This is a genomic window from Aeromonas sp. 602396 (assembly GCF_049173735.1).
Taxonomy (GTDB): domain Bacteria; phylum Pseudomonadota; class Gammaproteobacteria; order Enterobacterales; family Aeromonadaceae; genus Aeromonas; species Aeromonas veronii_A.
In genome coordinates, this window is sequence record NZ_JAAKSD010000017.1 from 1 (window position 1) to 115,343 (window position 115,343).

Consider the following 115,343-nt stretch of genomic DNA (forward strand, 5'->3'; position numbering starts at 1 on the left):
TGGTGGAGCTACGCGGGATCGAACCGCGGACCTCTTGCATGCCATGCAAGCGCTCTCCCAGCTGAGCTATAACCCCACAAAGGTCGGCTTGGGTGATACACACCACACTGCCCTGGGTATTCAATACAACAATCAAGAATCTGGTGGAGCTACGCGGGATCGAACCGCGGACCTCTTGCATGCCATGCAAGCGCTCTCCCAGCTGAGCTATAACCCCTTTGATTCCAGATTGTTCGAGGAGAATTTGGTGGAGCTACGCGGGATCGAACCGCGGACCTCTTGCATGCCATGCAAGCGCTCTCCCAGCTGAGCTATAACCCCAACTCACCTCGGTGCTGACGAAGTTATCTCCGGCAACGGAGGCGCATGATAGGCATCACCCGCTTTGCTGTCAACCCTAAAATAACCGCGACTGATTCGTTTAGTCAAAATTGCAGCAGTTCGCTGTTTTTACCAGCAAGGCGCGTGCTATCTCTCTGTTTTATGTCACAAATTGGCTCAAGCACCTATAAAGGAGAGGCCGTGCAGCGAGCCTCTTTCCCCTTGCAACGCCCCCGCTCTCAGACCTCTCTATGGTGGCTGGTAATCAGCTTCTCCCCCGTCACCTCGGGAAAGCCTTTCCATAAAGGGCATTGCATTTGAAAACCCTTTCCATGATTTTTGTAAATTTACAACATAGAAAGTTGATCTGGCTCACAAATGACCATAGGATCAAACCGTGACCTAGGTCACATACCATAACCATAAATGACAGAGCGATGAGGTAAACCATGTTTGAGAATCTGGCAGTCCTGTTCCACCTGCGCGGTGCAACCACCAAGAACGGCGTTGTAGAGAAAGATGCCTATGCCCCCTCCACCCGTGAATACTACTTCCGCTACGGCAAATAATTGCTGAAAGCCTTTCACGGAAAATGTAATAAAACAACAACGCACATCATCACACAGCCCTTTCGAGGCGCTGTCCTGTCCGGGCCAGATGTTCCACGGCCAAACCTGAACTCCACCAAACAAGAATGGGGCCCGCAGGCCCCATCTTTTATTGCATCGGCTCATTGCAGGATCTCGGCCTGATCCAGGTATGACACCATGAAATCCCCTTGCCGGGAGCGCTGGCTTGGATAACACCAGCATCCGGGAAGCTGGCTATGATGCTTGCCATCCTTGTTCAACAGCCAAATGCCGTCGATTAGGTACTGCATGAAGGGACAGCATGACGACGGACAGAGATTTAAAAAGAGCAAGCGAAGTTGAGCAAGCCCTCATCCTGGCGATACCGACCCGCTGGCCTGTCTCGCCAACAGCGGGATGCTAGCCTCTTGGGCAACCTGAAAATATTCGGCCGCAGACTTTCCAGCAGTGTAATTACAACAGCGGAAAGGTTACCACGAATCAGGTTCACACCTTATCAGAGAGCAGTGCAGCCATCACTTGGGGAGAGCCTTCATGCCGGCACCACAAGTCGGCCTGACCGGATACAAGACAGAGCAGAAAAAGAGGGATTGGCAGAGCAACCAATGTTCAGCGCCACGGGTTGCAAAAGCGGGGCATGACCAGCATGCCCCGCCACAACTCAAGCCTTATTTACAGCTGGCGGCCCCCACATCCTGCCAGACGTCGTGTTTGCCGGGCTCGTTGCCCTTTGTCCAGTATTGCGCTTTCCATTGACGGCCATTATGGGTGGTGATCTCGCCACCGTTGTAAGCTACATTGGCATCCCAACCCAGTTGCACCTTGCTCACCAGCAACCACTGATCCGCGGTACGGCTCGGTTCGTTGCCCTGAGTCCAGTACTTGGCCTGCCACACCAGCTGGTTGTGGCTCACCTTGTCACCGCCGTTGTAGACCTTGCTCGCCTGCCAGGCAGGCCAGTTGGCGGCATCCGGATCAGTGGCCGAGCAACCGCCACCACCGCTGACCGGCTTGACCGTCAGACGGGTGGCGGCACTGGCATCCAGCGCGCCGTCGGAGACGGTGAGGCTCAGGTCATAGGCGGTATCGCTGGTAACGTTCGGACCGGTGACCACCAGGGTGGCACTGTTCTGACCGCTGGCGGTGAGGCCGGCCGGTACCGTCCACTGATAGGTGAGCGGATCACCGTTCGGGTCAGATGCGGTCGCCTTGAGGGTCACCTGCTTGCCGGATTCCACGGAAGCGGTAGCCGGCAGGCTAACCAGTGGCGGCAGGTTGGGCTGCGGCGCCTTGTTGGTGACCACCACCTGATCGCGGGCGGTGAGGTTGTGGTCGTCGGTCACTGCCAGCTCGAACACCAGATTGATGTCGGCGGTCACCGCATCGAGTACAACCCGGGCCTTGGCCTGAGTGGCATCCAGCAAGGTGGCCTGCGGGCCGGAGACCTGCTTCCAGCTATAGGTGAGGGCGCCATTTTCCGGGTCGTGGGACGCGGAGCCGTTCAGCGTCACCTCGGTCGGGCCGGTGACACTCAGATCGCTGCCCGCGTTGGCCACCGGCGGCTTGTTGGCTGGCGGAGTGGTTCCCTCGCCGTGACCCAGACCCTCGTGCATGGCATTGAGGATGTCGCCGTTGTCGGCATCAATCTCCCAGGAGAAGAGGCCACCCAGCTTGTTGGCCAGCACATACTGCCCCTTGGCCTTGACCGAGCGGTCGTTGTCATAGGTGATGAGATCGCCGGTCGAAGCCTTGAACAGATAGGGAGCCTCGGCCACCTCGTCGTAGCTCTTCTCCCAGCCACTGCCCATACGGTTGTTGACGATGTCGCGGTAATCGACCACGCCATCCTCCCAGGTGCCTTTCACCTTGCCGGTCGCCTTGCCGGTGAAGGGGTTGTTGCCCTGATAGCCGCTCACGCCAGTCCAGCCACGGCCATACATGGCGGCACCAACCACCAGCTTGCCGGGGTCAACCCCCTGCGCCAGCATCAGGTTGACCGCCTTGTCGGTGGTGTACTTGGTGTTGGGATCCCAGCTCGCCGCGTAGAGGTTGGTCTGGTGACCCAGCTCGGTATTGCTCCATGCGCCGTTGTAGTCGTAGGTCATCATAAAGATGTGGCTCATGTACTGCTGGGCCGCGCGGTAATCGACATCTTCAATCTTGTCGTAACCGGCGCCGACAGCGGAGGTGAGCTCATACTTGCGACCAGTCTGCGACTCCAGCTCATCGAGCATGGCGCGCAGCTCCTTCATCAGGGTCACATAGGTTGCGCCATCGCTCGGGCTGCCCAGTTTCGGGTTGGCGCCCTGTCCACCCGGATATTCCCAGTCGATATCAACGCCATCGAAGAATTTCCAGGTCTGCAGGAACTCTTTGACTGAGGCGACGAAGGTATCGCGCTTGCTCTTGTCGCCGAGGAAGTAGAAGGGGTCGGAGAGGGTCCAGCCGCCGACGGAGGGGAGGATCTTGAGGTCAGGGTAAGCCTGTTTGAGCGCCATCAGGGCACCGAAGTTACCCTTGTAAGGCTCGTCATAGGCAGTCAGGCCACTTTGCGGCATCTGAACGGCGGCCCAAGGATCGTGGATCGCAACCTTGAAGTCGGCACGACCGGCACACGCACGTTGCAACGCCTGGAAGCTCCCTTCGATCTCCTTGAGGCTATCGTTGAGGCCATCCCCGCCACAGATGGGGGTGAAACCATAGAGGATATGGGTCAGGTTCTGGGCCGGGATCTTGTCCACTGTGAACTTGCGACCATAGACGCCCCACTCCACGTAGTAGGTACCGACCACCTTGCCGGACTTGTTGGCGTAGGGCTTGTTGTTCTCCTGCAACGCGGCCTTTAGCGGCGCCAGGTGGCTGCCATCGGTATCGGCGACCACGATCTCCTTGGCATCAGAGAGAGTACAGCCATCGGCATTGCAGAGGGCCACCTGCATCTGGTAGCGCCCACCTTTGTTCACCTTGAATTTGGCCGTGCCTGCAGCAGCAGAGGGGCCAGACCACACCTCCTTGCCATCAAGCAGCACCCCAGCAGTCTGGCCGACGTCACCGCTCCAGAGGTTCCAGCTCACCTCCACATCGGCGGCATCCTTGACCTTGACCAGATTGTTGTAGGAGGTTGCCGCCTGATCCACTTCAACAATGGCGAACTTGGTGGGACCCCAGCCGATGGTGGGCTTGCCCGGCGCGGCCGCATAAACGGCAGATGAGGCAAGCAGGGAGCCGACCATCATGGCCAGCGATGCGGGTTTTGGACTTAGCATATTGTTTTCCTTTACGTTATGGACAAACGAAAGGGCAACACAACACGACAGGCAACACAAACACGACTACCCCTTGGCAAAGGCAGCCAGCATAACACTGTGGTGGCCCCGCTATCCCAGCTCAACAACGCCTTTAGACCGGAGGCTTTGCGTCCCGACTTTTCAATCGGTTTGCCCTTGTCACAACTTTATTTTCGGCGATAACTAATCGCGAATTAACTCTATGGCAATTTATATAACTAAGCAAACAAGACCATTCCAAACCCGCTACTGACCGTACCTGACGCTGAGCCATGGCCTCATGATTCATCTTTAAAATACAAGGGAGCATTGGCCATTATTAATAGCTACCCAACTGATTAAGCTAAAAATTTCACTAAAACAAAATAAAGCGACAAAAGCTCAACACCTGTGGCACAACACAACAAGAGGTAGCCATACCTCACGGCAACAAGTGAATTCAAAGTCAATTTATTGCATACCAGTATCTTCCTCCCCCCACCCCTTCTTATTCAGACACCACAAACTTGTTTATCTGACCCCCAGAGCACAAACGCACAATCCGGCCAGAATGTAAGCAACTGGATAGACAGACATACGCAGTTGTTTATTTTTATTGGCATTTTTATATAATGCCCGCACGTCCCAGTGGCACAGCTGGATAGCGCGCGCCCCTCCTAAGGGCGAGGTCGCAGGTTCGAATCCTGCCTGGGACGCCACCCATCATCCCCTTTTCGCATTCACTCATCTCTTTGGCGATTGGTTCGACGTCCAGCAGCACTCAGCTTGCACCATCAAAATCCTCACCAAGTCACAAGCAATTGTATTCACGCAGCATTCGGCATCTATCCTCTCTCTGATAGACTGCTTCTTTTTGGCTGAGCCCTGCGGCAAAGCCAGCAGCTTCATCTTGCAAAGGAGTGTTGGATGTCCGGATGTTCCTGGTGGGATAGATCCACCGGTTTTGCCTTGCTGACCATTGTGCTGTGGGCCTCGCTGGCGGCGCTGACGTCACGGGTTACCAGCGTGTCACCGCTGGTACTGGTCGGGCTGGTGCTGTTTTTCTGCGGGGTCGGGGCCTTGCCGTTCTGGCGCCAGTGGCATGCTCGTCCGATTACCTGGCTGGTGACGGTTACGGCATTGCTGCTCTACCATCTGCTGCTCTTTATGAGCTTTCGCCATGCCCCGGTGCTGGAAGCAAACCTCATCAACTACCTCTGGCCGCTCTGCATCATTCTGTTCACCCCACTGTTGTTGCCCGGCCATCCACTCCATGCCCGTCACCTGCTGGCTGGCGCCTTTGGTCTGGCGGGTTCCATGCTGGTGATGGTCAACGGCGAGCTGCAACTGCAGCAGGCCTATCTGCCGGGATACCTGCTGGCACTGGGCGCGGCAGTCGTCTGGGGAGCCTACTCGGTATTATCACGCCGTCTGCCGCCAGCCCCCGCCGTGGTCACTGCGGCAGCCTGTCTGCCCGCAGGTTTGTTGGCGCTGCTGCTTGCCCGTCTGCTCGAAGGGCCTCTGCCGCTCGCGCAGCTCCCCACCAGTGACTGGTGGCTGATCATCGGGCTGGCACTGGGCCCGATGGGGGCGGCCTTCGTTACCTGGTATCTGGCACTGCGAGACGGCGATCCACGCCGGATCGGAGCCCTTGCCTACCTGACCCCTCTGCTGAGTACTTTGCTGTTAGTAACATTGAACGGAGAGGAGCTAACCTCGCGCCATCTGCTGGCCGGTGCACTTATCATGGGGGGCGCCCTGCTCGGTATGTTGGGCCAACGCAACAGCGCGCAGGTATCCCCAGCCAGTTAAATCGGCAAAATGGGGCCACCTGACCCGCGCTGTCATAAAAACGCCACCATCCCTGTTTAGGCTCGGCCATGCTCCCCCATGGTCTGTGCTGACAGGAATCACCCAGTGAAAATCGCCCATTACGCCACCCTCTCCTCCCTGGTTCTGTTACTGGTCGCGGGAGGACAGGCGCTGGCCCTCTACCACGGCTGGCAACAGCTTGCCCGCACCAATCAGGCCCAGCATCAGCACGAGACGCTGCAACAACTGGTGACGGTGACCCTGCAAAACAGCCTGCGTGACTACCTCAACAGCGGCGATCCACAGCAATTGACCGCGGCAGAGAAGATCCGCCAGCAAGCGCTCTCCTCGCTGGCCGCTCAGGATGATGCCGTGGCGGCACCGCTCAGACAGCAACTCGAACAGATGGCGCAGCGCATCGCGCACGACTATCAGGCCGCAGGCAAGCTCTCGGGCAACAGCCAGCTGCTGCTGCAAAATGCGGAGAGTGAGCTGGGCAGCCAGGCTATGGCGCTGATCCGCTATGGGGAGCAAGGTGCCAGCACGGAACAATCTGCCGCAGCACAGCAATATCGCCGCGGTGCAACCGAGATCCTGGCGGGCCTGCCGCGCCTCGCCCATTTGCGCCAAAGCTATATGGAACAGGGCAATGAGAAGCTGCTCGAAGGGATCCGCTTCGAGCTGGAGGCACTGCAAAAACAGGCGCAAGCGCTGCAAGCCTTGCCGCTGCTCGGCCTGTATGAAGATGCGCCCGCCGATGAGTTCACCCTGGGGGAGCCGGTACGCAAGGAGCTGGGAGATCAACCGCGCAGCGAATTACGCTCGCTGCTGGGCCGCTATCCGCAGGAGCTGGCCAACAGCCGCACGGCACTACAACAGCAACAGGCTGGCCGCCAGACCGTGCAGCAAGACATCATGGCCATGTTGCAAGCGACCAGACAGATGGGGGAACAACTTGCCCACGAGCGGCAAGCCGTCAATCAGGAGCTGGCCACCATCCTCGGCACGCTGGCGCTCTGTCTGGTGGTAGTCGCCCTGCTGTTTGCACTGGTGCAACGACGCTGGCTGCTCGCTCCCTTGTTGCGACTGCGCGGAGCCTTTCTGCAGCTCGATCAGACTGGGCAGGCCGAGCCGTTATCTGCCGGGCGTGATCGCAACGAGCTGGCCGATATCGTTGCCAGCTACAATCGGCTGATCGGTCGCCTGCAGCAGGATCAACAACAGAAAGAGGGGCAGCTGTCTGCGGTATCCCTCAGTCTGAAAGGAATGGTCAGCCAGGTTGACGAGATCCACCACAGCACCCGCACCACCGAGCTGGTAGTCGACGAGAGCGGTCAGATGATGGATGAGCTGAACCAGCTGGCCGGAGAGGTCCATCAGGTCGCCGCCGACATCGCCCGGCATGCCCACCATAATGAACAGGCGATGAGCCAGAGCGAAGATCTGGTGGGCAGCATGCTGCACGCTACTCGTCAGACCGGGCTGGCAATTGACGAGAGCGATGAGGCGCTGGAAGCCCTCACCCGCTCGGTTGCCGATGTGACGGACATTGTCGATGTCATCAGTCATATCGCCCAGCAGACCAACTTGCTGGCCCTCAACGCCGCCATCGAAGCGGCCCGTGCAGGGGAACAGGGGCGCGGCTTTGCCGTGGTCGCCGATGAGGTGCGCCACCTCTCGGCCAATACCCAGCAATCCCTCAACCAGATCACCGAGATTCTGCGGCGTCTGACCCAATCTGGTGAACAGCTTGGCACCGTGCTGAACCGGATCACCAGCGAGTCAAGCCGCCAACGGGCACAAGCCGAGCAGTTGCGCCAGACCACCCAGGCGGTGCGGGAGATCGCCCGCAACACCGCAGTGATCGCCCTGCAGGGCGCCGACAATGCCAAAAGTCAGGAGCACAAGCTGGCCAGTTTTGCCGATTTGATCGCCCGTATTCGTCAGCAGGCCTGTCAGGTAAGCCAACTCTCGGTGCAGGTCTCGTCCCATATCCACCATCAGGCGCAACAGATCCCCCGCATCCTCGGCCAGCAAGGCTGACCCTATTCGCCCCACATCCCCACCAATTCACTTTCCCTCGACCAGAGGGAAAGTTTTTTTGTAGCACAAAATTATATGTTGCCTGCAGGTTAACAGCTTCCCTTCCCCCGTATCTGATGAAAACCCGCACCGGCGCTGGCCACACCTCCAAGAAAACGCTCTCATTACCGTGATACCGGCCATGAGGCTGTTTACGACCTTGCCCATGATTATTTGCACTCGGTCATACTTTTGAAACGTTGAGGGAACTTTTCATTGATATTTCGCACCGCGAACGTACTCTTGGAGTTGTCCGATAGCCAAGAATCGGAACAAAAAAAACAACATGTGATGATCAGGACTGCCAACTACAGATGTGCCAAGACATCCGGGTTTGCAGATAACCAAGAGAAGATTTTTTGCCCTTCGGGGTTTTGATTGCAATGCCAATACCGAGCGGTAGGCCCGATGCCAGCTGCCGGAAAAAAGCTAAGTCCATAAAATCAGGAGCAATAAAAATGGAAAAAGTGATCTTCAAGCGCGCCGCTTTGAGTGCCGCTGTGGTAGCCGCTCTGGTCGCCCCCGGCATGGCGTTGGCAGCCCAGGATATGATGAGCCCGGAATATGGCCAGTCCTATGAAACCTTCGTAAAAGACTCCAAACTGACCGGTGGCCTGTTCTACTTCCAGCGTGATCGTCAGCGCATCGATGGTGACCCGACTGCCGCCAAGAAAGAAGGCAAGTACCAGTCCAACCTGAGCCATTCCACCGTCCAGGCAGCTCTCAACTTCAACTCCGGTTATGCCTGGGACACTGTTGGTCTGGATCTGGGCGGCTTCGGTGCCTATGACCTGGCCGTTACCGAAAACCATCCGGTCAACCAGGAGAACGAATTCTCCTTTGCAGGCAACTCCTGGGGCAACAACTACAAAGATGGCTCTCCCGAGGGTGGCTTCAGCCTCTCCAACGCAGCTCTGAAGCTGAAATTCCTGGACGGCGGTGTGACTGCCAAGGGTGGTTACACCCAGCTGTATGTCCCTGGCCAAATCGGTGTTAACTGGTCCTATCAGCCGGGTACCTATCGTGGTGGTCAAGTCGAAGGCAACTTTGGCGGTCTCTACCTGACCTACGCCATCGCTGACGAGTACAAGGCCCCCTGGTACAAAGAGACTCAGGTCTTCTCTCGCGCCAAAGCGTGGATGGATCCGTTCGCTGATGAAAACGTCATCGACTATATCCACGGTATCGCGGCTCGTTACACCTTTGAAAATGGCACTGCCGTGACCGGTTCTTTCGGTCAGTCCGAAGGCTACATGGACAGCTACCACTTCAAACTGGCTCACAAGTTTGACGTACTGGGCGGCCTCGCCACCAGCTACCAGTTCTACGGTTCCGAGACCGAGACCTACACCAAGGGCGGCTCCCAGATTGAAACTTACGACGGCCTGGCATGGCAACAAGCACTGACCGCTGCCTGGAACTACGCCCAATACGGCTTCCGTCTGGAAGGTCTGTGGACCAAGGCTGAAGGTGCGGAAGGCAACTACCTGCCTCGCCTGACCCGTGGCTACGCCAACTCCCAGGGCGCCAACGAAATTTGGTGGGATTCCCGCTCCGACTGGAACGCCAACAACGAAAAAGCGCTGTTCTTCGGCGTGACCCGTTCTCTGGATGACCTGGTTGGTGCGCCTGGCTGGTCCGTCGGTGTATCCGGTGCTTACGGTTGGGATATCGAAAATGGCCAAGGCAAGAAAGCAGCCAACGGCGAGGATACCGAGTGGGCCGTCAACTTCGATGTCAGCTATACCGTGCAGGATGGCAAGCTGAAAGGCACCCTGTTCAAACTGCACTACACCGACTATAACAACGACATCAGCCAGGGCGGCGGTTGGACCGATTACCCCAACATCTTCGCCTCCGAGCACGACGTCAAGTTCCACATCATCATGCCGCTTACCTTCATGTAATCAGGCAATACGATGTCAGCAAACCGGGCCACTTGGCCCGGTTTTCTTTTTTCCGGTTGGCAGGCTAACATGCGAGCCGGATAAGGGTTTTATCCACTCACCAGCACGCTTTTGTCAGCAGTCACAAGGACGCCATCATGCCCCGTTTTGTTTTGATCACCGGTTGTTCCAGCGGTATTGGCCTCGCCGCCGCACAGGCGCTCGGGCAGCACGGTTTTACCGTGATTGCCTCGGCGCGCAAGGCGGAAGATGTGGCCCGTCTGCAGCAACAGGGATTGCTGGCAGTACAGCTGGATCTGGCGGATTCTGCCTCCATCGAGCTGGGTGCCAGTGCGGCGCTCCATCTGGCGGGCGGACGCCTCTATGGCCTGTTCAACAATGGCGCTTATGGCCAACCCGGGGCGCTGGAAGATCTGCCCACCGAAGCGCTCAGGGAACAATTCAATACCAACCTGTTTGGCTGGCACCATCTGATCCGTCAGGTGCTGCCGCCGATGCTGGAGGCCAAAGAGGGGCGGATAGTGCAGAACAGCTCGGTTCTGGGACTGGTTGCCATGAAGTATCGCGGCGCCTACAACGCCAGCAAATTTGCGCTGGAAGGCTATAGCGATACCCTGCGCCTCGAACTGGCGGGTAGCGGGGTATATATCAGCCTGATTGAACCGGGCCCCATCGATACCCGTTTTCGTGCCAATGCCCGCAGCGCCTTCTTGCGCCACATCGACCCGGCCCAGAGCCGTCATCAATCGGCCTACCGCCAGACCCTGACGCGGCTGGAAAAAGAGGGGGCCACCAGCGGCTTTACCCTCCCAAGCGAAGCCTGCATCCCGCCGCTGCTCCATGCGCTGACCCACGCCCATCCCAAGGCACGCTATCCGGTGACCACGCCGACCCGGCTATTTGCCTTCCTGCGACGGGTATTGCCCACTCGCTGGCTCGATAAACTGCTGGCCAAATCAGCCTGATCCCGTGATTGGCGACAAGCATCCTGCCGCCCAAGTGGCGTTAAGCCGGGTAGCGGCGTCACCTGTCCCGCCAACCTGGTTTGTCCCTCTCTTCAATAGTGCTCGCCATTAATAGTGCTCGCCATTGCTGTAGTAGGCACTCTTGACCAGAGGGATCACCTGCACCACCACATAGATCTGCTCCCCCAGCACCCGTTTCAAATGGCGCGTGATAAGGCGCGCGGCGGCGTCCTGCATCTCTTGTGGCCGCTCGAACCAGTGCAGCTCGACAAACGGAAAACCCGTCTCTGGCTCACCGTTGCGTATCCAGCAACTCTCCACCCGCTCCATGGTGACAAACTCCGGCTTGCCGCCGGTCAGCTCGCAAAGCTCGGCCAGCAGCGGGCCGCTCACCTGTTGCAGGGTATCGAGCGTCACGGCGCGAAAACGAAGATGGGGCATGGCAAACCTCTTGGTTATCTGAAATGAGGACTTATCATAGGGGTTATTGTCAGCAAGAGAAGTCACCCGGCGCATATTAAGGATCCCCATGAGATTTCATCGCACCCTCTTTGCCTTCCTGCTCTGCCTGCTGCTACCGCTGCACGCCTTTGCCGATCCCGCCTTCTATCGGGTGAGCAAGGGCAACCAGCAACACTGGCTGCTGGGCTCCATCCATGCAGGTAAACCAGCCCTCTATCCTCTGCCCGAGCCGGTCGATCGCGCCTGGCTGCAGAGTCGTGCCCTGGTAATGGAGGTGGACATGAACAGCATCACGCCGGATCAGTGGCAACAGACCAGCTCCCTCACCCGACTGGTGGATGGCAAACCGCTCAAGGATCATCTGCCTGCCGAGCTCTATCAACGCACCCTGATGGCGGGCGCCCGCTATGGCATCGACGAGGCGACCCTCGCCACCCTGCGCCCATGGTTTGCCGCCATTACCCTGACCCAGGCCGCCATGGCCCGCTCCGACTTCAACAGTGAACTCGGGATAGACCAGCACTTTGCCGTCCGGGCCGCCAAAGAGGGCAAACCGGTAGTGGGTTTTGAAACCCTGCTGGAGCAGCTCGGTTATCTGGCCAGCGTGGGTGACAACCAGACCCTGATGCTCGCCAGCACCCTGGATGAGCTGCCGATGCTGGAGACAGGTTTCGCCGCCGTAATGAAAGCGTGGCAGCAGGGAGATGAGGCGACGCTGATCAATCTGCTCAAGGAGGAGATGGCTCCCCCCGCGCTACAAAGCTGGATGGAGCAGACCCTGCTGGCCGAGCGCAACCATAACTGGCTGAAAAAATGGTCCACCCTGCCCAACGAGAGCTTTATCGTGGTAGGCGCCCTGCACCTTTACGGCGAACAGGGGTTGCTGGCGCTTCTGGAGCAGCAAGGGTGGCGCATTACCCCGCTCACCACACCGGGCCCTGTGCAGGCTCGGTAGCAAGGAGTCCAGTGAGAACGATCACAGAACGCACTGGTTATTAAATAACCTGAAAGGGAGTTGATCGGGATCATCCCAGACGGGGCAAAGAGGTATTTATCATGCCTGTCATCAACCGTGTGACAGGAGCAATAAAATGGACTTTTGGCTGGACCTGATGTTTGGCAACAGCGTGGGATTGATGTCGATGTTGGTGATTATCGGCACCTTCTTGCTCATCAGCTCTTACGCGGCCTACTTCATCTACAAGGTGATGCACTCGCAACCGCCTCATTCACAGCAACCCCATTCTCAACAGCCCAAAGAGGGAAAATAATCCTCTGACCACAGGCGGCAGTTCACACTGACCGCCTGTGATGTTTTATGGTTCGCGACTGTGATTCCCAGGACAGGATGCACCAGTGTCCATGCTGGCCCTCCCTTATCCCCCCTGCCCCTTTCCCCGTTTTCTGTGCCGGTTGCGGCCGTTATAATGGCCCCCACTTTTTCTTATGGGGAGCCTGCCGTGTCTCATAACGACGAACTCTCGCTATTCATGAATGAAGTGGCCGACGTGCGGCCCATTCGCAGCGACAATATCCATCCCCATGCGGCCAAATCCGCCCCGACCGAGGCGCAGCTCGCTCGCCGTCAGGCTGCCACCGCCGAGCAACTCGCCCTCGACCACCTCACCATGGAGGCCATCGAGATGCGCGATCCGCACGAAATCGTCGGCTTCAAGCGTGATGGGGTGCAGGAGGGGGTCTACAAGAAGCTGCGGCTCGGCAAATACGAGCTGCAGGCGAGCCTGGACTTGCACCAGAAAACCCTCAACGAAGCGCGCCAGACGCTGGTGCAGTTCATTGCGGATTGTGAAGTCCGGGATATCCGCTGCCTGCTTATCCTGCATGGCAAGGGGGAGCGCAGCACCCCGCGCGCCCTGCTGAAAAGCTATGTCAGCGCCTGGTTGCCGCAACTGCCCGCCGTCATGGCGATCCACAGCGCCGAGCGTCGCCACGGCGGCAGCGGTGCTCTATACGTGCTGCTGCGTAAAAGCGAACGCAAAAAAGCAGAAAACCGCGAACGGCACCAGAAGCGGCTCGGCTAATCCGCCGCTCGCCACCACGCCTTTGGCCCACCTGCGCTAAGGTGGTCAACGATGCAGCGGCGGTGTTAGCATCGAACGGCCCCGATCATGCCAGGTACGGGGCGGCATACCATCAGGGACGATAACAAGGACAATCCCATGTCATATCAAAAGCTTGAACAACATCAGCAGCAGATCCACCGCTTTAGCCACCTCGCCGCCATCTGCGGCTGGGATCAGGCGGCCATGATGCCGGAAGGGGGCAACGATGCCCGCGCCGAAGCGATGGCCGAACTCGGTCTGCTGATCCACCAGAAGCGCACCGCTCCCGAGCTGGGCGACTGGATTGCCAAGGCCGAGAGTGAGCCGCTCGATGAAGTGCAACGTGCCAACCTCGGTGAGATCAAGCGCCAGTGGCAAGATGCCAGCCTGCTGCCCGGTGAGCTGGTCGAAGCGCTGTCGCTCGCCGGCAGCAAGTGCGAACACGCCTGGCGCAGCCAGCGCAAGAACAACGACTGGGCCGGTTTTGCCCCCAATCTCGAGGAGGTGGTGAAACTCTCCCGTGAAGTAGCGCAACTGCGGGCCGATGCGCTTGGCGTGCGCCCCTACGACGCCATGCTGGCGCTCTATGAGCCGGGCATGACCAGCGCACGGCTCGATCAGATCTTCGGCGATCTCGCCAGCTGGCTGCCGGCTCTTATCCAGACCGTGAGTGAACAACAAAAGGGCGATGCCCTGCTGCTGCCACAAGGCCCCTTCCCCATCCCCACCCAGCAAGCGCTCGGTCAGGAGGTAATGGGGCTGCTCGGCTTTGATTTCGCCCACGGCCGGCTCGATGTGAGCAGTCACCCCTTCTGTGGCGGCGTGCCGACCGACGTGCGGATCACTACCCGCTATAACGAGCAGGAGTTTGTCTCCAGCCTGATGGGCATAGTGCACGAGACCGGTCACGCCCGTTACGAGCAGGGGCTGCCGCGCCATCTGCTGGGTCAGCCGGTGGCCGAAGCGCGCTCCATGGCAATCCACGAGAGCCAGAGCCTGTTTTGCGAGATGCAACTGGGCCATCATCCGGCCTTCCTCGCGCTGCTGGCACCACGCATTCGTCACCACTTCGGCGAACAGGCGGCGTTTGCGCCGGACAATCTGGCCAAGCTCTACAGCCGGGTCGAGCCGGGCTTTATCCGGGTCGATGCGGACGAGGTGACCTATCCGGCCCACGTTATCCTGCGCTACGAGCTGGAGCGCGATCTGGTGGAAGGGAAGATCGAGGTGGCCGACATCCCCGAGCTGTGGGACGCCAAGATGCAGCAGTGGCTGGGGCTCTCCACCAAGGGCAACTACCGCAATGGCTGCATGCAGGATATTCACTGGACCGACGGCTCGTTTGGCTACTTCCCGAGCTACACCCTGGGTGCCATGTATGCCGCCCAGCTGCGTTTTGCCCTCGAAAAAGAGCTGGGCAGCATGGGTGAGGTGATCGCTTCGGGCCACCTGCCGGAGATCTTCGGCTGGCTCGGGCGCAACATCTGGTCACAGGGGAGCCTGCACAGCACCGACGAGCTGGTGCGCCGTACCACCGGTGAAGTGCTCAACCCACACTGGCTGCGCCAGCATCTGGAACAGCGCTACCTGAAGTAATGAGCGCAGTAAGCTAACAGCAGAACGGGGCCCTTTTTAGTTAACCACTACAGGGCCCCGTTTTTATGGCGGTGCATGGCACAGCACGCCACCACCATGCTGTAAAAAGAGAGAATTCAGAGAGGATCAGGGGAACCCAGCAACTCGCGCAGTTGCAGGATATTGCCCTCAGGGTCGAAGGCGTTGCGCACCACAAAGCCGGGCCCTGTCCACTGCTGTGGCAGCAGGCCGCCACCGAGATCCGCCGCCTTCGCTTCTGCCCAGGCGAGGCTGGAGACGGTGAAGAACAGTTTGATGGCCCCCTCTTCCCGCAATTCCGGCGGCCGCTTGATAACAACTTGCCCGGTATAAGGCTCGGGAATGGCGTGGATCAGCAGCTGGATATCGCTGTTTTCCAGCACCACCAACTGCTCATCCTGACTGCAGACCACCATCTGCAGCAGCGTACGGTAAAAGTGGGTCAGCAGGCCCGGATCCTTGGCATAGATCAGGGCACCGGCACGAGCTGGGCCTGGCATGGAGCACTCCTCAACAGTGAACGACTGGGTGGACAGATTTCCACCTTCTCACAGTTGCGCGCCCCATTCGATCCTTTTTAGCGGCTCGCCAGCCTCACTGCACAAAGTGCCACTGCCGCAGTGCCAGTATCGGAGGCGGCCCCTGATCGTCCCCCAAATCTGCCATGCCCAGCGCCTCGTCATAGTGCACACCGCCCGCGCCACTCTCGGTCAAGTGTTTTGCCCGCACCGCCCCGTACAGACCGCCACTTCCGCTGATCTTCATCTCGGTGAGCGGGGCATAGAGAGCGGCATAGAGCGGCGTATTGCCCGACAGCTTGACCCCATCCTTGCCGCTATACGCAGAATAGATGGAGATAGCGGGCGTACTGCCAGCGGTCAGCCCCTGTTTGGCTGCCGTCACCTCGGCACCGGCCCCGAGATCGACCTTGCCGCTGACGATCAGGGTCAGGCTGCTCCCCTCGCTCACCGTCAACTTGTTGCTGCCTGTCATGGTGAAATCCTTGTCGATCAGCAGCACCACATCCCCCTTGATGGTGAGCTTGGCATCGGCCCCCATATTGAGGCTGTCGAGCTTGTAAATAGTCTGTTCCTTGCCAAACAGCTCCCCCTTGCCGGGGAACGGCAGCCCAGGCTTTTGCTGGTTGCTGCTGGTGACCGAGCCGGTGGCAGGATCCGTGGTCAGCACCATCTGCTGGGTGGCCCCGAGCGTCAGGGGACCATTGATGGGCAATGTTGCAGGGGGGAACGATTTGGGCAGCGCGGCCACATTGAGCGGGTCACACACCTGCCCGGCAACAGGCGGTAGCTTGGGATGAGTTCGGTATTGGGGCTCCAGATACTTCTGATGCTTGGCATCAAGGAATGCCCCGTTCCCACCATAGTTCAACTTGTCGCCAGCAATGCTTGTGCCATGACCCATAGAAACATCCCCATTGATCGCAACAGCTCCGGCAATATGCCCCCCTTGCAAGGCAAAATTTCCACTCCCGTTCACGCTGCCCTCAACCCTGACGACCCCATCAGAGGGAGAAATGGTGATATCGCCGCCAGCAAGTACATTACCCGCAACAGGTGAAGAGCCGTTTAAGGTCACCGAGCCGGTCGCCCGCACATCACCCCAGATGGGGGAGTGCCCGGCGAGCACCACATTGGCCTTGTCGCTGACGGTCGCCACCTTGGCGTTCTGCCCCTGATTAAGAGTCCCGGAAACAGACTCCTTGTACGCCCCCTTGCGCGAATCGTAGCTGTCGATAAAACCGCTCCCAGAGAGGCTCAACCCTTCACACGCCACCACCGAATCCTGAAAGATGAGATTGCCCGGCTTGCGCTTAAGGGCAAACAGGGCGTTGAGGCTGGCATTGCCCTCCAGATAACGGCCATGGCTCTGCAACGCCAACTTGCTGCCTGTAGAGGCATCCAGCTGATCGATGCGAAAGCGGCTGCCCGCCATGGCTCCTTCGCCATTGCTTGGCACCTTCTGCACCAGTTGATCCCACTCTATCCGTGGTTCAGCGCCGAGCGCCTGATGCAGGGCGCGATAACTGTCGTTCATCCCCTGCTCGGCACTGAGCTGCGCATTGATCTTCTTGTGAAAATTGCCGCTCAGGCGGGTTTGCAGCTGATTCTCCTGAATGCTGGTAAACACCAGCAGGCTCGACAGCAGGCTCACCACCAGCACCACCAGCAATACGGCTCCCCGCTGCCCCTGCAATCCCTTGTTCATCCCGCTCCCCCTGCTGTGGCGTTGGCACCGGATGTGGCCAACGCTGCCGCCCAGACCGCCTTGCGACGGGCCACCTGCACCTCTACCCCAGGCGCCAGATAGCTCGGCAGCCCTTCGGGCAAGATGCGGATATTGACCAGTGCACCCTGCTGGCCGAATTCAAGATCCTGAAGATGGGCCAGCAACAGACGCGGGCCATCCCCGTCATCGCAACTGAGTACCGGCGGCGTGAAGCGGTACTGCTCGGTAAAATCGGCGGTTTTCTGGTTGCCAAGGCAGGAGAGCACCTGACTGCCCCCCTCTACCTTGAAAGCCAGCGTCAGGCGATCAGGGGTGACCGCTATCAGCTGATCCGCCTGCTTGATGCTGTTGGTAAAGGTGAGAGTGGCAAAGCGCAGCACCTCGTTCGCCTGCTCCAGCGCCTTGCTCTGCTCGACCGTGCTCTTGATGGGCACGTAACCGGCAAAAATCGCCAGCATCAGCATCAGACCGAGCACCATGGAGATCATCAGCTCGACGAGACTGACACCTCGCTGTCGGAAGGGAACGTTCAGCATAGTGGCGGAAACCCTGCGTTCAGCTCAACCCGCCTGGCACCGGAGATCCGCGCATCACGCCACTCGATGGCGACCACAAAGTGGTCGCTGTAGCGACTAGGCAGCACCAGCTGGTGGCCCTCGTGCAGGGTGAAGCGGGCAAGAAAATCGCCCTGGGTGAACCGCTCCGGCTTGCGCTGCACTTCGCACAGCGAACCCCAGATCTGCTCCACACTGTTGCTCGCCTCAATCGTGGCCAACGTACTCTGCAGGCTATAGTGCGCCTGCTGCAACGAGACCACCTGCCCCTTGGCGAGACCGAGAAACACCATCACCGCCAACACCATGGAGACCATGATCTCCACCAGATTGAAACCCTGCTGGCGAGCAGGCGCGGTGTGTCTCATGAGCAGCTCCCTTGCAGCAGCTGGCCGCTCGGGGCCACGCAGAGCACCCGCTGCTCACCGAGGCGATTGGCCAGAATGATCTCGGCGTGGCTGCTACTGCCGGTTGGCGCGATCTTGATGGGGTCAAACGGCTTGATCACCACGCCGCCAGCAGGTGCTGCCGCCTGACGCAGCAACTTGCTGTCAGCCATCACCTCCCAGCCACCGTTCTCGGTGCCCTGCAGCACCACCGGCAGGGTCAGCTTGACCGCTTCGCTGCGGGCAAAGCGGTAGGCTGACGCGAGCTCGGTCGCACTGCGATCGAGTCGTTCGGCCGCGAGGCGCTGACTCATGGAGGGCAACCCGACTAGCAGCAAAATAGCGGCGATGCCGACCGTGATCATCAACTCAATCAGAGTAAATCCGCGCACGTTCATCTTATGATCCCCAGCAGTCATGGCGATTGGCCGCGCGATAACCGGTCTGATCTAGGGTCAGAGTGCCGCATTCATCCTGTTGTCGCGTCGTTGGAATGGCTTTGAGCAGATAGTCGCCAGCATCTTGCTGGCTGTAGCTGAACTGGTAGAAATCCGTGTTGGAAGGGGTGGCAAACGTGGCGGGATAACGCCCCTGTTGGGTATAGATACGTTCGAGGGCGAGCACCTGCTCCAGCAATTGCTGCTGTGCTTCGTAACGACGTCCCTGTTGCAGATAACCCTGATACGCTGGCAACGCGATGGCTGCGAGAATGCTGACAACCGTCATGGCGATCAACAACTCGATCAGACTAAACCCCCGGCAATGGGGCCATGCCTTACAGTCGTTCACTTATCATCCTTGGCAAGTGTTGTTATTGGTCGGCCTTGGGCCGCAGATGTGATGACTTAATAATCACCAGAAATTAACTGACTCAATTGAACAACACAAAATCACCGCATTCAATGTAAAAAAGATAATTATGTGATCTTTTATTAATTTATAAGCAGTTTTCGCCGCCACTAATCTCGCTAAGCAAATAAAGCTAGGCCAATCGAGCCTCCGACCCCATCCGTTATGAGCTCTTCTGCCGAGCCTTGCCAAATGGACAACAACGGAGCGAAGAGTGAAACCCAACCGTGCAACGAAAGAGTAAAAAAACTTCGGCCAATTTTTGCTATCCCTGTCCGTTTCTGGCTAGTCATGGCCCCCGAGCCCCCTTACTCTCTTGCCATCTATTCCAGCAACGCCGCCAACACCATGAATGCAAAGCCAAGCCCTGAGTCGTCACCGGATGAGGTGATCAACACCCTCAGCCGCGAACAGTGTCACGCCGCACGGCTCGCCCGCGATGCTCGCTTCGATGGCCGCTTCTTTACCGGCGTGCTCTCGACCGGCATCTACTGCCGGCCTGTCTGCCCAGCACGGCCACCGCACGAGCACAATGTGCGCTACTTCCAAAGCGCCGCGGCCGCCGAGCAGTATGGGCTGCGACCCTGCCTGCGCTGCCGCCCTGAGCTGGCCCCCGCAGCCCGTGGCGATCTGCCGGTTGAACTGGCACGTCTGCTGGCACGCATCGATCGCGGAGAGCTGGCGGAGGGCACGCTCGCCAAACTGGCCACTGAGGCAGGGATCAGCGAACGCACCCTGCGCCGCCAGTTCGAGCAACATCTCGGCGCCTCACCAAAACAGGTGGAGCAGACGCGCCGCCTGCTGCTCGCGAAACGGCTGCTGACTGAAACTGGGCTGCCCATTACCGACATCGCGTTTGCCGCCGGCTTTGCCAGCATCCGCCGCTTCAATGATGCTTGGCTCAACGCCTACGGACTGGCCCCGCGCTCCCTGCGCCAGCAGGAGCAGCACGCTGACGCGCCAGAGCACATGAACGATCAGCCGCGCGGCGCAACGCTGACGCTGCAGTTGCCCTACCGTCCCCCGTATGATGTGGCGGCCATGCTGGCGTTCTACCGGCTGCGTGCGATCCCCGGGCTGGAGCGGGTAGATGGCGAGGTGTATGAGCGGCGCTACCAGGTCGGTGATCAGGTCGCGCTGGTGCGCATCGCGCAGGGCAAGGGGCACAGCCTGCAACTCACCGTTCATGATCTGCCGCTCGCGGCGCTGCCCGATCTGCTCTATCGGGTGCGCAGGATGTGGGATCTCGATGCCGATATGCATCGGATCGGCGATCTGCTCGGTCAGGATCCGCTGCTCTCCCGCTTGCTGGCGCGCTGGCCCGGCGTACGGCTGCCGGGTGGCTGGGACGAGTATGAGGTGATGCTGCGCGCCATCGTAGGCCAGCAGGTCTCGGTCAAGGGGGCCATCACCATACTCGGGCGGCTGGTGGCGCGCACCGAGGCGCAATACGGGGTGGCGCAACTACCGACCCCCGCCCAGTTGTGCGAACTCGATCTCGACGGTATCGGCATGCCCGGCAGCCGCATTCGTACCCTGCGCGGCGTGGCACAGGCGCTGGCCAGCGGCGAGCTGACCCTCACGACAGCCAGTGACGAGCAGTTGCTGGCGCTGCCGGGCATAGGCCCGTGGACGGTCTCTTACTGGCGGCTGCGCTGCGGGCTGGATACCGATGCCTTCCCCGCTTCCGATCTGGTGCTGCAAAAGGCACTCGGCGGCGGCACCAAGCTGCCGGTAAAAGAGGGGTTGGCGCAAAGCGCAGCATGGCAGCCGTGGCGCAGCTATGCGGCCAGCTGGCTGTGGCATGCCATGAGTGAAGCGCCCGATTTGCTACTCCGTGCCACTGGCAACGAAAACCAGCCAGATAACCCACAACAGGAGATAACCCCATGATCCGCTACGATATCCTGCCGACCCGCTGCGGCGATCTGCTGGTTGCCATCAATGAATCTGGTCTGGTGCACGTAGACTTTGTGGCGGGCCTGCGGGCACTGCCCGATATGAGTGGCTGGCAGCAAGATCACAGAGCACTGGCTCCCTTCCTCGCCGAATTTGACGCCTATTTTGCCGGTCGCTTGCAGCGCTTCTCCCTGCCCCTTGCCGCCCGCGGCACCGCATTTCAGCAAGCGGTATGGCAAGCATTGTGCGACATCCCCTATGGCGAGACCCGCAGCTACAGCGATATCGCTCGCACCATCGGCAAACCCGATGCGGTGCGGGCAGTGGGCGCGGCGAATGGCCGCAATCCGCTCTCGATCATCGTCCCCTGCCATCGGGTGATCGGCCAAAAAGGCAGCCTGACCGGCTATGCGGGGGGATTGGAGATTAAAAAAACGCTGCTGGCGCTGGAGAGGGACAATTAAAGGAGGGTAGGCAGAGAACCTGCGATAAAAATTGCCCCTTTCCGGATGGAGAAAGGGGCTCATTGATCAGCGTTTCAGGCTGCCCATCACATGCATTTCGCAGCGGTTGCAGTCAAAGCGCAGGCGGAAGGTATCTTTACCCATCTTGAGCTCCAGCGGCTCGGCCTTGAGACCGGGCACCTCGTTCGGACAGAGGTTCTGGCTATAGCGGATGCAATGCTTGGTGATCATCAGCACCACTTCCCGCTCCTCCTTGTTCGCCTCATAGGCGGGAGCGATGCGCTCCACCCCGTGCTCGCGGAAGAACTGTTCGGCCGCGCTGTTCAGCACGTTGCCAAGGTAGGAGAGGCGGTGCTGGGGATAGTTGATATCCCGCAGGGCGATGCGTCGCTCGGGGCGCTGGTAGCTGGCCACCCGTGCCGCCTCCAGCGCGGCGATGCCGTCCCGGCGCAAACCGTTGAGCTGTGATGCGGCGATAAAGAGCGGGTGAGTGAATGCCAACTCAATCTTGCGCGCCACAAACAGGGTATTGCCGAGCTTGCCAAGTTGATCCCGCGCCTGCTGCAGCGCCCGCTCCGGGTTGTCGGCAGGCTGTTTGTCGCAAGGCAGGGTCACCGTGGCACTAATGCCCTGCTCGTCGGTGAGCGTGAGGATCACGCCCTCATCGCACTCAGCCAGCACCATATCGACCCGGATGCGGCGATCCGCGCTCGCCTTCTCCAGCATCTTGCTGAACGCCTGATCGTGGTTGCGGTAGATTTCGGTCCCCACCTTCAGCCCCGGCATGCGTTCTGACAGGAGTAACTGCTTACCTTCGACTTTGTTGAGGCGCATCCCCACCAGCTCGTTGTTCGGCTTGAAGAAGCCCAGACCGTCACCGTTGTTGAGGGTGACCTGTTTGCCGTCAATCTCGATACCGTCACGGGTCACCTTGGTGACACGCCCGAGCGGTTCACCCACATATTTCGGGCTCTTGGTGGAGTCGATCCCCTGCTGGCGGCCATGGAGGAAGTAGTCTGTGCTGCCGCGGTTGAAACTTTTCTTGGGGTCAGGCGTGAAGCTGTAGCTGCAACGACCCGCCGAGGCGGCGACCAGATCGGAGCGGCTATCCAGAATGGCGTCCAGCTTCTGGCGATACCAGGCGGTAACGTTCTTGACGTAGTCGAGCCCCTTGAGGCGCCCTTCAATCTTGAAGGAGCGGATCCCCGCCTCGATCAAGGCCTCCAGGTTATCGGTCTGATCCATATCCTTGAGGGACAACAGGTGGCTGTCTGCCACCAGCACTTCGCCATCCGGCTTTTGCAGCGAGCAGGGCAGACGGCAGAGCTGGGCACACTCACCACGGTTGGCACTGCGGCCGGTACGGGCATGGCTGATGTTGCACTGGCCACTGTAGGAAACGCAGAGAGCGCCGTGGATAAAAAACTCCAGCTGCACATTGGTCGCCGCACTGATCTCGCGGATCTGCGCAAGAGACAGTTCGCGCGCCAGCACCACCTGAGAGAAACCCACATCCTGCAGAAACTTCACCTTCTCCGGCGTGCGGTTGTCGGTCTGGGTACTGGCATGGAGCGCGATGGGAGGCAAATCCAGCGCCAGCAGCCCCATGTCCTGGACGATGAGCGCATCTGCTCCAGCTTCATAGATTTGGTGGGTCAGCCGCCGCGCCAGCTCCAGCTCGTGATCGTGCAGCAGGGTGTTGAAGGCGACAAAGACTTGGGCGCCGAAGCGATGGGCGTGGCGCGCCAGCGCTTCGATATCTTCGATGGTGTTGCCCGCCGCGCTGCGGGCGCCAAAGGCAGGGCCGCCCATGTAGACGGCATCGGCACCATGGTTGATGGCTTCGATGCCGTAGGCGAGGTTCTTGGCCGGAGCCAGAAGCTCCAACCGGTTGTTGTGGCTTAACGGGTGCTTGTTCTGGTGCATGGTCTCGGGATCAGGGCGGACAGCAAATGGGCGCTACTCTAGCCCATTCACCGCCTGCGTGCCTTGATCCCGCTTAAGGTATCCGCAAAATGCAGGATTAGATAACCACCTTGAGTGCCAGCCCGAGCAGCACCAGGCCGCTCACCTTATCGATCACAAAGGATTTGGCTTTAAGCCACGCCAGCACCGGCCCGCGGGAGAGCACCAGCGCCACCAGCACGTACCAGACGGCATCGATCCCGCCCGCGGTGAGCATCATGATGCCCCCTTCGCTCCAGCCGGTATCGGCCCGCACAAACTGGCTGAACAGGGCGATGAAGAAAACCGCCAGCTGGGGGTTAAGGAAGGCAACCATAAAACCTTCAAAGGCCCCTTGCCGACCGCGCAACTGATGTACCTCTTCATTCCCTTCGTCACTGGCTGGTTTTGCCAGCAGGGCTTTCACCCCGAGCCAGGCAAGAAACGCGGCGCCGCCGTAGCGGATCAGATCAAACAGGATCGGTGTCTGGGTGATCAAAATGGAAAGGCCGAGCGCCGTGACCAGCGCATAGATACCAACCCCGAGGCCGTGGCCAAGCGCAGTAGCGACGCCGTGCCCCTGCCCGCCCTGCACCGTGTTGCGGATGATCAGCGCCAGACTCGGCCCCGGGCTGATGGCCCCCATCACGCAGATTGCGGCCAGTGCCAGCCAACTCGTCAGTTCCATGCTTTTCCTCTTTTGTGCTCGATATGATGACCTGCACTCAGGGTACGGGCTGAGCCATTATGCCAGTAGTGAAAGTTATGAATAGATTCCATAACCCATGGCTATAACGCCACACAACCGACTGCGGCTAACCGCCGAGATCGAGCAGCTTGCGACTCTCGCCAACGGTGCGTTGCAGATGATCCCGCAGGAAGGGGTAGGCCAGCTCGCGAAACCAGCGGTGGGCTGGATCCTGATGGTGGCGCTGATGCCACAGCAGATGATACTGCTGGTCGCGGGTAGCAAAGGGCAGATCGACAAAGGTGAGCTCATGGCCGCAGGAGAGCTGCCAGGCGATATGGGCCGGGGTGGTCATCAGGCAATCGGTGCGCAGCAACACCTCCACTGCCGCCTGAAAGAAGGGAACTCTGGCAAACCAGCGCCGACTCAGTCCCTGCGGCGCCAACACCTGCTCCACCGGGCTGTCCTTGTCGCCTCCCCCGCTCACCTGCAGGTGAGGCCAGGCGAGATAGTCATCGAGACTCAGCGCCTTGCCCGCCAGCGGGTGGTGACGTCCCATCAACACCGCCAGCCGATCTTCCCCCTGATGCAGACCACGGATCTGATCCGGTACCTGCTCGGTGATGGTGGAGACCAGATCCAGCTCGGACTGCCACAACTGCGGCAGCTGACGCTTGTCCCACAGGCTGTACTCCAGCGCCGCCAACGGCGCCTCTTTGGCGAGCGCGGCGCAGATATCTGGCAGAATATGCTGGGCAACATAATCAGAAGAGGCGAGCCGAAATACCCGCTCGCAGCGGCTCGGGTCAAATCCGGGCGCCTCGTAGAGCCGCTCCAGCGCACCGAGAGAATCCGCCAGCTGGGCGGCCAACAGTTCGGCCCGTGGCGTCAGCAGCCAGCGTTGCCCCTCCCGCACCAGCAACTCGTCATCAAACTCGCTGCGCAACTGGGCAAGCTGCTTGCTGATGGAGGGCTGACTCAGGTGCAACAGCTCGGCGGCGCGGCTGATATTGCGGGTCTCCAGCAGCACCTTGAGGGTCGGCAACAAGTTGAGATTGGCTCTGAGCAAGGAGATACCCTCATCGGTGGTGAAACGCCTATCTTAGGGCAGAGGAGTCCCGCGTTTTAAGCAAAATTTCCAGCCATGTTCCGCGCGTTGCAGCCCTTTGCGACCAGATGGCACAGCTGAGCCCCCTGCACATAACCATGACCACAAGATGACAGTGGTTGTCTCGTACGGCATAATTGCACGATTTTCCGCCCGCGGGCGATCCACTTGAGAAGCGGTAACAAGATGAAATACGCCAATATCACCGGCTGGGGCAAATGCCTGCCTCCCTCCGTGCTGACCAACGACGACCTCAGCACCATCATGGATACATCAGACGAGTGGATCTATCCGCGCACCGGCATCAAGGCCCGCCGGATCTCCCATGTCAGCACCTCGGATCTCGCCACCCTGGCCGGTCGCCGCGCACTGGCCTGCGCCGGTCTGGAAGCCAGCGATCTCGATGGCATCATCCTGGCCACCGCCACCCCGGACAACCTGCTGCCAAGTGCCGCCTCTGCGGTGCAAAAGAAGCTGGGCGCCGTCAACGCCGCCGTGTTTGACCTCAACGCGGCCTGCACCGGTTTCGTCTACTCCCTCTCCGTCGCTACCTCGCTGGTGCAGGCTGGCATGATGAAGAAGGTGCTGGTGATTGGCGCCGAGCGCCTCACCTACCTGCTGGACTGGGCACGCCGCGATACCGCCGTACTGTTTGGCGATGGTGCCGGTGCCGTGGTGATAGAGGCAAGCGAGCAGGAGTGTGGCCTGATCGCCAACAAGCTGGGTTGCGACAGCGAAGCGCGGGAGATCCTGCATGTACCGAACTTCGGTACCGACCGGGTGCGTTTTGCCGATATCGATGGCCTGTTCACCTTCAACTTCGAAGGGCCGGAGATCTTCAAACGTGCTGTGCGCGGCATGGGTGAGGCCACCAGCACTGTGCTGGCGCAGGCCGGTATTGCGCCGGAGCAGGTCGACCTGATCGTGCCGCACCAGGCCAATATCCGCATCATCGAGACCCTCGCCAAACGGATGAATGCGCCGATGGAGAAGGTGATGGTCAACATCGAAAACTACGGCAACACCTCCGCCGCTACCGTACCTATCGCCCTGTGCGAAGCGCTGGAGCAGGGGCGCGTCAAGCCGAATTCCTATCTGCTGACTGCCGCCTTCGGTGCCGGCCTGACCTGGGGCGCAGCCATCATCAAGTGGGGCGATCGTGTTACCCCTATCAACAAGTGCGAGGCCGAGTTGCCACCGTGCGACCAGAGCGCACTGGAACTGATTGCTCACGCCGTCGAAGGGTGTCAGAAGGCCCACGCCAACGAGGCCTGATCCTTATCAGGAGCCTGAATCCTCAGGCTCCTTTCTCCCACACCGTTCTCCCTCCCCCTTCGCAACACTTTTCTAACCTGACCTCTTGAGGCTCCGGCAATGCCCACCACATCCTGAGCAGAGAGCCAACTTCGGCGTGATGAGCCTGAGCGCATAAAAAAGTCCGGCGCCCCAAAGGGCGCCGGACTTTTTACTGCAACCGGAGAATCCGGTTCAGGAGGACAGATTACTCTGCGGCAGGCGCTTCGGCAGCAACCGGAGCATCAGCAGCCGGGGCTGCATCAGTCGGAGCGTTCGCTTCCTTGATGGAGAGACGTACGCGGCCCTGACGGTCCACTTCCAGTACCTTCACCTTGACCACGTCACCGATAGTCAGGTGGTCAGCCACGTTCTGAACGCGAGCATCGGTGATCTGGGAGATGTGTACCAGACCATCTTTGCCCGGCAGGATGTTGACGAATGCACCGAAATCGGCCAGACGGACAACTTTACCTTCATAGATGCGGTTCACTTCGATCTCGGCGGTGATGGCCTCAATGCGACGGATCGCTTCCATGGCAGCTTCGTTGGCCACAGCGGAGATACGTACAGTACCGTCATCATCCAACTCGATGTTGGTGCCGGTCTCTTCGGTCAGCGCACGGATCACGGAACCACCCTTACCGATCACGTCCTTGATCTTCTCAGGATTGATCTTGATGGTGTGGATACGCGGTGCGAAATCGGAGATCTGGGCACGGGGAGCCTGGATTGCTTCATCCATCACTTTCAGGATGTGCAGACGAGCACCACGAGCTTGCTTCAGCGCAATCTCCATGATCTCTTTGGTGATGCCTTCGATCTTGATGTCCATTTGCAGCGCGGTCACACCTTCGGTGGTACCGGCTACTTTGAAGTCCATGTCGCCCAGGTGATCTTCGTCACCCAGAATGTCGGACAGCACGACGAAACCTTCTTCTTCCTTCACCAGACCCATGGCGATACCGGCGACGGAAGCCTTGATCGGCACACCGGCATCCATCAGCGCCAGAGAGGAACCACAGACAGACGCCATGGAGGAGGAGCCGTTGGATTCAGTGATTTCAGACACCACGCGCACCACGTACGGGAACTCAGCAGCACTCGGCATCACGGCAGCAACACCGCGCTTGGCCAGACGGCCGTGACCGATTTCACGACGCTTCGGGCTACCCATCATGCCGGTCTCACCGACGCAGTATGGCGGGAAGTTGTAGTGTAGCATGAAGCGATCGGCACGGTTGCCGGTCAGCTCGTCGATGTTCTGGGCGTCACGCTCGGTACCCAGGGTCGCAACGACCATAGCCTGGGTTTCACCACGAGTGAACAGGGCAGAACCGTGAGCACGGGGCAATACGCCGGTAGCGACAGACAGGGCACGGATCATTTCCGGATCGCGACCATCGATACGCGGCTCACCACGCACTACGCGGCCACGAACGATGCGGCTTTCCAGGCTGTGGAACTCTTCGCCGATCTTCTTGGCATCTTCTTCCACGCCGGAAGCGATAACTTGCTCAACCACACGACCCTTGATGGCCGCGATGGTTTCGTAACGAACAGCCTTCTCGGTGATGCGGTAGGCTTCACCCAGCTCGGCGCTCGCCAGCTCGGCAACCTTGGCTTTCAGCGCTTCGTTGACGACAGGCGGAGTCCAGTCCCACGGCTTGGTGCCGACGGCAGCGGCAAATTCGTTGATGGCGTTGATAACGGTCTGCATCTGCTCGTGACCGTATACCACGGCGCCCAGCATCACCTCTTCGGAGAGGATGGCCGCTTCGGACTCAACCATCAGTACGGCGTTGGCAGTACCGGCAACAACCAGATCCAGATCGCTCTGTGGCAGTTCGGTGGTGGTCGGGTTCAGCACATACTGACCGTTCATGTAACCCACGCGAGCAGCACCGATCGGGCCGCCAAACGGAATGCCGGAGATGGCCAGCGCAGCAGAGGCGCCGATCATGGCAACGATATCGGGGGAGACTGCCGGATTCACGGACATGACGGTGGCAACCACCTGAACCTCATTGAAGAAGCCTTCCGGGAACAACGGACGAATTGGACGGTCGATCAGACGGGAGATGAGGGTCTCGCCTTCGCTCGGACGGCCTTCACGACGGAAGAAACCACCCGGGATACGACCAGCAGCATAGGTACGCTCCTGGTAGTTGACGGTCAGCGGGAAGAAATCACGGCCGTGATCGGCCTCTTTCTTGCCTACGACGGTCACAAATACACAGGTATCGTCCATGCTGACCATAACGGCCGCAGTGGCTTGACGGGCCATCACACCGGTTTCCAGTGTGACGGTGTGTTGACCGTACTGGAATGACTTAACAATAGGATTCACGTGAATTTCCTTTTTACAATTTGGCTCTTTAAATTCGCGCACAAGTATACTTGATTCGATGCAAAAGGTAAGCGGCGACACAAATTCTGTGAGGATGGCAACAAGCCGCTAAAGAGCAATAAAAAAGGGGAACCCGGAGGTTCCCCTTTTCGCGAAATCTGATGGTCGATTAACGACGCAGACCCAGCTTGGCGATCAGAGCAGCATAACGCTCGGAATCTTTACGCTTCAGGTAGTCCAGCAGCTTACGACGCTGGGAAACCATGCGCAGCAGACCGCGACGACCGTGGTGGTCCTTGGAGTGCTCTTTGAAGTGACCTTGCAGATGGTTGATCTGGGCAGTCAGCAGGGCAACTTGCACTTCGGGGGAACCGGTGTCGTTGGCACCACGAGCGTGCTCGGCAACGATTTGAGCTTTGATCTCAGCATTTAGAGACATGGTATTACTCCAGTAGAGTGTTTAAAGGTTCACAGCCAATCTCTAATTCAGCCGTGAAATGAGGGCGGTATGATAATCGTCCCTGCCCATTTTCGCAACGAGAAAGAAGCGAGAGAGGGAAAGAGCACGCCGATACCGCCTGAGGATCACTCCTCGTCGTGATAACGTACCAGTCGCTTGGGGGCGACGCGGCCATCATCATCAATCTCGCCAACCCCGATGAACTCGCGCTCCGGGCCGACCGTCATACGAACCTGACCGCTGTGCGGCGCACCCGCCACCTGCACGGCCTGGCCCTGATTCACATAGGCAGCCACAACAGCCAGCATGTTCACCTCGGGCAAGCTTGCCACGGCAGTATCCATCGGCAGCAACAGGGGATCCAGCTGCTCGCGCGGCGGGATGCTCTCGGCCTTGGCCTGCTCGAAAATACACTCGAGCTGCTCCAGAGTCAGCATCCGCTCGTACGGATAGCTGGCCACCTGGGTACGGCGCAACTGGGTCACGTGGGCGCCACAACCCAGCACTTCACCCAGATCATCCACCAGAGAGCGGATATAGGTGCCCTTGCTGCAGTGCACTTCAAGGCGCACTTCATCACCTTCGAAACTCAGCAGTTTGAGCTCGAATACGGTGATGGGACGGGCTTCACGCTCAATCTCGATACCTTCGCGGGCATATTCGTAGAGCGGACGGCCGTTGTGCTTGAGCGCGGAGTACATGGACGGCACCTGCATGATGGGGCCGCGGAACTGGTCCAGCGCCTCAATCAGGGTACCGACAGCCACGTTCACCGGACGGGTGGAGACCACCTCACCATCGGAGTCGCTGGTGTTGGTGCGCTCGCCCAGTTTGGCGGTCACCTCATAGCGCTTGTCCGCTTCCAGCAGATACTGGGAGAACTTGGTGGCCTCACCGAGGCAAATCGGCAGCATGCCGGTCGCCAGCGGATCCAGCGCCCCGGTATGACCGGCCTTGGCAGCGTTGTAAATCCGCTTGACCTTCTGCAACACATCGTTGGAGGTCAGGCCGGTCGGCTTGTCCAGCAGCAGAATGCCGTGCACATCACGGCCCTTGAAACGACGTCTTCGGGTCATCTCAGGCTTTATCCTCAGTCGTGTCATCCGGTGCGGATTCAGCTTCTTCGTCACGGCCGGATTCGGCCATGCGGCGCTTGTCTTCACGCACAGTCTTGGTCACCAGGTTGGAGAGACGCATCCCCTCGACCAGGGTCTGGTCGTAGTAGAAACGCAGCTCGGGCACCACGCGCAGACGCATGGCACTGCCCAGCAGACTACGGATATATCCGGCTGCTTCGGTCAGACCCTGCAAGCCTTCCTTGATGCGCTCGGCATCATTTTCCAGCTGCAAGAAGGTGACGTAAATTTTGGCATAGTTGAGGTCACGGGACACTTCCACATCGGAAACGGTCACCATGCCGATGCGCGGGTCTTTCACCTCGCGCTGCAGGATCAGCGCGATTTCACGCTGGATCTGCTGTCCGACCCGACGGGTCCGGCTGAATTCTCTGGCCATATTCTATCCTGCGATAAAAGGGGGCCGCGGCCCCCTATTTTGTCTAACTCTCGGCTTACAGAGTCCGTTGGATTTCAACAGTCTCGTAAACTTCGATCTGGTCGCCTTCGCGCACGTCGTTGTAGTTCTTGACCGCGATACCACACTCGTAGCCGTTGCGAACTTCGTTGACGTCATCCTTGAAGCGGCGCAGGGATTCCAGCTCGCCTTCATAGATAACCACGTTGTCACGCAGAACGCGGATACGGTTGGAACGCTTGACCACACCTTCGGTAACCATACAGCCGGCAACGGCGCCGAACTTCGGAGACTTGAAGACGCTACGCACTTCAGCCAGACCGATGATTTCCTGACGATACTCTGGGGCCAGCTTGCCGCTCATGGCCTGCTTCACTTCGTCGATCAGGTCATAGATGACGGAGTAGTAACGCAGATCCAGGCTCTCGGATTCGATAACCTTGCGCGCAGACGCGTCGGCACGGACGTTGAAACCAACCAGGATGGCGCTGGAAGCGGCAGCCAGGGTCGCGTCGGTTTCGGTGATACCACCTACGCCGGAACCCACGATCTTCACCTTCACTTCGTCGGTGGAGAGTTTGACCAGCGCATCGCAGATCGCTTCCACAGAACCTTGTACGTCGGCCTTGATCACCACGTTCACTTCGGACACTTCGCCCTCGGTCATGTTAGCGAACATGTTTTCCAGCTTGGCCTTCTGCTGGCGAGCCAGCTTGACTTCGCGGAACTTGCCTTGACGGTAGAGCGCCACTTCACGGGCTTTCTTCTCGTCACGGACAACGGTGGCTTCGTCACCGGCAGAGGGAACGCCGGACAGACCCAGGATTTCCACCGGCAGGGACGGACCCGCTTCCTTGATCTCGCGACCCAGTTCGTCACGCATGGCGCGAACACGGCCGTACTCGAGACCACACAGAACGATGTCGCCCTGACGCAGAGTACCCTCTTGTACCAGTACGGTAGCAACCGGACCACGACCTTTATCCAGGAAGGATTCGATCACGACGCCGTTGGCCATACCGTCAACCACCGCTTTCAGCTCCAGTACTTCAGCCTGGATCAGGATGGCTTCCAGCAGATCGTCGATACCCTGACCGGACTTGGCAGATACGTGCACGAACTGGCAGTCTCCACCCCAATCCTCGGACATGACGTTGTAACGAGCCAACTCGGTCTTGACGCGATCCGGATCCGCTTCCGGCTTGTCGATCTTGTTGACTGCCACAACCAGCGGCACACCGGCAGCCTTGGCGTGCTGGATAGCTTCGATGGTTTGCGGCATCACGCCGTCGTCAGCAGCAACGACCAGAACAACGATGTCGGTCGCCTTGGCACCACGAGCACGCATGGAGGTAAACGCCGCGTGACCCGGAGTATCCAGGAAGGTGATCATGCCGCTATCAGTCTGAACGTGGTAAGCACCGATATGCTGGGTAATACCACCGGCCTCGCCAGCAGCAACCTTGGCTTTACGAATGTAGTCCAGCAGCGAGGTCTTGCCGTGGTCAACGTGACCCATGATGGTCACGACCGGTGCACGGGGCTTGGCTTCGGAGGTCTCGTCACGATCGGACAGTACCGCCTCTTCCAGCTCGTTCTCGCGACGCAGCACAACCTTGTGACCCATCTCCTCGGCGACCAGCTGAGCGGTCTCCTGGTCAATCACCTGGTTGATGGTGGCCATGGCACCCATCTTCATCATCGCCTTGATGACTTCAACTCCCTTGACGGCCATCTTGTTGGCCAGCTCGGCCACTGTGATGGTCTCGCCGATGACAACGTCGCGGTTCACCACGGCAGCCGGCTTGTTGAAGCCATGCTTCATGGCGTTCGGGGTAGCGACCTTGCCACGTTTGCCTTTACGGGCACGCGGATCACGGGAGTTGCGATCATTGCGATCATCATCGCGACGACCCGCCTTTTTCGGGGCCTTGACAGCGGCGGCGGCAGTACGGCGGCTGGTCTCTTCTTTGCGATCCAGCTCGTCTTCTGCAGCTTGCGCATGCTTGTTGGTAGTCAGGTGATAATCGCTGCTCTCTTTTGCACGAGCGGCTTCTTCTTCAGCCCAGCGGGCTGCGTTCTGTTCCGCCATGATGCGAGCCTCTTCGGCTTTCTTCGCGGCGAGTTCTTCAGCTTTTTTCAAAGCTGTCTGTTCCTGTTGGCGCTTCAGTTCTTCTGCTTCGCGCTTGGCCATCTTTTCTGCCTCTTGCTGAGCTGTGCTACTGGCTGCTTTGGCGGGCTGTGAAGCCTGTCGAGCCTTTTGTTGTGCCTCGATCCGCGCCTTTTCCTCAGCTTCACGACGAGCCTGCTCAGCCTCACGGCGAGCCTTCTCTTCAGCGTCGAGGCGAGCCTTCTCTTCGGCTTCGCGACGAGCTTTTTCTTCTGCTTCCAAACGCGCTTTTTCCTCGGCTTCCGCCTGACGCTGTTCTTCTTCCAGCGCCGAGCGTCTTACATAGGTGCGAGATTTGCGAACTTCCACCTGCACTTCTTTGTTCTTGCCGCCGGTTCCCTGAACACTGATGGTGCTCTTGGTCTTGCGCTGCAAAGTCATGCGGGCAGGAGCGGCGACCTCGTCACCTCCATGCTGTTTCTTCAGGTGTGCCAGCAGAGTCTGCTTTTCAGACTCGCTGACCATGTCGTCGGCCTTGCTCTTGCTGATACCGGCATCGACAAACTGCTGGAGAAGACGATCAACCGGTGTGTCGATGTCAGTGGCAAGTTGTTTGACTGATACTTCTGCCATTCATTTTCCTCCGTTTGATCTTACTTAAGACTGCTCTTCTCCGAACCAACAGATATTGCGAGCAGCCATAATGAGCTCACCCGCCTTCTCGGCAGTCAGCCCTTCAATACCAGCAAGGTCATCAATACCTTGCTCAGCCAAATCTTCCAGGGTGCCCACGCCGCGACCCGCCAGAGCGTATGCCAGTTCACGACTCAGACCGTTCAGATTGAGCAGCTCTTCGGACGGCTCGACGCCATCGAAAGACTCTTCTTTGGCCAGTGCCTTGGTAGTCAGGGCATCTTTGGCGCGCTTGCGCAGCTCTTCGACCATGTCTTCATCCAGACCGTCGATAGCCAGCAACTCGTTGACCGGTACGAAGGCGATCTCTTCCAGGGTCGAGAAGCCCTCTTCCATCAGCAGACCGGCGAAATCGTCATCGATATCCAGGGTGCTGGTGAACAGGTTCATGATGCGGTCGTTCTCGGCCTGGTGCTTGGCACGCATGTCCTCAACGGTCATCACGTTCAGCTCCCAACCGGTCAGCTGGGAGGCCAGACGCACGTTCTGACCATTGCGACCGATGGCCTGGGCCAGGTTGGCAGCTTCCACGGCGATATCCATGGTGTGGTTGTCTTCATCAACGATGATGGAGGCCACATCGGCAGGTGCCATGGCATTGATCACGTACTGGGCCGGGTTGTCATCGTACAGCACGATGTCTGCACGCTCACCGCTCAGCTCGGCGGAGACAGCTTGCACACGGGCACCACGCATACCTATACAGGCACCGATCGGGTCGATACGACGATCGTTGGTCTTCACCGCGATCTTGGCGCGGGAACCCGGATCACGGGCAGCGCCCATGATTTCGATCATCTCTTCACCGATCTCCGGTACTTCGATACGGAACAGCTCTTTCAGGAAGTCCGGGCTGGAACGGCTGACAAACAGCTGGGAACCACGGGCTTCCGGACGCACTGCATAGAGCAGGCCACGGACACGGTCACCCGGGCGGAAGGTTTCACGCGGCAGCATGTCATCACGGAAGATCACGGCTTCAGCATTGCTGCCCAGATCCAGGATGACGTTGTCGCGGTTGCTCTTCTTGACCACACCACTGATGATGGTGCCTTCTTTATCTTTAAACTGATCAACTACTTGTGAACGCTCGGCTTCGCGCACTTTCTGCACGATAACCTGCTTGGCGGTCTGGGTAGTGATACGGTCGAAGGTCACAGAATCGATCTGGTCTTCAACATACTCACCGATCTGGATATCCGGCTGATCAATTTGTGCCGCTTCCAGGGTGATTTCAGCATAGGGGTTCTCCATCGCGGCTTGATCCGCAATGACTACCCAGCGGCGATAAGTGTCGTAGTCACCGGTCTTGCGATCGATTTCAACCCGAACTTCAATCTCGCCTTCATATTTCTTCTTGGTCGCAGTCGCCAGCGCGGTTTCCAGAGCCTGGAAGATCTTCTCGCGGGGTACCGCTTTCTCGTTGGATACTGCGTCAACGACCAGCAAAATCTCTTTATTCATATCCGATAGCCTCGTTAACCAAAGTTCGGCACTATGTTCGCTTTTTGGATATTAGTGAAAGCCAACACGTCGTCCTTACCATCTACTGTCAGGGTGATCATGTCGCCTTGCACAGCTTTGATTACGCCTTTGAACTTGCGGCGGTTGTTTGTTGCCATCCGAAGCGTTACCGCCGCCTCTTGGCCAACGTATTTTTCGAAATGGGCAACCTTGAACAGGGGACGATCCAGGCCTGGGGAGGATACCTCGAGGTAGTACTCCTCGGTGATGGGATCTTCGACGTCCATGATGGCGCCAACCTGATGGCTGACCTCAGCACAGTTCTCGACAGTCACACCCTGCTCGCCGTCAATATAGACACGCAAGGTGGAGTGTTTACCCGCGCGGATAAACTCAATACCCCAAAGTTCAAAACCCAAGGCAACGACCGGAGCCTCGAGCAGATCGGTCAAACGTTGTTCCAACGTAGCCAAAGTCACCCTCCGAAAAACAAAAAAAGGGCATAAAGCCCAGATAGATATCGATTCAGAGTAAATTGCACATAACAAAAAGCCCCGATGTCAAATCGGGGCTTGGCGCTTTACCCTGATTGTCGCCTCGCAGCGACCGCCTTCCTGAGCGTAGGAAATGCGTGAAATTTGGTTGCGGGGGCCGGATTTGAACCGACGACCTTCGGGTTATGAGCCCGACGAGCTACCATGCTGCTCCACCCCGCGTCCGAAATCGTGCGAGATTATAGCCACTTCACTCTCTCGATACAAGACTGACTGGCTATAATACACCCGGTTTCCCGAGCTCACTGCTTAATTGGTGCCGTGGGCGGGACTCGAACCCGCACACCCTAGAGCACTACCCCCTCAAGATAGCGTGTCTACCAATTCCACCACCACGGCAAAACTCTTACTCGGGAACGTCAGTATCTTTCTTCACTGGCGCTTTGGTCTGCTCAACCTGTTGTGTTTGTTGCAGATTTTCCCACTCACTACCCTGCTTGACCTTGTTGCTGGACATAGATCCAAGCACTAGGCTGATAACGAAAAACAGAGTAGCCAAAATTGCTGTTGTTCGGGTCAGGAAACTGCCTGAACCACCGGAGCCGAATACTGTGTTCGATGCCCCTGCGCCGAAGGAGGCGCCCATATCAGCCCCTTTACCTTGCTGAATCATCACCAGACCAATCAGAGCCAGTGAAACCAGCAGATAAACGACTAAAAGAATCTCGTACATTTAACTTGCACCCTTTGCCGCTTCAACAATTCCTAAAAACGCATCGCTATCGAGGCTTGCTCCGCCAATCAGTCCGCCATCAATGTCGGGCTGTGCAAACAAATCTCTCGCGTTGCTCGGCGTTACGCTCCCACCATAGATGATTCTAACTTTCTCACCTATTACCGGAGTATCCTCCGCCAAGCGACCACGTATAAAGGAATGAACCTCTTGTGCCTGCTCGGGTGTGGCGCATTTACCTGTACCTACAGCCCAAATCGGCTCGTAGGCGATGATAGCATTATCGAAAGCCATCGCGCCATTTTTCTCTATGACGATATCCAGCTCTTCAGCGATCACCTCGAAGGCTCTTCTCGCCTGCCTCGCCGCACCTGATTCACCTAAACAGAGGATGGGAATCAAGCCTGCCGCTCTGGCTGCCGCAAACTTTTCTGCGACTATAAAACTGGTCTCACCAAAGAGACGCCTGCGCTCGGAGTGCCCTACCAATACGTAACGACACCCTGCCTCAACCAGCATCTGACACGAGATTTCTCCGGTGTAAGCGCCAGTAGCGTGCTGACTCACATTCTGAGCCCCCAACTTTATTACCTTCTGCTCATTGAGCAGTGAAGCGCAAAAGTCGAGATGCACATGGGAAGGACAGAGAACCACATCTACTTTTCCGTCAACGCCGCTCAGGCACTGACTCGTAAACTGCTCTAACTGCGACCTACTACCGTGCAACTTCCAGTTGGCTGCTACAAACGGCTTGCGATGTCCCATCGGCAACTCCCTTGCGAAAGCGGGGCTGATAATATCCAGTGGATGCTCAGCTGACAAGTGCTATTTTTAAATTTTTGAATCGTTTGAACAAGATACAACCAGGACGGCTAAAAAGCCGCCCTGGTTGTTCATTAAAACGCCGACTCAACCTGCTTGGCGATGCGCTGAGCCATGTCACGCACCTGCTGTTCATGCTCCCCTTCGACCATGACCCGGATCAGCGGTTCGGTACCTGATTTACGCAACAGTACGCGACCACGACCAGCCAGCTCCTGTTCCACCTTGGCAACCTCAGCCATGACAGCATCAGCGGCCAGCGGATCCTTGCCTTCGGCAAAACGAACATTCACCAGCACCTGCGGGAACTTGCTCATGCCGGAGCGCAGCTTGGCCAGCGGCATCTCGGCACTGCGCATGGCGGTAAGCACCTGCAAGGCGGCTACGATGCCATCACCCGTAGTGGTCTGATCCAGACAGATTATGTGGCCGGAGTTCTCGCCACCGATGCGCCAGCCCTTCTCTTCCATCATCTCCAGCACATAGCGGTCACCCACCTTGGCACGGGCAAAAGGAATACCCAGGGTTTGCAGCGCCAGCTCCAGACCCATGTTGGCCATCAGGGTGCCGACGACACCGCCTTTGAGGCGACCATTGCGCAGGGCATCGCGCGCGATGATATAGAGCACTTCATCACCGTCGATTAGATAGCCGGTATGGTCAACCATGATCAGACGGTCGCCGTCACCATCAAAGGCAACCCCCAGATCGGCCTTGTACTCCAGTACCTTGGCAACCAGAGCGTCAGGCGCAGTCGAACCGACACCATCGTTGATGTTGAGACCATCCGGGGAACAGCCCATGGTTATCACTTCAGCGCCCAGCTCGCGGAAAACCGAAGGCGCAATGTGATAAGTCGCCCCGTGGCCACAGTCGACCACCATTTTCACCCCATCCAGATTCATGTGGGAGGGGAAGGTGCTCTTGCAGAATTCGATATAGCGACCGGCTGCATCATCAATGCGGACCGCTTTGCCAAGTTCGGCCGACTCGACACACTTGAGCTCGTGATCCAGCTCGGCTTCGATAGCCAGCTCGACATCATCGGGCAGTTTGGTGCCATCGGCGGAGAAGAACTTGATGCCGTTGTCATAGAAGGGATTGTGGGAAGCGCTGATGACGATACCAGCTTCGGCACGGAAAGTGCGAGTCAGGTAGGCAACCGCCGGCGTGGGCATGGGCCCCATCAGAATGGCTTTAAGGCCTGCCGCGGAGAGCCCCGCTTCCAGCGCGGATTCCAGCATGTAACCGGAGATGCGGGTATCTTTGCCAATCAGCACCTTTTTGGTGCCCTTCTTGGAGAGCACCTTGCCGGCAGCCCAACCCAATTTCATTACAAAATCAGGGGTGATCGGGTATTCGCCAACCTTGCCGCGCACACCATCGGTACCGAAATACTTTCTTGCCATTGTCTGTTCTCTTTATTATCTGGAAATAAAATCTTGTCCCGTCATTGCCAGCCAACCGACGCGCAATGCGTCCATGGTCTCCCGTACATCGTGTACCCTGATGATGCGAGCCCCATGCTGCATACCGATAAGGGCGCATGCCAGACTGCCCGCCAGACGCTCATCCACCGGACGGCCCAGCAAGTTGCCTATCATAGACTTTCGCGACATCCCCACCAATAGCGGCAGGTCATAATCAAGTAGTTCCTTTTGAGCCGCCAACAACCGATAGTTGTGTGCAAGGGTCTTGCCAAAGCCATATCCCGGATCCAGCAACAGCTCTTCACGACGGATCCCGACCGCCAGACAAGCCGCAATACGCTCATCAAAGAAGGCGCGTACCTCCCCGATCAGGTCGTCATAGTGCGGCTCGACCTGCATCGTTCGCGGCTGCCCCTGCATATGCATCAGACAGACCGGAACCCGCGCTTCGGCCGCGGCTTGCAGTGCTCCAGGTTCTTGCAGTGCCCGCACATCGTTGATCAGATGGGCTCCCGCCTTGCAACCCTCCCGCATCACAGCCGCTTTGGAGGTATCGAGAGAGATCATCACATCCAGCTCACGGGCCATCTGCTCCACGACAGGAATGACCCTGTCCAGCTCCTCCTGCTCGCTCACATCGGGCGCACCAGGGCGGGTTGACTCGCCACCGATGTCAATGAGGGTCGCACCGTCAGAGACCATCTGGCGCGCATGAGCCATTGCCCGTTCAAACTGGTTGAAATTACCGCCATCGGAGAAGGAGTCGGGCGTCACATTGAGGATCCCCATCACATGGGGACGATCGAGAGAGAGGCTAAGCCCCTTGCTGGTTAACTGCATTTTCACGTCCATCTGATAAAGAAAAACCCCGGGCAAGCCCGGGGTTTGGAGAGTCACGATTATTTGGCCGGAGCGTCGTTGGCTTTGTCGATAGTGACATCCGCCACCGGTGCAGCCTCATCGGCAGGCTTGGCCTCGGCAGCCACGGTGGAACCGCCTTGCGGGGTATCACCGTGCTCGTCATGCCAGTTGCTCGGAGCACGAACCTCGCGACGCGCCATCAGATCATCGATCTGTTTGGCGTCGATGGTTTCATACTTCATCAACGCATCTTTCATGCTGTGCAGTACATCCATGTTATCCAGCAGGATCTGCTTGGCGCGGTCGTAGTTGCGATCAATGACCTGCTTCACCTCAGCATCGATGATGCGCGCAGTGTCGTCGGACATGTGCTTGGCCTTGGCCATGCTGCGACCGAGGAACACCTCGCCATCTTCTTCCGCATAAAGCATCGGGCCGAGACGCTCGGACATACCCCACTGGGTCACCATCTTGCGTGCAATCTCGGTGGCTCGCTCGATGTCGTTGGACGCGCCGGTCGAGACCTTCTCGGCACCGTAGATCAACTCTTCCGCCAGACGACCGCCATACAGGCTGGAGATCATCGACTCCAGATGCTGCTTGGAGTGGCTCCAGCGATCCTGCTCAGGCAGGTACATGGTCACACCCAGCGCACGGCCACGCGGAATAATGGAGACCTTGTAAACGGGATCATGATCCGGAACCACGCGACCGATAATGGCGTGACCGGCTTCATGATACGCAGTCATCTCCTTCTCGGACTCTTTCATCACCATGGAGCGACGTTCCGCACCCATCATGATCTTGTCCTTGGCCTTTTCGAACTCAGCCATGGAGACTACTCGGCGACTTTCGCGAGCAGAGAAGAGGGCAGCTTCGTTGACCAGGTTGGCCAAATCCGCACCGGAGAAACCGGGTGTACCACGGGCAATCAGCGCCGGATTGACGTCATCCGCCAACGGAACTTTGCGCATGTGCACTTTCAGGATCTGCTCGCGACCACGGACATCCGGCAGACCGACCACAACCTGACGGTCGAAACGGCCCGGACGCAGTAGTGCCGGATCCAGTACGTCAGGACGGTTGGTGGCAGCGATGACGATGATGCCTTCATTGCCTTCAAAGCCATCCATCTCGACCAGCATCTGGTTAAGGGTCTGCTCACGCTCATCGTGACCACCGCCCAGACCGGCGCCACGCTGGCGACCGACCGCATCAATTTCATCGATGAAGATGATGCAGGGGGAGGATTTCTTGGCCTGCTCGAACATGTCACGTACCCGGGAGGCACCGACACCCACGAACATCTCCACGAAATCAGAACCCGAGATGGTGAAGAAGGGCACCTTGGCCTCACCCGCAATGGCCTTGGCCAGCAGGGTTTTACCGGTACCGGGAGGACCTACCAGCAGTACGCCAGTCGGGATCTTGCCACCCAGTTTCTGGAATTTGCTCGGGTCGCGCAGATAGTCGACCAGCTCCTTCACCTCTTCCTTGGCTTCATCGCAACCAGCTACATCGGCAAAGGTAGTCTTGATCTGATCTTCACTCATCAGGCGAGCCTTGCTCTTGCCAAACGACATGGCGCCTTTGCCACCGCCGCCCTGCATCTGACGCATGAAGAAGACCCAGACACCGATCAGCAGCAACATCGGGAACCAGGAGATGAAGATAGAGGTCAGCAAAGACGGCTCTTCCGGCTTCTCGCCCATCACCTTGACGTTGTGATTGAGCATATCGTTGAGCAGCTGGGGATCCGGCGCCGGGATGATGGTGGTGAATCGTTCACCAGTACGCTTGACGCCATTAATGACCTTACCGTCCATCCGCACTTCACGGATCTGATCTTGGGTCACCTCTTTAACGAAGCTGGAATAGTCCAGCTGGCGACTGGTGGTATCGCTGGGGCTGAAGCTATTGAACACCGACATCAATACGACGGCGATGACCAGCCACAGGATTAAGTTTTTCGCCATGTCACTCAAATCAGTAACCTCGCAGACTGACAGTTAACGATGAAGGTTAGGGTACTACAGTTTAAAACCGGTAGCCACAATGTAGACTTCCCGTGATCTGGCGCGGGATGAGTCTGGTTTACGAATTTTAACGGCGGAGAAAAGTTTCCGAATTTCATTCAGATAGGCATCAAAGCCCTCCCCCTGAAACACCTTCACCACAAAACTGCCGTCACTGCGCAATACCTGATGACACATGTCCAGAGCCAACTCGACCAGATACATGGCACGAGCCTGATCCACCTGCTGGGTGCCGCTCATGTTGGGGGCCATGTCGGACATCACGACATCGACCTTGTCGGGTCCGACTCGCTCCAGCAAGGCACCGAGTACAGTTTCCTCCCGAAAGTCCCCCTGCAGGAAATCGACACCGGCAATGGGATCCATAGGCAGAATATCGCAGGCGATGACCCGACCCGATTCGCCAACCTGCTCGACCGCGAATTGGGACCAGCCGCCGGGGGCAGCCCCCAAATCCACTACCGTCATGCCATTTTTCAACAGGCGGTCTTTGCCCTGGATCTCGTCGATCTTGAAAACAGCACGGGAACGCAGCCCCAATTTCTGGGCTTTTTTGACGTATTGATCGTCGAAATGTTCTTTTAACCAGCGGGTGGAGCTGGCGGAACGTTTTTTCTGGGTCATGATAATCGGCTTTAAAAAACCACAAGGGTTATTAGTATTAAGGGCTAAGTGGGGGTAGAATACGCCCCTTTCAACCCTGACTTATGAAGAAATTGCGATGATTCTCAACAATAAACAGAAACAGTACCTCAAGGGCCTTGCCCACAGCCTCAAGCCTGTCGTCCTGCTGGGTCAGCACGGTCTGACCGAAGGTGTACTGGCGGAGATCGATCTGGCGCTGAACCATCACGAGCTGATCAAGGTTAAGGTTGCCTCTGAAGATCGCGAGATGAAACAACTGGTTATGGATGCCATCGTCCGTGAAACAGGCTCTGTAAAAGTACAGAGCATGGGTCATGTGCTGACCATCTATCGTCAGGCCAACGAACCCAAAATCCAGCTGCCTCGCAAGTAAAAGGAAAGAGCATTGCTCTTTCCTTATTTCACTTCTTCCCGAGTCGCTTGCCACAGTAGTCGCCAAGCCCTTAACCTGCGATGAATAGTTTCGGACACGTGCCATGGCTCACCATCCTATTCTGACCGACGATGAACTGACCATGTTGCGGGAGCTGGGATGCACGGAGGCGACCCACCTTCTGAGCGGACATCTCGACAACCCCATGCTTGGCTTGCTGCAAAAAGCCGAACAGCTGGTATTGGAAGCCCGCTATGCAGGCCATCAGTTGCGATTCCCCCTCACCTTTATCCAGAGAGAAGATGGCTTTGTCGAGCCTCGGCTCGCTGCGCCAGTGATCCGGGAGCTGGGGTTTGCCCAGCCAAGAGCTTGGAGACTTGCCCAGAAAGCGACACTGCAAACAGCTCATGGAGTACTCCAAGTGCTGAGCCTTTCGCTCAATGGCCTCATCGTGGAAGATCTGCCCACAGATATGATGGCGGATACTACCTTGCAGGGAACTCTGCAGATCGCCACAGAGGCGCCATTTCCCTTGCAGGCCAGGCTGGTGAGACGGGTCAAATCTAATGCAGACCGTGCAACCTGGGCACTCAGTTTCCAGATGAGCGAGGCAAACATAGAGCGACTTCGTCACTGGCTGTTTCAGCGCCATCAGGACACCTTCAACGACGCTTACCAACCAGCCTGAAGCGCAACAAACAGGGGAGCAAGTGCTCCCCCGTCTCATCCCGCATTAACTACATCAGATGTAGGCAACGTCCAGGATTTCGTACTCCACATCACCTGCGGGCGTCTTAACGAGCGCCACATCGTCCACTTCCTTGCCAATCAGAGCGCGGGCAATCGGAGAGTTGACAGAGATAAGGTTCTGCTTGATGTCAGCCTCATCGTCACCCACGATGCGGTAGATAACCTCTTCCTCTGTTTCGCTCTTGAGCAGGGTCACGGTGGCACCAAAGATGATGCGACCATTGTTGGTCATCTTGGTGACATCGATCACCTGGGCATTGGAGAGCTTGGCTTCAATTTCCTGAATGCGGCCTTCACAGAACCCCTGCTGCTCACGGGCGGCATGGTATTCGGCATTCTCTTTCAGATCACCGTGCTCACGGGCTTCAGCAATCGCTTCGATAATCTGGGGACGAAGCTCGGTCTTGAGATATTCGAGCTCTTCGCGCAGCTTCTCAGCGCCGCGAACAGTCATCGGAGTATGATTCATAGTCGAAACCTGGGTTGCTTGAAAATAGAAGCTGCGGCTATCTGTCAGGACGCCGCAGCACTCGGTTCGGATGGCGCATCTTAATATGAAGCCAACACAAAATCCATGTCGGCCCCCTGATGCAGATCCCGCTTTATCTGTTGCTCCAAGAAATATTACTTTCCTTCCGGTACCGAAATAGGAGAGGAAATGGTCGGTTTGCCCTGCATGATAGCGATCTCTACCCGTCGGTTCATCCGGCGATTCTCGGGAGTATTGTTGGGCACCAATGGTTGGGAATCGGCCATCCCCTGCACAATCAAGCGTCCCTGATCAAATCCTGGGACCTTGATCATCTGGTGTGCCACAGCCACTGCTCGCTGGGACGAAAGCTCCCAGTTGGACTGAAACAGCTCGTCCTCGGTCGCCACGTTGTCGGTGTGGCCGGATATGGTGATTTCACCCGGTACATCCTTGAGCAGGGTCGCGACCTTGCGAATAACCGGCCAGAACTGGGGTTGCAGAAACGCCGAGCCAGCCGGGAAGGAGGCTTTTTCCCTGATCCGGATAATAATCTGCTGTCCCAACGCCTCGATTTCGATGGCACCATCCTGGATCTGATCTTTCATCTGCTCGGCCAGCGCCTTTGCCAGGGTATTGGACTGCTGCTGCGCCTTCTGAGCATCCTGAGCTGTGTCCCCCCCCGTCTGCTTGCCATCACTCTTGTCCTGACCACCTGCCTGCTCGGCATCACCGGGCAAAAAATCCAGCTCGGTCTGGGTCATGTCCATGGTCTGCTGCATCACGGTATCAATCGGGGTTGGCTCTGGGCGGCCAGGACGGAACTCCTGGGCAATGACAGAAGTTCCCTTCGGAATATCTTTCACCTCAAGGATATTCTGGACCCCGAATGCCTTCTCCATGGACCCCGCAATCTGCTTGAACTTCTGCACATCCATCTCGGCAAAGGAGAGCAACAACACGAAAAAGCACATCAGCAGCGACATGAGGTCGGCGAAGGTCCCCATATAACCGGGCAGGCCGGGAGGCGGGCATTTGCAATCAGACATAGGGCTCCCTACTCACTGCCGTTGTTGCGTTTGGACTGGTTCAGATAGTTCTGCAGCATGGACTGGATCACCCGCGGGTTTTGGCCATCCTGGATCCCCATGATGGCATCGAGGATCAGCGAACGGCTAAGGCGCTCTTCGCCGCTTCGCAGTTCCAGCTTGTCGGCTATCGGGATGGCCAGCATGTTGGCTTCGATCGCACCATACAGAGTGGTCAAGAGGGCTACAGCCATGGCAGGACCGATAGATTTGGGATCACTCATATTGGCCAACATGGCCACCAGACCCACCAGCGTACCGATCATCCCCATCGCCGGGCCAAGATCCCCAAGGGTACGGAACACCTTGATCGCAATGACGTGACGTTCGGCAGTCAACTCGATATCCTTTTCCATCACTGCGCGCACTACATCGGCATCATGGCCATCCACCAGCATATCGATCCCTTTTTTCATGAAGGGATTGGGAATCTCGGCCGCTTCAAGCGCCAGAAATCCGCCTTTACGGGCGGCATCGGCAAGCTCAACGGCTTTAACTATGAGGTCTTCCAGCTTGTCGCCCTTGTACATAAAAGCTTTACCAGCGACCTTAAACGCCATCAGAAACTGGCCTAGGTTGAACTTCATCATGGCGATGAAGATGGAGCCCAATACGGTGATGTAGACCGATGGCATGTCGACGTACATGCTCATGGGGCCCCCCAGCAGCATGCCGTACACCACCACCCCGAAACCCAGCACTATCCCTATCAGACTGCCTAGATCCACGTCCCTACTCCTGTCACCGGTTCTTATGCCCAATTATAGTTTGTTGAATTTTCTGCTATTGCGACCCAAGCGGCAAGCATGCATCCACTGAGAATCATGGTTCATTATCGGCCAGTTTATCGAGAGTTTGAGGAGGCAGCGTTTTTCAGCCTCCCCCCGGTGGGCGGTCGATGTTAATATAAGCCGTTTTTTCAATTCCCGAGGATGGACATGGCCAGTAAAAAAATCGACCGTCTGAGTTTTGACGCCACTCTCGAAGAGCTGGAAACCATCGTTCATCAGCTGGAGCAAGGTTCCCTACCGCTGGAGGAGGCCCTCAAACAGTTCGAGCAGGGAATCCATCTGGTGCGGGCTGGCCAACAAAAGCTGGAGCAAGCCGAGCAGAAGATCCAGATCCTGCTGAGCAAGGCCGATGGCAGTGATCAGCTGACCCCCTTCCAGCCAGAACAAGGAGACGAGTGAGTGGCACTGGTCCATTTTTCCCGTCAGCATCGCCAGCGTATTGATGACTGCCTGTTGGCAAAACTTGAAGCTTTGCCACCCATGGCGCCTCGTCTGCGTGATGCCATGAAATATGGCCTGCTGCTGGGCGGCAAGCGGGTTCGCCCGTTTCTGGTCTACGCGGTCGGCGAAATGCTGGGCGTAAAGAGCGACCTGCTGGACGGCCCTGCGGCTGCCGTGGAGTGCATCCATGCCTACTCACTGCTGCACGACGATCTGCCCGCCATGGATGACGACGACTTGCGTCGCGGCCAGCCGACCGTTCACAAGGCATTCGATGAAGGCACCGCCATTCTGGCCGGTGATGCGCTGCAGACGCTGGCGTTCTCCATTCTGGCCGATCACCCCATGCCCGACTCCTTGATGGCCAACCGGGTGCGGATGCTGAGTACCCTCGCCCGCGCCTCCGGCTATCTGGGTATGTGTGGTGGTCAGGCACTGGACCTGCAGGCTGAAGGGCGCCAGATCACGCTTGCCGAACTGGAGCAGGTACACCGCCACAAGACCGGTGCGCTGATTGAGTGCGCCGTGGCGCTCGGCGCCCTGTGCAAAGCCGATGTCGATGACGCAACCCTGATTGCCCTGCAAACCTATGCCGCCGCGATTGGCCTCGCCTTTCAGGTGCAGGATGACATCCTCGACATCACAGGTGATACCGCCACCCTGGGCAAGCCGCAAGGTTCTGACCTGGCGCTGGAGAAAAGTACCTATCCGGCCCTGCTCGGACTCGAAAATGCCCGTGAGCTGGCTCGCGAACTGCATGGGAAAGCCTTAACAGCCCTGCAATCCTTGCCCTACAATACCGACATTCTGGAAGCGTTTGCCGATTACATCATCGAGCGAACCCACTAAACGCTGGATAACAGTAACAATATGAGCGTTGATATTAGCAATTTCCCCAACCTGGCCCTCGCGGACACTCCGGTCGAGCTGCGTTCCTTGCCCAAAGATCGGCTGCCGGTGCTGTGCAACGAGCTGCGCGAATATCTGCTGCGCTCTGTCAGCCGCTCCAGCGGACACTTTGCCTCCGGTCTCGGCACGGTCGAACTGACCGTGGCCCTGCACTACGTCTACAACACCCCGTTCGATCGGCTGATCTGGGATGTGGGCCATCAGGCCTATCCCCACAAGATCCTGACCGGGCGCCGTGACCAGATCCACACCATCCGGCAGAAAGATGGCCTGCACCCCTTCCCCTGGCGCGGCGAGAGCGAGTACGACGTGCTCTCCGTCGGCCACTCCAGCACCTCCATTGGTGCGGCGCTCGGTATGGCGGTCGCCGCCGAGAGTGAAGGGCTGGGTCGCAAGGTGGTAGCGGTAATTGGTGATGGTGCCATTACCGCAGGGATGGCCTTTGAAGCGCTCAACCACGCCGGCGATGTCCATAAAGACATGCTGGTGATCCTCAACGACAACGAGATGTCCATCTCCGAGAATGTCGGGGCGCTCAACAACCATCTGGCCCGGGTCATGTCCGGCAAGCTCTACACCACCATCCGCGAAGGCGGCAAGAAGGTGCTGGCCGGTCTGCCGCCGGTCAAGGAGCTGGCCAAGCGGGCCGAAGAGCACCTCAAGGGGATGGTGGTGCCCGGCACCCTGTTCGAGGAGTTCGGCTTCAACTACATCGGCCCCATCGACGGTCACGATATAGAAGCGCTGGTCGAGACCCTGCGCAACATGCGCAATCTCAAGGGTCCGCAGTTGCTGCACGTCAAAACCAAGAAGGGCAAGGGTTACGAGCCGGCGGAGAAAGACCCCATCGGTTATCATGCCGTGCCCAAGTTCAATCCTGACGAGTGTTCCCTGCCGAAAGCGAGCGCCGCCAAACCCACCTTCTCCGCCATCTTTGGCCAATGGCTGTGCGACATGGCCGCCAAAGACGAGAAGCTGGTCGGCATCACCCCTGCCATGCGCGAAGGCTCCGGTCTGGTGAAATTCAGCCAGCAGTATCCGGATCGCTACTTCGATGTGGCCATTGCCGAGCAACATGCAGTCACGTTCGCTGCCGGTCTTGCCATCGCCGACAAGAAGCCAGTGGTGGCCATCTATTCGAGCTTTCTGCAGCGCGCCTACGATCAGGTGATCCACGACGTGGCGCTGCAAGATCTGCCGGTGCTATTCGCCATCGACCGGGCCGGTCTGGTGGGCGCCGACGGCCCGACCCATCAGGGAGCGTTCGACATCAGCTTCCTGCGCACCGTGCCCAACATGGTGGTGATGACGCCATCTGACGAGAACGAGTGCCGCCAGATGCTCTATACCGGCTATCTTCAGCAAGGCCCTGTCGCCGTGCGTTACCCCCGCGGCAGCAGTCTGAGCGATTCCCCCATCTCGTCAGAGATGCAGGCACTGGAGCTCGGCAAGGGACGTATCCTGCGAGAGGGCAAGGGTACCGCTATTCTGGCCTTTGGCACCCTGCTGCACCACGCGAAAACGGCCGCCGAAGCGCTGGATGCCACCCTGGTGGACATGCGCTTTGTCAAACCGATGGATGAGGCGCTGGTGCTGTCGCTGGCGGCCAGCCACGATCACTTCGTCACCATTGAAGACAACGCCATCATGGGCGGCGCCGGTTCGGCGGTGAACGAGCTGCTGATGCGCAATAAACAGTGCAAGCCGGTACTCAACCTCGGCTTGCCGGATCGCTTCGTGGAACAGGGTACCCAGCAGGAGATCTATGCCCTGCTTGGTCTGGACGATGCAGGCATCCAGCGCAGTATCGAAAGCTGGCTGAAAGCCTGATAACGCTTAAAGCTATCAAGCAAAAGAAGGGCGCCTCACTGGCGCCCTTCTTGTTCTTCATAATCTAGAACCTGTTCAAGAACTGTTGCGAGAAGTCCGTCAACAAGGTAAAGAGCAGCGCAGGAACCGGAGTATATGTGAATACATGAGGATTCCGAGCAGCACATGAGCCTTGATCACGGCCTCGCAGTAAGTTCTTGCGCAGGTTATCAACCTTTGTAGATCTTGGGGTTAAACACATCCCGCAGCCAGTCACCCAGCAGGTTGATGACCAGCACCAGCACCACCAGACAGATGCCCGGGAAGGCGGTGATCCACCAGGAGCCGGAGAAGATGTAGTTGAAGCCGACACTGATAAGCGAACCGAGCGAGGGCTGATCAACCGGCATCCCCAGACCGAGGAAGGAGAGCGCCGCCTCGCTCATGATCGCGTTGGCCACCTGCACGGTGGAGATGACCAGAATGGGCGACAGGCAGTTGGGCAAAATGTGGCGGAACATGATGCGCGGGGCGCGGAACCCCATCACCTTGGCCGCTTCCACATACTCCTTCTTCTTCTCCGCCAGCACAGAGGCGCGCACAGTACGGGCGTACTGCGGCCACTCGGCGATACCGATGATCACCACCAGCATCATGATGGCAAACTTCGAGTAAAACTCGGAGCCAAATGTTGCCTGAAAGATAGCGGAGATGATGATCGCCACCATCATGGTGGAGAACGACAGCTGCACATCGGCAAAGCGCATCAGCAGGTTGTCGATACGACCACCGAAGTAACCGGCAATCAGACCGATGACGATACCAAGCACCAGCTGCAGCGCCACCGCAAACAGGCCGATGGTGAGGGAGATACGGGCGCCATAGAGGATGGTGCTCCAGATATCCCGCCCCTGGTTGTCGGTGCCGAGCCAGAAGCGCTCCTCGCCACCTTCCAGCCAGGAAGGTGGTAGCTCGGCATCCATCAGATCAAAGCTGGTCTGGTCATAGACGTTGTGCGGGGCGAGCCAGGGCGCCAGCAGCGCCGCCAGCACGAACACCACAAACACCGCAAAGCTGAACATGGCTACCTTGTCCCGCAGGAAGTAGTAGACGATGTCAGAGTTCTTGAAACGTGCCCAACGGCTTGGGCTTGCAGTTACAGCGTTACTCATGCTTACCCCTTGGCAGTCAGGTTAACGGTCGGGTTGATCAACCCGTAGAGCAGGTCGACCAGGGTATTGGTCACCACGAAGATCAGTCCCACGAAGATGACGTAGGCGGTGATCAGCGGGGTATCGACCCGGTGGATCGCCTCAAGAAACAGGAAGCCGGTGCCCGGCCACTGGAACACGCTCTCGGTCAGGATGGTGTAGGCCACCATGGTGCCGATCTGCACCCCGCCGACGGTAATGACCGGCAGCATGGTGTTCTTCAGAGCGTGCTGATAGTAGACCTTGTTGTTATCCAGCCCTTTGGCGCGGGCGAATTTGACGTACTCGGAGGAGAGCTGCTCCAGCATCTCGGAGCGCACCAGCCGGATAAACAGCGGCAACATGATGGAAGAGAGCGACACCGCGGGCAGGATCAGGTGCAGGATGCCGTCCCAGGTAAAGAAGCCCGACTCCCAGCCCAGCAGGTTACGGGTTTCACCGCGACCATAGGCTGGCAGCCAGCCCAGCTGGATGGAGAAGAGGTACATCAGCATGATGGCGGTCAAAAATACCGGGATCGAAATGCCGATACTGCTCCCCGCCATGATGATCTTGGTGGGTATGCTGCGCGGGCGGATCGCCGAATAGACACCGAGTGGAATGGAGACCACCACAATGATGAGCGCGGCAGCAAACACCAGCTCAAGGGTAGCCACCAGCTTGTCGAGGATCACCTCGAGAGCGGGTCGCTTGAAGAAATAGGAGGTGCCCAAATCCCCATGCACCGCATTTTTCAAAAAGCGGCTGTATTTGATGAGGAAGGGATCGTTAAGGCCCATCTTCTCGCGCAACTCGTGACGCTGGGCTTCGGAGACGGATTGTCCCACCAGCTCGCGCAACGGGTCACCCAGGTTGTCCTGGATGGAGAAGGCGACCAGGCTGATGACGAACATCACTATCACGGCCTGATAGAACCGTTTCAGCAGGAATGTAAACATGCTTGTCCTTCTACGTGGCCTGTGTCGTGGCACAGGCTTCTGTTAGTGGGCGGAGTGGCCAGCTGACCATCCCGCCCCGTCCTTCCTTAGCGCTTCTCTTACTTGCTGACCACCAGGTCACCCAGGTAAGGGAAGTTCATCACGTTGACCACCGGCTTGATATCGACGTTCTTCTTGGCGCCATAGGCCAGATCTTCCCAGTGCAACGGCACATAGGCAGCATCTTCGATCACCATGGCCTCGACCTTCTTCAGCATCTCGGCACGCTTGGCCGGATCGGTCTCGGCGTTGGCATCCATCACCAGCTTGTCAGCTTCGGCGTTGGCATAACCGGCGCAGTTGTACTGGCCCATACCGGTCTTGGCATCCTTGGTGAAGGTCAGGAACTCGAAGAAGTTCGCAGTATCTTCGGTGTCGGAGTGCCAACCGATCATCTGCATGTCCGCGGCACACTTGTCAAACTCGGGCCAGTACTGGGCTACCGGCATGGTCTTCAGATCCACCTTGATGTTGATCTTGGCCAGCATGGCAGAGACCGCCTGGGCAATCTTGACGTCGTTGACGTAGCGGGCCGCGGGGGCAATGAAGGTCATCTTGAAGCCTTTCTCGTAACCGGCCTCTTTCATCAGCTCCTTGGCCTTGGCCAGATCATATTGGGGCACCAGCGCCTCGTTGTGACCGGCATAGCCTTTCGGGCTCAACTGGCCAGCAGGGGTACCGAAGCCCTTGTTGATCTTCTCGACGATACCCACCTGGTTGATGGCGTAGTTGATCGCCTGACGCACGCGCTTGTCTTTCAGTGCCGGGTTGGTGTTCTGGTTCAGCTCGATGATGATGGCACGGGTACCGGACAGGGTAACCAGCTGAGAGTCCTTGCCATTCTTCACGCGCTCCAGATCGTTCGGCGCAACCGGATAGATCATGTCCACGTCGCCACCCAGCAGGGCTGCAACACGGGTCGCATCTTCCTTGATCGGCACCACGGTCAGGTTCTCGACGTTACCCTTGGAGGCCTTGTCCCAGTAGTTGGCGTTGCGGGCATAATCGAGCTTCACACCCTGCTCGCGGAACTTGACGGTGAACGGGCCAGTACCGGAGACGTGGGTAGAGGCAAAGGAGTCGCCATTCTTGACGATCTCGGCCTTGTCTTTGCCCGCTTCGGTCTTGCCGGTGTAGAACTTGGAGTCCATCGGGAAGATGTAGGTGACGGTCTGCAGCACCAGCGGGAAGGGCTTCGCGGTAATCAGATCGACGGTGTAGTCATCGACCTTCTTCACTTCGCTGATGGGATCGAAGATCGCCTTGAAGTCGACGGAGGATTTCAGGCGGTTGACGGTCCACACCACGTCGTCAGCGGTGAAGTCGTTACCGGAGTGGAACTTGACCCCTTTGCGCAGGTGGAAGCGGACGGTCTTATCGTCAATACGCTCATACTTCTCGGCCAGACGGGGCTCGAACTGCAGGTCCTGGGTGTAACGCATCAGGGGATCGAATACCAGGTGCGACATCTCCAGGGTCTGACCGGAGAGCTGCTCCTGCGGATCCAGCGAAGTGGCGTCAGAGGCGACACCCACCTTGATATCAGCGGCTGAGACACTGAAGGCGAAACCGGCGGCAAACAGCGCCAGGGCAATCTTGGACAATCCTTTCTTCATCTTGTTCTCCATGCTTTTGGCTTTCTTATGACACTTTTTTTGACAAGCAGACCGGCGCACCGGCGCTCTCCTAGCTTGCGATTTCCAGCCCCTCGCGGGACATTCCCTTGAACTCCGGCATGAGGGAGATCAGCTTGCGGCTGTACTCATGCTCGGCATTGGTAAAGAGTTTCTCGGTCTCGGCCACTTCCACCAAATGGCCGTGCTGCATCACCCCGATGCGGTCGCACATCTGGCGGATCACCGGCAGATCGTGGCTGATAAACAGCATGGTGAGCTTGAGCTCCTGCTGCAAATCCTTGAGCAGGTTGAGGATCTGGGCCTGCACCGACACATCCAGCGCCGAGGTCGGCTCGTCGCAGATAAGGAAGCGCGGGCGAGTGGCCAGGGCGCGGGCAATGGAGATGCGCTGGCGCTGACCGCCGGAGAACTCGTGGGGGTACTTGAGGCCAGCACCACGGCCAAGACCCACGTGATCCAGCAGATCGCCGACAATCCCCTCAATCTGGCTCTCGCTGCTCGCCAGCTGATGGAAGCGGATCGGCTCGGCAATGATGTCGCGCACCTTCATCCGCGGGTTCATCGACGAATAGGGGTTCTGGAACACCATCTGCATCTGGCGACGCAGCGGGCGACGTTCGCGCTCGCTCTTGAGAGCGGTCAGATCGATCCCCTCGAAGAAAATCTTGCCGGTATCAGGCGGATAGAGACCGGTGATGGCGCGGGCAATGGTCGATTTGCCGGAGCCCGACTCCCCCACCAGACCGAAGGTTTCACCCTCGAAGATCTCGAAGCTGATGTTGTTGCAGGCGCGTACATACTGGCGGCGGCTCGGGAAGATGGAGTCCTTGGTGACGAACTTCAGATCGACGTTCTCCACCCGCAACAGCGCCCCTTCATAGGCTCGCTCGTCCTGACTCTGGCCGAGCCAGTGAGTCTTGAGGTCGATATTGGTATCCGGCGCACTGGCATCCTCGATATAGGAGACCAGCGGGAAGCGCACCAGCTTCACATCGGAACGGGGGACCGCCGAGATGAGGCTGCGGGTATAGGGGTGATTGGGGCTGCCCAACACCTGTTCGGTCAGGCCGAACTCCACCAGATCGCCGCGATACATCACCGCCACCTTGTCGGTAACGTTGGAGACCACGCCCATGTCGTGGGTCACCAGCATGCAGCCCACCTGACGCTCTTTGCAGAGTGCGCGGATAAGCTGGAGGATCTGATCCTGAATGGAAACGTCGAGCGCCGTAGTCGGCTCATCGGCGATGATCAGCTCCGGATCGCAGGAGAGCGCAATGGCGATAACCACCCGCTGACGCATGCCACCGGAGAACTGGTGCGGATACTGTTTGATGCGCAGCTCCGGCTGCGGAATACCCACCGCCCCCATCAGCTCCAGCGCCTTGGCAAAAGCGGCCTCGCGAGAGAGATCGGTATTGGCCAGAATGGTCTCCACCAACTGATGCTCAACGGTGAACAGCGGGTTGAGGGAGGTCATGGGGTCCTGGAAGATGAACCCGATACGGGAGCCACGGATGGCCCGCATCTCGTTCTGGCTCTTGCCGGAGATGAGCTCGCCATTGAGATAGATATCGCCACGGGCGATGCGACCCGGCGGGCTCAGGAGGTCGATAACGGCGTTGCCGATTGTGGACTTGCCGGCGCCGGATTCACCGACCACCCCGACAATCTCACCCTTTTCGATAGAGAAAGAGAGATCCTTTACCGCGGCCAGCACCCCGTAGCGGGAGGGGTACTCGATCCGCAAGTTCTTTACTTCGAGCAAGGACATGTTTACCTCTGCGGGGGACATCCGTCCCAAATAATTCGTCCGTAAATCAGCCGCAGATGCCGGTTGTTACCTTGGGCAATATTTGCTCAATCCATGAGGCAGCGAAACCAGCGATCCGGGCGGGTTTTTTGCATTTTTTTGGAATAACCCGCGAGTAACTTAGACGGTTTGACCACGGGTGTAAATGATTGAGTTATACAATTCCGCAATGTTTTGTGCAGATAACCACCAATTCGGCAGAGATAAATGATGATTTTCATCACACAAATGGCCGGTGCGTCCGTACATCTATTGGTATCATTACTTTAATTTCAACAACAACGCAACAAGCAGCATTTATCACTATTTCCAAAACAATCACCAGCCCCGAATGAGTAGTGAATATTTATGTGAAATGGATGATAAACGGCAGCATATGCCGATGAATGAAAATTAAGCAGATATAAATCGGGGGATGCCAGAACGGTCATCCCCCGGAAGATGGCTCTCAGCCGAGCCAGAATGCCAGTAATTGCATACAAAACAGGGCGAACAGGCCGGCGATCAGATCGTCCAGCATGATGCCCAGACCACCGTGGATCCGGCGATCAAACCAGGAGATGGGCCAGGGCTTGAGCACATCAAACAACCGGAACAGCGCGAAGCCCGCCACCACCCACTCCCAGCCGGCTGGCGCGGCGATCATGGTGACGCCAAAACCGATCACCTCGTCCCAGACGATGGCGCCATGATCCGGCATGCCGATGGCATCGGTGGCGCTCTGGCAGATACGGATCCCCACAACAAAACCCACCGCCAGCAAGGCGATAAACCAATAGGTCGGCAGACCGCTCACCAGCAGGTAGAGCGGAATGGCCGCCAGGGTGCCCATGGTGCCTGGCGCCTTGGGGCTGAGACCGGAACCAAACCCCACCGCCAAAAAATGAAGCGGATTTTTCAGATCCAGTCGTGTCAGCTCGGGCTTTATCCTTAACAAACTCATGCGAAGTGATCCCACCCTTTCAGTTGCAGCTCGACCGCTTGGTCGCCACGCAGGTAGTCGATGCCCGGCTCGCCCGCCACGATGCGGCCGATGCGGCTGAACTTGACCCCGCTGTGGGCCAGCGCCGTATCGAGCGCGCCGCGGTGCTCCTCCGGTACGGTGAAGCAGAGCTCGTAGTCATCGCCACCGGCCAGCGCCAGTTGCCACGCCTCCTGCTCGCTCACCGCATCCTGCAGCACCGGCGAGAGCGGCAGCATATCGAGATCGATCTGGGCCCGCACACCGGACGCCTTGAGGATATGGCCGAGATCCGATGCCAGACCGTCGGAGAGATCCAGCGCACTACCCGCCAGCCCGCGCAGCGCCTGACCGGCCAGAATGCGGGGATGGGGGTGGTCGAGCCGTGGCAGCACAGCTGCCAGCTGGTTCTCGTTGAGGGTGCGTTTGCCCAGCAGGTGGGAAAGCGCCAGCGCGGCATCCCCCAAAGTGCCGGTGACATAGATGCCGTCACCCGCTTTGGCGCCGCTGCGCATCAGGGCGCGACCGGCAGGCACCGATCCCTTCACCGAGATGGTGATGGAGAGCGGCCCGCGGGTCATGTCTCCGCCCACCAGCGCGACGTTGTAGTACTCGGCCAGCTCCAGAAACCCTTCGGCAAAACCGGCGACCCAACCTTCGTTAATGGCAGGCAGGGTCAGCGCCAGCGACACCCAGCGCGGCTCGGCCCCCATGGCGGCGAGATCGGAGAGATTGACCGCCAGCGCCTTGTAGCCGAGATCCACCGGATCCATGTCGGGAAAGAAGTGTACGCCGCTCACCAGAGTGTCGGTGCTCACCGCCAGCTGGGTATCGGGGGGCAGGGTCAGCAGGGCACAGTCATCTCCAGGGCCCATCACCACGTCCTTGCGGGCGTGGGGGACCTTGAAGTACTTATCAATCAGCTCAAATTCACCCATACAGTAAAAAGCCAGCAATAAGCTGGCTCCTCTCTTAGATGCTGACGGACAGCAGGATCAACGCTTGTTCAGCGACTTGATCACCTTGTCCAGTACACCGTTGACAAACTTGTGGCTGTCATCGGCAGCAAAAGCTTTGGCCAGCTCGATCGCTTCGTTGATGACCACGCGCGGCGGTACATCATCACGACGGGTCAGCTCGTAGGTCGCCAGACGCAGGATCGCCTTGTCCACCATGTCCACTTCTTCCAGCGGACGGGAGAGGAAAGGTGCAAACACCTTGTCCAGCTCGCTGCAGTGGAGGGCTACCCCGAACAGCAGATCGCGGAAATAGTTCAGGTCTACACCCTTGGTGTCCTGATCGATCTTGAACTGCTCTTCGATGTCACCCACGTTAGCCTTGGTCATCTGCCACTGGTAGATGGCCTGGGTGGCGCAATGGCGGGCTTTACGGCGCTCAGACGGTTTCAATGTACTTCTCCTCGTTACACGTCCAGTTCTTTCAGGACGTTGATCATTTCGAGCGCTGCCAGTGCAGCCTCTGCACCCTTGTTACCCGCCTTGGTACCTGCACGCTCGATGGCTTGTTCAATGTTTTCAGTGGTCAGCACACCGAAGGCAACGGGAATTTCATATTCCATCATTACCTGGGCCATGCCCTTGCTGTTCTCGTTTGCCACCAGGTCGAAGTGGTAGGTGCCGCCACGGATGACAGTACCGACCGCCACGATGGCATCGTATTGACCACTCTTGGCCAGCTTCTTGATGACCAATGGCATTTCAACCGCGCCCGGCACTTTTACCAGTGTCAGGTTGCTGTCCTGCACTTGACCTTGACGCTTCAGTACGTCCACCGCGCCGTTCACCAGACTGTCGTTGATGAAGCTGTTGAAACGGGCAACAACAATAGCAACGCGCGCCTCAGGAGCGGCGATATTTCCTTCGATAACCTTCATTGGAAATCCTGTATCTGTGCAATCAAAAGGGCCGGAGTCAAAAGTGCGCACATTCTAGCACAACAGACCCACGACAAAAACCATGGCCGCAATAGACGGCCATGATCGCGATTTAACCAGTCCGGCGCGCTTACTCGCCGGTAAATTCCACGACTTCCAGACCGAAACCGCCCGGAAGGGGATGGTACTTCTCTGGTAGAACGTTACTCGCCAACGTACTCAACCACTTCCAAACCGAAACCACCCGGAAGGGGATGGTACTTCTCTGGTGGAGCTTTACTCGCCGACGTACTCAACCACTTCCAGACCGAAACCACCGAGGGCATGGTACTTCTTCGGCGAGCTCAACAGGCGCATCTTGCTCACGCCGAGCGCCTTGAGGATCTGGGAACCGACACCCACCCGGCGCGAGGTGCCCTGCCACTTGGCTCCTTCCGGTGCCAACCCCTTGTCGGCGGCTTCAAAACCCTTGACCCTAGCCAGCAGCTCGGCGCCATGGGATTCCGCCCCCAAAATCACCAGCACGCCGCCTTCGTCAGCGATGCGGGCCATGGATTTGGGCAGCGGCCAGCTACGGGCTGCATGGCGGTCGGTCAGCAGCAGATCGCTCAGCACATCGTGCAGATGAACCCGCACCAGCGTCGGCTGATCGGCCTGCACCTCACCCTTTTTCAGGGCGAAGTGAACCTGATTGTCGATAGTGTCGCGGAAGGTGATGAGGTCGAACTCGCCAAACTCGGTCGGCAGCTTGCACTCGGCCACCTTCTCGACCGTGGTCTCGTGCTGGTTGCGGTACTCGATAAGATCGGCGATGGTGCCAAGCTTGATGCCGTGCTCCTCGGCGAACACCTCCAGATCCGGACGGCGCGCCATGGTGCCATCTTCGTTGAGGATCTCGACGATGACGGCGGCAGGCTCGAAACCGGCCAGACGGGCCAGATCGCAACCAGCTTCGGTGTGACCGGCACGGGTCAGCACACCGCCATCCTGTGCCATCAGCGGGAAGATGTGGCCCGGCTGCACCAGATCGGCCGCCTTGGCATTGGGCGCGACAGCCGCCTGCACGGTCACCGCACGATCGGCGGCTGAGATACCTGTGGTCACCCCTTCTGCCGCCTCGATGGAGACGGTAAAGGCGGTGGAGAACTGGGCATTGTTGCGATCCACCATCAGCGGCAGCGCCAATTGCTTGCAGCGATCCCGGGTCAGGGTCAGGCAGATGAGGCCACGGCCGTAGCGGGCCATGAAGTTGATATCCTCCGGACGGACGCAGGAGGCGGCCATGATGAGGTCCCCTTCGTTCTCCCTGTCTTCGTCATCCATCAGGATCACCATCTTGCCAGCCTTGATATCGGCAATGATTTCCTGGGTTGTGCTCAGCGCCATGGGCTACTCCATCAGTGTGCTTGGGGGTTGAGCCCGCAGGCTCAACGCAAATGCGTGTGTATGTTGCTCTAGATTGGGGCTAGCGGCTCCATTTCAATCAGAGCGGGATCACAGAAAATCGTTTTGGTGGCCAGACTCAGCGCACACCGTCAGAGAAAACCGGCCTTGGCCAGCGTCTCCATGGTCAGGGTCGAGGCGCTGCTCTCCTGACTTTTTCCCATCATCAGCCGCTCCAGATAACGGGCGATCTGATCCACCTCGAGGTTGACCTTGTGACCCGGCTTCCAGCTGGCAATAGTGGTCTCCTGCGCGGTGTGGGGCACGATCGTCAGGCGGAAAAGGTCCCCCTGCACCGCGTTGACGGTGAGGCTGATGCCATCCACCGCAATGGAACCTTTCTCGGCGATGTAGCGGGAGAGCTCGCCCGGAGCCTTGATCCAGTACTCGATGGCGCGGCCGCTGCTGGAGACACTTTTCACCTCCCCTACCCCATCCACGTGGCCGGAGACCAGATGGCCGCCGAGGCGGGAGGTGGGCATCAGCGCCTTCTCGAGGTTGACCCGATCGCCCACTCTGGCGGCGGCAAAACCGGTACGGGAGAGGGTTTCCAGCGACACGTCGGCGGTATAACTCTTGTCGCCCAGCGCCACCACGGTGAGGCAGACGCCGTTGGTGGCGATGGAGTCGCCCAGTTTGACGTCGCTAAAATCCAGACCTGGTGCGTGGACGGTGAGGGCCATGTCATCGCCCTGACGACGCAGTTCGGCCAGGGTTCCCACCGCTTCGATAATTCCGGTAAACATGCAGATCACCTTGCTGATGACGGGGGCTGATTATGCCCCCTTGAACATTGATAAATCAGGCTATTTTGGCGGTAATGCGAATATCCGGCCCCACCATGCGCACGTCCTTGATGGCGAGCTTGGGCGCCTGGAACAGCCGGGTCAGGCCCGGCAGATGGAACAGGCCACGCCCCTCGTCACCCATCAATTTTGGAGCCTGATAGAGCACCAGCTCATCCACCAGCCCTTTTTCCAGCAGAGCACCGCACAGCCGCGGGCCCGCCTCGACCAGCACCGAGTTGACGTTCTGTTTGGCCAGCAGCATGAAGAGGCTGACCAGATCCAGCTTGCCATCCAGCAGCGGCAGCTCCAGCTGCTGCACCCACTCGGGCCACTCGCAGGACGCCTTGTGCCGAGCCAGCAGCACCGGGCTCTCGCTCTGGAACATCGGCAGATCCGGGGTGAGCCGGTTTTGCGAATCGACGATGACCCGCAGCGGCTGACGCAGGGTCTCTTTGGGATAGCTCGCCTTGACCGAGGGGGGCAGCTCGTCCCAGCGCACGGTCAGGGAGGCACCGTCAGCCAGCACGGTTTCGGCGCTGGAGAGTACCGCATCGTGGCGGGCCCGCAGTCGTTGCACATCGCGGCGCGCATCCGGGGAGGTGATCCACTGGCTCTCACCGCTCGCCATGGCGGTGCGGCCATCGAGGCTGGCTCCCAACTTGACGGTCACCCGCGGGAAGGCGGTACGCATCCGCTTGAAAAAGCCCGGGTTGAGCGCTTCGGCTTCACTCGCCAACAGGCCGAAATCGGTCTTGATCCCCGCTTCGGAGAGCATACGCAGGCCGCGTCCGCCAACCTGGGGATTGGGGTCAACCATGGCCGCCACCACCCGGGCCACCCCGGCGTTGATCAGCGCCTCGGCGCAGGGAGGGGTACGGCCGTGGTGGGAGCAGGGCTCGAGGGTCACATAGGCGGTAGCGCCACGGGCGTTGTCACCGGCGGCGCGCAGGGCGTAAACCTCGGCATGGGGCTCGCCCGCCTTCTGATGCCACCCTTCGCCAACCACCACGCCATCTTTGACCAGCACGGCGCCGACGCAGGGATTGGGGGCCGTGGTGTAGCGGCCGCGGCGGGCCAGTTCGAGGGCCCGACTCATCCATTGGTAATCATCTTGACTAAACATTCGGGCTCCTTTGACAACACATCTCGGCTTTACGCAGTATCGTAGGTTCGATTAGCGCAGCGTAATCGGACGCGGCAACATGGGTGAGAATGGCGGTTTACTTCTCCAGCTTGGCAATCTCTTCGCCGAACTCGCGAATATCTTCGAAGCTGCGATAGACGGAGGCAAAGCGGATATAGGCCACCTTGTCCAGACTCTTGAGCTCATCCATCACCAGATTGCCCACCAGCTCGGAGGCGACTTCGCGCTCGCCGGTGGCACGCAGGCGGGATTTGATATGGTTGACCGCTTTTTCGATGGCCTCCATGCTCACCGGCCGCTTCTCCAGCGCCCGCAGGATGCCGGCACGCAGCTTGTCTTCATTGAACGGCTCGCGGGAGCCGTTGGACTTGATGACGCGGGGCATCACCAGCTCGGCCATTTCGAAGGTGGTAAAACGCTCGTGACAGAGCAGACACTCACGACGGCGGCGCACCTGATGGCCTTCTGCCACCAGACGGGAATCGATCACCTTGGTATCAACCGCACTACAGAATGGGCAATGCATCGGACCTCCGGCGTTAATGGAACAGGGACCGGCCCGGCGGGCCAGGATCTAGGTCGGCCAGTGTAGCACGGCCATCCAAAACCGGTAAAAGCCAGAAAAAACAATGCCACCCGCAGGTGGCATTGGTCTCAAACCGGATGGTCTGACTTATCAGCCATAGACCGGGAAGCGGCGGCAGATATCCAGCACCTTCTCGCGTACGGTGGCCAGCACAGCATCGTTGTCGTGGTTGTCCAGTACGTCGCAGATCCAGTGGGTCAGCTCGATGGACTCGGCTTCCTTGAAACCACGGCGGGTGATGGCCGGGGTACCGATACGTACACCGGAGGTGACGAACGGGGAGCGCGGGTCGTTGGGCACGGAGTTCTTGTTGACGGTGATGTTGGCTTTGCCCAGCGCAGCGTCAGCATCCTTACCGGTCAGCTCGCGGCCGATCAGGTCAACCAGCATCAGGTGGTTGTCGGTACCGCCGGAGACGATCTTGTAACCGCGCTCGATAAAGGTCTCAGCCATCGCCTTGGCGTTTTTCACGACCTGAGCCTGATAGGTCTTGAACTCCGGCTCCAGCGCCTCTTTGAAGGCAACGGCTTTACCGGCGATGACGTGCATCAGCGGGCCACCCTGGCCACCCGGGAAGACGGCAGAGTTGAGCTTCTTGTAGAGCTCCTCGTCGTCAGCAGCGGAGAGGATCAGACCACCGCGCGGACCGGCCAGGGTCTTGTGGGTGGTGGAGGTGACCACGTGAGCGTGGGGAACCGGGTTCGGGTAGACGCCAGCGGCAATCAGACCCGCCACGTGAGCCATGTCGACGAACAGGTAGGCACCGACCTTGTCGGCGATTTCGCGCATGCGGGCCCAGTCAACGATGCCGGAGTAGGCGGAGAAGCCACCGATCATCATCTTCGGCTTGTGCTCGACAGCCTGACGTTCCATGTCGTCGTAGTCGATCTTGCCGGACTCATCGATACCGTAAGGCACGATGTTGTAAAGCTTGCCGGAGAAGTTGACCGGAGAGCCGTGGGTCAGGTGACCGCCGTGGGCCAGGTTCATGCCCAGTACGGTGTCGCCCGGCTGCAGCAGAGCCATGTAAACGGCGCTGTTGGCCTGAGAGCCGGAGTGCGGCTGCACGTTGGCGTAAGTGGCACCGAACAGCTCTTTGGCGCGCTCGATGGCCAGGGTTTCGACCACATCCACATACTCGCAACCACCGTAGTAACGCTTGGAGGGGTAACCTTCGGCGTACTTGTTGGTCAGCTGGGAGCCCTGGGCTTCCATGACACGGGGGCTGGTGTAGTTCTCAGACGCAATCAGCTCGATATGCTCTTCCTGACGACGGGTTTCGTCTGTGATGGCCTGCCACAATTGCGGATCATAATTGGCGATGGTCATGTCACGTTTCAACATCCGTTTCTCTCCTGAAAATCGTTTGCGCGTTAGGTGAAGTGGGCGCGGGCATTGTAACGTGAGCTGGATCAAAGAGACAGTCCAACCACCTAAAAAAATGTTGAATTTATGTTGTAAAAAGCAAGATTCCCTCCCCGTTCAATACCCTGGCCGCTCCGCCAAACGGCACATTTTTCATCCCGCTGCGGGCGGGCAAAACCCGAAGGGGATCACAACGCCCTCTTTATCCATCCTGTAACATATTCATTCGAAACAAATTTAATGATGATGGAGCTGATTGCAGCCATGCATCCGAGGGGCTGCACCTAACCGGAGGAGTTCAAGATGGACCATCTGCTGACATTCGTGATCCTGGCTGTCTTTTTTCTGTTCTACTGGGTCTACTACACCAGCCAACGCAAGCATGTCCCCACCACCTCGTGGGAGCAGCTCCCCACCAAAGCCGACTATCTGGCGGCCCACCCTGAATCAGTCGATGGCGACATCATCTTCTGTTATCACTGCGGCCACCACGAGTTGCTGGAGGTGGGCATGGTGCACCTGACCGATTTTCGCCGGGAATGGGTCTGTGCCAAGTGCAAGCAGGTGCTGTTTCGCGAAATAGAATAACGGCGCAGGGGCTGGCCCCCTCTGAACGTTGTGCATCGCCAGCTGGGATCAGAACGGCGCCCCCCTGTTGGCCGCCAGCCACTGCTGCAACCCGCTCACCGCCGCGTCAAATTGCCCGCCGATTGCCGCAGGCTCCCCGCATCCCGCCTCAAGAGACGCACAGTGGCTGGCAAATTCGGTCAACCCAAGCGCCAGCGCACTCCCCTTGAGCTTGTGCGCCAGCTGACGTTGCTCACTTCCCTCACCCTGAGCCAACTTATCTACCAACACCCGCCCTTGCGACTCAAACAGCGCGACCAGCTGGCGGATCCGCGCCATGCCGAGCAGGGGCAGATCGGCATCCAGCACCGGATTGGCCCACTCAGGCTGGTTAGTTGAGGACGCGGCTGCAGATAATTGCACCTGCGGCTCGATAGAGGCGCCCTCTTGCCGAAATAGTTGATCGATGGCGTTCGCCAGCACCGCCAGCCGCACCGGCTTGCCGACAAAATCGACAAAGCCGGCGGCAAGGCAGTGGCGGATATCCTCCGGATACATCTGGGCCGAGATGGCGATGGCGGGCAGCGACCGCTCATGCATCTCCTCACTGATGGCGGCCAGATCCTCGCGCAGGGTCATACCGTCCATATCGGGCAGATTGATATCGAGTAGCGCCAGCTCGAAGGAGCGCTCGGTCACCAGTGCCAGCGCGCTGCGACCATCCTCCGCCAGGGTGACGCGATGGCCGAGGCGGGTCAGCATGCCGTGCGCCACCAGCCGGTTGATCTCGTTATCCTCCACCAGCAGGATGTCGCGGGACTGACCAAGGTGCAGCGGTTGCGCCTCGGCAGGCAGCTGGGCACTCGAGCGTTGCAAGGGCAGGCTGAAGCTGAATTCACACCCCTTGCCCGGTTCGCTGACAAGGTTCAGCTCGCCCCCCATGGCAGTCACCAGCTTGCGGCTGATCGCCAGTCCCAGCCCGGTGCCGCCCTGATGGCCTATATCACGCTTGCGCTGGCGAAACGCCTCGAACACCGCCTCCTGTTCATCGGTCGGAATGCCGGGGCCGGTATCGCGCACCACGAAGCGGATGCAGGGCTCGGCACAAGGGCCGTGACAGACAAGGGGCGCCACCGTCAGGGTAATCTGGCCACGGGCGGTAAACTTGACTGCATTGCCGAGCAAGTTGCCGAGCACCTGCCGCAGCTTGCCCAGATCCCCCTCGACCACAGGCGCCAGCCCGGGCGCATATTCCAGCGCCAGGGTGAACCCCTTGGCCTCTGCCTTTGGCCGAAACAACGCGCTGAGCTCATCCACCAGCTGGAACAGGGGGAAGGGCTCGCGGCGCGCCTCCACATGGCCCGCCTCTATCTTGGAGTAGTCGAGAATGTCGTTGAGGATCTCCAGCAGGGATTCGCCGCTGTGCTCGATGGCGGCCAGATAGCGCTGCTGGGTATCGCTGAGGTGGGTATCTTCCAGCAGCGTCAGGCCCCCGAGAATGCCGTTCATGGGGGTGCGGATCTCGTGGCTCATGGTGGCGAGAAACACCGACTTGGCGCGGTTGGCCTGTTCTGCCTCGGCGCGGGCCTGCCGCTGCTTCTCCACCTCCTCATTGAGCCGCTCGTTGGCGTGGCTGAGCTGGCCAGTGCGCTCCTCGACCCGCGACTCCAGCTCGCGCTGATAACGGCCCAGCTCAACCGCATTGTCACGAAACACCTGCAAGGCCCGCCCCAACTCCGCCAGCTCATCGCGCCCGGTACTGGCGATCGGCTCAAGGGGAGCCAGATCCCCGCGCGCCAACCGGCTCATCCCCGCCACCGCCCGTTGCAGCGGCCAGACGATCCGGCCGTAGACCATGCGCCACATCAGCAGCATCAGCAGTAGCAGGGTGAGCAGGCCAATGCCCATCAGCGCCTGCTCCAGCAGCCTGAGGCGCTGGCTTAGCGCCTGCTGGCTCTGCCCCAGCGAATCGCGGGCACGGCTGACCAGCTCACCGACCTGCTGGTTGAGGCTACTCATCAGGGCTTCATTGGCATTGGCCAGCACCCGCAGCGCCTCCCCCTTGCCGAGCCAGTCACTGCGCAGTTGCACCAGCTTGTCGCTTTGCGCCAGCACGGTCAGCGCCTGCTCCACCGCCTGCCGGCGGGCAGGATCGGTCACTGCCCCGGCCCGCAGTTGCAAGATAGCCAGCTCCCGCTGCCCCTCTTGCAATAGCGTTTGCAACTGTTCCTGCCGTTCGCTGCGCCACATCTCCTCGATGCGCTGCTGCTGCATCAGGGTGCGATGGCGCAGCTCGGTCATCTGCTCCAGCCAGTCGAGGTCCTGCTCCAGCAGGCGGTCCAGCGTCCGGGTCGCCTGCGCACCTTGCTGTTGGTAGAGGGAACCCAATCCCGCCACCATCACGGTTTCGGCGTTCTCCATCTGGCTGCGCGCCAGCTCGGCGATCTGTCCGGCCGCCGCCACCAGACGGGCCCGCTGCGCCTCACCCTGCGCCATCAGAGTCAGACGCTCTCCCACCAGCCAGCCCTGCTGGCCCAGATTGCCGATGATGCTCTGACTGAGCTGATCGAGGCTTGTTGAACCCTGCCCACGACCAAGTTGCGCCAGCACCTGCTGCAGCTGTTGCCCCTGCAGAGTGAGCAAGCGTCCCTGATGTTCCCGCTCCTGCTCACTGGTTGCGGTGGCCAGCAGCCGCGACGTGCTCTGGATCTCGCCGCTGAGGCGAGAGAGCGTGCGGGCCAGCTCCTGATCCGCCAGAGTCTGCTGCACCCCTTGCTCTAGCTGGCGCAGATGGCTAAGCCCCACCCACCCCAGCAGGGAGGCACTCAGTGTGAGTAATGCCATCAAGGAGAAGGCCAGCAGCAACTTGCCACCCAGGCCGGAAAAGATTCTCACGGGAAGTCCCTTGGTTGTGGTCGGCTTTGACCGGATAATATGGCCCAACACTTTAACAAAACCCCTGGCCATGCGAAGCGTCTATCTCTCCCCCTTGTTGCTGATCTGGTTGCTAATGCTTCCCCACGCCGCCCTCGCCTTTGCGGTCGATATCTGGCCCGGCGGCGAATTCAGCGGCCAGCCGCTGCGCCAGCAGTGGCAGGAACCCGCCGCCGCAACCAAACCCCTGACCCTCTGTGCACTCTACCCCCATCTGCGCGACGCCTACTGGCTCTCGGTCAATCAGGGCATGGTGGACGAAGCGAAGCGGCTGGGAGTCAAGTTGCAGATCCACGAAGCAGGGGGCTATGGCGCCCTCGCCGAGCAGCGCCAGCAGTTGCAGCGCTGCGTGCAGGAAGGGAGCGACGCCATCTTGCTCGGCGCGGTGAGCTATCAGGGCTTGCGCGAGGCCATCAAGGCCACGCCGCTGCCGCTCTTTGGTCTGGTCAACGATCTGCCCAGCGGTCTGGTGCAGGCGAAGGTGGGGGTCTCCTGGTACCAGATGGGCTGGCAAATCGGCCACTGGCTGGCGCAGCGTCACCCCGCCGGCAGCAAGCCGGTCTCGGTCGCCCTCTTCCCCGGCCCGCAGGCAAGCGGCGGCAACAATTTCGTCGAGCCGGGCTTTGCCGACGCCATCAAGGGGAGCGCCATCAAGCTGGTCACCACCGAGCGCGGCGACAACAGCCGGGAAATCCAGCGCACGCTGGTGCAGCAGACGCTGGCCCGCTATCCCGACCTCGACTATCTGGTGGGGGGCGCCATCGCCGCCGAAGTAGCGGTCAACGAGCTGGCGCAGCGCCATCTCGACAGGCCCCAGGTGCTGAGCACCTACTTCAGCCACGGGATACAGCGGGGCCTGCACCGGGGCAAGATCCTGGCCGCCAACAGCGATCAGATGCGGCTGCAGGGGCGCCTTGCGGTCGCTCAGGCGGTCTGCCTGCTGCAACACCCTGATGCCAATGCCGAACAGTGCCCGCGGGTGATGGGGCCACCCATTCTGACGCTGTCTGCGCCGCTGGCCGACCCCGCCGATTCCCTCTCGGATGGCGCTTTTCGTCCCGTCTATCGGGTCGAATAGCCGTTCCAAATCCGATCAGCACACTCAAGGAGAAGAGATGAAAGAGTTACATGCCAGCTGCCTGTGCGGCGCCGTCGCCCTGACCCTGCCGGATCAGTTCGACTATATGGGGAACTGCCACTGCAGCGAATGCCGCAAGTTTTCAGGGGGAGATTACGCCTCGGTCGGCGGACTGGATGGCAACAAGGTCACCATCGTAAAGGGGGAAGAGGCCATCGGCCGCTACCGGAAATCGGCAGAGACCACCCTCGCCTTCTGTCGTCACTGTGGCTCCAGCCTGTTCAGCCAGAAGAGCAGCAGCGGCAAGATCAACCTGCGCCTCGGGGTACTGGACGATGTGCCGAGCCAGCGACCCGCGTTTCACATCTTCGTCGGATCCAAGGCGCCCTGGCACCAGATTGGCGACGACTGCCCGCAATTTGATACCCGCCCGCCGGTCTGATACCCGGTCAAACAGGTCAAGGCCACCGCAACGGGGTCAGGAGGCTATCTCGCCGGCAAACAGATAGCCTTCACCATGGACGGTGACAAACAGCTGGGGATCCCGCGGATCCTCTTCCATCTTGCCGCGCAGCCGCCGGATCAACACGTCTATGGTGCGATCGCTCGGGCCATCGCCGCGATGGCTGATAAGGGTCAGGATCCGCTCCCGACTGAGCACCCGCCCGGCATGGGCGACAAAGGCCACCAGCACTTCATATTCGGCCTTGGTCAGACGCACCGGCACCCCGTCCTTGCTGAGCTGGCGACGGGGGATGTCAAAACGCCAGGGGCCGAAGCGCACCGCATCGTCAGCCACCGCAGGCTCGCTCGGCGCGGCGGCCGCCAGCGAGATCCGCCACAGCAGATTCTTGACCCGCACCAGCAACTCCCGTAGCTCGAATGGCTTGGTGACATAGTCGTCGGCCCCCATCTCGAGACCAACTATCCGGTCTACCGCATCACTGCGGCCGGTGACCAGAATGATCCCAACCGTGCTGCGCGCCCGCAGTTCACGGGTCAGCAGCAGACCATCTTCCCCCGGCAGATTGATATCCAGCATCACCAGATCGACCGGCTGCTCTGCCAGCACGGCGCGCATCTCCTGGCCGTTTTCGACCGCCGTCACCCGATAGCCCTCCCGCTCGAAATAGCCGGTCAGCTTCTCGCGGGTAACCGCATCATCTTCAACAACCAGAATGTGGTAGCTCATGGGCAGGGTTCACGATGGTCAACAAGGGAGGATTATTCTATTCACATTTTGTCATAAATACCCCTATTTCATTAATTTGTGGCGGCAGCCCTGTTCACAACGCCTCCCTATCATGGCTCCCATCAAAAAAGTGATGTGAGAGAGCATGATGAAAAAACTGTGGCACTTCCTGCGCACCCCCAGCCGTCGCTGGTCGGTACTGGCGCTGCTTCTGGTGGGCGTCGGCGTCACCCTAGCAGGCACCGTCGGCCTGCACTACGGCTTTGAGAAAACCAGCAGCCTCGAATTCTGTATCTCCTGCCACTCCATGAAAGACACCGTCTATCCGGAGTACAAGGAGTCCATCCACTTCAAGAATGCCTCAGGGGTACAGGCGGTCTGTACCGACTGTCACCAGCCGAAGGACTTTGTCGGCAAGGTGGCCCGCAAGATGGAGGCGGCCAACGACCTCTATCAGGAGTACATAGGCCACAGCATCGACACCCAGGAGAAGTTCGAGGACAGGCGCCTGCATTTGGCCGAGAAGGTGTGGGCACGGATGAGCAGCCAGAACTCCAAGACCTGCAAGTCCTGCCACAGCTACGACAACATGGATCACGCCAAGCAGTCCCCGGCGGCTGCGCTGGCGATGAAAGATGCGGCGGCGAAGAACATGAACTGCATCGAGTGCCACAAAGGCATCGCCCACGAACTGCCCAACATGGCGGGCGGCTTCCGGGCCACTTACGCCACCCTGGTCAACGACGCGCAAGAGGCGCCAGCCGCCGAGACCCTCTACAACCTGGGTGAAAAAGATCTCTACGCCAGCGAACAGAGCAGCGACCCGGTCGGCAAACTGCTGCCCGCCTCCCGCATCGACGTGGTGGACCGCAGCGGCGATCGCCTCAAGGTGACCATCGAAGGGTGGCGCGAGAGCGATGGCAAGGGCCGGGTGCTGAGCGAATACATGGGCAAGCGGGTCTTCGTCGCCACCATCCGTGACGAACTGAAAGCGAGCGAGAAAGTGCTCAAGCAGGAGACCGACAGCGCCACCCATATCAAGTGGGAGCAGGTTCAGGTGCAGGCCTGGGTCGATGGCAAGGGCTTTGAGTCCTCGCTCAAGCCGATCTGGGATTACGCCGGCGAGATGTACAAATCCACCTGCAACTCCTGCCACGGCGCACCGGATCCCGCTCACTTCACTGCCAACGGCTGGATTTCGGGACTCAAGGCGATGTCTGCCTACTATCGCCTGAGCAAGGAAGAGGAGCGCACCCTGCTCAAATACCTGCAAAACCATGCCGCCGATACCGGTGGTCAGGGCCGCCACTAAGTCCGGATTCGAAAGAGGAATAACAAGATGATCAATATTTCCCGTCGTGGTTTTCTGGGTGGCTTGCTGGCCAGCGGTGCCTCTGCCCTGATCGGCCCCTCCCTGCTCGGTCGCGCCGTAATGGCCGCCGAGTCTGGCGACAAGCTGGTGCAGTCCGGCTCCCACTGGGGCGCCTTCCGTGCCCGGGTGGTCGATGGACGCTGGGTCGAGACCCTGCCGTTCGAGCATGACAAGCACCCCACCGACATGCTCAAGGCCTTGAGTGAGGTGGTCTACAACCCCTCCCGCATCCGCTACCCCATGGTGCGGCTGGACTGGCTGCGCAAGGGCCACCAGTCCGACACCAGCGAACGCGGCCAGAACCGCTTCGTGCGGGTGACCTGGTCCCAGGCGCTGGACTTCTTCTATCACGAGCTGGAGCGGGTGCAGAAGACCTATGGCCCGAGCGCCCTCTATGCCGGTCACTCCGGCTGGCAGTCTGTGGGCAAGTTGCACTCCGCTGGCGCCATGCTGGGGCGCGCCATGAACCTGCACGGCACCTATCTGGCCAAGGCCGGTGACTACTCCACCGGTGCCGCCCAGGTGATCCTGCCCCACGTGGCGGGCGCCATGGAGGTGTATGAACAGCAGACTTCCTGGCCGCTGGTGCTGGAGCACAGCAAAACCATCGTTATCTGGGGCTCCGATCCCATCAAGAACCTGCAGGTGGGCTGGCTGGTGCCGGATCACAGCGTCTACGACTACTGGGCACAGCTGAAAGAGAAGGTGGCCAAGGGCGAGATCCGGGTGATCAGTGTCGACCCGGTCAAATCCAAGACCCAGAAGTACCTCAAATGCGATCAGGTGACCCTGAATCCGCAGACCGACGTGCCGCTGATGCTGGGCATCGCCCACACCCTCTACAGCGAGAAGCGCCACGACGAGGCGTTCCTGAAGAACTACACCACCGGCTTTGACAAGTTCCTGCCCTACCTGCTGGGCACCAGCGATGGTCAGGTGAAGGACGCCGAGTGGGCCGCCGCCATCTGTGGCGTACCAGCCGAGACCATCCGCGAGCTGGCCCGCACCATGAGCAGCGGCCGCACCCAGCTTATCGGCGGCTGGTGTGTGCAGCGCATGCACCACGGCGAGCAGTACGCCTGGATGCTGGTGGTACTGGCCTCGATGATTGGCCAGATCGGCCTACCGGGGGGCGGTTACGGCTTTGGCTGGCACTACAACGGGGCGGGCACCATCACCTCCAGCGGCCCAATCATGTCCGGTTTCAGCTCGGTAATTCCCGGGGTCAAGCCGCTCCATGACGGCGACTGGAAGGGCTACTCCAAGTACATTCCGGTGGCCCGCTTCGTCGACTGCATCCTCAATCCGGGCAAGCAGATCGCCTTCAACGGCCAGACCATCACCTACCCCCACATGAAGATGGCGGTGTTCTGCGGCAACAACCCGTTCCACCACCAGCAGGATCGCAACAAGATGGTCGCGGCCTGGCGCAAGCTGGAAACCGTGGTCAGCATCGATCACCAGTGGACCGCCAGCTGCCGTTTTGCCGATATCGTGCTGCCCGCCACCACCACCTATGAGCGGGATGACATAGAGCAATGGGGCTCCCACTCCAACGCGGGCATTCTGGCCATGTACAAGGTGGTGGAGCCGCTGTTCGAGGCGCGCGATGACTACGACATCTTCGCCGATCTATGCCGTCGCTTCGGTCGCGAGGCCGAATTTACCGGTGGCAAGAGCAAGCTGGAGTGGATCCAGAGCATCTATGACGACGCCCGCCTGCAGGGTCGCGGCATCGGCATTCGTCTGCCCCGTTTCAGCCAGTTCTGGCACGGCGAAGGCTTCGTCACCTTCCCTGCGGGCCAGCCCTGGGTGCGCCACGAGTCGTTCCGTCAGGAGCCGGATCTGGAGCCCCTCGGTACCCCGTCTGGCCTTATCGAGATCTACTCCAAGACCATCGCCGATTACGGCTATGGGGATTGCCCGGGCCACCCGGTCTGGATCGAACCCTACGAGCGCTCACACGGCGGGCCGGGCAGCAAACAGTACCCGCTGCACCTGCAATCCTGCCACCCGGACAAACGGCTGCACAGCCAGCTCTGCTCCTCCGACAACTATCGCGCCACCTACACGGTACAGGGTCGCGAGCCTGTCTACATGAATCCGCAGGATGCCAAATCCCGCGGCCTCAAGGACGGCGATCTGGTGCGGGTGTTCAACGGTCGCGGTCAGGTATTGGCCGGTCTGGTGGTGAGCGATGACTACGCCCCCGGCGTGGTGCGCATTCAGGAAGGAGCCTGGTATGGCCCGCAAGAGGGTGGCAAGGTGGGGACTCTCTGTACCTACGGCGATCCCAACGTGCTGACCGCCGACATCGGCTCCTCCAGCCTGGCGCAGGCCACCACGGCCCATACCGCGCTGGTGGAGATCGAGAAGTTCCGCGGACAGGCGCCCGCCGTCAACGCCTTCGGCGCGCCGGAATCGGCCAAGGGCATCGACCCCATGTTCCCGGCACTCTGACCCCGGGGGGACGAAAGCGCCCCCTTGAGTTTCCTTTATTTTTAAAGTCGTTAGAATCGGGAGCCATCAAGGCTCCCGATTGCCATCCACGGAGGAAAAATGCAGGAATTTATGGCTACCAGCGAACGCCGGGCCGAACTCTACTGGTGGTTCTCCACCCTGTTCGCCGCCGAACTCAGTGATGAGCAGATCGCCGAATATGACACCTATGACGTGCGAAGCTTCCTGAAAAGCCTCTCCACCCTGGATCCGATGCGTGAAGCCGTGGTCGAGCTCAACGATGCCATCGCCCGCCTGCTGGTGCGCCCGGATCGCCAGCTGGAACTGGCCGCCGACTTCACCGGTCTGTTTCTGGTGGATCCCAAACAGGGCGCCCTGCCCTACGAATCGCTCTACCGTGGCGAGGCCAAGCTGCTGATGCAGGCCCCGATGGCCGAGATGCAGGCCCGCCTCGATCGCCTTGGTATCAATGTCAGCGATAAATACAAAGAGCCTGCCGATCATCTGGCCATCGAGCTGGATCTGATGGGCAATCTCATCATCCGTGCGGCGGAAGCCAAGAGCGCAGCCGAGCGGGAACGCTGGCTCGACGAGCAGGAAGCACTGCTGCACGGTCATCTGCTGGGCTGGTTTGACAAGTTCGAAAGCGCCTGTCGCGCCGCCGACCGGTTTGGCTTCTACGGCGCCAGTGCCCGTCTGCTGGGGGTCTTCCTCAAGATGGATGCCAACTACCTCTCTCTGGTCAAACCGGCACCGTCCGCCGAGTGAGCCCGCGATGAAGACAGCCCTGCTTCTGATTGCATGCTGGCTGCTGGCCCTGATCCCGCTGGATCAGGGCATTACTCCCCTGATTGCGCTGCTGTTCAACCCGGATCGCGAGCTCTACGGCACCGCCCAGCTCACCGGATTTGCTGGCATCCTGCTCACCCTCTACCTTGCCAATCTCGGCGTCGAGGTGGTGTTGCGCCGCCGCTTCCAGATTGCCGGCATGCTGGCGCTGCTGGCCGCCTGGATCGACTTCATCAACAGCAGTGGCAGCGAGTCGCACTTCCTGCTGCTCTATCTGCTTGCCCTCCCGTTCCATCTGCTCGGCTGGCTGGTACTGGTGCGCGGTATTCAGGCATTTGGCCGAGAGAAAGGCTAAAAAATAGCCAACAATATTGCAAATCATGACAGCCAGGTCAGGCACTTCCCAGTCATTACAAGCACATCGGTACAGCTCCCCGTAATATTTGCTTACATTCAGCTCCCGTTCAGTTTTAAAAAAGCCTATATAGTGCCGCTCCTTTCGCCACACTACACAGGAGCAATCGTATGCCTCCACAGGATGCGCGCATCACAGGCCTCGATCTGTTGCGCGGGCTTGTCATCTTCATGGCCGTCTTCGAGCACTACACCGGTTACCTCAACTACTGGTACATCGATTTCTTCAATCGGGAACATGCCTTGTGGGACAGCTTCTATGTATCACACAAGGCAATGGCGGGACACCTGCTCCCCATGGATCAGCTGACAGCACACGCATCAGCCTGGTTAATCCCCTGGGTCAGCCAGATCTACCTGGCCTTGGCCGCATTCAACCTGAGCCGCCGCGATCAGGCCAGCTTCAAGCCGCAGCTGGGCAGCAAGCTGGCCCTGTTTGCCAGCATCATACTGATGCTCTATGTCGAAGGGTTGGTCATCGCCCCCAACTTCGGCGAGGCCATCTCGTTCTACCCGGTCATGCTCTGGATGTGCCTGCTGGCGCTCTTCTCCATGGTGTATGCCTGGTTCGGCATCCGCGGCATGCTCCTGCTGACCCTTCTAAGCCTGCTACTGGATCAACTCGGCGTACAGGATCTGCTCGGCCATATCGACAGCTGGATGAAGCTGCACGTTCACCCCGACTATGAGCTGGATGCCCGTCTCGACCTCTTCATGGCCAGTGGCTGTTTCGGCTTTCTCTATGGCTGGTGCTGGCATCAGCGCCCACAATGGCGAGATCGCCTCAACCGTCTGGTACTGACGCTGTCGCTGGTGGCGCTGGCCATCTATCTCATGTTCGGCGAGACAAGCACGGTCGAGCTCAACGACATCTACGCCAACGAACACGAACTGGCGCTGGACATGATCGGCCGAGCCGGGATCTGGGGTATGGAGTTTCTGGTGATCGGTACCGTGCTCTGGCTACACCAACACAATATCCGTCTCTGCTGGCGACCACTCAACTGGATCGGCATGTACTCGCTGACCGTCTTCATCTTCCACAAGAGCATCTTCGTGCACCTGTGGGGCCCCTTGCTACTGTGGTGGACCGCCCGTCAGGGCACCATACTGCCCAACAGTTTTGGCCTTATCATGTTGCTCTGCACCGCCAGCGTACTGCTGATTTATGCTTTCCAGCGCTCCGGCATCATCTGTCATCTGATGGGAATGCATCAGGATCGGGACTGGGCGCGGCTATATGGCAAATAAGTATTGGCTGTCGCTGCTAATACTGGTAACGCTACCATTGCAAGCAAAGGAGTTGTTACTCGGCAGCAGCTGGCAACTGGACAGTAACCAGACCAGTAGTAACGCAACCCAGCACAGCCAACTCTGGTGGGGTTATGAACGGGAGACCCAGGTTGGGCTCCTTTTCACTAACGGAAGCAGTGCCGGGCTGGCACTACCTCTCTATGAAAAGAGTTTTATCGCCTTGGGAGTCGGATCCATGCCAGTGGTTGATAGTACCCGTTTCAGTGCTATGTGGCGCCTGGGATGGCAGCTGGATGATGACCATCAATTGACGTTGTCCCAGCTCGTCGACCTCACTGGCCGTTATGGCCAGCTCTGGTACATGGAGCACAGCCTGCCGCTGCCGGCCGGGCTCTCCCTCAACCTCTGGCTGACCCGGGGCAGTCAGGCCCACATGGCCGCTTATGATGCTCATGAAGGTTGGCGAGACTGGGGGCTAACCCTGGAGCACAGTTGGGCTTGGCAAAAGTGGCAACTCGACGCAGAAGCGGGTGCCAAGCAGTGGCTCATCAAGGATCGCGATTGGCAACCCGTCGTGAACCTGACCCTGAGCTATCGCTTCAGCTGGTAACACTCACACCACAGGCAACTTCCACGTTTACCAGCGCCCACCTATCTTGGGTCCAGCCAAATGAAAACGCACAGACAGTCAAACCCATCGCATCATTAGGCTCTACAATGCAACTGCTTCCTGCAATCAGGGGGATATCCTGTTGCTGCGCACTCCAGGTTTCCTGACCAAATGGCAACATGCCAACCATGTTGCCAAATTCCATTACAACAGAGTCAATCATCGTCAGCCCTCTTTGCCAGCAAGCCGCACAGCTCAAGCACTAACGCTCTGATCGCGCATGATAAACATCCTCTGTTAGCAACATAACGCTCTCTCGGGATGTCAAAAGGACCACGGTAGCAAGGGCTTGCAACTCAGGCTGAACATCTGTGCCCACAAGCCCTTAACAGGGGAAAAAGGGATTATCTATTGGTACGCAACGTCAGGTCGACTGCGTTCATCAAAGGATGATGATGTCATTGGTGCCGCAGGGGAAAATCCCCTGGCGATAGATATGACTATCTGCCAAACGTCAGGGTGGGAACACCACCATCATCCCGCTCATTGAGCATGCGTGTGAGCGGTGAGTCGCCAGAGTAACGGGATCCAGGCTCACTGAGGGAAAATTTGGCCCCCGGTTTTTTTGCCTGCCATGCGTTGCCAAGCTGATCGGCAACCCGATCCCGCACGGTCTGTGACGGCTCCTGATGCGTAATCGCAAACTCTTTGGGGGGCTTGTCTGCCAGTACAGGCACATCAAACTGCCAGAGGGATGCACAGAGCAATAGAGAGAACATAACTACCTCCATCCATCAAAGTCCTCCTTTTTACTCACTCACCACCTGAGTGTCACCCATTACCCTGTAACCAAATGTTGCTGTCTATCCAAAAGTCTAATTGCCCCCATCAGCCAAAGGTATAAGTTGTTACTTAATTATTAAAAGTATGTATTCAAAGGAGTGAGTGATGAGCGAGAGCAAGGTCTATCCGGTCAAACCCCATATCAGCAACAGCGCCCTGCTCGACAAGGGCGACTACGCCGCCATGTACCAGGCCTCCGTCGAGGATCCCGATACCTTCTGGGGTGAACAGGGCAAAATCCTCGACTGGATAAAGCCCTACACCAAGGTAAAAAACACCTCCTACGATCCGGGCCATGTCTCCATCAAATGGTTTGAGGATGGCCAGCTCAACGTCTCCGCCAACTGCCTCGATCGCCACTTGGCAGAGCGTGGCGACAAGGTCGCCATCATCTGGGAAGGGGACAACCCTGCCGAAGATCGCAAACTCACTTATCGCGAATTGCACGCCGAAGTGTGCAAGTTTGCCAACGTCTTGAAAGCACAAGGGGTTCACCGCGGCGACGTGGTCTGCCTTTATATGCCCATGGTGCCCGAAGCCGCCATCGCCATGCTGGCCTGTACCCGCATCGGCGCGGTACACAGCATCGTCTTCGGCGGCTTCTCGCCGGAAGCGCTGGCCGGCCGCATCATCGACTCGGGCTCGCGCATCGTCATCACCGCCGACGAGGGACTGCGTGGCGGCCGTCCGGTGCCACTCAAGAAGAATGTGGATGAAGCGCTCACCAACCCGGATACCCAGGTCAACAAGGTTATCGTGCTCAAGCGCACCGGCGGCAATGTCGCCTGGCACAACCACCGCGACATCTGGTGGCATGAAGCAACCGCCGCCGTCAGCAGCGACTGCCCGCCCGAGGCGATGAACGCCGAAGATCCGCTCTTTATCCTCTATACCTCCGGCTCCACCGGCAAACCCAAGGGGGTGCTGCACACCACCGGCGGCTATCTGGTTTACGCCACCCTCACCTTCAAATATGTGTTCGACTACCACGAAGAGGATATCTACTGGTGTACCGCCGATGTGGGCTGGGTCACCGGCCACTCCTATCTGGTCTACGGGCCGCTTGCCAACGGTGCCACCACCATCATGTTCGAAGGGGTGCCCAACTACCCGGCCACCAACCGCATGAGTCAGGTGGTGGACAAGCATAAGGTCACCATCCTTTATACTGCACCAACCGCCATCCGTGCCCTGATGGCCAAGGGTAACGAAGCGGTCACCGGCACGTCACGCCAGAGCCTGCGCATCATGGGTTCGGTGGGTGAACCCATCAACCCGGAAGCCTGGGAGTGGTACTACCGCACCATTGGCGATGAGCGCTGCCCCATTGTCGATACCTGGTGGCAAACCGAGACCGGCGGCATCCTGATTACGCCGCTGCCCGGCGTCACCGACCTGAAACCGGGCTCGGCAACTCGTCCCTTCTTCGGGGTGCAACCGGCGCTGGTCGACAACATGGGCGAGCCGCTGGAAGGGGCCACCGAGGGCAATCTGGTGATCACCGACTCCTGGCCAGGCCAGATGCGCACCGTATTCGGCGATCATGAACGCTTTGAGCAGACCTACTTCTCCACCTTCCCGGGCCGCTACTTCACCGGCGACGGTGCCCGTCGCGACGAGGACGGCTACTACTGGATCACCGGTCGGGTGGATGATGTACTCAACGTCTCTGGCCACCGCATGGGTACCGCCGAAATTGAATCGGCGCTGGTGGCCCATCCCAAGATCGCTGAAGCCGCGGTGGTGGGGGTTCCTCACGAGATCAAGGGTCAGGGTATCTATGCCTATGTCACCCTGATCGCCGGGGAAGAGCCGAGCCGCGAGCTGCACAAAGAGGTGAAGGAGTGGGTGCGCAAGGAGATTGGTGCCATCGCAACGCCAGATGTCATTCACTGGGCAGAGGGGCTGCCGAAGACCCGTTCCGGCAAGATCATGCGCCGCATCTTGCGCAAGATCGCCACCGGAGAGACCGATAGCCTGGGGGATATCTCCACCCTGGCGGATCCGGGGGTAGTAGACAAACTCATCCGCGAGAAGTCGGAAGCAGCCTGATCCCGCTTCGTTTGTTGCTCAATAAAGCCGGCCCTGTGCCGGCTTTATCGTTTCTTATCTGCCAGCAAACAGCAAGGTGGCAGCGACGAAGTATCTCAGGCCGAAACGTGCAATAAATAGCCAGATGTAGAGATTAGACCAGTAAAATGCTGCTAATTTTCACGAAATCAATATAATTGCGAAATCTGTGTGCCAGGGCACACCGATTTGCGCAGAAAATGGCTAGATTTCTGGTAATCCACAAGATAGCTGATAGATAGCAGCATTATCATCGAGGATGTACTCAATATGTCGCAAAATCACCGAATTCTCCTGCTCAACGGACCAAACCTGAATCTGCTGGGCAAACGGGAACCGGGTATCTACGGCAGCAAGACGCTTGATGAGATCGTCGCCGATCTGAAGCTTAACGCCAGCGAACTCGGTGTCACTCTGGAACATCTGCAATCCAACGCCGAACATGAGTTGGTCGGCCGCATCCATCAGGCCATGGGCCAGGTGGATTTTATCATCATCAATCCAGCCGCCTTCACCCACACCAGCGTCGCCATTCGCGATGCGCTGCTGGGTGTCGCCATCCCTTTTATCGAGGTTCACCTGTCAAACGTCCATGCCAGGGAGCCGTTCCGTCATCACTCCTATCTGTCTGATGTCGCCAAAGGGGTCATTTGTGGTCTGGGGGCCGATGGCTACCAATTCGCTTTAACCGCGGCCGTGCACCATCTGCGCGCGGCTTGATAATCACTGATCAGATAAAGAAGAAAGAGAATGCTAATGGATATCCGCAAAATCAAGAAGCTGATTGAACTGGTTGAAGAGTCCGGCATCGCCGAACTGGAGATCTCCGAAGGTGAAGAGTCCGTTCGCATCAGCCGCAACTTCTCCGGTCAGGTGACCACCGCCATGCCGCAGATGATGATGCAGCAAGCCGCTCCGGTTGCCGCACCTGCTGCTGCCGCCCCGGTTGCCGCCGCACCGGCCGCAGATGCCGCCCCGAGCGGTCACCTGATGCGCTCCCCGATGGTTGGCTCCTTCTACCGCTCCTCCAGCCCGGATGCCAAGCCGTTCGCGGAAGTGGGTCAGCAAGTCAATGTCGGCGACACCCTGTGCATCGTCGAAGCCATGAAAATGATGAACCAAATCGAGTCTGACAAGGCCGGTGTGATCAAAGCGATCCTGGTTGAAAATGGTCAGGCCGTCGAATTTGACGAGCCGCTGTTCATCATCGAATAAGGGAAATCGCCACCCATGTTGGACAAAGTAGTCATCGCCAACCGCGGTGAAATTGCCCTGCGGATCCTGCGCGCCTGTAAAGAGCTCGGGATCAAGACAGTGGCCGTTCACTCCACCGCCGACCGGGAGCTCAAGCATGTGCTGCTGGCCGACGAATCCATCTGTATCGGCAGACCGGCCAGTACTGAATCCTACCTCAACGTCCCGGCCATCATCGCCGCCGCCGAGGTAACCGGTGCCGTGGCCATCCACCCGGGTTACGGCTTCCTCTCCGAGAACGCCGATTTCGCCGAAGTGGTCGAAAAATCCGGCTTCATCTTCATCGGCCCGCGCGCCGAGACCATTCGCCTGATGGGTGACAAGGTCTCCGCCATCGAAGCGATGAAGAAAGCGGGCGTACCGTGTGTACCGGGCTCTGACGGCCCCGTCGATAACGACGCCAAGCACAACGCTGCCATTGCCAAGCGCATCGGCTATCCGGTGATCATCAAGGCCGCCGGTGGCGGTGGTGGTCGCGGTATGCGCGTGGTGCGCAATGAAGCGGAACTGGCGGGTGCCATCGCCCTGACCAAATCCGAAGCAGGCCAGTTCTTCAAGAACGACATGGTCTACATGGAGAAGTACCTGGAAAACCCGCGCCACATCGAAATTCAGGTGTTGGCAGACGGCCAGGGCAACGCCCTCTATCTGGGCGAGCGTGACTGCTCCATGCAGCGTCGCCACCAGAAAGTGGTGGAAGAGGCGCCGGCGCCCGGCATCACCGCCGAAATGCGCAAGTTCATCGGTGAGCGCTGTGTGCGCGCCTGTATCGAGATCGGCTACCGCGGTGCGGGTACTTTCGAGTTCCTGTACGAGAACGGCGAGTTCTATTTCATCGAAATGAACACCCGTATTCAGGTTGAGCATCCGGTCACCGAGATGGTCACCGGTATCGATCTGATCAAGGAGCAGCTGCGTATCGCCGCCGGCCAGCCCCTGTCAATCACCCAGCAGGATATCCGCATCCGTGGCCATGCCATCGAGTGCCGGATCAACGCCGAAGATCCGGCCACCTTCATGCCCTCTCCGGGTCTGGTGCAGCGCTTCCACGCGCCGGGTGGTCTGGGCGTGCGTTGGGACTCCCACATCTATGCCGGTTACAAGGTACCGCCCCACTACGATTCGATGATCGGCAAGCTGATCTGCTACGGCGAGAATCGTGACATTGCCATCGCCCGCATGCGTCATGCGCTGGACGAGCTGGTGGTGGAAGGGATCAAGACCAACGTACCGCTGCAAAAAGAGATCATGAAAGACGAAAACTTCCAGCACGGTGGCACCAATATCCACTACCTGCACAAGAAGTTAGGTCTGTAAGGATCGCTGATAGAGACCGGACTTCCGGTGGAAGTCTGCTCCGCAAGGAGCCTCTGCTGAAAAAGGGCCATGGCGACATGGCCCTTTTTTGTTATCCTTGCGCCCCTCAAATTTGTCGGAGGCCAAGGTGAACCGTTTCGCTCTCGCCCGCCGGGAAGCAGCTTTCTGCCTGCTGCTGACCCTGTTCTACTTCTTTGCCTGGTATGGCACCGCCTATTTTATCCCGCTCCAGCTGGAGTTGTGGGGGCTGCCGCTGTGGTTCCTGCTCAGTTGCATGGTGATGCCGCTGCTGTTCATTCTGCTCTGCGCCCTGATGGTGAACCGGCTGTTTGTGGAGATCCCCCTCGATACCCACTCCCCTTCCGGCAAGGAGTCATCCCATGAATCTTGAGTTGATGCTGCCGCTCGTCATCTATCTGGTGCTGATGCTGGGGGTGGGTTTCTGGGCCAGCCGCCATCGCGCAGAAGGCAACTTCGTGCAGGAGTACTTCATCGGCAACCGCAGCATGGGCGGGCTGGTGCTGGCGATGACGCTAGTGGCCACCTACACCTCGGCCTCCTCCTTTATCGGTGGGCCGGGCGCGGCCTACAAGATCGGTCTGGGCTGGGTGTTGCTGGCGATGATCCAGCTGCCCACCGTCTGGCTCACCCTGGGGGTGCTTGGCAAGAAGTTCGCCATCATCGCCCGCCGGGTCAATGCGGTGACCATCAACGACATGCTGTGGGCCCGCTACCAGAGCAAGGCGGTGGTGATCCTCGGCTCCATTACTATCATCCTCGCCTTTATCGCGACCATGGTGGTGCAGTTTATCGGCGGCGCCCGCCTGCTGGAGACCGCGACCGGGCTCTCCTACCAGCAGGGGTTGATGCTGTTTGCCAGCTGTGTGCTGCTCTACACCATCATCGGCGGCTTCCGCGCCGTGGTGATGACTGATGCCCTGCAGGGGATCATCATGCTGATCGGCACCGGCGCCTTGCTGGCGGGGATTTTGATTGCCGGTGACGGCCTGCCGAACCTTATCCACCAGCTCAGGGAGATCGACCCCAAGCTGGTGAGCCCGCAAGGGGCTGGCGACATGCTGACCCAGCCCTTTATGCTGAGCTTCTGGATCCTGGTCTGTGTCGGGGTAGTGGGGCTGCCCCACTCGGCGCTGCGCTGCTTTGGCTATCGCGACAGCAAGGCGCTCCATCGCGGCATTCTGATCGGCACAGTAGTCAGCGCCCTGCTGATGTTCGGCATGCATCTGGCGGGTGCCCTTGGCCGCGCCATCCTGCCGGGCATGGACAGCCCGGACAAGATCATGCCCTCCCTGATGATGGAAGTGCTGCCCCCCTGGCTGGCCGGGGTCTTTCTGGCTGCGCCGATGGCGGCCATCATGTCCACCATCGACTCCCAGCTGATCCAGGCTTCCGCCACTCTGGTGAAGGATCTCTATCTCAACTATCTCAATCCAAAGCAGGAGAAGCTGGAGGTGCGCATCCCTCGCCTCTCTCTGCTCTGCACCCTGATCCTCGGCACTCTGGTGCTGCTGGCGGCGTTGCAGCCCCCCGAGATGATCATCTGGCTCAACCTGCTCGCCTTTGGCGGTCTGCAGGCGGTGTTCCTCTGGCCGCTGGTGCTCGGTCTCTACTGGTCACGGGCCAACGGCCCGGGCGCGCTGGCCAGCATGGTAAGCGGCATCGTCTGCTATGGGGTACTGAGTCAGTGGGGGATCAAGCTGGCTGGCCTGCACGCCATCGTGCCAAGCCTCACGCTGGCACTGGTGGTCTTTATCACGGTCAGCCTGCTGACGGCACCGCCCTCGCGGGAAGTGCGCGAGCTTTTCGGGCAGAAATAATAAAAATATAAATTAGGGGTTCCAAAACTATCCCCAAATAGGTGTTTTCCGGTTAAACTGTGCGCCAAGTCACAGAACGTAGCCGCTGTATGCCCATTAAAGCCACTCGACAAGTCGTTACTCAAGCCCTGCAGCGGCTCGGTTATGCCCTGCTGCTGCCCGTCTCCATCCTGCCGATGGCGGCGTTGATCTACCGGCTTGGGCAACCCGACGTGCTCGATTTGGCGGTGCTCTCCCTCACCGGTCAGGCGATCTTCAGCCAGATGCCGCTTATCTATGCGGTGGCGATCGCCTTTGGCCTGAGTCGACAGGAGCTGGGCGGACAGACGCTGGCGGGTGCGGTCAACTTCCTGCTGCTCAGCACCGCCTTCAATACGCTAGCCCCCAACCTGCACGCCGACATGATCTGCGGCCTGCTGGCGGGACTCACCACCGCCATTATCTATCCCTGGGTTCACCAGCAAACGCTGCCCCGCTGGCTGCAGATCGCCAGGGGGGAGTTTCCCAGCCTGCTGGTGTCGGCCCTGGCCTGCCTGCTGATCGCCATCCCCCTCTCGCTGCTGTGGCCGCCACTGGAGCGCGGGCTGACCCTGCTCACCTCTGAGCTGCTTACCACGCCGTTTGGCGCCTTCTGCTACGGCACCCTCAACCGCTTGCTGATCCCGCTCGGGCTCCATCAGGTATTGGGTAGCGTCATCGGCCTTGGCGAGAGCAACCTGCAGGCGCTGGCCACCGCCCAGCCCCTTCATGAAGGGTATGTGGCCGGTCTCTACCCCATCATCATGTTCGGCCTGCCGGGCGCCTGTTTTGCCATCTGGCTGCACCGCCAGCGGATGCAGCGGCTACCGCAGGGCGGGCTGCTGCTCACCCTGGCGCTCACCTCGGCACTGGTGGGTATCACAGAGCCTATCGAATTTCTGTTCGCCTTTACCGCCCCCTGGCTGTTCCTCGCCCACGCCCTGCTGACCGGACTGTCACTGGCGGTCTGTAGCGGGCTGGGGATCAAGGTGGGCAGTTACTTCTCCGCCGGTCTGCTGGATCTGGTGCTGAGCTATCAGGCTGGGGAGCACAGCTTCTGGCTCATTCCGGTCGGTATCCTGTTCTTCGTTGCCTACACCCTGCTCTTTTACCAACTGCTGGAGCGCGCCCCCCTCAGCATGCCGAGCAAGCCCATCGCAGTGGAGCATCCGCGCCTTGCCAGCGTTGCCCCCTCCGACCCGCAGATGCTGGCGATCCAGTACCTCAAGGTGCTGGGCGGGATGGACAATCTGGTGGCGATGAGTGTCTGTATCACCCGCCTCAGCCTGCGGGTGCGCGATATTTCACTGGTGGATGAATCTCGCCTGCTGGGCCTGGGCTGCCTCTCCTGGATCCAGCTCAACGACCACCAGCTGGTGCTGGTGCTGGGCCCCAGCGCCAGCCTGATTGAAGGGCAGATCCGCATGCTGGCGGAGCGCCAGTCGGTCCCCCTCGGCCTCAAACCCAATCAGGAGTCGGCCAGCCAGAGCAGTTGGTAACTCAGGCAAACGGCAACCGCTCGGCCACGAAATCCATCAGGGTGCGCAGGGCGGGGGCCAGATGCTCCCGACTCGGATAGATTAGGTAGAACGGGTTGGCCGGAATGGGCTGATCCGGCAACACCTTCTGCAATCGCCCCGCCGCCAAATCCCCTTCACAGACATGGTGGGGCAACAGGGCAATCCCCCCGTCATGGAGTGCCATCTCCCGCAGCGCCAGCAAGCTGTTGCTGACACAGGCCCCCTGCGGCCGCCAGCCACCCTCCTGCAATGGCCACACCGGCATGGCCGAGTGCACCAGACAGGCATAACGGCCCAGCTCGCTCAACTGTTGCGGCATGCCGTGGGCCGCCAGATAGGCGGGCGCCGACACCAGATGGCGCGCCACTTGACCGATACGCCGGCAGATGAGGCTGGAGTCTTTCAGCGGCGCCGCCCGCAGCGCCAAATCATAACCTTCCCCCACCAGATCGAGCTGTTCATCGCTCAGGGTCAACTCCAGCACCACTTCGGGATAGAGAGCGCGAAACTCGGCGAGGATCCGGCCAAGCAGCAGGGTGCCGGTCGCCTCGGGGGCAGTGATCCGCACCCGCCCCGCCGGGGCCGAGCGCAGCCGTGCCATCGCCAGATTGGCACTGCGGGCCAGTGCCAGCAGCCCCTGACAGTGCTCCACATAGAGCTCCCCCTGCGGCGTCAGGCTCAACCTGCGAGTGGTACGCTGCAACAGCCGCACCCCGAGCTGGGATTCGAGCCGCGAGATCTTCTGGCTCACCGATGACTTGGGCATACCAAGCAGCTCGGCGGCTCGGGTAAAGCTTCCCTGCTCCACCACGGTGGCAAACAGCCCCATCAACTCCAGATCGACATTGTTCATATATTCAAACAGTCTTTACCGATTACCCATCTTAATCTTGATAATCAACCAGACTAGAGTGAATGGCAATCCCGAACACAGCGATTTGAAAGGAAAAACCATGAAAGCCATTGCCCTGACTCACTATCTGCCAAGCGACCACCCTGACTGCTTCATCGCCGCAAACCTGCCCGATCCGGTCCCGGGCCCGCGGGATCTGCTGGTGCGGGTCACCGCCACCTCTGTCAATCCGGTAGATACCAAGGTGCGCTCCCCCAAGGCCAAAATTGAAAGCTCGCCCCGGGTACTGGGCTGGGATGCGGTGGGGGAAGTGATCGCCACCGGCAGCGAAGTGACCCTGTTCAAGGCGGGCGACCGGGTCTGGTATGCCGGCGATATCAGCCGTCCGGGCAGCAACAGCGCCCTGCAACTGGTGGATGAGCGCATCGCCGCGATCGCCCCCACCACCTTGAGCGATGTGGAGGCCGCCGCCCTGCCGCTCACCGCCATCACCGCCTGGGAGACCCTGTTCGAGCGCTTCGCTCTTACCCGCGAAAGCCGTGGCAAACTGCTGATCATTGGCGGCGCCGGTGGCGTGGGCTCCATCGCCATCCAGCTGGCCCGCCAGCTCACCGACATGGAGGTGATTGCGACCGCCTCCCGCCCCGAGAGCCGTGAGTGGTGCCTCGAAATGGGCGCCCATCAGGTCGTGAACCACCACAAGTTGCAGGAGGAGCTGACCGCCCTTGGCATCACTCAGGTCGATGCCATCTTCTGCACCAACGCCACCGCCGAGCACTGGGCCACCATGGCCGGGCTGATCCGTCCGTTTGGCCATATCTGTACCATCGCCGAATCGAGCGAGCCGTGGGATCTCTCCCTGCTCAAGAGCAAGAGCGTCACCTTCAGCCAGGAGTTCATGTTCACCCGCTCCCTGTTCCAGACGCCGGACATGATCGAGCAGCACCGCCTGCTCGGCCGGGTGGCGTCACTGGTCGATGAAGGGGTATTGCAGACCACTCTGACCAGAACCATCCCCTCACTGACCCCAGTCACGCTGGCTCAGGCCCATGCCGAGGTGGAGGCGGGCCGCATGGTAGGCAAGCTGGTGATCGACATGAGCGGCTTTGCCAACTAAGCCCTCCAACGCACCATGATGGGATAAGTTCACCAAGGAGATGCCCCAAACGGGCACAACCAGCGGCACTCATGACAGCCTGTGGCAGGCCAACGTCCGACGATCAGCCAAAAAAGAGGCCATTTCGCGAGAAATGGCCTGAATACCTGAACATTGGGGTAACAATCACACACATATCCTTATGCAGGACATATTAGTCTCTGCATCTGGCGTGCCAACAGCAGCATGAATGCGCCAAAACGGCGTCAGCCCGTCCTTGAGCAAGGTGCCGACCTTGCTCTTTTTTTGTCTGGCAGACTGTTTACCAGGCAAACAAGTGCAGATAAAAAAATGCCACCCGAGGGTGGCAGTGAAAGATGACGGAACTTGAGCAAAGCGTTCAGCGAAAACCGGTCGTCTTCGCCTGCATAGTGCAATACAGGAACCGTGCCAATCCGGCAAAAGCCCCCGTATCCCTCCACGTCATGGGCAAACCACGACAGCACTGCCCCATGATGGTAGAATCTCGCGGTTTCACATTTATGAAGAGTCGACGCCATGCCCTGGATACAAATTCGAATCAACGCCACTGCCAAGACCGCAGACAAGGTGAGCAACATGCTGCTGGGGCGTGGAGCCCAGGCGGTGACCTTTATGGATGCCAAGGATGTGCCCGTCTATGAACCCATGCCCGGTGAAACCCCGCTCTGGGGCGAGACCGAAGTGATGGGTCTGTTCGATGCCGAAACCGATCCGGCTCCCACCATCGCCTTCTTCCAGCAGCTCTTCGGCGAAAATGTCGGCTACAAGGTCGAGCAGCTGGAGGACAAGGACTGGGTGCGCGAGTGGATGGATCACTTCCACCCCATGCAGTTTGGCGAGCGCCTCTGGATCTGCCCGAGCTGGCGCGACGTGCCGAACCCCGATGCGGTCAACGTCATGCTGGATCCGGGCCTGGCCTTCGGTACCGGTACCCACCCCACCACGGCACTTTGCCTGCAGTGGCTGGACGGGCTGGATCTGACCGGTAAAACCGTGGTCGATTTTGGTTGCGGCTCCGGCATTCTCGGCATCGCCGCCCTGAAACTGGGTGCCGCCCGCGTCATCGGCATCGACATCGACCCGCAGGCCATTCAGGCCAGCCGCGACAACGCCGCGCGCAACGGCGTCGCCGACCAGATTGAGCTCTATCTGCCAGCCGACCAGCCACAAGACGTCGAAGCGGACGTAGTGGTCGCCAACATCCTGGCCGGCCCGCTGCGCGAACTGGCTCCGCTGATCGCCGGCCACGGCAAAGCGGGCAGCCTGATGGCCCTCTCCGGCGTGCTGGAGAGCCAGGCCCCGGAGCTGGAAACTATCTACGGCCAGTGGTTCGAAATGGACCCGACCGCCGTCAAGGAAGAGTGGTGCCGCCTCTCCGGCCGCAAACACGGCTAAACATAGCTCCCGCTCTCAAGGCGGCAAGTCAGCATCTTTATTAAACAAGAGCACCCGCGGGTGCTCTTGTTGTTTCTCCCTCCTTTCCCACTCTGGGGGACGGTTCACGCTTCTCTGGCCAATGAAGGATTAACATCGTTCTTCCACATCATTGGGGCCCTGCCATGATCGAATACCAGAAGATGATTAGCAGCCAACCGTACAACTGCATGGCATCCGAGCTGGCCCAGTTGCGCCGGGAGGCGGCACGGCGCTATCGCCGTTTCAATCAGGCGGAAGAGGAGGCAGAGCAGCGGGCACTACTGGCGGAGCTGATTGGCGAACTGGCAGAGAATGCCTTTATCTGCCCGCCCCTCTACTGCACCTATGGCCGCCACATCCACCTGGGCAAGGACTCCTACATCAATATGGGGGCGACCCTGCTGGACAATGCCCCCATTCGCATCGGCGCCAACGTGATGATTGGGCCAAACGTGCAGATCTATACCGCAGCCCATGCACTGGAGGCCGACGAACGGATTCAGGGCACAGAGACGGCGCTGCCGGTCACCATTGAAGACAAGGTCTGGATTGGGGGCGGCGCCATCTTGCTGCCCGGCGTCACCATAGGGCGGGAGGCGATCGTCGGCGCAGGCGCCGTAGTCACCAAAGATGTACCGGCCGGTGCTCGGGTAGTCGGCAATCCAGCCCGGATCCTGCCAGCCAAAAACAGGACATAAGGCTGCCAACCGGGCTGTATGATGATGCAACCATCAGCTCACAGTAACCCCGACACCCCATAAAAAAATAAAGCCCAATGTCACGAAGACGTTGGGCTGTTAAAAGGTGCTACGGAATTGCGACTCTCATCGCAGAAAAATTAGAAGGAGTGCCCTTCTAAACTGGCAGGGAGATATTAGCGAATGCGCAAACGTTTTACATAGTGAAATACAACAGGATTGCGAGATACATCGCACTATTTAAATAATTACCTGCTATGGCACGCGAAGCCTCTTTGAGCCATTTATTTTCCCCAATTTCTCTGGTTACTATTCACGGTTAAACAGAAAAGCCCCGATTTCTCGAGGCTTTGCTTCTCTCAACCGCAACGTGGCCGAAAAGTCAGAAACGGCGGACAAACTCATCAAGCGGCAGCTCGCGCAGTTTGCGTGCTTCCAGCATGGGGGTACCGAGGTAGAGGAAACCCACCAGCTGATCCTCTGCCGCCAGTCCCAATCCCTTGTTGATCTGCTCATCGAAGATAAACCAGCCGGAGCGCCAGATACCGTTGAAGCCCTGCGCCTGCGCCGCCATCTGCATCGCCATCAGGGCGCAACCTGCGGAGAGCTCCTGCTCCAGTTTCGGCACCTTGGGGTGATCCTGATAACGGGTTGCCACGGCGACGAGCAAGGGTGCCCGCAGCGGCGCTTCGCTGCACTTCTTGATGCTCTCTTCATCTTCGCCACGGGCACGGGCGGCGTCCGCCAACAGCTTGCCCAGCCGCTCGCGCCCCTCCCCTTCAAACAGAATGAACTGCCAGGGGGTCAGGGTGCCGTGATCCGGCGCGCGCAGGCCCGCCTTGAGAATATTGTCGAGTACCTCACCGCTCGGGGCGGGATCGGCGAGACGGCCACAGGAGTGGCGATTGAGCAACAGGGTGAGGGCATCCATGGGCAATTCCTTCTCTGGGGCAATGATGGCGCTACCTTAGCACAGCACCGAATGAAGAAAACCCCTGAGGCTCAGGGGTTTATCGCACTATAAAGGGCAAGAAGGCGCCGCTGGTTAGATGACGGCTGCCAGCTCGGCCCCTTGCCGGATGGCGCGTTTGGCATCCAGCTCGGCAGCCACGTCGGCTCCGCCGATGATATGCACCGGCTTGCCTGCCGCCTGCAACCCGGCCTGCAGCTCCTTGAGGGGCTCCTGCCCGGCGCAGACGATCACCTGATCTACCGGCAGACACTGCTTGCTCTCGCCCACCTGAATGTGCAAGCCCTCGTCATCGATCCCCAGATATTGCACCCCGGAGAGCATCTGCACCTTGCGGTTCTTGAGCACGGTACGGTGGATCCAGCCGGTGGTCTTACCAAGGCCGTCACCCACCTTGCTCTCCTTGCGCTGCAGCAGCCAAATCTGGCGCTCGGGGGCGTCGATTTCAGGAACCGTAAGGCCACCGCGCTCGCCAAGCTGTTTGTCGATGCCCCACTCCTTGAGCCAGTGATCACGGTGCCCATCGGCATCCATCTCCACCTTCTTCTCGACCAGATACTCAGCCACATCGAATCCGATGCCGCCGGCACCGATCACCGCCACCTTCTGGCCGACCGGTTTGTGATCCCGCAATACATCGAGATAACTCATCACCTTGGGATGTTCGATCCCCGGAATATTGGGGGTGCGCGGACGAATACCGGTAGCGAGGATCACCTCGTCAAAACCGCCGCCGAGCAGGCTCTCGGCACTCTGGCGCTGGCCCAGATAGAGCTCGACGCCGCACTTCTCCAGCCGTTTGGCGAAATAGCGCAGGGTTTCGTGAAACTCCTCCTTGCCCGGGATCTGCTTGGCGAAGTTGAACTGGCCGCCGATTTCGCTGGCTTGATCGAACAGGCTCACCTGATGACCGCGCTCGGCAGCGTAACAGGCAAACGCCAGCCCGGCCGGGCCCGCCCCCACCACCGCCAGCTTCTTGGGCTGGGGCACGCGGCCAAACGTCAATTCGGTCTCGAAACAGGCGCGGGGATTGACCAGACAGGAGGCGCGCTTCTGCTTGAACACATGGTCGAGGCAGGCTTGATTGCAGGCGATACAGGTGTTGATCTCGTCCGCCCGGTTCTCGGCCGCCTTGATGACAAATTCGGGATCTGCCAGGAAAGGGCGCGCCATGGAGACCATATCCGCCTCGCCACCCGCCAGAATCCGCTCTGCCACCTCTGGTGTGTTAATCCGGTTGGTAGTGATAAGCGGCACCTTGAGATGCTTTTTCAGCTCGGCGGTCACCCAGCTGAAGGCACCGCGCGGCACGCTGGTGGCGATGGTGGGAATACGCGCTTCGTGCCAACCGATACCGGTGTTGATGAGGGTCACCCCCACCGCTTCCAGCGCTTTGCCAAGGGCAATCACCTCTTCCAGGGTCGAGCCCTGCTCCACCAGATCCAGCATGGAGAGGCGGAAGATAATGATGAAGTCGGTGCCGACCCGCTCGCGGATGGCGCGGACAATCTCCACCGGGAAGCGCATCCGGTTTTCGCTGCTGCCGCCCCAGCCATCGGTGCGCTTGTTGGTGCGCTCGCAGATGAACTGGTTGATGAGATAACCTTCCGAGCCCATCACCTCGACGCCGTCATAACCGGCCGCCTTGGCCAACGCTGCTGTAGCCGCGAAGTCGCGGATGGTGCCGCGGATCTGCCGCTCGCTCATGGCGCGCGGTTTGAACGGGGAGATGGGGGCCTTGAGGGCGCTCGGCGCCAGACTGAAGGGATGGTAGGCGTAACGACCGGCATGGAGGATCTGCAGCGCTATCTTGCCCCCCTCCTGATGTACGGCGCTGGTCACCTTCTTGTGCTTGCTCACCTGCCAAGGGAAGCTCAGCTGGGAGCCGTGAGGCACCAGCCGACCGCGCAAGTTGGGGGCAATGCCGCCGGTGACGATAAGGCCAACACCACCACGGGCGCGCTCAGCATAAAAGGCGGCCAGCTTGTCAAAACCGCCCTTCTCCTCTTCGAGGCCGGTATGCATGGAGCCCATCAACACACGGTTGCGCAGCTGGGTAAAACCAAGATCGAGCGGGGTCAGCAGGGTCGGATAGCGGCTCACGATGCCTCCAGTTAATTTTTTGTTATCAAACTAAGGCTAGAGTAAAGAATCGAAAATTCTTTTTCAAACAAATGTTTGGACAATTTTTCAGCGAACAGCCGTGCCCTGAACGAAGATAGGCGGGATCCGCCAGTCGGAAATGGCAATTTCGCCCGCAACTGGTTAATAATGGCTCTTCTCTACCCATTAACAGGGCGATAACGCGACTATGTCTATTTTCAAAGGTCTGGGTTGGTTGTTCCGCAGCCTGTGGCGCCTGCTCAATTTCACCCGGCTGATGCTGGTCAATCTGCTGTTTCTCATCGTAGTGCTGGTCATCGTCTTCAGCGTCAGCCAGAAAGAGGCACCCAAGGCGCCCATCGAAGGGGCGCTGACCCTCAATCTCAACGGCGTGCTGGTGGAGCAACGCACCCAGACAGATCCCACAGTCCAGTTGCTGCGCCAGATGGACAGCAGCGATGAGCAGCCGAGCGAGATCGTCCTCTCCGACCTGCTGTGGGCCATCAAAAGTGCCAAGGATGACGAGCGCATCAAGGCGCTGGTGATCAAGCCACAAGGGCTGCAGGGAGCCAACTTCACCAAACTGCAGGAGGTGGCGAGTGCCATCGACTCCTTCCGGGAGAGCGGCAAACCGGTGATCGCCATGGCCGACTTCTACACTCAGGGCCAGTACCTGCTGGCGGCCCACGCCGATCACGTGCTGCTCAACCAGAGCGGCGCCGTGGTGATCGAGGGGCTTGGTGTCTACCAGACCTACTTCAAGTCGGCGCTGGAGAAGCTCAACATCACCCCGCATGTATTCAAGGTCGGCACCTACAAATCCTTCGTCGAACCCTATACCCGCGACGAGATGTCTCCCGAGAGCAAAGAAGCAAACCAGCGCTGGCTGGATCAGCTGTGGCAATCCTATGTGGCCGATGTAGCCGAGCAGCGGGAGATCGAACCGGATGCGGTCGCGCCGGGCAAGGAGCGCTTCCTCGAGCTGCTGCGCAAGGCCGGTGGCAATGCCGCCAACTACGCCCTCGACAACGGTCTGGTGGATCAGCTGGCCACCCGCGACGAGATGACCCAGGCGGTCATTAAAGAGGTGGGTGAAGCGGACGATCACGGCTGGAAAGGGGTCGGCCTGAAAGAGTATCTGGCTGCCATTCCGGAACAATATCCCCAGAGCGGCAAGGATGAGGTGGGTCTGGTGGTCGCCAGCGGCGCCATCATGGATGGCGTCCAGCCTGCCGGTACCATCGGCGGTGATAGCCTCTCCGACCTGCTGGCCGATGCCCGCCGCGATGACAAGGTCAAAGCCGTGGTCCTGCGGGTCGACAGCCCCGGCGGCAGCGCCTTCGCCGCCGAGCAGATCCGCGCCGAGCTGCTGGCTCTGAAACAGGCTGGCAAACCGGTAGTGGTCTCCATGGGCAGCTATGCCGCCTCCGGTGGCTACTGGATCTCCGCCGATGCGGACAAGATCTTCGCCTCCCCCACTACTCTCACCGGTTCCATCGGGGTATTCGGCATGTTCGCCACCATCGACAAGGCGTTGGCCCAGTTCGGGGTGCATACCGACGGGGTTGGCACCACAGATTACGTCGGCGTCGGCCCGACCCGCGCCCTGCCGGATCACGTCGGTCAGGCTATCCAGCTGAGCGTGGAAGATACCTACCAGCGCTTCATCGGTCTGGTCAGCAAGGGCCGCGGCCTGAGCCCGGAAGAAGCCGAAAAAGCGGCCGAAGGTCGGGTCTGGACCGGCGAAGATGCCAAAGCCCTGGGTCTGGTGGACGAGTTCGGCAATCTGGATGACGCCATCAAGGCCGCCGCCGAACTGGCCAACCTCAAGGAGTGGCAGGTGACCCCCATCGAGCAGGAGGAGTCCACCAAGGACAAGTTCCTGCGCCAGCTGTTTGATAGCAGTGCCCAAGTGCTGGCCCCCCAGTTGCAAAGCTGGCTGCCGGCAGGATTTGGCAAGGCATTGGTGGAAGTGAACCGCAGTCTCGACCCGCTCACCCGCTTCAACGATCCGCAAGGCACCTACGCCTTCTGCCCGGTCTGCGTGCAGTAAGCAAGCGGTGACTCCCCCATAAAAAACGGCGACCAGATGGTCGCCGTTTTCTTTATTCAGCCAGTGCGCGCGGCACCGCCAACTTGCTCAATCAGGGATTGAGACGGGTCGGCATACCGGTACGCTGTTCCAGCACCTGCTTGACCACGTTGGAGTCAGACTCGGCGTGAGCGATGAAGCGGGTGATAGCCGGTGTCATCGGGAGCGGCACGGAGGCGGTGGAGTTGAACTCCTCCTCGGTGCGCGACAGCGGCTCGTGTACTTCCATGTAGCGACCGCCATCCGGCTCGACCGTGGTCTTGACCGGCTGGTTGACGAACTGGACGCGGGTGCCGACCGGCACGTTGTCGAACAGATACTTGATGTCGTCAGCGCGCAGACGCACGCAACCGCTGCTTACCCGCAGACCGATACCGAAGGTGGCATTGGTGCCGTGGATGGCATAGAGGTTGCCGATGTAGAGGGCGTGCAGACCCATGGGGTTATCCGGACCCGCTGGCCAGACTGCCGGCAGGGTCTTGCCCTGGGCGGCATAGCGACGACGGATGTTCTCGGTCGGGGTCCAGGTCGGGTTGGCGCGTTTGCGCTCTACCTTGGTGATCCAGTTCTCCGGGGTGTTTACCCCCAGCTGACCGATGCCGATGGGCAGCACTTCCACCACGTTCTTCCCTTTCGGGTAGTAGTAGAGACGCATCTCGGCAACGTTGATGACGATCCCTTCGCGGGGCGCGTTGGGCAGGATCAGCTGGTGGGGGATGATCAGGGTGCTACCCGCCTTCGGCAGATAGGGATCAACGCCCGGGTTGGCTTCCATGATGTTGGTCAGACCCAGCTGGAAGTCAGCAGCGATCTGCTCCAGCGGACGGTTGTCCGCAGGCACCACGTATTCCTGGTTTTCACCGATCAGGCGGCTGTTGGCCGCAGGCAGACGGTACTCGACAGCGGCAGCCTGCTGGCTGACCAGCGCAAATGTGCATAAAAGGGCCGAAGCGGCAGTGCGAAGGGGATTCATAAAATTCCTGTGTGGTTTCCTGTACCAAATGGGCCGGGGGCCGTCTCATCCTCGGTCTGCCGGTGGCGGGTCAACCTGCCCCACGACGCCAATAACCGAGCGCGCATTCTTTCCTGAGTCGGCCAAAATTTCAACTTCCATATGTTGCTTTTCTTGTTAAAAGTAGCCGTTTTCGATGTGACGCTTATCAACAGGGCAAAAGCCACACTGGCAAGTCGCAGCTGAGTGAAAGATGAATGGCACTGCCCGCCAGTCAGCGAGCCACCCAAGCCCCCGTCAACCACAGCGCTGTGTCACCTGGTGTCACGGTTGCAGCCTTAGCGGAAACGTTTGTCGCATCCGGGGAGATAGGCCAATGTCGAGGGAGGCTCTGTATTGGCATGAAGAGGGATAAAACCGCGCATCGGCCACCAGCCGGTGCTGGCAGCCACCATAAAAAAACCGCTCCGAAGAGCGGTTAATGGAGCCACCAGGCAACCATAAAAGGGACTACAGGTAGTTGTCATTGGAATTACTGGACGGCTGCCTCTCCGGTGCCACTCTGCTCTTTGAGGAAGCTGATCCACGGAGATGCCCGACCGCTGACGTTGCCATTCTGAGCCGCCTGGGTGAAGGCGTTGAGGGCCTCCTTCGGCTTTTGTTGCTCAAAATAGGCGACACCGGTCAGGAACTTGAGATCCGCACGCTGTTCACCATTGGCATTGGCGGCCGGTTTGGCGGCCAGCGCCACCAGATCCTGATAGCGTTTGCTCTGGATCATCATGCGTGCCATTTTCAGCTGCAATTCGGCGCTCGGGGCCAGCTGGTAAGATTTGGCCAGGGTGTCGATGGCCGGATCCAGCTCCTTGGCCTGATGCCAGTAGTTGGCCAGGGTCTTGTAGTTGCTGGCGCTCTGCTCAATCACCCCGTCCTTCATCCCCTTCTCCATCACCCGTGCGGCGCGATGGGGAATGCCGGTGAAGGCGAGGTAGTTGGCGAGGCGCTGCAGCTCGGCGGCCTCGGTCAACATGCCGAGGTTATAGGCCGACTCCAGCGCAGCCAGCGCCTTGGCATCGTTGCCTGCCTGCATATGCATGGCCGACAGCTGGGTCCAGTACTTCTTCTTCTCCGGGAACATGTTGACCAGAGAGGTCAGCACCTCGGTCGCCGGTTTGTACTGTTTCAGCTCGTAGTGAGCCCCCATCTTCAGCAGATACCAGGACTCCGGCGCTTTACCTGCCGACAGCTTGATCGCCTGATCCACTGCCGGGATCGCGTCACGGTACTGCTTGAGCTGCACGTGGGCGTTGGCCAGCGTGATATAGGCATGGGAGTTGGGCTTGTCATCCTTGCCCTGGTTGGCAAACCACTCCTTCATGGTCTTGATCGAGCCCTGATAATTACCCTCAGCCATATAGAGCTGGGCCAGGTTGTAGCGCACCTGCTGGGCCACCGGTGGCGGCAGGCCGCCTGTCGCGATGGCATCGGCAAAGTACTTGGTCGCCTGACCGTATTTCTCCTGCTGAGCAGCTACGAAACCGAGAGTCTGCAATATGACCCCCTTGTCGTAGACCCGATCACCCGCGCCGGAGAGCGCGTCTTGCAGCTTGGCATTGGCCTCGCCGTATTTCTTCTCGGTGATCAGCTCCTGCGCCTTGTTGACCGCCCGATAGGCCCGATCCGACAGGGCCGGCTGCTCGGCGGCCCAACTGGCGGTGCTGAGCAGCACCGCCATGGCGACCGGGGCGAGGATCATCTTGTGTAACTTGTTCATCGCCACCTTCCTTAGTTGACCGCAAACTCGATCTCTTGTTGCATCCGGCTCGCCTGCGGCTTGCCATCCACCATGGCCGGTTTGAACGTCCACTTGGCGATGGTTTTGCGCGCCTCTTTGCCGAGGTCATAGCTGCGCGGCTCTTCCTTGACGATCCGCACGTTGCTGACGGTACCGCGCTCGGTGACGGTGAACTCCACCAGCACCTTGCCGGAGGCCAGCCCCGCCAGTGCCGCCTTGCGAGGCATCATGGGCTCGAAGGTTGCCAGCGGAATGGCGCCGTTGTTGCCACCAACGCCACCACCACCGCCGCCGGTGCTGTAGGCACCCAGCGCGTTACCACCACCGATGTTGACCGGGATGTCGAGCTTGGGCATGTCCATCGGCGCGCTCTCCATCTTCGGCCGATCCGTGCTGGCCACCTCCATCTCGGGAGGCGGCGGCGGACGCTTGGGCGGCGGCGGTTTGGGCAGCTCCCGCTGTTTCTCTTGCAGGGTCTCCTGGGGCTTGAGGCGGATGAAATCGGTCATGGTGACGTCATCCTTCTCCACCAGCTCCCGGTGATCCGGTGTGATCAGCTTGTTCATTCCCAGAAACAGAAAGAACACCACCACACAGGAGACCGCCAACGATATCAGGTATCTCATAGGTCTCTCTCCGGCATCAGCTGCTCTTGTCTGCCGCGATGGAGATGTTCTGGACACCGGCCATGCGGATCTGATCCATGACCTGCACCACCAGACCGGAACGGGATTCGTTATCGGCCTGGATCACCACGGCGCTCTCCGGGTTTTCGGCCCGCAGCCGCTCGATGTTGGCGCGTACCGCCCCCACCTCGACTACCCGCTTGTCGACCCAGACCTGACCGTTTTCGCGCACCGCGACCATGATATTGCCCTTCTTCACCGTCTCGGCCGTGCTGGCACTGGGACGGTTGATCTCGACACCGGACTCCTTGACGAAGGAGGTGGTGACGATGAAGAAGATCAGCATGATGAACACTATGTCCAGCATGGGGGTCAAATCGATAGCCGCCTCGTCAGCACCACTGTCGCTGTAACGTTTTCTCATAGCAGAAACTCCTTGCTTGTTCTGTGCCCCCGGCAGGCCATGCCTCGTCGGGGGTATGCATCCTGCATCAACCGTGTTTCAGGTTGTCTTCCAGCTTTTGCACCGCCAGTTTGGCCTTGTGATCGAGCTGGTTGACAAAAAACAGGCCGGAAAGGGCGGCGATCATGCCCGCCATGGTCGGTACTGTTGCCTTGGAGATCCCCGATGCCATCGCCCGCGGCGAACCGGTACCGGTGATGGCCAGGGTGTCAAACACCTGCACCATCCCGACCACAGTGCCGAGCAGCCCCATCAACGGGCAGAGAGCGATCAGCACCTTGATGACCGGCATCCCCTTGTCCACCGCCATGGCGACCCGTGAGACCAGCTCGCGCCGGATCTGCTTGGCAGACCAGGAGAGATGATCGGTGCGGGCCAGCCAGGCGGCCTTGGTCTGCTTCACCTGCTTGGGGTAGACCGCCATGAAGTAGAACCAGCGCTCCAGCAACAGGGCCCACATCATCAGAGTCAGGAAGAACAGGGCGACCAGTACATCGCCCCCCAATCCCAAAAACCGGCGGACCGACTCGACTTCTTCAATCAACCAGAACCACATGGGTGACTCCTTACGCTGCGGCTTTGGAGGCGTGCAGACGTTCCTGATAACGGGCGACGAAACCGGCGCTCTGCTCTTCCAGCACCTGGATCAGACGACGGCTCTGGGTCTGCACAATGGTGTAGAGGAACAGCATGGGCACCGCGACGACCAGACCCTGCATGGTGGTCACCAGCGCCTCGGAGATACCGCCCGCCATCAGCTTGGGATCGCCGGTACCGAACAATGTGATGGCCTGGAAGGTGGCAATCATCCCCACTACGGTACCGAGCAGACCCAGCAGCGGCGCGACCGAAGCGATCAGCTTGATGATGCTGATGCCCTTCTCGAACTTGGGCACGTTGCGCAGGATTATCTCGTCGAGCTTGGACTCCAGATCCTCGATGTTGTCACCGCGATGGCTCTGGTAGGCCCCCAGCATGTCACCAATGGGGTTGCCCTTGATGATCTGATCAGATTTCAGCTGCTTGCGCATGGACGAGCCGATCAGCGACAGGCGGATACCGCAGAAGATGGCCAGCAGGGTACCGAGCACGCCGAGCACCATGATGACGTAACCCACTTCACCACCCTGATCGATCCGCTCCTTGAGAGTCGGTGACTGCACCAGCAGAGAGAGGATCACGCCGCGAGACGGGTCGATAAAGATGGGCTTGACCCCGTCACCGCCCTGTTCAAACTCGGCGATCGGTGCCAGCACCCCCTTGTCAGGTTGACGGGAAAGCTGCTCGAACTTGCCGGTCTCCGGCACGAAGGTGAGGTACTTGCCTTCGGAGACAGTGTTGAACTCACCGATCTGGGTGACCGTCTTCTCGGCCTGGTTGCCTTCGCCGTAGACCACAGTCGCCGGGATCTGGCTCACCTTGCCACCGTCCACCATGCGGCTGAGGGTGGTGGTCCAGAACGCTTCCAGATCGTCGCTGGAGGGGAGCTCTTTACTCTCGGCCAGACGGGTCAGCAGCGCGGTCTGTTCCGGATGCTCGACCCGACGGGCGGAGGCGTTGAAGATCCCCTTGAACTCACCGGCGAACTGACGCAGTACGCCGAACATCTCACCCATGTTGCCGGAACGCTGGCGCAGGGTTTCAGTCAGCTCGGTCAGCTGCTTGTCATTGGCATCGAAGGTCGCCTTGAGCTGCTCGCCCTTGGCGGTTTCGGCAGCCAGCTCGGCCTTGGCCTTGGCCAGCAGCGCCCCCTGCTCGTTCTTGTCAGCCAGGAAGCGGGCTTCCCGCTCCTTGTTGAGTTGGGATTCGCTCAGGCTGGAGGCCTTGACCTGATTCAGCAGCGCATTGAGATCCACCGGTTTTTCGGCGGCGGTCACCGGCAGGGTGACCAGGGTTGCTCCCGCAATCAGGGAGGCAATCGCAAGTTTGATTCCTTTCATGATGCTTTCTCCGCAGTTTGAACCGGCAGCTTGATCAGAGCGGGAGGCGCCTGCTTCTTGGCGATGCGAAGGCCCTGTTCAACCGCACTGCGATACTCCTGGGGCAACTCTTCCCACTGGCGAGTCTTCTTGTTCCACATCCCGGTCTCATTGCCATCCGGGGATTGATAGAGCAGCGCGATGCGGCCAACCCGCAGGAACTCGTAGGTCTTCTCGCTACCATCCTTGTCCAGGCTCGCCTTGTAGGATTCGATGGTGCGGCTGAAGCCCTCCTCGATCTGGTAGGCCTCCAGGATCTTGCGGTACTTCTCGGAGATGGTGACATCGGCACGGTTCATCAGGTCGGTCAGGGCTGCTACGCGGTCCTCGCGCTCGACCTTCTGGAACGGCAGATCCAGCGCCACAAACTGCTCGAGGGAGTCGATCATCTTGAGCATCAGGGGGACAACTTCGGTGCTGGTCTGATCAATCTGGGCGATCTGCTTTTGCATCGACGCCAGCTCGGCACTCTGGGACTCGACCATCTTGCTCACCTGCTCGTTGTAGGTGCGCAGACTGTCGACCTGACGCAGGGCGGCCTTGTACTGGGCCAATGCGGATTCGGCAGATTCGGCATAGCTGTCGATCTTCTGCTGGGAAACTTTTGATGCGTTGTCGGTGGCGGCTTGAGCGTCCACGGCCTGACCGGCAGTGGCGGCACTCAGATTGAAGCTGGTCAACAAGGCGGCCGAAACCAGGCTGCCAAGGAGCGCTTTCTTCATTGTAATGGTCCTTGTCTTCATAGGATTACCCTATCTCCGTAACTTCCTTGGACGTTGGGCACAGCCGGCCCGACCGGGCCGGCTGAGGTTGTATATCAACAGGGTTGATTAGAACTTCTGGGTGTAGTCGATGTAGTAGACCCGTCCGTCAATGCTGTAGAGGTATTCATCGTAGGTGTAACCATCATTTGACAGGGAAGGTCCACGGTTGAACATGTTCTTCACGCCGGTCTGGATCTTGGCATTCCAGCTGGTATCGACCGCGACGTTCAGGTTCCAGATGGTGTTGGAAGCAATATGGCCCTCTTCCTTGTCATCCACATAGTCCTGGCTCTGGGAGTCGATATAGTTGGTGCTCAGGTAGGTATCCAGATTCCACAGCTGCGGGAAGTTGGCACCGATCCCGGAGTTGAAACGGAAATCGGGTTTGCCATTCCAGCCCTTCTTGTCAACCATTGGGCCACCAGCAAACAGACCTTCCTCATATTTCAGGATGTAGCTGCTGCCAAAGTCGTATCGCAGGGTGAAGGAGTTGAAGTCGTACTTGTAGTCCGCCTTGAAGTCGATACCACTGGTCTTGAGTTGCCCCAGGTTGACCATGCCGGCATAGACCTTCTCGACATCGCCGTTGGCGTCACGAATGACGTTCGGGTTGCTGCCGGTATTGAGCTCCTGATAGAACTGGGTCTGGGTGGTAGCCAGCTGGATTACGTCATCAATCTTGATGTAGTAGTAATCGAGCGACAGGTTCAGATTGTCCAGCGGATTGTAGGCCGCCCCGATAGTGAAGGTATTGGCGGTCTCTTCCTTCAGGTTCTTGTTGGATTGGCGCGTTGTCTCGTACTGCTCTTCGGAACAGTTGGCAATACCATTGGCCTGGCAGTAGACATAGTCCTTGGCAAAATCCGCTGACTGGGCATCCGCCGCATAGAGATCATTCAGACCCGGCGCGCGGAAAGACTGGGACCAGGAGGTACGGAACATCAGCTGGTCGAGTGGCTGATAACGCAGACTCGCTTTGGGCGAGAAGGCGCTGCCAAAGTCGCTGTACTTGTCATAACGACCCGCCAGGTTCAGCTCGATCTGCTCGGTGATGGGGATCAGGCTCTCGATGTAGGTGGCAAACACATCGCGCACACCGCTACCGGAGTTGCCGGATGAACCCAGTACGTTACCCGCTTCGGACTGGCTGTCGTAGGTGTCGGAATAAACCCAATCGTTATACTCGGCACCCAGATACCAGCTGACCGGGCCAGCAGGCAGTTCGCCCATCTCCCAACCAAGACCGCCATACCACTGGAAGAAATCCATCTTGGAGTTGCGGCTGGTGGTATAAGAGAGATCCTTGGTGGCATCAGCGGAGAAGCTGCCGTTGACGAAGTTTCCACTGTTTACCTGAGTCTGAACCGCCGGCTCCAATACATAGCCATTACCAATACTCTGGTTATCTGTCTTGGAGTACATGTAACCGGCGTTCCACTCCAGATCGCCAACCGCCTCGGTCGGAACCACCCCTTCAAAACCCAGGTTCAGGGTACCGGTCAAGTCGGTCACTTCATTGTCACGGGGACCGACGTTGTTGAAGCGGTAGTAAACCGTCGCAGCCTTGGCGGTGCTAAAGTTGTTGGCAGACAGGACTGCAGCGCTTTCAGGGGTGGAGCCATCCACGGTGAAGGCACCAGCAGCAGGAGCGAAACGACCAAAACTGGTGACCCGGGAACCAATCATCTGTGGCACGAAATCCACATTGTCGTTGATATGGTAGCGGCCGTTGACATAGACGGTGTCGCGAGTACGCGAGGCGGTCTTGGCTGCGACCTGGGCAAAGTCGAAGCGGCAAGCCGTACCCTTGGTGACAAAACCGGCGCCGGTGCTTTCACAGTCGACCCCATTCAGAGTACGGGTTACGGTCTTGCCAGTTGCCGCGTCTACTCCCTTGATATTGCGACCATAGAGGCTAGGAGACTCAGCCCCCTGCTTGGCCAGATAGTCACGATCCTTGTAATAGATTTCGTCTTTGACATCATGCTCGTAGACCATCATCAGGGAACCTTTCTCACCCGAAATACCGCTGACGATGGAACCACTCTGTTCGTCACCACCTTCCTCGGTCGGTGAACCGACGCGCCCCTGGAATGACAAACCTTCAAAACCCTCTTTGAGGATCACGTTGATAACGCCACCGATGGCATCAGAACCATACAGGGCAGAGCCACCGTCCAGGTTCACTTCCACCCTCTCAACGGCCGCCATGGGGATGGTGTTGAGGTTGATGGCGGTGCCCCCCATTGAGGGAGAACCGGCGATACGCTTGCCATTGAGCAGCACCAGTGTGCGATCTTCACCAAGGCCACGCAGCCCTACGGTGGCTTGTGACTGGGCTGAGCTACCGGAGGATGGAGAGAAACCACCAAAGGAGTTGTAGGAGGCCTGTTTCAGATAATCAGCCACAGTCTGCTGGCCAGACTGTTCAATTTGGGCCTTGCTGACAGAGACAACCGGAGTCGCCCCCTCAACATCAACACGAGAGATACGGGAGCCAGTGACTTTGATTTTCTGCAGTTTTTCGACATTCTGCCCTTCTTCGGCAGATACGGATGGGGCCGCCGCAAGGCTCGCCAAGGCGAACGCAATCGCAGCAGAGATTCTGCTCTTCCTAAGCATCGCTTATATCCTTCCTGGTTGTTTATTGTTTGCTTCCTGATACCGCCCTCTTTGGAGCGATGCGTAAGGCTTATCAATCTTTGACTGGCGACGTCAATGGAGTGGGGGGATCGGGAGGGTGAGATGTGGAATAAGCGGAGTGTATTAATTTTGACCGGCATAAATAGTGAATAATTCTGCCAAAAACATCCCGCGCAATGTGAAATCGTTGTTAAAACATGTAAAAGACGCTGAATTAAAAGTTGATGAACTTATTTATTTACGTGCTGTCTCTTTATATCTTATTTCGATTTATTGGCAAAAATAAGAATAAAACTCTATTTTAATTATTATTGTGACTGACCACTCCGATGGGGGAGATAGATAAATTTGTCGAGATGATATCGTTTTCCCTTCTTTGACAGCAGAAATAAAAGCACTTAAAATTCAATCGCATAAACAAACACAAGATTCAAACAAACAGCTGTTTATATTTTTTAAAATAATGTTGAGCAGTAGCGTTTTGTTTTGATTTTCACTTTTCAGATAAAAAACGTCATTTTTCGGTGCTTTTGGTCTCAGCGGGTCATTTGTCCCAGTTTTCCATTTCCTTGTACTTGATTTTTGTTGCAGAGCTTTTACAGTGGCCAAGCGGATTGTCTGCTGTTTGGCAACCAATCCAGCGCGTAATGCCAGGAAGGACAGGCCCGTCACCGGATTTGACTGGCCGCAAAAAAGAACAACAAGGACGAGGTTCCACCATGCTGTCGTATTTCCTACGCCGGATGCTTTTGATCATCCCGACGTTTCTCGGTATCACCCTGCTCGTCTTCACCATCACCCGTTTCGTGCCGGGCGGACCGGTCGAACGCATGCTGCTGCAAGCCCAGGTTTCCCAGAATGAATCCGGCCGTTCCAGCGGCAGCAAGGGGGCGCAAGCCCTCTCCGATGAACAGATCGAGGAGCTCAAGGCCTTCTATGGCCTCGACAAGCCCATGCTGGTCGCCTACTGGGAGTGGCTGCAGAAGCTGGCGGTGCTGGATCTGGGCGAATCGACCCGCTACTACGAGCCGGTGTGGGATCTCATCAAGGAGCGGCTCCCCGTCACCGCCTTCTTCGGACTGGCGACCTTTCTGCTGAGCTATGCGGTCTCCATTCCGCTGGGGGTGGCCAAGGCGCTCAGGCACAACAGTCGCTTCGACTCGTTAAGCTCCATGCTTATCTACATGGCCTATGCCCTGCCCGCCTACGTGGTGGGGATCTTCCTCATCACAGTCTTCGCCTTCCATCTGGAGTGGCTGCCAATGGGCGGTTTTCCGGGGGACGACTTTGAGTACATGGAGAGCAGCTGGGATCAGATCCGCACTGTCTTTGCCCACGCCCTGCTGCCGCTTATCGCCTACGCCATCGGCGATTTCGCCATCCTCACCATGACCATGAAAAACAGCCTGATGGAGAACCTGTCGGCCGATTATGTGCGTACCGCCGTGGCCAAGGGACTGCCGTTTCGCAAGGCGGTCACCGACCACGCCATGCGCAACAGCCTGATCCCCATCGCCAGCCACCTGGGGTCTGTGCTTACCGTTTTCTTTGGCGGCTCCTTCCTCATCGAGACCATCTTCAACATCGACGGCATCGGCCTGCTCGGTTACGAGGCGATCGTCGAACGGGATTACCCCACCGTCATGGGCATTCTGGCCATCACCTCCATGCTGATGCTGATTGGCAATATCGTCTCCGATATCTGCGTTGCCCTGGTTGATCCGCGTGTGCGGTTTGGAGATTGACCATGAACCAGACCTCTATTGCTATGCCGATGCTGGTATCACGCCATATCGTCTCCGATATCTGCGTTGCACCCTCTGTTGACCCCCGCGTGCGGTTTGGAGACTGACCATGAAGCTCAATCCGGTTACCTTGAAAAAACTCAAGCGCTTCAAGTCGATCAAGCGCGGTTACTACTCCTTCATCATCTTCACCACCCTGGTGCTGCTCTCCCTGCTGGCGGAGCTGCTGGTCAACAGCCGGGCACTGATGGTGAGCTATCAGGGCCAGCTGCACTTCCCCACCTATGGCGATGTGATCCCCGGTCAGCAGTTCGGGCTCGATTACGAGTACGAAACCAACTACCGCCAGCTCAAGGCCAAATTTGCCGCAGAGGACCAGGGAGACTGGGTACTGCTGCCGCCGGTACCCTGGAACCCCTACGAGCAGGATTTCAAGGAGGATGCCTACCCGCCTTACGCCCCCAGCGCGGCCGAGCGCCACTTCCTCGGCACCGACACCAGCGGCCGCGACGTGCTGGCGCGACTGGTTTACGGCTTTCGCATCGCCATCGGCTTTGCCTTTATCGCGCTGGCGGCCAGCTACGCCATCGGGGTCACCATCGGCTGTCTGATGGGCTTTCTCGGCGGCCGCTTTGACCTCATTCTGCAACGCTTTATCGAGATCTGGTCCCAGGTGCCGTTTCTCTACGTCATCATGATCCTGGTGTCGCTGGCCAAGCCCAACTTCGGCCTGTTTGTCGCCATCAACGTGCTGTTCGGCTGGATGGGGATCACCTGGTATATGCGCACCCTCACCTACAAGGAGCGGGCGCGGGACTATGTGATGGCGGCGCGGGCGCAAGGGGCGACCACCGGGCGGATCATCTTCAACCACATCCTGCCCAACACCCTGATGATGATCGTTACCCTGGCGCCGTTCGCCGTGGTGGGCAATATCTCCACCCTGACGGCACTCGACTATCTGGGCTTCGGGCTGGCACCGCCGACCCCAAGCTGGGGGGAGCTGCTCTCCCAGGGCATCAACAATCTGGATGCCATCTGGATCGTCAGCTCGGTGGTGGCAGCGGTGAGTCTGGTGCTGATCATGGTCTCCTTTATCGGTGAGGCGATCCGCGAGGCGTTTGATCCGCGCAAATTTACCCGTTACCAATAAGCCAGCCGATGCCAGCGCATCGGCAGGCGCCAGATAACGAACAGTGATAAATGAAGGACGGGCCGCCGCCATCGGCGGTCCCGGGAGCAAGGGATAATCCCGTTATCAATCAAGACCCCCAGTGCAGGGGCCAGACCTGGAAGTCAAACATGAAAAATAAAATCAAATGGATAGGTGCTCTCTTTGTGCTGGTAAACGGATCCTGGGTCTGGGCGGCCAGCCTGCCCGCGGATCTCAAATGGGAGACCAACGACACGGATCCGGTGTTCGCCTCCCCCAAGGCGCTGCCGGGCGGCAGCCTCAATATGTTTGTGGAGAGCTTTCCGCTGACGTTTCGCACCGTGGGGCCAGATTCCAACGGATCGTTCCGCTCCTTTATTCTCGATAACCAACTACGGCTCATCAGCTTCCACCCCAATACCGGCAACCCCATCCCCTCGCTGGCGACCCACTGGGCCATAGCGCCAGACAGCCAGACCGTCTACTTCAAGCTGGATCCGCGAGCCAAATGGTCGGATGGCAAGCCGGTCAATGCCGATGACTACACCTTCGGCTACGAGATGATGCGCTCCAAACACATCAAGGGGCCCTGGTTCAACAACTACTACACCACCGAAGTGGTAGCGGTAGAGAAGATCGATGATCACACCATTATGGTCAAAGCGGGCAACCGCAAGGCCAAGATGGACCTGCTCAACACCACCGAGCTGTGGCCCCAGCCCAAGCACTACTACAAGCTGACCCCCAACTGGGTGAAGCAGTACAACTGGGCCGTGGTGCCCACCACAGGTCCCTACGTGATCAGCGACGTCAAGAAGGGCAAGTCGGTCACCTTCAGCAAGCAGAAGGATTGGTGGGCAAAAGATGATCGCTACAACCAGCACAGATTCAACATCGACACCATCAAGGTGCAGGTGATCCGCGACCACAACATCGCCTTCCGCCACTTCCTGAAAGGGGAGATCGATACCTTCGAGATGATCCTGCCCAACTGGTGGCATGAAAAAGCGGTCACCCCAGAGTACAAAAAAGGCTACGTGCAGAAGGTAATGGCCATGACCGACACCAAACAGGGCGGTCAGGGGGTGCACCTCAATGTGGCCAACCCCAAGCTGGCGGACGTGAACGTGCGCCTCGGCATCCAGCACGCCTTCAACATCGACAAGATGATAGAGACCGTGCTGCGTGGCGACTATGACAGAGCCACCACCTTCGGCTCGGGTTTTGGCGAGTTCACCGACATGACGCTGCCGGAGAGGGCTTACGACATCGACAAGGCGCGGGAATACTTTGCCAAGGGCGGCTACAACAAGCCGGGGCCGGACGGCATCCTGCAAAATGAGAAGGGGGAGCGGCTGACCCTGGCGCTCACCTACACCAGTCAGGAGCACTCCAAGCGCCTGACCGTGTTGAAAGAGGAGGCCAAGAAAGCGGGTCTCGATCTGGAGCTCAATCTGGTGGATGGCGCCACCGGCTTCAAGGTGATGCTGGAGAAGAAACACGAGGCGGCCTGGCTTGGCTGGGGCGGCGGCGGTCTCTATCCACAATATTGGGAGTCGTTCCACTCCGCCAACGCCAACAAACCGCAGACCAACAACCTGTTCAACGTGGCTGACAAGGAGCTGGACGCACTGATCGACGCCTACAACGTCGAATTCGACATGGCCAAACGGGCCAAGCTCTCCCAGCAGATCCAGCAGCGCATCTATGACCTCGCCATCTTCGTGCCCGGGGTGCAGCTCAACTATGTGCGGGCCAGCAGCTGGCGTTATGTGATGCTGCCGGAAGTGCCTGCCACCAAGAACACGCCGGATCTGCTCTACTGGCCGATGGACGGTTATCCTCACAGTAGCGGCGGTTTGCTCTGGCTCGATCCCAAGGTGAAGGAAGAGACCCGCAACGCCAAGGAGGCAGGGGAGGCGCTGGCGCCCATCAACCTGCTCGACAAGACCTATGCACGTCATTGATATTCAGGCCATTGCGAAGGGAGCAGCCGTTATGCCCAACACTCAGGCCCCCATTCTTGACGTACCGGATAACGGGGGGGAGTTCGCCGCTGATAACGGCCAGCACCAGACCCCAATCCTCGAAGTTCGCGATCTTGAGGTGGAGTTCGCCGTCGATGACGGCAAGATCAAGGTGCTCGACGGGGTCAGCTTCAAGGTGGCCCCGGGTCAGACGCTGGGGATCGTCGGCGAGTCCGGCTGTGGCAAGAGTGTCACTTCACTCGCCATCATGGGGCTGCTGCCCAAGCCCCACGGTCAGGTAGTCGCCGGTTCCATCCGCTTTCAGGGGGAGGAGCTGTTGTCGCTTGCGCCGGATCAGATGTACAAGGTGCGCGGCAACCGCATCTCGATGATCTTTCAGGAGCCGATGACGGCCCTCAACCCGGTGCAGACGGTCGGTGAGCAGCTGATGGAGGTGTTTCGTCTCCACCGCCCGGAGTATGACAAGGCCCAGCGCAAAGCCGCGGCCATCACCATGCTGCAGAAGGTGGGTATCCCGGAACCGGCCCAGCGCTTTGCGGTCTATCCCCACAACCTCTCCGGCGGCATGCGCCAGCGGGTGATGATCGCCATGGCGCTCTCCTGCGAGCCAGACCTGCTTATCTGTGACGAGCCGACCACGGCGCTGGATGTCACCATTCAGGCCCAGATCCTCGAACTGATGAAAGAGCTGCAGACCCAGACCGGGATGGCCATCATCTTTATTACCCACGATCTGGGGGTAGTGGCGGAGCTGTGCGACGAAGTGGTGGTGATGTATGCCGGACGGGCGGTAGAGCAGGCCGACGTGTTCGAGCTGTTTGACCACCCCCGTCACCCCTATACCCACGGCTTGATGAGCTCGATCCCGCGCCTCGAGGATGAGCCCAAGAGCCTGCTCAAGACCATCAAGGGACAGGTACCGGCCCTGCACGAAATGCCCGCTGGCTGCCGCTTCTCCAACCGCTGCCCCCATGCGACCGATCTCTGCATCAGCGCCATTCCGGCGGTGGAGCAACTCAATCCGCGCCACCATGTCGCCTGTCACTACTGGAAGGAGTTGACCCCATGAGCACTCTGTTATCGGTCAGGGATCTGAAACAGCACTTCCGGCTGGGAGGCGGCTTCCTGCGCAAGCAATATACGGTTCATGCGGTGGATGGCATCAGCTTCGATCTCAAGCAGGGGGAGACGCTGGGGCTGGTGGGTGAGTCGGGCTGCGGCAAGTCCACCCTCGGGCGCAGCCTGCTCAAGCTGTTCGAGCCGACCGCAGGCACCATCACCTTCGAGGGGCGCGACATCACCGCCCTCAGCCCGAAGGAGATGCGCTCCCTGCGTCAGGAGATGCAGATGGTATTTCAGGACCCTGCAGAATCCCTCAACAGCCGCCACACCGTGGGCCAGATTTTGGAGGAGCCCTTTATCATCCACGGTAAAGGCAACACTGAGCAGCGCCGCGGCTGGGTACAGGAGTTGCTGGCAAAAGTGGGCCTGCCGGGCAGTGCGGTGGATCGCTACCCCCACGAGTTTTCCGGCGGTCAGCGCCAGCGGATCGGCATCGCCCGCGCCATCGCCCTCAAGCCCAAGCTGCTGGTGTGCGACGAGGCAGTCTCGGCCCTCGATGTCTCGGTGCAGTCGCAGATCGTCAACCTGCTGCTCAGCCTGCAGCGGGAGATGAACCTCTCCATCATCTTCATCGCCCACGATCTGTCGGTGGTCAAACATATCTCGGATCGGATCGCGGTGATGTATCTGGGACGGATCGTCGAGCTGGCGGATGCCCAGTCGCTCTATCTGGCGCCGCGCCACCCTTACACCCAGGCGCTGATCTCTGCCATTCCGGTACCGGACCCGCGCAGGCGCAGTCAGCGCATTCTGCTGACCGGCGATGTGCCCTCCCCCATCTCGCCGCCAAGCGGCTGCCACTTCCACCAGCGCTGCCCCCATGCGACCGAGTTGTGCAAAAGCAAGGCACCCAAGCTTGAGGCGTGTGATGAGGCCCATCATCAAGTGGCCTGCCACACCCCGCTCGCCGTCGGTGGTCACGCTATCAGCGGCAACGCCATGAGCGGCGACAGCAGGCTGGAGCAGGCGAGCTAGGCGCAGCGAACAAACCCCAGGGGAGAAACAGACGAGGCGGCCATCAGGCCGCCTCGTGCTATCGGGTCACTCTTGTCTTATCGCGTCACGGCTACCGCTTGTCAGGCAATCTGGTAACGGCCCGGCTTGTGGTTGAGTGTCAACACCAGATTACAGATAACCGCCGCCACGATGGAAAGCGCCAGGATCCAGGACTGCACCACGAAAAACGAGGCGACAACAATGGCGCAATCGAGCCCCATCTGCAGCTTGCCCGCCCGGATGCCAAAGCGATCCTGAATAAAGAGCGCCAGAATGTTGAACCCCCCCAGACTCGACTTGTGACGGAACATGATGAGCAGCCCCATGCCAATCAGGGTGCCGCCGATCAGCGCCGCATAGAGGGGCTCTATCTTGCCGATCTGCAACACCCCGTTAAGGTGATCTGTCATGTAGGAGACTGCTGCCACTGAGACAAAGGTGTTGAAGGTAAAACGTGGCCCCATCCGCAGCCATGCCAGCGCATAGAAGGGCAGGTTGATGCCGAAAAACAGCAGGCCGAAGCTGATGCCGGTCACCTTTTGCAGCAGCAGCGCCAGCCCGGCAGTCCCGCCGGTGAGCAGGCCAACCTGATGAAACAGAAAGATGCCGAGGGAAACAAAGCCGGCCGCCGTCAGCAGGGCCAGCACATCCTCATAAATAGGATGGGCAGTGCGAATCGAGGTGTTGTCCATAACCTGTATCCAAGCGAAGTAAAGAGAGAGTGTCTGTCGCCTGCCGTTACGGGCGGGCTGCGAGCCCTGTCCACAGGGCTTCGTTATGGGGTCCAGTCTATTTTTTGTGAAAAGGATCACAACAGTCAGGCTGAACGCCCCATTCTGGTGCCTGTCATCTGGCATTGACACTCGCTGCACCAAGATGCAGCATGCCGCGCCGTCAGAGGCGGTTTGCCATGGCACAAACGCGCCGGCTCTGCTACAAAGCGCGCAGCCCCCTTTTCCCATCACCGTAAGGAGCCCCATGATCTGCACAGGACCCCAACCATGACGTATCTGGTCACCGGCGTCGCCGGTTTTATCGGTTTTCATGTGGCCAGCAAGCTGTGCGCCGCAGGCCATCGGGTGGTGGGGATCGATAACCTTAACGACTACTACGAGGTGATTCTGAAAGAGGCACGGCTGGCCCAACTGGCCAGTTTCCCCAATTTTCGCTTCGAGCGGCTGGATCTGGCGGATCGTGAAGCCATGGCGGCCCTCTTTGCCAGCCACGGTTTCGAGCGGGTGATCCATCTGGGGGCACAGGCGGGGGTGCGCTACTCCATCGACAATCCGTTCGCCTATGCCGACAGCAACCTTACCGGCATGCTGACGGTGCTGGAGGGGTGTCGTCACCACGGGATTCAGCACCTCATCTACGCCTCCTCCAGCTCGGTCTATGGCATGGGGGATCAGATGCCCTACTCCACCGCGCAGCAGGTGGATCACCCGGTCTCCCTCTACGCTGCGACCAAAAAGAGCGGCGAGCTGATGGCCCACGCCTATTCGGCGCTCTATGGCCTGCCCACCACAGGGCTGCGCTTCTTTACCGTCTACGGCCCCTGGGGCCGGCCTGACATGGCCATCATCAAGTTCACCCGCGCCATCCTCGCGGGCGAGCCTATCGACGTATACAACCACGGCGATCTCAGCCGCGACTTCACCTACATAGACGACATCGTCGCGGGGATCCTCACCATGGCCGACCAGCCGCCCCGCCCCAATCCCGATTGGCATGCCAGCGAGCAGAGCGCGGCCGAGAGCGCCGCCCCCTACCTCATCCTCAATATCGGCAACGGCCAGCCGGTGCGGCTGCTCGATTTTATCGAGGCGCTGGAAGAGGCCATCGGCAAGCCCGCCATCAAGCGGATGCAGCCGATGCAGGCAGGCGACATGCACGCCACCTGGGCCGACAGCGAGCCGCTGCACACCCTCACCGGCCTGCGCCCCGCCACGCCCCTCAAGCAAGGTGTTGCCGAGTTTGTCCGCTGGTATCTCAACTACTACCGGCCCGTCCGCTGACGAGCACGGGCAGCCTCTCGGTCATTGATGAGTTAATCAGATACCACTGATGCCCCGCGGGTTTTAGGATGGCTGAACGCACTGTCTGCGCACCATAGCGAGGATTTGAGATGCAATCACAGGAACAGGGTCTGATCGATGGACTGTTCGACCGCCTCAAGCAAGCGCAAGCCAGGGATAGCAAGCGAGACCCACAAGCGGATCAGCTGATCCGCCAGCATCTGGCCCAGCAGCCCGATGCCCCCTACTACATGGCCCAGGCGCTGCTAATTCAGCAGGCTGCCCTTACTCGCCTCAACGAGCGGGTCAAGGAGCTGGAAGCCAGCCAGAGCACCCCAAGTGGTGGCAGTTTTCTCTCCGGCCTGTTTGGTAGCGAAAGCAGCCCGCCCCCGCGCTTTACGCCGCCACCGGCATCCGCTCCTGCCCAGCCAGCATCCCGTACCAGCTCCTTTTTGGGCGGCGCCCTGCAAACCGCCGCCGGTGTGGCCGGTGGCGTGATGCTGGCCGATATGATCGGCGGACTGTTTCACAACAACCGCCCCGAGGAGATCATCGACATCATAGAGCCAGCGACCATCGCCAATCCGGTCGATGCGGAACCGGTGCGCTGGGACGGCTGGGATTCACCTCCCGATGCTGGCAGCAATTTTCTCGATGACGATAACCTGAGTGGCGGCTGGGCCGACACTGACGATAACAACGGCGGTTTCTTCTGATCGTCAAACCATTACTGGCCCCGCATCTGGCGGGGCCCAACTCGATACGAAACCCATGACTATGGAAAGTGTGATGACACCACGGATCGGCAGCGGCATGACGCGATATACTCAGCGCGCTTCGTGCCACTCGGGAACAACTCCCGACCCCAGGCGCTCTGTCCGTGGCCACGCAACACCCCCATGACGACAAGGAGCCACCTGATGATCCGAACCCTGCTTTTGACCGGTGCCGCCATTGCGGCCTATGCCCTGACCCAGAGCCACTCTCTGCTTCCCCTGCTCAGCCTGCTGGCCCTGCTTTCGCTCTGGGTTGTCAGCGAAATTGGCAGCTTCTATCGCGCGCTTCCTCCCGCCGTGCTGGATGAGCAGGAGTATCACCACGACTTTTAACCGGATGAAAAATGGTGTGAAACTGTCGAGATGCCGTTAGTTCCATACCGTTTTGCTCTCTGAAACCAACCGGCTATAACAACAGGATCCACTGGGTTCGTGGCGATAGCAGCCATGTTCCTCTATATCTTCTGTACTCAAACAGGAGATAACCCATGAGGCACATCAGCGAAAACGGACTGTTTTTGCTGCTTTTTTTGTCGTTGTTACTGGCAGGTACGCCGCGGGCGATGGCACAAGGCAGGGATTTCAGACAGGCCCCCAAGGCGCTAACAGCGATCAAGCAGGGTCAAGTTGCCCAGCAACACGGTCATCTGCAAAAAGCCATCGCCCTCTATTGCGTGGCCGCCAGTACCGGCAACCCGGAAGGATATTTCCGGATCGGTCGCCTGCTCGCCACCGGCCCCGCCTCGGTTCGCAGCGCCAAGCTGGCTAACAGTTATCTCGCCATGGCAATGCGTCTTGGTAACCGGCAGGCTGCCCGCTACTACAACGCTCGCATCGGCAATGCCCCCATGGGTGATCAGTGCGGCATCGGGATCCGTGGCGGTCAGGGTGGCTATCTGGCCGGGCTCCCTTCCACCCCCTTCAATGTCGACACCTGGGTGGCCCGCCAGCCTCCTGCCAAGCAAGAACTGGTCACCATGCTGCGCCACGCCGCCAAACACCATAAGGTGGATGCCCGGCTGGTGCTGGCGATTGCCATCGCCGAATCCAATCTCAACAGCCGTGCCGTTTCACCCAAGAATGCTCAGGGGCTGATGCAGCTGATCCCCGAAACCCAGCAGCGGTTTGGTGTCACTCACCCCTTTGATCCGGCACAGAACATCAAGGGAGGCGTCAGTTATCTCAAGTGGCTGGATCGCCGCTTCGATGGCGACTGGGTACTGATCTCGGCGGCCTACAATGCCGGGGAAAAAGCGGTGGAACGCTATGGCGGGATCCCACCCTATGACGAAACACAGGAGTATGTAAAACGGGTGCTCTACTTCGCTGGCCACAAGCAGCCCTGAGGCCATTCATCAGCATGTCCGTTACTGACAAAACACGCACCAACATTGCGCAACCGTTTTCCTTTCGGTAGGATCCGGCGCTTTCTCGCCAGCCCTACAGGTATCCCATGAATATCATCAAACGCTGTTCGCGCCTGCTCACCCTCTTTGCCCTCCTCTCCTCCAGCGTGATGGCGGCCACCCCGGCCCCCATCCTGATCCAGGGGGCGATGGACGTCGAAGTCGAAACTCTCGTTGCCGCACTGAAAGACAAGACGGAGCTGACTGTGGGGGCCTGGACATACTGGCAGGGTACTATCTCGGACTATCCGGTGGTCATCTCCCGCACCGAGGTGGGTCTGGCCAATGCCGCTGCCGCCACCACGTTGGCGATTGAGCGTTTCAAACCGCGTCTCATCATCAATCAGGGTACGGCAGGAGGCCATGATCCGGCACTGCACCGGGGCGATATCGTTATCGGCACCAAGAGCTTCAACATGGGAGCCTATCGCAGTGACCTGATGCCCGCCGAGCAAGGCGTCGATCCGAGCAAATGGCACAACTTCGAGGTCACCATGCGTCTGCGCGATAACGGCAAGCTGGTGGAGCACAGCTCGTTCGCTGGCGATCCCGAGCTGATTGGCCGCGCCCTCGGTATGGCCGATCGCTATCGCCACGGCCGAGTAGTAGGCGGCATCATTGGCACCGCCGATGAGTGGAACCGACAGGTAGCGCGCATCAACTGGCTGCATCAGACCTACCAGACCGCCGCGGAAGAGATGGAAACCTCCTCCGCCGCCCTAGTGGCCGAGGCCTACAAGGTACCCTTTGTCGGCATCCGGGTACTCTCCAATACCGATCTCCACGGTGAAGAGTTTGACCCGCAGACTGCCATCCACTGCCAGCAATTTGTCATTGATTACGCAAACGCGCTGATCAACAGTTTCCACAAGGCATAAGGCCCTATAAGAGGCCGTCATGACAGGCGGCCTATCTTTCCCCCCCATCTTTGCCCCCCCTTGCCCATTGGTTTACAATCGGAACGTTTTTTGGAACCGGGTTGACCTGTGTCGACCAGGCCCCACCACGACATCAGTCTGTTAATGCCAAGACATTAACCTGCTGAAAAGGAAGAGAATTAGCCAATGGCTCAATTTATTTACACCATGAACCGGGTCGGCAAGGTAGTGCCGCCCAAGCGTCATATTCTCAAGAACATCTCCTTGAGCTTCTTCCCGGGCGCCAAGATTGGCGTGCTGGGTCTGAACGGCGCCGGTAAATCGACCTTGCTGCGCATCATGGCGGGCATCGACACCGAGATCGAAGGGGAAGCCCGTCCGCAGCCCGGCATCAAGATCGGCTACCTGCCGCAGGAGCCGAAGCTGGAGCCGGAGCAGACCGTACGCGAAGCAGTCGAAGAGGCCGTTGGCGAGGTGAAGCGCGCCATGGCCCGTCTGGACGAGGTCTATGCGGCCTACGCCGACCCGGATGCCGACTTTGACAAGCTGGCCCGCGAACAGGGCGAGCTGGAGGCCATCATCCAGGCCCAGGGCGGCCACAACATGGAAAACCAGCTGGAGCGTGCGGCCGATGCCCTGCGCCTGCCG

103 protein-coding genes, 6 tRNA genes and 1 riboswitch (1 of these 110 running past the window's edge) are annotated in these 115,343 nt (G+C 59.1%); of the genes, 48 read left to right on the forward strand and 61 right to left on the reverse strand.

The window, feature by feature from the left end; translation table 11 throughout:
- The 4 genes from G5229_RS17775 to G5229_RS17790 all read right to left on the reverse strand — a co-directional run bounded on the left by G5229_RS17775 (position 1) and on the right by G5229_RS17790 (position 4,177).
- Positions 1-76 (reverse strand) — tRNA-Ala (locus G5229_RS17775).
- A 65-nt stretch (positions 77-141) separates the two neighbouring features.
- Positions 142-217, reverse strand: a tRNA-Ala gene (locus G5229_RS17780).
- 28 nt (positions 218-245) lie between these two features.
- Positions 246-321, reverse strand: a tRNA-Ala gene (locus tag G5229_RS17785).
- A 1,258-nt stretch (positions 322-1,579) separates the two neighbouring features.
- Entirely contained in the window at positions 1,580-4,177 is a 2,598-nt protein-coding gene (locus tag G5229_RS17790; protein ID WP_266134151.1) for a glycosyl hydrolase family 18 protein, read from the reverse strand.
- Positions 4,178-4,275: 98 nt separating this feature from the next.
- A riboswitch (cyclic di-GMP riboswitch) is annotated at positions 4,276-4,363 on the reverse strand.
- Between the two features lie 456 nt (positions 4,364-4,819).
- On the opposite strand from G5229_RS17790, the gene G5229_RS17795 reads away from it, so the two are divergent.
- The 5 genes from G5229_RS17795 to G5229_RS17815 all read left to right on the forward strand — a co-directional run bounded on the left by G5229_RS17795 (position 4,820) and on the right by G5229_RS17815 (position 10,943).
- Positions 4,820-4,896: transfer RNA gene (locus G5229_RS17795), tRNA-Arg, on the forward strand.
- A 208-nt stretch (positions 4,897-5,104) separates the two neighbouring features.
- Positions 5,105-5,989 (forward strand): DMT family transporter, encoded by an 885-nt coding sequence (locus tag G5229_RS17800; protein ID WP_421209866.1) that lies wholly within the window; start codon positions 5,105-5,107, stop codon positions 5,987-5,989.
- Between the two features lie 105 nt (positions 5,990-6,094).
- Positions 6,095-8,032 (forward strand): methyl-accepting chemotaxis protein, encoded by a 1,938-nt coding sequence (locus tag G5229_RS17805; protein ID WP_421209868.1) that lies wholly within the window; start codon positions 6,095-6,097, stop codon positions 8,030-8,032.
- A gap of 497 nt (positions 8,033-8,529) precedes the next feature.
- Positions 8,530-9,978 (forward strand): OprD family outer membrane porin, encoded by a 1,449-nt coding sequence (locus G5229_RS17810; protein WP_421209870.1) that lies wholly within the window; start codon positions 8,530-8,532, stop codon positions 9,976-9,978.
- 137 nt (positions 9,979-10,115) lie between these two features.
- Positions 10,116-10,943 (forward strand): SDR family oxidoreductase, encoded by an 828-nt coding sequence (locus G5229_RS17815; RefSeq protein WP_421209872.1) that lies wholly within the window; start codon positions 10,116-10,118, stop codon positions 10,941-10,943.
- A 108-nt stretch (positions 10,944-11,051) separates the two neighbouring features.
- Here G5229_RS17815 and G5229_RS17820 read toward each other — a convergent pair whose 3' ends face one another.
- Positions 11,052-11,384: a DUF1904 family protein gene (locus G5229_RS17820; protein WP_181223292.1), complete on the reverse strand. Its 333-nt coding sequence runs from the start codon at positions 11,382-11,384 to the stop codon at positions 11,052-11,054.
- A gap of 88 nt (positions 11,385-11,472) precedes the next feature.
- Between G5229_RS17820 and G5229_RS17825 the strand changes: the two genes are divergently transcribed.
- From G5229_RS17825 to G5229_RS17840, 4 genes are all read left to right on the forward strand, one after another.
- Positions 11,473-12,360 carry a TraB/GumN family protein gene (locus tag G5229_RS17825; RefSeq protein ID WP_213387475.1) on the forward strand — a complete coding sequence of 296 codons (888 nt, stop codon included), beginning with the start codon at positions 11,473-11,475 and terminating at the stop codon, positions 12,358-12,360.
- 136 nt (positions 12,361-12,496) lie between these two features.
- A complete protein-coding gene (locus G5229_RS17830; RefSeq protein ID WP_005338733.1) occupies positions 12,497-12,676 on the forward strand; it encodes a DUF3149 domain-containing protein in 180 nt (59 codons plus the stop codon).
- Positions 12,677-12,865: 189 nt separating this feature from the next.
- The gene (gene smrA / locus G5229_RS17835) at positions 12,866-13,447 is read left to right on the forward strand and encodes a DNA endonuclease SmrA (RefSeq protein WP_005338734.1); all 582 of its coding nucleotides are present in this window, start codon (positions 12,866-12,868) and stop codon (positions 13,445-13,447) included.
- A gap of 138 nt (positions 13,448-13,585) precedes the next feature.
- On the forward strand, positions 13,586-15,064 hold the full coding sequence (locus G5229_RS17840) for a carboxypeptidase M32 (RefSeq protein WP_421209874.1): 1,479 nt from the start codon (positions 13,586-13,588) through the stop codon (positions 15,062-15,064).
- A gap of 116 nt (positions 15,065-15,180) precedes the next feature.
- On the opposite strand, the gene G5229_RS17845 is transcribed toward G5229_RS17840, so the two are convergent.
- From G5229_RS17845 to G5229_RS17870, 6 genes are all read right to left on the reverse strand, one after another.
- Complete coding sequence (locus G5229_RS17845) at positions 15,181-15,582, reverse strand: VOC family protein (RefSeq protein ID WP_159143128.1); 402 nt, start codon at positions 15,580-15,582, stop codon at positions 15,181-15,183.
- A gap of 94 nt (positions 15,583-15,676) precedes the next feature.
- Positions 15,677-17,308 (reverse strand): DUF7305 domain-containing protein, encoded by a 1,632-nt coding sequence (locus G5229_RS17850; RefSeq protein WP_421209877.1) that lies wholly within the window; start codon positions 17,306-17,308, stop codon positions 15,677-15,679.
- The gene (locus tag G5229_RS17855; protein ID WP_376895861.1) at positions 17,305-17,865 is read right to left on the reverse strand and encodes a PilW family protein; all 561 of its coding nucleotides are present in this window, start codon (positions 17,863-17,865) and stop codon (positions 17,305-17,307) included. Before G5229_RS17855 ends, G5229_RS17850 begins: the two co-directional genes overlap by 4 nt.
- Positions 17,859-18,251: a type IV pilus modification PilV family protein gene (locus G5229_RS17860; protein WP_159143122.1), complete on the reverse strand. Its 393-nt coding sequence runs from the start codon at positions 18,249-18,251 to the stop codon at positions 17,859-17,861. Before G5229_RS17860 ends, G5229_RS17855 begins: the two co-directional genes overlap by 7 nt.
- Complete coding sequence (locus tag G5229_RS17865) at positions 18,248-18,667, reverse strand: GspH/FimT family pseudopilin (protein ID WP_421209880.1); 420 nt, start codon at positions 18,665-18,667, stop codon at positions 18,248-18,250. Before G5229_RS17865 ends, G5229_RS17860 begins: the two co-directional genes overlap by 4 nt.
- Before the next feature lies 1 nt (position 18,668).
- On the reverse strand, positions 18,669-19,058 hold the full coding sequence (locus G5229_RS17870) for a type IV pilin protein (RefSeq protein WP_421209882.1): 390 nt from the start codon (positions 19,056-19,058) through the stop codon (positions 18,669-18,671).
- A 408-nt stretch (positions 19,059-19,466) separates the two neighbouring features.
- On the opposite strand from G5229_RS17870, the gene G5229_RS17875 reads away from it, so the two are divergent.
- Both G5229_RS17875 and G5229_RS17880 read left to right on the forward strand, forming a co-directional pair.
- Positions 19,467-21,011: an AlkA N-terminal domain-containing protein gene (locus tag G5229_RS17875; protein ID WP_421209956.1), complete on the forward strand. Its 1,545-nt coding sequence runs from the start codon at positions 19,467-19,469 to the stop codon at positions 21,009-21,011.
- On the forward strand, positions 21,008-21,481 hold the full coding sequence (locus tag G5229_RS17880; RefSeq protein ID WP_421209884.1) for a methylated-DNA--[protein]-cysteine S-methyltransferase: 474 nt from the start codon (positions 21,008-21,010) through the stop codon (positions 21,479-21,481). The genes G5229_RS17875 and G5229_RS17880 overlap by 4 nt, the downstream gene beginning before the upstream one ends.
- Before the next feature lie 66 nt (positions 21,482-21,547).
- On the opposite strand, the gene G5229_RS17885 is transcribed toward G5229_RS17880, so the two are convergent.
- The 3 genes from G5229_RS17885 to G5229_RS17895 all read right to left on the reverse strand — a co-directional run bounded on the left by G5229_RS17885 (position 21,548) and on the right by G5229_RS17895 (position 25,182).
- Positions 21,548-23,407, reverse strand: a complete 1,860-nt coding sequence (locus G5229_RS17885) for a peptidase U32 family protein (protein WP_421209886.1) — start codon at positions 23,405-23,407, stop codon at positions 21,548-21,550.
- Between the two features lie 97 nt (positions 23,408-23,504).
- Complete coding sequence (locus tag G5229_RS17890) at positions 23,505-24,113, reverse strand: LysE family translocator (RefSeq protein WP_058057313.1); 609 nt, start codon at positions 24,111-24,113, stop codon at positions 23,505-23,507.
- 127 nt (positions 24,114-24,240) lie between these two features.
- Complete coding sequence (locus G5229_RS17895) at positions 24,241-25,182, reverse strand: LysR family transcriptional regulator (protein ID WP_115522808.1); 942 nt, start codon at positions 25,180-25,182, stop codon at positions 24,241-24,243.
- A 225-nt stretch (positions 25,183-25,407) separates the two neighbouring features.
- Here G5229_RS17895 and G5229_RS17900 point away from each other — a divergent pair, with 225 nt between their 5' ends.
- Positions 25,408-26,496 carry a ketoacyl-ACP synthase III gene (locus G5229_RS17900; protein ID WP_216979369.1) on the forward strand — a complete coding sequence of 363 codons (1,089 nt, stop codon included), beginning with the start codon at positions 25,408-25,410 and terminating at the stop codon, positions 26,494-26,496.
- 226 nt (positions 26,497-26,722) lie between these two features.
- Here the strand turns inward: G5229_RS17900 and pnp are convergent, their stop codons facing one another.
- The 15 genes from pnp to rlmE form a co-directional block, all read right to left on the reverse strand.
- A complete protein-coding gene (gene pnp, locus G5229_RS17905) occupies positions 26,723-28,864 on the reverse strand; it encodes a polyribonucleotide nucleotidyltransferase (RefSeq protein WP_216979370.1) in 2,142 nt (713 codons plus the stop codon).
- Positions 28,865-29,033: 169 nt separating this feature from the next.
- On the reverse strand, positions 29,034-29,303 hold the full coding sequence (gene rpsO / locus G5229_RS17910) for a 30S ribosomal protein S15 (protein ID WP_216979371.1): 270 nt from the start codon (positions 29,301-29,303) through the stop codon (positions 29,034-29,036).
- Positions 29,304-29,449: 146 nt separating this feature from the next.
- A complete protein-coding gene (truB, locus tag G5229_RS17915; protein WP_245094887.1) occupies positions 29,450-30,400 on the reverse strand; it encodes a tRNA pseudouridine(55) synthase TruB in 951 nt (316 codons plus the stop codon).
- Position 30,401: 1 nt separating this feature from the next.
- Entirely contained in the window at positions 30,402-30,839 is a 438-nt protein-coding gene (gene rbfA / locus G5229_RS17920) for a 30S ribosome-binding factor RbfA (RefSeq protein WP_236296001.1), read from the reverse strand.
- Positions 30,840-30,894: 55 nt separating this feature from the next.
- The gene (infB, locus tag G5229_RS17925) at positions 30,895-33,600 is read right to left on the reverse strand and encodes a translation initiation factor IF-2 (protein ID WP_421209889.1); all 2,706 of its coding nucleotides are present in this window, start codon (positions 33,598-33,600) and stop codon (positions 30,895-30,897) included.
- A 24-nt stretch (positions 33,601-33,624) separates the two neighbouring features.
- A complete protein-coding gene (gene nusA / locus G5229_RS17930) occupies positions 33,625-35,124 on the reverse strand; it encodes a transcription termination factor NusA (protein ID WP_421209891.1) in 1,500 nt (499 codons plus the stop codon).
- 14 nt (positions 35,125-35,138) lie between these two features.
- Complete coding sequence (gene rimP, locus G5229_RS17935; RefSeq protein WP_005338809.1) at positions 35,139-35,597, reverse strand: ribosome maturation factor RimP; 459 nt, start codon at positions 35,595-35,597, stop codon at positions 35,139-35,141.
- A gap of 166 nt (positions 35,598-35,763) precedes the next feature.
- Positions 35,764-35,840, reverse strand: a tRNA-Met gene (locus tag G5229_RS17940).
- A 92-nt stretch (positions 35,841-35,932) separates the two neighbouring features.
- Positions 35,933-36,017 (reverse strand) — tRNA-Leu (locus G5229_RS17945).
- A gap of 7 nt (positions 36,018-36,024) precedes the next feature.
- Positions 36,025-36,351: a preprotein translocase subunit SecG gene (secG, locus tag G5229_RS17950; protein ID WP_005338811.1), complete on the reverse strand. Its 327-nt coding sequence runs from the start codon at positions 36,349-36,351 to the stop codon at positions 36,025-36,027.
- Complete coding sequence (tpiA, locus tag G5229_RS17955; protein ID WP_421209893.1) at positions 36,352-37,116, reverse strand: triose-phosphate isomerase; 765 nt, start codon at positions 37,114-37,116, stop codon at positions 36,352-36,354.
- Positions 37,117-37,247: 131 nt separating this feature from the next.
- Positions 37,248-38,582: a phosphoglucosamine mutase gene (gene glmM / locus G5229_RS17960; RefSeq protein ID WP_421209895.1), complete on the reverse strand. Its 1,335-nt coding sequence runs from the start codon at positions 38,580-38,582 to the stop codon at positions 37,248-37,250.
- Positions 38,583-38,597: 15 nt separating this feature from the next.
- On the reverse strand, positions 38,598-39,443 hold the full coding sequence (gene folP, locus G5229_RS17965) for a dihydropteroate synthase (protein ID WP_421209897.1): 846 nt from the start codon (positions 39,441-39,443) through the stop codon (positions 38,598-38,600).
- A gap of 59 nt (positions 39,444-39,502) precedes the next feature.
- On the reverse strand, positions 39,503-41,449 hold the full coding sequence (gene ftsH, locus G5229_RS17970; RefSeq protein ID WP_323913152.1) for an ATP-dependent zinc metalloprotease FtsH: 1,947 nt from the start codon (positions 41,447-41,449) through the stop codon (positions 39,503-39,505).
- A 45-nt stretch (positions 41,450-41,494) separates the two neighbouring features.
- Entirely contained in the window at positions 41,495-42,124 is a 630-nt protein-coding gene (gene rlmE, locus G5229_RS17975; RefSeq protein WP_216951950.1) for a 23S rRNA (uridine(2552)-2'-O)-methyltransferase RlmE, read from the reverse strand.
- 97 nt (positions 42,125-42,221) lie between these two features.
- On the opposite strand from rlmE, the gene yhbY reads away from it, so the two are divergent.
- Positions 42,222-42,518: a ribosome assembly RNA-binding protein YhbY gene (yhbY, locus tag G5229_RS17980; protein ID WP_033114153.1), complete on the forward strand. Its 297-nt coding sequence runs from the start codon at positions 42,222-42,224 to the stop codon at positions 42,516-42,518.
- A gap of 103 nt (positions 42,519-42,621) precedes the next feature.
- The gene (locus G5229_RS17985; protein WP_421209899.1) at positions 42,622-43,206 is read left to right on the forward strand and encodes a PilZ domain-containing protein; all 585 of its coding nucleotides are present in this window, start codon (positions 42,622-42,624) and stop codon (positions 43,204-43,206) included.
- Positions 43,207-43,260: 54 nt separating this feature from the next.
- Here G5229_RS17985 and greA read toward each other — a convergent pair whose 3' ends face one another.
- The 3 genes from greA to pomA form a co-directional block, all read right to left on the reverse strand.
- Positions 43,261-43,737 (reverse strand): transcription elongation factor GreA, encoded by a 477-nt coding sequence (gene greA / locus G5229_RS17990; RefSeq protein ID WP_216951952.1) that lies wholly within the window; start codon positions 43,735-43,737, stop codon positions 43,261-43,263.
- Positions 43,738-43,892: 155 nt separating this feature from the next.
- Positions 43,893-44,786: a flagellar motor protein MotB gene (locus G5229_RS17995; protein WP_421209901.1), complete on the reverse strand. Its 894-nt coding sequence runs from the start codon at positions 44,784-44,786 to the stop codon at positions 43,893-43,895.
- A gap of 8 nt (positions 44,787-44,794) precedes the next feature.
- A complete protein-coding gene (gene pomA, locus G5229_RS18000) occupies positions 44,795-45,553 on the reverse strand; it encodes a flagellar motor protein PomA (RefSeq protein ID WP_216951954.1) in 759 nt (252 codons plus the stop codon).
- Between the two features lie 210 nt (positions 45,554-45,763).
- On the opposite strand from pomA, the gene xseB reads away from it, so the two are divergent.
- The 3 genes from xseB to dxs are packed head-to-tail and all read left to right on the forward strand — an operon-like array spanning position 45,764 to position 48,796.
- Positions 45,764-46,015 carry an exodeoxyribonuclease VII small subunit gene (gene xseB, locus G5229_RS18005; protein ID WP_216951955.1) on the forward strand — a complete coding sequence of 84 codons (252 nt, stop codon included), beginning with the start codon at positions 45,764-45,766 and terminating at the stop codon, positions 46,013-46,015.
- Positions 46,016-46,906, forward strand: coding sequence for a (2E,6E)-farnesyl diphosphate synthase (gene ispA, locus G5229_RS18010; RefSeq protein ID WP_216951956.1), 891 nt, complete (start codon positions 46,016-46,018; stop codon positions 46,904-46,906).
- A gap of 21 nt (positions 46,907-46,927) precedes the next feature.
- Positions 46,928-48,796 carry a 1-deoxy-D-xylulose-5-phosphate synthase gene (gene dxs / locus G5229_RS18015; RefSeq protein ID WP_421205879.1) on the forward strand — a complete coding sequence of 623 codons (1,869 nt, stop codon included), beginning with the start codon at positions 46,928-46,930 and terminating at the stop codon, positions 48,794-48,796.
- Between the two features lie 209 nt (positions 48,797-49,005).
- Here dxs and G5229_RS18020 read toward each other — a convergent pair whose 3' ends face one another.
- From G5229_RS18020 to glyA, 13 genes are all read right to left on the reverse strand, one after another.
- Positions 49,006-49,947 carry an ABC transporter permease gene (locus tag G5229_RS18020; RefSeq protein WP_040068611.1) on the reverse strand — a complete coding sequence of 314 codons (942 nt, stop codon included), beginning with the start codon at positions 49,945-49,947 and terminating at the stop codon, positions 49,006-49,008.
- A gap of 2 nt (positions 49,948-49,949) precedes the next feature.
- Positions 49,950-50,924: an ABC transporter permease gene (locus tag G5229_RS18025; RefSeq protein WP_005349514.1), complete on the reverse strand. Its 975-nt coding sequence runs from the start codon at positions 50,922-50,924 to the stop codon at positions 49,950-49,952.
- A gap of 98 nt (positions 50,925-51,022) precedes the next feature.
- The gene (locus G5229_RS18030; protein WP_164536188.1) at positions 51,023-52,579 is read right to left on the reverse strand and encodes an ABC transporter substrate-binding protein; all 1,557 of its coding nucleotides are present in this window, start codon (positions 52,577-52,579) and stop codon (positions 51,023-51,025) included.
- A 70-nt stretch (positions 52,580-52,649) separates the two neighbouring features.
- Positions 52,650-54,374, reverse strand: a complete 1,725-nt coding sequence (locus G5229_RS18035) for a dipeptide ABC transporter ATP-binding protein (RefSeq protein WP_100654430.1) — start codon at positions 54,372-54,374, stop codon at positions 52,650-52,652.
- A 487-nt stretch (positions 54,375-54,861) separates the two neighbouring features.
- Complete coding sequence (locus tag G5229_RS18040) at positions 54,862-55,356, reverse strand: phosphatidylglycerophosphatase A (protein WP_421209903.1); 495 nt, start codon at positions 55,354-55,356, stop codon at positions 54,862-54,864.
- Positions 55,353-56,312 (reverse strand): thiamine-phosphate kinase, encoded by a 960-nt coding sequence (thiL, locus tag G5229_RS18045; protein ID WP_323914540.1) that lies wholly within the window; start codon positions 56,310-56,312, stop codon positions 55,353-55,355. The genes G5229_RS18040 and thiL overlap by 4 nt, the downstream gene beginning before the upstream one ends.
- A gap of 57 nt (positions 56,313-56,369) precedes the next feature.
- Positions 56,370-56,783 (reverse strand): transcription antitermination factor NusB, encoded by a 414-nt coding sequence (gene nusB / locus G5229_RS18050; RefSeq protein WP_005343514.1) that lies wholly within the window; start codon positions 56,781-56,783, stop codon positions 56,370-56,372.
- 14 nt (positions 56,784-56,797) lie between these two features.
- Complete coding sequence (gene ribE / locus G5229_RS18055; protein WP_005338866.1) at positions 56,798-57,268, reverse strand: 6,7-dimethyl-8-ribityllumazine synthase; 471 nt, start codon at positions 57,266-57,268, stop codon at positions 56,798-56,800.
- A 276-nt stretch (positions 57,269-57,544) separates the two neighbouring features.
- Positions 57,545-58,654, reverse strand: coding sequence for a bifunctional 3,4-dihydroxy-2-butanone-4-phosphate synthase/GTP cyclohydrolase II (gene ribBA / locus G5229_RS18060; protein ID WP_005358461.1), 1,110 nt, complete (start codon positions 58,652-58,654; stop codon positions 57,545-57,547).
- Positions 58,655-58,803: 149 nt separating this feature from the next.
- A complete protein-coding gene (locus G5229_RS18065) occupies positions 58,804-59,457 on the reverse strand; it encodes a riboflavin synthase (protein WP_005349507.1) in 654 nt (217 codons plus the stop codon).
- Between the two features lie 55 nt (positions 59,458-59,512).
- A complete protein-coding gene (gene ribD, locus G5229_RS18070; RefSeq protein ID WP_421209906.1) occupies positions 59,513-60,622 on the reverse strand; it encodes a bifunctional diaminohydroxyphosphoribosylaminopyrimidine deaminase/5-amino-6-(5-phosphoribosylamino)uracil reductase RibD in 1,110 nt (369 codons plus the stop codon).
- 97 nt (positions 60,623-60,719) lie between these two features.
- On the reverse strand, positions 60,720-61,169 hold the full coding sequence (gene nrdR, locus G5229_RS18075) for a transcriptional regulator NrdR (RefSeq protein ID WP_005338880.1): 450 nt from the start codon (positions 61,167-61,169) through the stop codon (positions 60,720-60,722).
- 150 nt (positions 61,170-61,319) lie between these two features.
- Positions 61,320-62,573 carry a serine hydroxymethyltransferase gene (glyA, locus tag G5229_RS18080; RefSeq protein WP_128816070.1) on the reverse strand — a complete coding sequence of 418 codons (1,254 nt, stop codon included), beginning with the start codon at positions 62,571-62,573 and terminating at the stop codon, positions 61,320-61,322.
- Between the two features lie 324 nt (positions 62,574-62,897).
- Here glyA and G5229_RS18085 point away from each other — a divergent pair, with 324 nt between their 5' ends.
- Entirely contained in the window at positions 62,898-63,182 is a 285-nt protein-coding gene (locus G5229_RS18085) for a hypothetical protein (RefSeq protein ID WP_088870031.1), read from the forward strand.
- Between the two features lie 48 nt (positions 63,183-63,230).
- On the opposite strand, the gene torS is transcribed toward G5229_RS18085, so the two are convergent.
- Positions 63,231-66,056 carry a TMAO reductase system sensor histidine kinase/response regulator TorS gene (gene torS, locus G5229_RS18090; RefSeq protein ID WP_421209907.1) on the reverse strand — a complete coding sequence of 942 codons (2,826 nt, stop codon included), beginning with the start codon at positions 66,054-66,056 and terminating at the stop codon, positions 63,231-63,233.
- Between the two features lie 70 nt (positions 66,057-66,126).
- On the opposite strand from torS, the gene torT reads away from it, so the two are divergent.
- Positions 66,127-67,173 carry a TMAO reductase system periplasmic protein TorT gene (gene torT, locus G5229_RS18095; RefSeq protein WP_421209909.1) on the forward strand — a complete coding sequence of 349 codons (1,047 nt, stop codon included), beginning with the start codon at positions 66,127-66,129 and terminating at the stop codon, positions 67,171-67,173.
- Between the two features lie 37 nt (positions 67,174-67,210).
- Complete coding sequence (locus G5229_RS18100) at positions 67,211-67,615, forward strand: GFA family protein (RefSeq protein ID WP_005338893.1); 405 nt, start codon at positions 67,211-67,213, stop codon at positions 67,613-67,615.
- 36 nt (positions 67,616-67,651) lie between these two features.
- On the opposite strand, the gene torR is transcribed toward G5229_RS18100, so the two are convergent.
- A complete protein-coding gene (torR, locus tag G5229_RS18105) occupies positions 67,652-68,365 on the reverse strand; it encodes a two-component system response regulator TorR (protein ID WP_421209911.1) in 714 nt (237 codons plus the stop codon).
- A 145-nt stretch (positions 68,366-68,510) separates the two neighbouring features.
- Between torR and torC the strand changes: the two genes are divergently transcribed.
- From torC to G5229_RS18135, 6 genes are all read left to right on the forward strand, one after another.
- Complete coding sequence (torC, locus tag G5229_RS18110) at positions 68,511-69,677, forward strand: pentaheme c-type cytochrome TorC (RefSeq protein ID WP_421209913.1); 1,167 nt, start codon at positions 68,511-68,513, stop codon at positions 69,675-69,677.
- Between the two features lie 27 nt (positions 69,678-69,704).
- Positions 69,705-72,197 carry a trimethylamine-N-oxide reductase TorA gene (gene torA / locus G5229_RS18115; protein WP_421209915.1) on the forward strand — a complete coding sequence of 831 codons (2,493 nt, stop codon included), beginning with the start codon at positions 69,705-69,707 and terminating at the stop codon, positions 72,195-72,197.
- 99 nt (positions 72,198-72,296) lie between these two features.
- Positions 72,297-72,965: a molecular chaperone TorD gene (torD, locus tag G5229_RS18120; RefSeq protein ID WP_421209917.1), complete on the forward strand. Its 669-nt coding sequence runs from the start codon at positions 72,297-72,299 to the stop codon at positions 72,963-72,965.
- Positions 72,966-72,972: 7 nt separating this feature from the next.
- Positions 72,973-73,341, forward strand: a complete 369-nt coding sequence (locus G5229_RS18125) for a hypothetical protein (RefSeq protein WP_216951965.1) — start codon at positions 72,973-72,975, stop codon at positions 73,339-73,341.
- A gap of 170 nt (positions 73,342-73,511) precedes the next feature.
- Complete coding sequence (locus G5229_RS18130) at positions 73,512-74,651, forward strand: hypothetical protein (protein WP_216951966.1); 1,140 nt, start codon at positions 73,512-73,514, stop codon at positions 74,649-74,651.
- Positions 74,641-75,264, forward strand: a complete 624-nt coding sequence (locus tag G5229_RS18135; RefSeq protein ID WP_421209919.1) for a hypothetical protein — start codon at positions 74,641-74,643, stop codon at positions 75,262-75,264. Before G5229_RS18130 ends, G5229_RS18135 begins: the two co-directional genes overlap by 11 nt.
- On the opposite strand, the gene G5229_RS18140 is transcribed toward G5229_RS18135, so the two are convergent.
- Positions 75,254-75,487: a hypothetical protein gene (locus G5229_RS18140; RefSeq protein ID WP_216951968.1), complete on the reverse strand. Its 234-nt coding sequence runs from the start codon at positions 75,485-75,487 to the stop codon at positions 75,254-75,256. The two genes, G5229_RS18135 and G5229_RS18140, sit on opposite strands and share 11 nt — an antisense overlap.
- Before the next feature lie 277 nt (positions 75,488-75,764).
- Positions 75,765-76,043 (reverse strand): hypothetical protein, encoded by a 279-nt coding sequence (locus G5229_RS18145; RefSeq protein WP_216951969.1) that lies wholly within the window; start codon positions 76,041-76,043, stop codon positions 75,765-75,767.
- Positions 76,044-76,212: 169 nt separating this feature from the next.
- Here G5229_RS18145 and acs point away from each other — a divergent pair, with 169 nt between their 5' ends.
- The 7 genes from acs to G5229_RS18180 all read left to right on the forward strand — a co-directional run bounded on the left by acs (position 76,213) and on the right by G5229_RS18180 (position 84,103).
- Positions 76,213-78,159, forward strand: a complete 1,947-nt coding sequence (gene acs / locus G5229_RS18150) for an acetate--CoA ligase (RefSeq protein WP_421209921.1) — start codon at positions 76,213-76,215, stop codon at positions 78,157-78,159.
- A 288-nt stretch (positions 78,160-78,447) separates the two neighbouring features.
- On the forward strand, positions 78,448-78,897 hold the full coding sequence (gene aroQ, locus G5229_RS18155; protein ID WP_005338907.1) for a type II 3-dehydroquinate dehydratase: 450 nt from the start codon (positions 78,448-78,450) through the stop codon (positions 78,895-78,897).
- Between the two features lie 36 nt (positions 78,898-78,933).
- Positions 78,934-79,392: an acetyl-CoA carboxylase biotin carboxyl carrier protein gene (gene accB, locus G5229_RS18160; RefSeq protein WP_005338908.1), complete on the forward strand. Its 459-nt coding sequence runs from the start codon at positions 78,934-78,936 to the stop codon at positions 79,390-79,392.
- Positions 79,393-79,407: 15 nt separating this feature from the next.
- Positions 79,408-80,748 carry an acetyl-CoA carboxylase biotin carboxylase subunit gene (accC, locus tag G5229_RS18165; RefSeq protein ID WP_005338910.1) on the forward strand — a complete coding sequence of 447 codons (1,341 nt, stop codon included), beginning with the start codon at positions 79,408-79,410 and terminating at the stop codon, positions 80,746-80,748.
- A 127-nt stretch (positions 80,749-80,875) separates the two neighbouring features.
- On the forward strand, positions 80,876-81,139 hold the full coding sequence (locus tag G5229_RS18170; protein ID WP_005349483.1) for a YhdT family protein: 264 nt from the start codon (positions 80,876-80,878) through the stop codon (positions 81,137-81,139).
- Positions 81,129-82,586 (forward strand): sodium/pantothenate symporter, encoded by a 1,458-nt coding sequence (gene panF / locus G5229_RS18175; RefSeq protein ID WP_421209924.1) that lies wholly within the window; start codon positions 81,129-81,131, stop codon positions 82,584-82,586. Before G5229_RS18170 ends, panF begins: the two co-directional genes overlap by 11 nt.
- 89 nt (positions 82,587-82,675) lie before the next feature.
- On the forward strand, positions 82,676-84,103 hold the full coding sequence (locus G5229_RS18180; protein ID WP_421209926.1) for a PTS transporter subunit EIIC: 1,428 nt from the start codon (positions 82,676-82,678) through the stop codon (positions 84,101-84,103).
- 1 nt (position 84,104) lies between these two features.
- Here the strand turns inward: G5229_RS18180 and G5229_RS18185 are convergent, their stop codons facing one another.
- On the reverse strand, positions 84,105-84,977 hold the full coding sequence (locus G5229_RS18185) for a LysR family transcriptional regulator (protein WP_421209928.1): 873 nt from the start codon (positions 84,975-84,977) through the stop codon (positions 84,105-84,107).
- Between the two features lie 100 nt (positions 84,978-85,077).
- Here G5229_RS18185 and G5229_RS18190 point away from each other — a divergent pair, with 100 nt between their 5' ends.
- From G5229_RS18190 to G5229_RS18200, 3 genes are all read left to right on the forward strand, one after another.
- Positions 85,078-86,094, forward strand: coding sequence for a zinc-binding alcohol dehydrogenase family protein (locus G5229_RS18190; RefSeq protein WP_421209930.1), 1,017 nt, complete (start codon positions 85,078-85,080; stop codon positions 86,092-86,094).
- 537 nt (positions 86,095-86,631) lie between these two features.
- Positions 86,632-87,510 (forward strand): 50S ribosomal protein L11 methyltransferase, encoded by an 879-nt coding sequence (gene prmA, locus G5229_RS18195; protein WP_421209932.1) that lies wholly within the window; start codon positions 86,632-86,634, stop codon positions 87,508-87,510.
- 164 nt (positions 87,511-87,674) lie between these two features.
- Positions 87,675-88,229 (forward strand): sugar O-acetyltransferase, encoded by a 555-nt coding sequence (locus tag G5229_RS18200; RefSeq protein ID WP_421209933.1) that lies wholly within the window; start codon positions 87,675-87,677, stop codon positions 88,227-88,229.
- Between the two features lie 382 nt (positions 88,230-88,611).
- Here G5229_RS18200 and G5229_RS18205 read toward each other — a convergent pair whose 3' ends face one another.
- Together G5229_RS18205 and G5229_RS18210 are read right to left on the reverse strand one after the other, a co-directional pair.
- Positions 88,612-89,160, reverse strand: coding sequence for an NAD(P)H nitroreductase (locus G5229_RS18205; protein WP_279464406.1), 549 nt, complete (start codon positions 89,158-89,160; stop codon positions 88,612-88,614).
- A gap of 114 nt (positions 89,161-89,274) precedes the next feature.
- A complete protein-coding gene (locus G5229_RS18210; RefSeq protein ID WP_421209934.1) occupies positions 89,275-91,302 on the reverse strand; it encodes an FAD-dependent oxidoreductase in 2,028 nt (675 codons plus the stop codon).
- Positions 91,303-91,510: 208 nt separating this feature from the next.
- Here G5229_RS18210 and sppA point away from each other — a divergent pair, with 208 nt between their 5' ends.
- Positions 91,511-93,355: a signal peptide peptidase SppA gene (gene sppA, locus G5229_RS18215; RefSeq protein ID WP_150997008.1), complete on the forward strand. Its 1,845-nt coding sequence runs from the start codon at positions 91,511-91,513 to the stop codon at positions 93,353-93,355.
- 91 nt (positions 93,356-93,446) lie between these two features.
- On the opposite strand, the gene G5229_RS18220 is transcribed toward sppA, so the two are convergent.
- From G5229_RS18220 to G5229_RS18255, 8 genes are all read right to left on the reverse strand, one after another.
- Complete coding sequence (locus G5229_RS18220; protein ID WP_005338927.1) at positions 93,447-94,367, reverse strand: L,D-transpeptidase family protein; 921 nt, start codon at positions 94,365-94,367, stop codon at positions 93,447-93,449.
- 511 nt (positions 94,368-94,878) lie between these two features.
- Entirely contained in the window at positions 94,879-96,120 is a 1,242-nt protein-coding gene (locus tag G5229_RS18225; protein WP_144714242.1) for a tetratricopeptide repeat protein, read from the reverse strand.
- Positions 96,121-96,131: 11 nt separating this feature from the next.
- A complete protein-coding gene (locus G5229_RS18230) occupies positions 96,132-96,767 on the reverse strand; it encodes an energy transducer TonB (RefSeq protein ID WP_005343441.1) in 636 nt (211 codons plus the stop codon).
- 16 nt (positions 96,768-96,783) lie between these two features.
- Complete coding sequence (locus G5229_RS18235) at positions 96,784-97,191, reverse strand: ExbD/TolR family protein (RefSeq protein WP_005338933.1); 408 nt, start codon at positions 97,189-97,191, stop codon at positions 96,784-96,786.
- Between the two features lie 67 nt (positions 97,192-97,258).
- The gene (locus tag G5229_RS18240) at positions 97,259-97,786 is read right to left on the reverse strand and encodes a MotA/TolQ/ExbB proton channel family protein (protein WP_421209937.1); all 528 of its coding nucleotides are present in this window, start codon (positions 97,784-97,786) and stop codon (positions 97,259-97,261) included.
- 10 nt (positions 97,787-97,796) lie between these two features.
- Positions 97,797-99,170 carry a MotA/TolQ/ExbB proton channel family protein gene (locus tag G5229_RS18245; RefSeq protein ID WP_110303404.1) on the reverse strand — a complete coding sequence of 458 codons (1,374 nt, stop codon included), beginning with the start codon at positions 99,168-99,170 and terminating at the stop codon, positions 97,797-97,799.
- On the reverse strand, positions 99,167-99,931 hold the full coding sequence (locus G5229_RS18250; RefSeq protein WP_005343435.1) for a DUF3450 domain-containing protein: 765 nt from the start codon (positions 99,929-99,931) through the stop codon (positions 99,167-99,169). Before G5229_RS18250 ends, G5229_RS18245 begins: the two co-directional genes overlap by 4 nt.
- Positions 99,932-100,039: 108 nt before the next feature.
- On the reverse strand, positions 100,040-102,595 hold the full coding sequence (locus G5229_RS18255) for a TonB-dependent receptor (RefSeq protein WP_216951982.1): 2,556 nt from the start codon (positions 102,593-102,595) through the stop codon (positions 100,040-100,042).
- Between the two features lie 740 nt (positions 102,596-103,335).
- On the opposite strand from G5229_RS18255, the gene G5229_RS18260 reads away from it, so the two are divergent.
- The 5 genes from G5229_RS18260 (at position 103,336) to G5229_RS18280 (ending at position 109,599) form a co-directional block, all read left to right on the forward strand.
- Entirely contained in the window at positions 103,336-104,361 is a 1,026-nt protein-coding gene (locus G5229_RS18260) for an ABC transporter permease subunit (RefSeq protein ID WP_031227629.1), read from the forward strand.
- Between the two features lie 109 nt (positions 104,362-104,470).
- On the forward strand, positions 104,471-105,514 hold the full coding sequence (locus tag G5229_RS18265; RefSeq protein WP_368166977.1) for an ABC transporter permease: 1,044 nt from the start codon (positions 104,471-104,473) through the stop codon (positions 105,512-105,514).
- Between the two features lie 149 nt (positions 105,515-105,663).
- Positions 105,664-107,481, forward strand: coding sequence for an extracellular solute-binding protein (locus G5229_RS18270; RefSeq protein ID WP_421209939.1), 1,818 nt, complete (start codon positions 105,664-105,666; stop codon positions 107,479-107,481).
- Positions 107,482-107,512: 31 nt separating this feature from the next.
- Positions 107,513-108,571, forward strand: a complete 1,059-nt coding sequence (locus G5229_RS18275; protein WP_421209941.1) for an ABC transporter ATP-binding protein — start codon at positions 107,513-107,515, stop codon at positions 108,569-108,571.
- Positions 108,568-109,599: an ABC transporter ATP-binding protein gene (locus G5229_RS18280; protein WP_139461195.1), complete on the forward strand. Its 1,032-nt coding sequence runs from the start codon at positions 108,568-108,570 to the stop codon at positions 109,597-109,599. Before G5229_RS18275 ends, G5229_RS18280 begins: the two co-directional genes overlap by 4 nt.
- Before the next feature lie 101 nt (positions 109,600-109,700).
- On the opposite strand, the gene G5229_RS18285 is transcribed toward G5229_RS18280, so the two are convergent.
- The gene (locus G5229_RS18285; RefSeq protein WP_421209943.1) at positions 109,701-110,312 is read right to left on the reverse strand and encodes a YitT family protein; all 612 of its coding nucleotides are present in this window, start codon (positions 110,310-110,312) and stop codon (positions 109,701-109,703) included.
- Positions 110,313-110,621: 309 nt separating this feature from the next.
- Between G5229_RS18285 and G5229_RS18290 the strand changes: the two genes are divergently transcribed.
- The 6 genes from G5229_RS18290 to ettA all read left to right on the forward strand — a co-directional run.
- Entirely contained in the window at positions 110,622-111,635 is a 1,014-nt protein-coding gene (locus G5229_RS18290) for an NAD-dependent epimerase (RefSeq protein WP_421209945.1), read from the forward strand.
- A gap of 110 nt (positions 111,636-111,745) precedes the next feature.
- Positions 111,746-112,351, forward strand: a complete 606-nt coding sequence (locus tag G5229_RS18295; protein WP_421209946.1) for a DUF2076 domain-containing protein — start codon at positions 111,746-111,748, stop codon at positions 112,349-112,351.
- Positions 112,352-112,555: 204 nt separating this feature from the next.
- Entirely contained in the window at positions 112,556-112,744 is a 189-nt protein-coding gene (locus G5229_RS18300; protein ID WP_043822919.1) for a hypothetical protein, read from the forward strand.
- A gap of 155 nt (positions 112,745-112,899) precedes the next feature.
- Positions 112,900-113,757, forward strand: a complete 858-nt coding sequence (locus G5229_RS18305; protein WP_421209948.1) for a lytic transglycosylase domain-containing protein — start codon at positions 112,900-112,902, stop codon at positions 113,755-113,757.
- Positions 113,758-113,864: 107 nt separating this feature from the next.
- A complete protein-coding gene (locus G5229_RS18310; RefSeq protein ID WP_216951989.1) occupies positions 113,865-114,695 on the forward strand; it encodes a 5'-methylthioadenosine nucleosidase in 831 nt (276 codons plus the stop codon).
- A 186-nt stretch (positions 114,696-114,881) separates the two neighbouring features.
- Positions 114,882-115,343 carry the 5' end (the start) of an energy-dependent translational throttle protein EttA gene (gene ettA / locus G5229_RS18315; RefSeq protein WP_005338959.1) on the forward strand. 1,206 nt of this gene lie beyond the right edge of the window, so the window shows 462 of its 1,668 coding nt (coding positions 1-462); the start codon lies at positions 114,882-114,884; its stop codon lies off the right edge, out of view.

Excerpts from the sequence above, each read along its gene's own strand:
- G5229_RS18245 (WP_110303404.1), bottom strand. The coding sequence starts at position 99,170 with ATGAAAGGAATCAAACTTGCGATTGCCTCCCTGATTGCGGGAGCAACC.
- torC (WP_421209913.1), top strand. The coding sequence starts at position 68,511 with ATGATGAAAAAACTGTGGCACTTCCTGCGCACCCCCAGCCGTCGCTGG.
- G5229_RS17900 (WP_216979369.1), top strand. The coding sequence starts at position 25,408 with ATGAAATACGCCAATATCACCGGCTGGGGCAAATGCCTGCCTCCCTCC.
- G5229_RS18130 (WP_216951966.1), top strand. The coding sequence starts at position 73,512 with ATGCCTCCACAGGATGCGCGCATCACAGGCCTCGATCTGTTGCGCGGG.
- rpsO (WP_216979371.1), bottom strand. The coding sequence starts at position 29,303 with ATGTCTCTAAATGCTGAGATCAAAGCTCAAATCGTTGCCGAGCACGCT.
- G5229_RS18065 (WP_005349507.1), bottom strand. The coding sequence starts at position 59,457 with ATGTTTACCGGAATTATCGAAGCGGTGGGAACCCTGGCCGAACTGCGT.
- G5229_RS17845 (WP_159143128.1), bottom strand. The coding sequence starts at position 15,582 with ATGCCAGGCCCAGCTCGTGCCGGTGCCCTGATCTATGCCAAGGATCCG.
- G5229_RS18205 (WP_279464406.1), bottom strand. The coding sequence starts at position 89,160 with ATGGATGCCCTCACCCTGTTGCTCAATCGCCACTCCTGTGGCCGTCTC.
- G5229_RS17800 (WP_421209866.1), top strand. The coding sequence starts at position 5,105 with ATGTCCGGATGTTCCTGGTGGGATAGATCCACCGGTTTTGCCTTGCTG.
- rlmE (WP_216951950.1), bottom strand. The coding sequence starts at position 42,124 with ATGACCCAGAAAAAACGTTCCGCCAGCTCCACCCGCTGGTTAAAAGAA.
- aroQ (WP_005338907.1), top strand. The coding sequence starts at position 78,448 with ATGTCGCAAAATCACCGAATTCTCCTGCTCAACGGACCAAACCTGAAT.
- G5229_RS17810 (WP_421209870.1), top strand. The coding sequence starts at position 8,530 with ATGGAAAAAGTGATCTTCAAGCGCGCCGCTTTGAGTGCCGCTGTGGTA.
- yhbY (WP_033114153.1), top strand. The coding sequence starts at position 42,222 with ATGATTCTCAACAATAAACAGAAACAGTACCTCAAGGGCCTTGCCCAC.
- sppA (WP_150997008.1), top strand. The coding sequence starts at position 91,511 with ATGTCTATTTTCAAAGGTCTGGGTTGGTTGTTCCGCAGCCTGTGGCGC.
- accC (WP_005338910.1), top strand. The coding sequence starts at position 79,408 with ATGTTGGACAAAGTAGTCATCGCCAACCGCGGTGAAATTGCCCTGCGG.
- G5229_RS17865 (WP_421209880.1), bottom strand. The coding sequence starts at position 18,667 with ATGAACGTGCGCGGATTTACTCTGATTGAGTTGATGATCACGGTCGGC.
- G5229_RS17875 (WP_421209956.1), top strand. The coding sequence starts at position 19,467 with ATGAATGCAAAGCCAAGCCCTGAGTCGTCACCGGATGAGGTGATCAAC.
- glyA (WP_128816070.1), bottom strand. The coding sequence starts at position 62,573 with ATGTTGAAACGTGACATGACCATCGCCAATTATGATCCGCAATTGTGG.
- G5229_RS18185 (WP_421209928.1), bottom strand. The coding sequence starts at position 84,977 with ATGAACAATGTCGATCTGGAGTTGATGGGGCTGTTTGCCACCGTGGTG.
- G5229_RS18125 (WP_216951965.1), top strand. The coding sequence starts at position 72,973 with ATGAAGACAGCCCTGCTTCTGATTGCATGCTGGCTGCTGGCCCTGATC.
- glmM (WP_421209895.1), bottom strand. The coding sequence starts at position 38,582 with ATGGCAAGAAAGTATTTCGGTACCGATGGTGTGCGCGGCAAGGTTGGC.
- G5229_RS18020 (WP_040068611.1), bottom strand. The coding sequence starts at position 49,947 with ATGAGTAACGCTGTAACTGCAAGCCCAAGCCGTTGGGCACGTTTCAAG.
- thiL (WP_323914540.1), bottom strand. The coding sequence starts at position 56,312 with ATGGGTGAATTTGAGCTGATTGATAAGTACTTCAAGGTCCCCCACGCC.
- G5229_RS18100 (WP_005338893.1), top strand. The coding sequence starts at position 67,211 with ATGAAAGAGTTACATGCCAGCTGCCTGTGCGGCGCCGTCGCCCTGACC.
- G5229_RS18255 (WP_216951982.1), bottom strand. The coding sequence starts at position 102,595 with ATGCTTAGGAAGAGCAGAATCTCTGCTGCGATTGCGTTCGCCTTGGCG.
- G5229_RS17850 (WP_421209877.1), bottom strand. The coding sequence starts at position 17,308 with ATGAACAAGGGATTGCAGGGGCAGCGGGGAGCCGTATTGCTGGTGGTG.
- G5229_RS18025 (WP_005349514.1), bottom strand. The coding sequence starts at position 50,924 with ATGTTTACATTCCTGCTGAAACGGTTCTATCAGGCCGTGATAGTGATG.
- G5229_RS17825 (WP_213387475.1), top strand. The coding sequence starts at position 11,473 with ATGAGATTTCATCGCACCCTCTTTGCCTTCCTGCTCTGCCTGCTGCTA.
- G5229_RS18290 (WP_421209945.1), top strand. The coding sequence starts at position 110,622 with ATGACGTATCTGGTCACCGGCGTCGCCGGTTTTATCGGTTTTCATGTG.
- G5229_RS18040 (WP_421209903.1), bottom strand. The coding sequence starts at position 55,356 with ATGAGTTTGTTAAGGATAAAGCCCGAGCTGACACGACTGGATCTGAAA.
- acs (WP_421209921.1), top strand. The coding sequence starts at position 76,213 with ATGAGCGAGAGCAAGGTCTATCCGGTCAAACCCCATATCAGCAACAGC.
- truB (WP_245094887.1), bottom strand. The coding sequence starts at position 30,400 with ATGACCCGAAGACGTCGTTTCAAGGGCCGTGATGTGCACGGCATTCTG.
- G5229_RS18260 (WP_031227629.1), top strand. The coding sequence starts at position 103,336 with ATGCTGTCGTATTTCCTACGCCGGATGCTTTTGATCATCCCGACGTTT.
- nusA (WP_421209891.1), bottom strand. The coding sequence starts at position 35,124 with ATGAATAAAGAGATTTTGCTGGTCGTTGACGCAGTATCCAACGAGAAA.
- G5229_RS18140 (WP_216951968.1), bottom strand. The coding sequence starts at position 75,487 with ATGATTGACTCTGTTGTAATGGAATTTGGCAACATGGTTGGCATGTTG.
- prmA (WP_421209932.1), top strand. The coding sequence starts at position 86,632 with ATGCCCTGGATACAAATTCGAATCAACGCCACTGCCAAGACCGCAGAC.
- accB (WP_005338908.1), top strand. The coding sequence starts at position 78,934 with ATGGATATCCGCAAAATCAAGAAGCTGATTGAACTGGTTGAAGAGTCC.
- G5229_RS18305 (WP_421209948.1), top strand. The coding sequence starts at position 112,900 with ATGAGGCACATCAGCGAAAACGGACTGTTTTTGCTGCTTTTTTTGTCG.
- G5229_RS18030 (WP_164536188.1), bottom strand. The coding sequence starts at position 52,579 with ATGAAGAAAGGATTGTCCAAGATTGCCCTGGCGCTGTTTGCCGCCGGT.
- G5229_RS18235 (WP_005338933.1), bottom strand. The coding sequence starts at position 97,191 with ATGAGAAAACGTTACAGCGACAGTGGTGCTGACGAGGCGGCTATCGAT.
- G5229_RS17860 (WP_159143122.1), bottom strand. The coding sequence starts at position 18,251 with ATGAGACACACCGCGCCTGCTCGCCAGCAGGGTTTCAATCTGGTGGAG.
- G5229_RS17880 (WP_421209884.1), top strand. The coding sequence starts at position 21,008 with ATGATCCGCTACGATATCCTGCCGACCCGCTGCGGCGATCTGCTGGTT.
- torT (WP_421209909.1), top strand. The coding sequence starts at position 66,127 with ATGCGAAGCGTCTATCTCTCCCCCTTGTTGCTGATCTGGTTGCTAATG.
- G5229_RS18200 (WP_421209933.1), top strand. The coding sequence starts at position 87,675 with ATGATCGAATACCAGAAGATGATTAGCAGCCAACCGTACAACTGCATG.
- nrdR (WP_005338880.1), bottom strand. The coding sequence starts at position 61,169 with ATGCATTGCCCATTCTGTAGTGCGGTTGATACCAAGGTGATCGATTCC.
- G5229_RS17840 (WP_421209874.1), top strand. The coding sequence starts at position 13,586 with ATGTCATATCAAAAGCTTGAACAACATCAGCAGCAGATCCACCGCTTT.
- tpiA (WP_421209893.1), bottom strand. The coding sequence starts at position 37,116 with ATGGGACATCGCAAGCCGTTTGTAGCAGCCAACTGGAAGTTGCACGGT.
- torD (WP_421209917.1), top strand. The coding sequence starts at position 72,297 with ATGCAGGAATTTATGGCTACCAGCGAACGCCGGGCCGAACTCTACTGG.
- G5229_RS17885 (WP_421209886.1), bottom strand. The coding sequence starts at position 23,407 with ATGCACCAGAACAAGCACCCGTTAAGCCACAACAACCGGTTGGAGCTT.
- G5229_RS17855 (WP_376895861.1), bottom strand. The coding sequence starts at position 17,865 with ATGCTGAACGTTCCCTTCCGACAGCGAGGTGTCAGTCTCGTCGAGCTG.
- G5229_RS18145 (WP_216951969.1), bottom strand. The coding sequence starts at position 76,043 with ATGTTCTCTCTATTGCTCTGTGCATCCCTCTGGCAGTTTGATGTGCCT.
- G5229_RS17995 (WP_421209901.1), bottom strand. The coding sequence starts at position 44,786 with ATGTCTGATTGCAAATGCCCGCCTCCCGGCCTGCCCGGTTATATGGGG.
- G5229_RS17890 (WP_058057313.1), bottom strand. The coding sequence starts at position 24,113 with ATGGAACTGACGAGTTGGCTGGCACTGGCCGCAATCTGCGTGATGGGG.
- ribBA (WP_005358461.1), bottom strand. The coding sequence starts at position 58,654 with ATGGCGCTGAGCACAACCCAGGAAATCATTGCCGATATCAAGGCTGGC.
- xseB (WP_216951955.1), top strand. The coding sequence starts at position 45,764 with ATGGCCAGTAAAAAAATCGACCGTCTGAGTTTTGACGCCACTCTCGAA.
- greA (WP_216951952.1), bottom strand. The coding sequence starts at position 43,737 with ATGAATCATACTCCGATGACTGTTCGCGGCGCTGAGAAGCTGCGCGAA.
- torA (WP_421209915.1), top strand. The coding sequence starts at position 69,705 with ATGATCAATATTTCCCGTCGTGGTTTTCTGGGTGGCTTGCTGGCCAGC.
- G5229_RS17985 (WP_421209899.1), top strand. The coding sequence starts at position 42,622 with ATGGCTCACCATCCTATTCTGACCGACGATGAACTGACCATGTTGCGG.
- dxs (WP_421205879.1), top strand. The coding sequence starts at position 46,928 with ATGAGCGTTGATATTAGCAATTTCCCCAACCTGGCCCTCGCGGACACT.
- G5229_RS18295 (WP_421209946.1), top strand. The coding sequence starts at position 111,746 with ATGCAATCACAGGAACAGGGTCTGATCGATGGACTGTTCGACCGCCTC.
- G5229_RS18180 (WP_421209926.1), top strand. The coding sequence starts at position 82,676 with ATGCCCATTAAAGCCACTCGACAAGTCGTTACTCAAGCCCTGCAGCGG.
- folP (WP_421209897.1), bottom strand. The coding sequence starts at position 39,443 with ATGCAGTTAACCAGCAAGGGGCTTAGCCTCTCTCTCGATCGTCCCCAT.
- G5229_RS18265 (WP_368166977.1), top strand. The coding sequence starts at position 104,471 with ATGAAGCTCAATCCGGTTACCTTGAAAAAACTCAAGCGCTTCAAGTCG.
- ribE (WP_005338866.1), bottom strand. The coding sequence starts at position 57,268 with ATGAAGGTTATCGAAGGAAATATCGCCGCTCCTGAGGCGCGCGTTGCT.
- secG (WP_005338811.1), bottom strand. The coding sequence starts at position 36,351 with ATGTACGAGATTCTTTTAGTCGTTTATCTGCTGGTTTCACTGGCTCTG.
- infB (WP_421209889.1), bottom strand. The coding sequence starts at position 33,600 with ATGGCAGAAGTATCAGTCAAACAACTTGCCACTGACATCGACACACCG.
- G5229_RS18220 (WP_005338927.1), bottom strand. The coding sequence starts at position 94,367 with ATGAATCCCCTTCGCACTGCCGCTTCGGCCCTTTTATGCACATTTGCG.
- G5229_RS18230 (WP_005343441.1), bottom strand. The coding sequence starts at position 96,767 with ATGAGATACCTGATATCGTTGGCGGTCTCCTGTGTGGTGGTGTTCTTT.
- G5229_RS18225 (WP_144714242.1), bottom strand. The coding sequence starts at position 96,120 with ATGAACAAGTTACACAAGATGATCCTCGCCCCGGTCGCCATGGCGGTG.
- G5229_RS18135 (WP_421209919.1), top strand. The coding sequence starts at position 74,641 with ATGGCAAATAAGTATTGGCTGTCGCTGCTAATACTGGTAACGCTACCA.
- rbfA (WP_236296001.1), bottom strand. The coding sequence starts at position 30,839 with ATGGCCAGAGAATTCAGCCGGACCCGTCGGGTCGGACAGCAGATCCAG.
- G5229_RS18280 (WP_139461195.1), top strand. The coding sequence starts at position 108,568 with ATGAGCACTCTGTTATCGGTCAGGGATCTGAAACAGCACTTCCGGCTG.
- G5229_RS18285 (WP_421209943.1), bottom strand. The coding sequence starts at position 110,312 with ATGGACAACACCTCGATTCGCACTGCCCATCCTATTTATGAGGATGTG.
- G5229_RS18190 (WP_421209930.1), top strand. The coding sequence starts at position 85,078 with ATGAAAGCCATTGCCCTGACTCACTATCTGCCAAGCGACCACCCTGAC.
- G5229_RS18300 (WP_043822919.1), top strand. The coding sequence starts at position 112,556 with ATGATCCGAACCCTGCTTTTGACCGGTGCCGCCATTGCGGCCTATGCC.
- G5229_RS17790 (WP_266134151.1), bottom strand. The coding sequence starts at position 4,177 with ATGCTAAGTCCAAAACCCGCATCGCTGGCCATGATGGTCGGCTCCCTG.
- G5229_RS18310 (WP_216951989.1), top strand. The coding sequence starts at position 113,865 with ATGAATATCATCAAACGCTGTTCGCGCCTGCTCACCCTCTTTGCCCTC.
- G5229_RS18240 (WP_421209937.1), bottom strand. The coding sequence starts at position 97,786 with ATGTGGTTCTGGTTGATTGAAGAAGTCGAGTCGGTCCGCCGGTTTTTG.
- G5229_RS18250 (WP_005343435.1), bottom strand. The coding sequence starts at position 99,931 with ATGAAGAAAGCGCTCCTTGGCAGCCTGGTTTCGGCCGCCTTGTTGACC.
- torR (WP_421209911.1), bottom strand. The coding sequence starts at position 68,365 with ATGAGCTACCACATTCTGGTTGTTGAAGATGATGCGGTTACCCGCGAG.
- ribD (WP_421209906.1), bottom strand. The coding sequence starts at position 60,622 with ATGTTTAGTCAAGATGATTACCAATGGATGAGTCGGGCCCTCGAACTG.
- G5229_RS17815 (WP_421209872.1), top strand. The coding sequence starts at position 10,116 with ATGCCCCGTTTTGTTTTGATCACCGGTTGTTCCAGCGGTATTGGCCTC.
- G5229_RS17820 (WP_181223292.1), bottom strand. The coding sequence starts at position 11,384 with ATGCCCCATCTTCGTTTTCGCGCCGTGACGCTCGATACCCTGCAACAG.
- G5229_RS18275 (WP_421209941.1), top strand. The coding sequence starts at position 107,513 with ATGCCCAACACTCAGGCCCCCATTCTTGACGTACCGGATAACGGGGGG.
- G5229_RS17830 (WP_005338733.1), top strand. The coding sequence starts at position 12,497 with ATGGACTTTTGGCTGGACCTGATGTTTGGCAACAGCGTGGGATTGATG.
- G5229_RS18085 (WP_088870031.1), top strand. The coding sequence starts at position 62,898 with ATGGACCATCTGCTGACATTCGTGATCCTGGCTGTCTTTTTTCTGTTC.
- G5229_RS18035 (WP_100654430.1), bottom strand. The coding sequence starts at position 54,374 with ATGTCCTTGCTCGAAGTAAAGAACTTGCGGATCGAGTACCCCTCCCGC.
- G5229_RS18270 (WP_421209939.1), top strand. The coding sequence starts at position 105,664 with ATGAAAAATAAAATCAAATGGATAGGTGCTCTCTTTGTGCTGGTAAAC.
- panF (WP_421209924.1), top strand. The coding sequence starts at position 81,129 with ATGAATCTTGAGTTGATGCTGCCGCTCGTCATCTATCTGGTGCTGATG.